The sequence below is a fragment of the Nocardia sp. NPDC051833 genome (assembly GCF_040681225.1).
GTDB lineage: Bacteria > Actinomycetota > Actinomycetes > Mycobacteriales > Mycobacteriaceae > Nocardia.
The window spans coordinates 224,518-338,172 of the sequence record NZ_JBFAYK010000004.1 but is presented as its reverse complement, the minus strand read 5'-3'; the positions used below and the strand labels follow the sequence as shown (position 1 = coordinate 338,172).

The 113,655-nt window shown below is 70.7% G+C and carries 108 protein-coding genes, 2 tRNA genes and 1 pseudogene (2 of these 111 cut by a window edge); 42 read left to right on the top strand and 69 right to left on the bottom strand.

Annotated elements, in window-relative coordinates:
• Positions 1–560 carry the start of a translation elongation factor 4 gene (gene lepA, locus AB0L91_RS29970; RefSeq protein WP_357348020.1) on the bottom strand. The gene continues 1,288 nt to the left of window position 1, outside the view, so the window shows 560 of its 1,848 coding nt (coding positions 1–560); the start codon lies at positions 558–560; its stop codon lies beyond the left edge, outside the window.
• A 106-nt stretch (positions 561–666) separates the two neighbouring features.
• Between lepA and AB0L91_RS29965 the strand changes: the two genes are divergently transcribed.
• Positions 667–1,218: a type II toxin-antitoxin system PemK/MazF family toxin gene (locus tag AB0L91_RS29965; protein ID WP_355278621.1), complete on the top strand. Its 552-nt coding sequence runs from the start codon at positions 667–669 to the stop codon at positions 1,216–1,218.
• Between the two features lie 5 nt (positions 1,219–1,223).
• Here the strand turns inward: AB0L91_RS29965 and AB0L91_RS29960 are convergent, their stop codons facing one another.
• The 4 genes from AB0L91_RS29960 to AB0L91_RS29945 form a co-directional block, all read right to left on the bottom strand.
• On the bottom strand, positions 1,224–1,997 hold the full coding sequence (locus AB0L91_RS29960; protein WP_355278618.1) for an aquaporin: 774 nt from the start codon (positions 1,995–1,997) through the stop codon (positions 1,224–1,226).
• A 66-nt stretch (positions 1,998–2,063) separates the two neighbouring features.
• Positions 2,064–2,906 (bottom strand): transglutaminase family protein, encoded by an 843-nt coding sequence (locus tag AB0L91_RS29955; RefSeq protein WP_355278616.1) that lies wholly within the window; start codon positions 2,904–2,906, stop codon positions 2,064–2,066.
• On the bottom strand, positions 2,903–3,880 hold the full coding sequence (locus AB0L91_RS29950; RefSeq protein WP_355278613.1) for an alpha-E domain-containing protein: 978 nt from the start codon (positions 3,878–3,880) through the stop codon (positions 2,903–2,905). Before AB0L91_RS29950 ends, AB0L91_RS29955 begins: the two co-directional genes overlap by 4 nt.
• A gap of 5 nt (positions 3,881–3,885) precedes the next feature.
• Positions 3,886–5,421, bottom strand: coding sequence for a circularly permuted type 2 ATP-grasp protein (locus AB0L91_RS29945; protein ID WP_355279251.1), 1,536 nt, complete (start codon positions 5,419–5,421; stop codon positions 3,886–3,888).
• A 396-nt stretch (positions 5,422–5,817) separates the two neighbouring features.
• On the opposite strand from AB0L91_RS29945, the gene rpsT reads away from it, so the two are divergent.
• Positions 5,818–6,078, top strand: a complete 261-nt coding sequence (rpsT, locus tag AB0L91_RS29940) for a 30S ribosomal protein S20 (protein WP_355278610.1) — start codon at positions 5,818–5,820, stop codon at positions 6,076–6,078.
• A gap of 98 nt (positions 6,079–6,176) precedes the next feature.
• Positions 6,177–6,419 carry a hypothetical protein gene (locus AB0L91_RS29935; RefSeq protein WP_355278607.1) on the top strand — a complete coding sequence of 81 codons (243 nt, stop codon included), beginning with the start codon at positions 6,177–6,179 and terminating at the stop codon, positions 6,417–6,419.
• Here AB0L91_RS29935 and AB0L91_RS29930 read toward each other — a convergent pair whose 3' ends face one another.
• From AB0L91_RS29930 to AB0L91_RS29915, 4 genes are all read right to left on the bottom strand, one after another.
• Positions 6,420–7,712, bottom strand: a complete 1,293-nt coding sequence (locus tag AB0L91_RS29930) for an LCP family protein (protein WP_365015748.1) — start codon at positions 7,710–7,712, stop codon at positions 6,420–6,422.
• 110 nt (positions 7,713–7,822) lie between these two features.
• On the bottom strand, positions 7,823–8,794 hold the full coding sequence (gene holA, locus AB0L91_RS29925; RefSeq protein ID WP_357348025.1) for a DNA polymerase III subunit delta: 972 nt from the start codon (positions 8,792–8,794) through the stop codon (positions 7,823–7,825).
• On the bottom strand, positions 8,754–12,236 hold the full coding sequence (locus AB0L91_RS29920; RefSeq protein ID WP_365015746.1) for a ComEC/Rec2 family competence protein: 3,483 nt from the start codon (positions 12,234–12,236) through the stop codon (positions 8,754–8,756). Before AB0L91_RS29920 ends, holA begins: the two co-directional genes overlap by 41 nt.
• Before the next feature lie 205 nt (positions 12,237–12,441).
• The gene (locus AB0L91_RS29915) at positions 12,442–13,392 is read right to left on the bottom strand and encodes a ComEA family DNA-binding protein (protein ID WP_365015745.1); all 951 of its coding nucleotides are present in this window, start codon (positions 13,390–13,392) and stop codon (positions 12,442–12,444) included.
• Positions 13,393–13,571: 179 nt separating this feature from the next.
• Here AB0L91_RS29915 and AB0L91_RS29910 point away from each other — a divergent pair, with 179 nt between their 5' ends.
• Positions 13,572–14,534 (top strand): DUF2332 domain-containing protein, encoded by a 963-nt coding sequence (locus AB0L91_RS29910; RefSeq protein ID WP_365015743.1) that lies wholly within the window; start codon positions 13,572–13,574, stop codon positions 14,532–14,534.
• 11 nt (positions 14,535–14,545) lie between these two features.
• Here the strand turns inward: AB0L91_RS29910 and lexA are convergent, their stop codons facing one another.
• The 11 genes from lexA to AB0L91_RS29855 form a co-directional block, all read right to left on the bottom strand.
• Positions 14,546–15,196, bottom strand: coding sequence for a transcriptional repressor LexA (gene lexA, locus AB0L91_RS29905; RefSeq protein ID WP_365015742.1), 651 nt, complete (start codon positions 15,194–15,196; stop codon positions 14,546–14,548).
• A gap of 80 nt (positions 15,197–15,276) precedes the next feature.
• Entirely contained in the window at positions 15,277–16,119 is an 843-nt protein-coding gene (locus tag AB0L91_RS29900) for a DegV family protein (RefSeq protein WP_355278588.1), read from the bottom strand.
• A gap of 3 nt (positions 16,120–16,122) precedes the next feature.
• On the bottom strand, positions 16,123–17,595 hold the full coding sequence (gene octT / locus AB0L91_RS29895; protein WP_365015739.1) for a diglucosylglycerate octanoyltransferase: 1,473 nt from the start codon (positions 17,593–17,595) through the stop codon (positions 16,123–16,125).
• Positions 17,585–18,244, bottom strand: coding sequence for a histidine phosphatase family protein (locus tag AB0L91_RS29890; RefSeq protein WP_218721444.1), 660 nt, complete (start codon positions 18,242–18,244; stop codon positions 17,585–17,587). The genes octT and AB0L91_RS29890 overlap by 11 nt, the downstream gene beginning before the upstream one ends.
• Entirely contained in the window at positions 18,241–18,654 is a 414-nt protein-coding gene (gene rsfS, locus AB0L91_RS29885) for a ribosome silencing factor (protein WP_316573883.1), read from the bottom strand. The genes AB0L91_RS29890 and rsfS overlap by 4 nt, the downstream gene beginning before the upstream one ends.
• A gap of 28 nt (positions 18,655–18,682) precedes the next feature.
• Positions 18,683–19,324: a nicotinate-nucleotide adenylyltransferase gene (nadD, locus tag AB0L91_RS29880; protein ID WP_355278584.1), complete on the bottom strand. Its 642-nt coding sequence runs from the start codon at positions 19,322–19,324 to the stop codon at positions 18,683–18,685.
• A gap of 11 nt (positions 19,325–19,335) precedes the next feature.
• The gene (locus AB0L91_RS29875) at positions 19,336–20,322 is read right to left on the bottom strand and encodes a hypothetical protein (protein WP_365015738.1); all 987 of its coding nucleotides are present in this window, start codon (positions 20,320–20,322) and stop codon (positions 19,336–19,338) included.
• 152 nt (positions 20,323–20,474) lie between these two features.
• Entirely contained in the window at positions 20,475–20,816 is a 342-nt protein-coding gene (locus tag AB0L91_RS29870) for an MmcQ/YjbR family DNA-binding protein (RefSeq protein ID WP_355277166.1), read from the bottom strand.
• A gap of 11 nt (positions 20,817–20,827) precedes the next feature.
• Complete coding sequence (locus AB0L91_RS29865; RefSeq protein WP_365015736.1) at positions 20,828–22,219, bottom strand: VWA domain-containing protein; 1,392 nt, start codon at positions 22,217–22,219, stop codon at positions 20,828–20,830.
• Between the two features lies 1 nt (position 22,220).
• Positions 22,221–23,099, bottom strand: coding sequence for a MoxR family ATPase (locus AB0L91_RS29860; RefSeq protein WP_357348046.1), 879 nt, complete (start codon positions 23,097–23,099; stop codon positions 22,221–22,223).
• Positions 23,096–24,361 (bottom strand): glutamate-5-semialdehyde dehydrogenase, encoded by a 1,266-nt coding sequence (locus AB0L91_RS29855; protein WP_365015734.1) that lies wholly within the window; start codon positions 24,359–24,361, stop codon positions 23,096–23,098. Before AB0L91_RS29855 ends, AB0L91_RS29860 begins: the two co-directional genes overlap by 4 nt.
• 183 nt (positions 24,362–24,544) lie before the next feature.
• Here AB0L91_RS29855 and AB0L91_RS29850 point away from each other — a divergent pair, with 183 nt between their 5' ends.
• On the top strand, positions 24,545–25,420 hold the full coding sequence (locus AB0L91_RS29850; protein WP_365015732.1) for a ribokinase: 876 nt from the start codon (positions 24,545–24,547) through the stop codon (positions 25,418–25,420).
• A gap of 19 nt (positions 25,421–25,439) precedes the next feature.
• Here AB0L91_RS29850 and AB0L91_RS29845 read toward each other — a convergent pair whose 3' ends face one another.
• A complete protein-coding gene (locus tag AB0L91_RS29845; RefSeq protein ID WP_365015730.1) occupies positions 25,440–26,261 on the bottom strand; it encodes an LAGLIDADG family homing endonuclease in 822 nt (273 codons plus the stop codon).
• A gap of 104 nt (positions 26,262–26,365) precedes the next feature.
• Between AB0L91_RS29845 and AB0L91_RS29840 the strand changes: the two genes are divergently transcribed.
• Complete coding sequence (locus AB0L91_RS29840) at positions 26,366–27,589, top strand: RtcB family protein (RefSeq protein WP_365015728.1); 1,224 nt, start codon at positions 26,366–26,368, stop codon at positions 27,587–27,589.
• 1 nt (position 27,590) lies between these two features.
• On the opposite strand, the gene AB0L91_RS29835 is transcribed toward AB0L91_RS29840, so the two are convergent.
• Entirely contained in the window at positions 27,591–28,073 is a 483-nt protein-coding gene (locus AB0L91_RS29835) for a hypothetical protein (protein WP_365015726.1), read from the bottom strand.
• A gap of 273 nt (positions 28,074–28,346) precedes the next feature.
• Between AB0L91_RS29835 and AB0L91_RS29830 the strand changes: the two genes are divergently transcribed.
• The 6 genes from AB0L91_RS29830 (at position 28,347) to AB0L91_RS29805 (ending at position 36,827) form a co-directional block, all read left to right on the top strand.
• Positions 28,347–30,470: a RecQ family ATP-dependent DNA helicase gene (locus AB0L91_RS29830; protein ID WP_365015724.1), complete on the top strand. Its 2,124-nt coding sequence runs from the start codon at positions 28,347–28,349 to the stop codon at positions 30,468–30,470.
• A gap of 316 nt (positions 30,471–30,786) precedes the next feature.
• Positions 30,787–31,887, top strand: a complete 1,101-nt coding sequence (locus tag AB0L91_RS29825; RefSeq protein ID WP_365015722.1) for a methyltransferase — start codon at positions 30,787–30,789, stop codon at positions 31,885–31,887.
• 64 nt (positions 31,888–31,951) lie between these two features.
• Positions 31,952–32,341, top strand: a complete 390-nt coding sequence (locus AB0L91_RS29820) for a hypothetical protein (RefSeq protein ID WP_357348059.1) — start codon at positions 31,952–31,954, stop codon at positions 32,339–32,341.
• A gap of 216 nt (positions 32,342–32,557) precedes the next feature.
• Positions 32,558–34,726 carry an MMPL family transporter gene (locus AB0L91_RS29815; protein WP_365015720.1) on the top strand — a complete coding sequence of 723 codons (2,169 nt, stop codon included), beginning with the start codon at positions 32,558–32,560 and terminating at the stop codon, positions 34,724–34,726.
• Positions 34,727–34,789: 63 nt separating this feature from the next.
• Positions 34,790–35,749 carry a non-homologous end-joining DNA ligase gene (ligD, locus tag AB0L91_RS29810; protein ID WP_365015719.1) on the top strand — a complete coding sequence of 320 codons (960 nt, stop codon included), beginning with the start codon at positions 34,790–34,792 and terminating at the stop codon, positions 35,747–35,749.
• A gap of 127 nt (positions 35,750–35,876) precedes the next feature.
• A complete protein-coding gene (locus AB0L91_RS29805) occupies positions 35,877–36,827 on the top strand; it encodes a D-isomer specific 2-hydroxyacid dehydrogenase family protein (protein ID WP_365015717.1) in 951 nt (316 codons plus the stop codon).
• Here AB0L91_RS29805 and AB0L91_RS29800 read toward each other — a convergent pair.
• Together AB0L91_RS29800 and AB0L91_RS29795 are read right to left on the bottom strand one after the other, a co-directional pair.
• Entirely contained in the window at positions 36,821–39,562 is a 2,742-nt protein-coding gene (locus AB0L91_RS29800; protein ID WP_365015716.1) for an AAA family ATPase, read from the bottom strand. The two genes, AB0L91_RS29805 and AB0L91_RS29800, sit on opposite strands and share 7 nt — an antisense overlap.
• A gap of 53 nt (positions 39,563–39,615) precedes the next feature.
• Positions 39,616–40,437, bottom strand: a complete 822-nt coding sequence (locus AB0L91_RS29795; RefSeq protein WP_365015715.1) for a DUF5602 domain-containing protein — start codon at positions 40,435–40,437, stop codon at positions 39,616–39,618.
• A 184-nt stretch (positions 40,438–40,621) separates the two neighbouring features.
• Between AB0L91_RS29795 and AB0L91_RS29790 the strand changes: the two genes are divergently transcribed.
• The 3 genes from AB0L91_RS29790 to AB0L91_RS29780 are packed head-to-tail and all read left to right on the top strand — an operon-like array spanning position 40,622 to position 43,215.
• Positions 40,622–41,356, top strand: a complete 735-nt coding sequence (locus tag AB0L91_RS29790; RefSeq protein WP_365015713.1) for an ESX secretion-associated protein EspG — start codon at positions 40,622–40,624, stop codon at positions 41,354–41,356.
• A gap of 36 nt (positions 41,357–41,392) precedes the next feature.
• Entirely contained in the window at positions 41,393–41,764 is a 372-nt protein-coding gene (locus tag AB0L91_RS29785; RefSeq protein WP_357348073.1) for a hypothetical protein, read from the top strand.
• The gene (locus tag AB0L91_RS29780; protein WP_365015712.1) at positions 41,764–43,215 is read left to right on the top strand and encodes a hypothetical protein; all 1,452 of its coding nucleotides are present in this window, start codon (positions 41,764–41,766) and stop codon (positions 43,213–43,215) included. The genes AB0L91_RS29785 and AB0L91_RS29780 overlap by 1 nt, the downstream gene beginning before the upstream one ends.
• A 3-nt stretch (positions 43,216–43,218) precedes the next feature.
• On the opposite strand, the gene proB is transcribed toward AB0L91_RS29780, so the two are convergent.
• The 9 genes from proB to AB0L91_RS29735 form a co-directional block, all read right to left on the bottom strand.
• Complete coding sequence (gene proB / locus AB0L91_RS29775) at positions 43,219–44,316, bottom strand: glutamate 5-kinase (protein ID WP_355277201.1); 1,098 nt, start codon at positions 44,314–44,316, stop codon at positions 43,219–43,221.
• A 147-nt stretch (positions 44,317–44,463) separates the two neighbouring features.
• Positions 44,464–45,918: a GTPase ObgE gene (gene obgE, locus AB0L91_RS29770; protein WP_355277126.1), complete on the bottom strand. Its 1,455-nt coding sequence runs from the start codon at positions 45,916–45,918 to the stop codon at positions 44,464–44,466.
• A gap of 121 nt (positions 45,919–46,039) precedes the next feature.
• The gene (rpmA, locus tag AB0L91_RS29765) at positions 46,040–46,306 is read right to left on the bottom strand and encodes a 50S ribosomal protein L27 (protein ID WP_022567181.1); all 267 of its coding nucleotides are present in this window, start codon (positions 46,304–46,306) and stop codon (positions 46,040–46,042) included.
• Positions 46,307–46,328: 22 nt separating this feature from the next.
• Positions 46,329–46,640, bottom strand: a complete 312-nt coding sequence (rplU, locus tag AB0L91_RS29760) for a 50S ribosomal protein L21 (RefSeq protein WP_110039506.1) — start codon at positions 46,638–46,640, stop codon at positions 46,329–46,331.
• A 265-nt stretch (positions 46,641–46,905) separates the two neighbouring features.
• Positions 46,906–50,079, bottom strand: coding sequence for a translation initiation factor IF-2 N-terminal domain-containing protein (locus tag AB0L91_RS29755; RefSeq protein WP_365015710.1), 3,174 nt, complete (start codon positions 50,077–50,079; stop codon positions 46,906–46,908).
• A 489-nt stretch (positions 50,080–50,568) separates the two neighbouring features.
• Positions 50,569–50,985 carry a nucleoside-diphosphate kinase gene (gene ndk, locus AB0L91_RS29750; protein ID WP_218721467.1) on the bottom strand — a complete coding sequence of 139 codons (417 nt, stop codon included), beginning with the start codon at positions 50,983–50,985 and terminating at the stop codon, positions 50,569–50,571.
• Between the two features lie 9 nt (positions 50,986–50,994).
• Positions 50,995–51,423: a DUF4233 domain-containing protein gene (locus tag AB0L91_RS29745; protein WP_365015708.1), complete on the bottom strand. Its 429-nt coding sequence runs from the start codon at positions 51,421–51,423 to the stop codon at positions 50,995–50,997.
• Entirely contained in the window at positions 51,420–52,790 is a 1,371-nt protein-coding gene (locus AB0L91_RS29740) for a folylpolyglutamate synthase/dihydrofolate synthase family protein (protein ID WP_357348482.1), read from the bottom strand. Before AB0L91_RS29740 ends, AB0L91_RS29745 begins: the two co-directional genes overlap by 4 nt.
• Positions 52,791–52,876: 86 nt before the next feature.
• Positions 52,877–55,555, bottom strand: coding sequence for a valine--tRNA ligase (locus AB0L91_RS29735; RefSeq protein WP_365015707.1), 2,679 nt, complete (start codon positions 55,553–55,555; stop codon positions 52,877–52,879).
• A gap of 309 nt (positions 55,556–55,864) precedes the next feature.
• On the opposite strand from AB0L91_RS29735, the gene AB0L91_RS29730 reads away from it, so the two are divergent.
• Positions 55,865–56,566 carry an AAA family ATPase gene (locus tag AB0L91_RS29730; protein WP_365015705.1) on the top strand — a complete coding sequence of 234 codons (702 nt, stop codon included), beginning with the start codon at positions 55,865–55,867 and terminating at the stop codon, positions 56,564–56,566.
• 261 nt (positions 56,567–56,827) lie between these two features.
• Here the strand turns inward: AB0L91_RS29730 and AB0L91_RS29725 are convergent, their stop codons facing one another.
• Together AB0L91_RS29725 and AB0L91_RS29720 are read right to left on the bottom strand one after the other, a co-directional pair.
• Positions 56,828–57,778 carry a YegS/Rv2252/BmrU family lipid kinase gene (locus AB0L91_RS29725; protein ID WP_355277112.1) on the bottom strand — a complete coding sequence of 317 codons (951 nt, stop codon included), beginning with the start codon at positions 57,776–57,778 and terminating at the stop codon, positions 56,828–56,830.
• A gap of 76 nt (positions 57,779–57,854) precedes the next feature.
• Positions 57,855–59,483 (bottom strand): FAD-binding oxidoreductase, encoded by a 1,629-nt coding sequence (locus tag AB0L91_RS29720; protein ID WP_357348087.1) that lies wholly within the window; start codon positions 59,481–59,483, stop codon positions 57,855–57,857.
• Between the two features lie 193 nt (positions 59,484–59,676).
• Between AB0L91_RS29720 and AB0L91_RS29715 the strand changes: the two genes are divergently transcribed.
• A complete protein-coding gene (locus AB0L91_RS29715) occupies positions 59,677–60,297 on the top strand; it encodes a helix-turn-helix domain-containing protein (RefSeq protein ID WP_316573868.1) in 621 nt (206 codons plus the stop codon).
• Positions 60,287–61,834, top strand: a complete 1,548-nt coding sequence (locus AB0L91_RS29710; RefSeq protein WP_365015702.1) for a glycerol-3-phosphate dehydrogenase/oxidase — start codon at positions 60,287–60,289, stop codon at positions 61,832–61,834. Before AB0L91_RS29715 ends, AB0L91_RS29710 begins: the two co-directional genes overlap by 11 nt.
• 206 nt (positions 61,835–62,040) lie before the next feature.
• Here the strand turns inward: AB0L91_RS29710 and AB0L91_RS29705 are convergent, their stop codons facing one another.
• Complete coding sequence (locus tag AB0L91_RS29705) at positions 62,041–62,616, bottom strand: GNAT family N-acetyltransferase (protein WP_365015701.1); 576 nt, start codon at positions 62,614–62,616, stop codon at positions 62,041–62,043.
• Positions 62,613–63,290: a TetR/AcrR family transcriptional regulator gene (locus tag AB0L91_RS29700; protein WP_355277103.1), complete on the bottom strand. Its 678-nt coding sequence runs from the start codon at positions 63,288–63,290 to the stop codon at positions 62,613–62,615. Before AB0L91_RS29700 ends, AB0L91_RS29705 begins: the two co-directional genes overlap by 4 nt.
• Before the next feature lie 275 nt (positions 63,291–63,565).
• On the opposite strand from AB0L91_RS29700, the gene AB0L91_RS29695 reads away from it, so the two are divergent.
• Positions 63,566–64,762 carry an FHA domain-containing protein gene (locus AB0L91_RS29695; RefSeq protein ID WP_365015698.1) on the top strand — a complete coding sequence of 399 codons (1,197 nt, stop codon included), beginning with the start codon at positions 63,566–63,568 and terminating at the stop codon, positions 64,760–64,762.
• A 79-nt stretch (positions 64,763–64,841) separates the two neighbouring features.
• Here the strand turns inward: AB0L91_RS29695 and mihF are convergent, their stop codons facing one another.
• Positions 64,842–65,156 carry an integration host factor, actinobacterial type gene (mihF, locus tag AB0L91_RS29690; protein ID WP_019045768.1) on the bottom strand — a complete coding sequence of 105 codons (315 nt, stop codon included), beginning with the start codon at positions 65,154–65,156 and terminating at the stop codon, positions 64,842–64,844.
• 179 nt (positions 65,157–65,335) lie between these two features.
• Here mihF and AB0L91_RS29685 point away from each other — a divergent pair, with 179 nt between their 5' ends.
• A complete protein-coding gene (locus tag AB0L91_RS29685; protein ID WP_365015697.1) occupies positions 65,336–65,518 on the top strand; it encodes a hypothetical protein in 183 nt (60 codons plus the stop codon).
• A gap of 290 nt (positions 65,519–65,808) precedes the next feature.
• Positions 65,809–66,618 carry a hypothetical protein gene (locus AB0L91_RS29680; RefSeq protein ID WP_357348097.1) on the top strand — a complete coding sequence of 270 codons (810 nt, stop codon included), beginning with the start codon at positions 65,809–65,811 and terminating at the stop codon, positions 66,616–66,618.
• Between the two features lie 75 nt (positions 66,619–66,693).
• On the opposite strand, the gene clpX is transcribed toward AB0L91_RS29680, so the two are convergent.
• The 5 genes from clpX to AB0L91_RS29655 form a co-directional block, all read right to left on the bottom strand.
• On the bottom strand, positions 66,694–67,974 hold the full coding sequence (gene clpX / locus AB0L91_RS29675; RefSeq protein ID WP_218721478.1) for an ATP-dependent Clp protease ATP-binding subunit ClpX: 1,281 nt from the start codon (positions 67,972–67,974) through the stop codon (positions 66,694–66,696).
• 240 nt (positions 67,975–68,214) lie between these two features.
• On the bottom strand, positions 68,215–68,880 hold the full coding sequence (locus AB0L91_RS29670; protein ID WP_218721479.1) for an ATP-dependent Clp protease proteolytic subunit: 666 nt from the start codon (positions 68,878–68,880) through the stop codon (positions 68,215–68,217).
• Positions 68,881–68,922: 42 nt separating this feature from the next.
• Positions 68,923–69,498 carry an ATP-dependent Clp protease proteolytic subunit gene (locus tag AB0L91_RS29665; RefSeq protein WP_030202569.1) on the bottom strand — a complete coding sequence of 192 codons (576 nt, stop codon included), beginning with the start codon at positions 69,496–69,498 and terminating at the stop codon, positions 68,923–68,925.
• 187 nt (positions 69,499–69,685) lie between these two features.
• Complete coding sequence (gene tig, locus AB0L91_RS29660; protein ID WP_218721480.1) at positions 69,686–71,050, bottom strand: trigger factor; 1,365 nt, start codon at positions 71,048–71,050, stop codon at positions 69,686–69,688.
• A 137-nt stretch (positions 71,051–71,187) separates the two neighbouring features.
• A complete protein-coding gene (locus AB0L91_RS29655) occupies positions 71,188–71,742 on the bottom strand; it encodes an FKBP-type peptidyl-prolyl cis-trans isomerase (protein ID WP_365015693.1) in 555 nt (184 codons plus the stop codon).
• A 165-nt stretch (positions 71,743–71,907) separates the two neighbouring features.
• Between AB0L91_RS29655 and AB0L91_RS29650 the strand changes: the two genes are divergently transcribed.
• Both AB0L91_RS29650 and AB0L91_RS29645 read left to right on the top strand, forming a co-directional pair.
• Positions 71,908–74,382: a phosphoketolase family protein gene (locus AB0L91_RS29650; RefSeq protein WP_365015691.1), complete on the top strand. Its 2,475-nt coding sequence runs from the start codon at positions 71,908–71,910 to the stop codon at positions 74,380–74,382.
• Positions 74,383–74,424: 42 nt separating this feature from the next.
• On the top strand, positions 74,425–75,225 hold the full coding sequence (locus tag AB0L91_RS29645) for a metallophosphoesterase (protein WP_365015689.1): 801 nt from the start codon (positions 74,425–74,427) through the stop codon (positions 75,223–75,225).
• Here the strand turns inward: AB0L91_RS29645 and AB0L91_RS29640 are convergent.
• A complete protein-coding gene (locus AB0L91_RS29640; protein WP_365015686.1) occupies positions 75,222–75,626 on the bottom strand; it encodes a DUF1801 domain-containing protein in 405 nt (134 codons plus the stop codon). The two genes, AB0L91_RS29645 and AB0L91_RS29640, sit on opposite strands and share 4 nt — an antisense overlap.
• Positions 75,627–75,786: 160 nt before the next feature.
• On the opposite strand from AB0L91_RS29640, the gene AB0L91_RS29635 reads away from it, so the two are divergent.
• Positions 75,787–76,155 (top strand): hypothetical protein, encoded by a 369-nt coding sequence (locus tag AB0L91_RS29635; RefSeq protein ID WP_355277077.1) that lies wholly within the window; start codon positions 75,787–75,789, stop codon positions 76,153–76,155.
• Positions 76,156–76,159: 4 nt separating this feature from the next.
• On the opposite strand, the gene AB0L91_RS29630 is transcribed toward AB0L91_RS29635, so the two are convergent.
• From AB0L91_RS29630 to AB0L91_RS29615, 4 genes are all read right to left on the bottom strand, one after another.
• Positions 76,160–77,452, bottom strand: a complete 1,293-nt coding sequence (locus AB0L91_RS29630) for a GDSL-type esterase/lipase family protein (RefSeq protein ID WP_365015684.1) — start codon at positions 77,450–77,452, stop codon at positions 76,160–76,162.
• 111 nt (positions 77,453–77,563) lie between these two features.
• Entirely contained in the window at positions 77,564–78,322 is a 759-nt protein-coding gene (gene fabG / locus AB0L91_RS29625; protein ID WP_365015682.1) for a 3-oxoacyl-ACP reductase FabG, read from the bottom strand.
• A gap of 46 nt (positions 78,323–78,368) precedes the next feature.
• Positions 78,369–78,445, bottom strand: a tRNA-Pro gene (locus AB0L91_RS29620).
• A 41-nt stretch (positions 78,446–78,486) separates the two neighbouring features.
• A tRNA-Gly gene (locus tag AB0L91_RS29615) sits at positions 78,487–78,557 on the bottom strand.
• A 698-nt stretch (positions 78,558–79,255) separates the two neighbouring features.
• Here AB0L91_RS29615 and AB0L91_RS29610 point away from each other — a divergent pair.
• Complete coding sequence (locus tag AB0L91_RS29610; RefSeq protein WP_355277070.1) at positions 79,256–80,212, top strand: GGDEF domain-containing protein; 957 nt, start codon at positions 79,256–79,258, stop codon at positions 80,210–80,212.
• Positions 80,213–80,265: 53 nt separating this feature from the next.
• Here the strand turns inward: AB0L91_RS29610 and AB0L91_RS29605 are convergent, their stop codons facing one another.
• Positions 80,266–81,483: an MFS transporter gene (locus AB0L91_RS29605; protein WP_365015680.1), complete on the bottom strand. Its 1,218-nt coding sequence runs from the start codon at positions 81,481–81,483 to the stop codon at positions 80,266–80,268.
• A 92-nt stretch (positions 81,484–81,575) separates the two neighbouring features.
• Here AB0L91_RS29605 and AB0L91_RS29600 point away from each other — a divergent pair, with 92 nt between their 5' ends.
• Positions 81,576–82,208 carry an XRE family transcriptional regulator gene (locus AB0L91_RS29600; protein WP_365015678.1) on the top strand — a complete coding sequence of 211 codons (633 nt, stop codon included), beginning with the start codon at positions 81,576–81,578 and terminating at the stop codon, positions 82,206–82,208.
• On the opposite strand, the gene AB0L91_RS29595 is transcribed toward AB0L91_RS29600, so the two are convergent.
• Positions 82,159–82,962: a DNA-formamidopyrimidine glycosylase family protein gene (locus AB0L91_RS29595; protein WP_365015677.1), complete on the bottom strand. Its 804-nt coding sequence runs from the start codon at positions 82,960–82,962 to the stop codon at positions 82,159–82,161. The two genes, AB0L91_RS29600 and AB0L91_RS29595, sit on opposite strands and share 50 nt — an antisense overlap.
• Before the next feature lie 34 nt (positions 82,963–82,996).
• On the bottom strand, positions 82,997–83,470 hold the full coding sequence (locus AB0L91_RS29590; protein ID WP_355277062.1) for a ribose-5-phosphate isomerase: 474 nt from the start codon (positions 83,468–83,470) through the stop codon (positions 82,997–82,999).
• Between the two features lie 348 nt (positions 83,471–83,818).
• Here AB0L91_RS29590 and AB0L91_RS29585 point away from each other — a divergent pair, with 348 nt between their 5' ends.
• A complete protein-coding gene (locus AB0L91_RS29585) occupies positions 83,819–84,736 on the top strand; it encodes a M48 family metallopeptidase (RefSeq protein WP_355277195.1) in 918 nt (305 codons plus the stop codon).
• A 45-nt stretch (positions 84,737–84,781) separates the two neighbouring features.
• Here the strand turns inward: AB0L91_RS29585 and AB0L91_RS29580 are convergent, their stop codons facing one another.
• Complete coding sequence (locus AB0L91_RS29580; RefSeq protein WP_365015675.1) at positions 84,782–85,426, bottom strand: disulfide bond formation protein DsbA; 645 nt, start codon at positions 85,424–85,426, stop codon at positions 84,782–84,784.
• A gap of 144 nt (positions 85,427–85,570) precedes the next feature.
• Between AB0L91_RS29580 and AB0L91_RS29575 the strand changes: the two genes are divergently transcribed.
• The 3 genes from AB0L91_RS29575 (at position 85,571) to AB0L91_RS29565 (ending at position 88,555) form a co-directional block, all read left to right on the top strand.
• Positions 85,571–86,791: an FAD-dependent oxidoreductase gene (locus tag AB0L91_RS29575; RefSeq protein WP_365015673.1), complete on the top strand. Its 1,221-nt coding sequence runs from the start codon at positions 85,571–85,573 to the stop codon at positions 86,789–86,791.
• A gap of 106 nt (positions 86,792–86,897) precedes the next feature.
• On the top strand, positions 86,898–87,293 hold the full coding sequence (locus AB0L91_RS29570; protein ID WP_355277055.1) for a YciI family protein: 396 nt from the start codon (positions 86,898–86,900) through the stop codon (positions 87,291–87,293).
• Positions 87,290–88,555 carry a sigma-70 family RNA polymerase sigma factor gene (locus AB0L91_RS29565; RefSeq protein ID WP_365015671.1) on the top strand — a complete coding sequence of 422 codons (1,266 nt, stop codon included), beginning with the start codon at positions 87,290–87,292 and terminating at the stop codon, positions 88,553–88,555. The genes AB0L91_RS29570 and AB0L91_RS29565 overlap by 4 nt, the downstream gene beginning before the upstream one ends.
• 110 nt (positions 88,556–88,665) lie before the next feature.
• On the opposite strand, the gene AB0L91_RS29560 is transcribed toward AB0L91_RS29565, so the two are convergent.
• Positions 88,666–89,079 carry a winged helix DNA-binding protein gene (locus tag AB0L91_RS29560; RefSeq protein WP_365015669.1) on the bottom strand — a complete coding sequence of 138 codons (414 nt, stop codon included), beginning with the start codon at positions 89,077–89,079 and terminating at the stop codon, positions 88,666–88,668.
• 72 nt (positions 89,080–89,151) lie between these two features.
• Here AB0L91_RS29560 and AB0L91_RS29555 point away from each other — a divergent pair, with 72 nt between their 5' ends.
• The 3 genes from AB0L91_RS29555 to AB0L91_RS29545 are packed head-to-tail and all read left to right on the top strand — an operon-like array spanning position 89,152 to position 90,541.
• The gene (locus AB0L91_RS29555; protein WP_365015668.1) at positions 89,152–89,562 is read left to right on the top strand and encodes a MarR family winged helix-turn-helix transcriptional regulator; all 411 of its coding nucleotides are present in this window, start codon (positions 89,152–89,154) and stop codon (positions 89,560–89,562) included.
• A gap of 25 nt (positions 89,563–89,587) precedes the next feature.
• Positions 89,588–90,064, top strand: a complete 477-nt coding sequence (locus AB0L91_RS29550) for an NUDIX domain-containing protein (protein ID WP_365015666.1) — start codon at positions 89,588–89,590, stop codon at positions 90,062–90,064.
• A 45-nt stretch (positions 90,065–90,109) separates the two neighbouring features.
• On the top strand, positions 90,110–90,541 hold the full coding sequence (locus tag AB0L91_RS29545; protein WP_355277044.1) for a nitroreductase family deazaflavin-dependent oxidoreductase: 432 nt from the start codon (positions 90,110–90,112) through the stop codon (positions 90,539–90,541).
• On the opposite strand, the gene AB0L91_RS29540 is transcribed toward AB0L91_RS29545, so the two are convergent.
• The gene (locus tag AB0L91_RS29540; RefSeq protein WP_355277042.1) at positions 90,542–91,489 is read right to left on the bottom strand and encodes an AraC family transcriptional regulator; all 948 of its coding nucleotides are present in this window, start codon (positions 91,487–91,489) and stop codon (positions 90,542–90,544) included.
• Positions 91,490–91,615: 126 nt separating this feature from the next.
• Between AB0L91_RS29540 and AB0L91_RS29535 the strand changes: the two genes are divergently transcribed.
• Complete coding sequence (locus tag AB0L91_RS29535) at positions 91,616–92,326, top strand: NAD(P)H oxidoreductase (protein WP_365015664.1); 711 nt, start codon at positions 91,616–91,618, stop codon at positions 92,324–92,326.
• 81 nt (positions 92,327–92,407) lie between these two features.
• Here the strand turns inward: AB0L91_RS29535 and AB0L91_RS29530 are convergent, their stop codons facing one another.
• Positions 92,408–93,301 (bottom strand): NAD(P)-binding domain-containing protein, encoded by an 894-nt coding sequence (locus AB0L91_RS29530; protein ID WP_365015662.1) that lies wholly within the window; start codon positions 93,299–93,301, stop codon positions 92,408–92,410.
• A gap of 50 nt (positions 93,302–93,351) precedes the next feature.
• On the opposite strand from AB0L91_RS29530, the gene AB0L91_RS29525 reads away from it, so the two are divergent.
• Positions 93,352–93,708, top strand: coding sequence for a helix-turn-helix domain-containing protein (locus tag AB0L91_RS29525; protein WP_357348141.1), 357 nt, complete (start codon positions 93,352–93,354; stop codon positions 93,706–93,708).
• 18 nt (positions 93,709–93,726) lie between these two features.
• Here the strand turns inward: AB0L91_RS29525 and AB0L91_RS29520 are convergent, their stop codons facing one another.
• Together AB0L91_RS29520 and AB0L91_RS29515 are read right to left on the bottom strand one after the other, a co-directional pair.
• On the bottom strand, positions 93,727–94,551 hold the full coding sequence (locus tag AB0L91_RS29520) for a phosphoribosylaminoimidazolesuccinocarboxamide synthase (RefSeq protein WP_365015659.1): 825 nt from the start codon (positions 94,549–94,551) through the stop codon (positions 93,727–93,729).
• Positions 94,552–94,740: 189 nt separating this feature from the next.
• Positions 94,741–95,697: a helix-turn-helix domain-containing protein gene (locus AB0L91_RS29515; protein ID WP_365015657.1), complete on the bottom strand. Its 957-nt coding sequence runs from the start codon at positions 95,695–95,697 to the stop codon at positions 94,741–94,743.
• A gap of 70 nt (positions 95,698–95,767) precedes the next feature.
• On the opposite strand from AB0L91_RS29515, the gene AB0L91_RS29510 reads away from it, so the two are divergent.
• The 5 genes from AB0L91_RS29510 (at position 95,768) to AB0L91_RS29490 (ending at position 101,464) form a co-directional block, all read left to right on the top strand.
• Entirely contained in the window at positions 95,768–96,715 is a 948-nt protein-coding gene (locus tag AB0L91_RS29510) for an NADP-dependent oxidoreductase (protein WP_365015656.1), read from the top strand.
• A 223-nt stretch (positions 96,716–96,938) separates the two neighbouring features.
• Positions 96,939–99,530, top strand: a complete 2,592-nt coding sequence (pepN, locus tag AB0L91_RS29505; RefSeq protein WP_365015655.1) for an aminopeptidase N — start codon at positions 96,939–96,941, stop codon at positions 99,528–99,530.
• A 149-nt stretch (positions 99,531–99,679) separates the two neighbouring features.
• The gene (locus tag AB0L91_RS29500) at positions 99,680–100,141 is read left to right on the top strand and encodes an SRPBCC family protein (protein ID WP_355277020.1); all 462 of its coding nucleotides are present in this window, start codon (positions 99,680–99,682) and stop codon (positions 100,139–100,141) included.
• A 99-nt stretch (positions 100,142–100,240) separates the two neighbouring features.
• Positions 100,241–100,846 carry an ATP-dependent Clp protease proteolytic subunit gene (locus AB0L91_RS29495; protein WP_355277019.1) on the top strand — a complete coding sequence of 202 codons (606 nt, stop codon included), beginning with the start codon at positions 100,241–100,243 and terminating at the stop codon, positions 100,844–100,846.
• 27 nt (positions 100,847–100,873) lie between these two features.
• Complete coding sequence (locus AB0L91_RS29490) at positions 100,874–101,464, top strand: ATP-dependent Clp protease proteolytic subunit (protein ID WP_365015652.1); 591 nt, start codon at positions 100,874–100,876, stop codon at positions 101,462–101,464.
• A gap of 9 nt (positions 101,465–101,473) precedes the next feature.
• Here AB0L91_RS29490 and AB0L91_RS29485 read toward each other — a convergent pair whose 3' ends face one another.
• From AB0L91_RS29485 to AB0L91_RS29475, 3 genes are read right to left on the bottom strand one after another with little or no spacing between them, the layout of a single operon-like run.
• Entirely contained in the window at positions 101,474–102,310 is an 837-nt protein-coding gene (locus AB0L91_RS29485; RefSeq protein WP_365015650.1) for an SDR family oxidoreductase, read from the bottom strand.
• Complete coding sequence (locus AB0L91_RS29480; protein WP_365015648.1) at positions 102,307–103,785, bottom strand: NAD(P)/FAD-dependent oxidoreductase; 1,479 nt, start codon at positions 103,783–103,785, stop codon at positions 102,307–102,309. The genes AB0L91_RS29485 and AB0L91_RS29480 overlap by 4 nt, the downstream gene beginning before the upstream one ends.
• On the bottom strand, positions 103,782–104,735 hold the full coding sequence (locus AB0L91_RS29475; protein ID WP_365015647.1) for a patatin-like phospholipase family protein: 954 nt from the start codon (positions 104,733–104,735) through the stop codon (positions 103,782–103,784). The genes AB0L91_RS29480 and AB0L91_RS29475 overlap by 4 nt, the downstream gene beginning before the upstream one ends.
• 59 nt (positions 104,736–104,794) lie before the next feature.
• On the opposite strand from AB0L91_RS29475, the gene AB0L91_RS29470 reads away from it, so the two are divergent.
• A complete protein-coding gene (locus tag AB0L91_RS29470; RefSeq protein ID WP_355277007.1) occupies positions 104,795–105,397 on the top strand; it encodes a TetR/AcrR family transcriptional regulator in 603 nt (200 codons plus the stop codon).
• Positions 105,398–105,406: 9 nt separating this feature from the next.
• Here AB0L91_RS29470 and AB0L91_RS29465 read toward each other — a convergent pair whose 3' ends face one another.
• From AB0L91_RS29465 to AB0L91_RS29440, 6 genes and pseudogenes are all read right to left on the bottom strand, one after another.
• Entirely contained in the window at positions 105,407–105,811 is a 405-nt protein-coding gene (locus AB0L91_RS29465) for a helix-turn-helix transcriptional regulator (protein ID WP_365015645.1), read from the bottom strand.
• A gap of 58 nt (positions 105,812–105,869) precedes the next feature.
• Positions 105,870–107,078: a lipase family protein gene (locus AB0L91_RS29460; protein WP_365015643.1), complete on the bottom strand. Its 1,209-nt coding sequence runs from the start codon at positions 107,076–107,078 to the stop codon at positions 105,870–105,872.
• A gap of 114 nt (positions 107,079–107,192) precedes the next feature.
• On the bottom strand, positions 107,193–108,059 hold the full coding sequence (locus tag AB0L91_RS29455) for an alpha/beta hydrolase (RefSeq protein WP_365015641.1): 867 nt from the start codon (positions 108,057–108,059) through the stop codon (positions 107,193–107,195).
• A gap of 27 nt (positions 108,060–108,086) precedes the next feature.
• Positions 108,087–108,449 (bottom strand): annotated as a pseudogene (locus AB0L91_RS29450) (diguanylate cyclase); the annotation flags it as partial.
• 14 nt (positions 108,450–108,463) lie between these two features.
• On the bottom strand, positions 108,464–109,609 hold the full coding sequence (locus AB0L91_RS29445; RefSeq protein WP_365015639.1) for an MFS transporter: 1,146 nt from the start codon (positions 109,607–109,609) through the stop codon (positions 108,464–108,466).
• 78 nt (positions 109,610–109,687) lie between these two features.
• Positions 109,688–110,311, bottom strand: a complete 624-nt coding sequence (locus tag AB0L91_RS29440; RefSeq protein WP_365015637.1) for a pyridoxamine 5'-phosphate oxidase family protein — start codon at positions 110,309–110,311, stop codon at positions 109,688–109,690.
• A gap of 400 nt (positions 110,312–110,711) precedes the next feature.
• On the opposite strand from AB0L91_RS29440, the gene AB0L91_RS29435 reads away from it, so the two are divergent.
• Positions 110,712–111,746, top strand: coding sequence for a helix-turn-helix domain-containing protein (locus AB0L91_RS29435; RefSeq protein WP_365015635.1), 1,035 nt, complete (start codon positions 110,712–110,714; stop codon positions 111,744–111,746).
• Between the two features lie 24 nt (positions 111,747–111,770).
• Here AB0L91_RS29435 and AB0L91_RS29430 read toward each other — a convergent pair whose 3' ends face one another.
• From AB0L91_RS29430 to AB0L91_RS29420, 3 genes are all read right to left on the bottom strand, one after another.
• On the bottom strand, positions 111,771–112,235 hold the full coding sequence (locus AB0L91_RS29430) for a DUF5130 domain-containing protein (protein ID WP_355276990.1): 465 nt from the start codon (positions 112,233–112,235) through the stop codon (positions 111,771–111,773).
• Positions 112,222–112,500 (bottom strand): hypothetical protein, encoded by a 279-nt coding sequence (locus AB0L91_RS29425; RefSeq protein WP_355276987.1) that lies wholly within the window; start codon positions 112,498–112,500, stop codon positions 112,222–112,224. The genes AB0L91_RS29430 and AB0L91_RS29425 overlap by 14 nt, the downstream gene beginning before the upstream one ends.
• Before the next feature lie 70 nt (positions 112,501–112,570).
• On the bottom strand, positions 112,571–113,655 hold the 3' portion of the coding sequence (locus AB0L91_RS29420) for a glycoside hydrolase family 13 protein (protein ID WP_365015632.1). It continues 517 nt past the right edge of the window; the window shows 1,085 of its 1,602 coding nt (coding positions 518–1,602); its start codon lies off the right edge, out of view — the gene reads right to left on this strand; the stop codon is at positions 112,571–112,573.

Genomic DNA, 113,655 nt, shown 5'->3' with positions numbered 1-113,655 from the left:
ACCTTGTTCAGCAGCGCGTCGACGCCGACGCCGGTCTTGCCCGACACCCGCAGCACGTCGTCGGGCTCACAGCCGACGATGTGCGCGATCTCGGCGGCGTAGCGGTCCGGGTCGGCGGCGGGCAGGTCGATCTTGTTGAGCACCGGGATGATCACCAGATCGCGTTCCATCGCCAGGTACAGGTTCGCCAGCGTCTGCGCCTCGATCCCCTGTGCCGCGTCGACCAGCAGGATCGCGCCCTCACAGGCCTCGAGCGCGCGCGACACCTCGTAGGTGAAGTCGACGTGGCCCGGGGTGTCGATCATGTGCAGGACGAAGTCCTCGCCGTCGACATTCCACGGCAGCCGGACGTTCTGCGCCTTGATCGTGATGCCGCGCTCGCGCTCGATGTCCATCCGGTCCAGGTACTGAGCGCGCATGGCCCGCTCTTCGACCACACCGGTCAGCTGCAGCATCCGATCGGCCAGGGTCGACTTGCCGTGGTCGATGTGCGCGATGATGCAGAAGTTCCGGATCCGGGACGGATCGGTGAACGTCGTATCGGCAAAACTGGAAGCCACTCCACTCCTCGAGGGGTATCGGCGAACTGCGTCTATCGTCCCATGCGACGAATCGCCCCCTTGTCACCGGTGCGCTTCAAGCGCGAGCGACCGTTATATTTCAGGGATGGCCAGCAGTTGGAACACTCTCGGTAAGCAACTCGGCGTCATCGCCAAGGAGCAGGGACCGAAGATCGTGCGCAAGCAGGGTCCACGGCTGCTCGAGAAGCTGGTGGGGGCACTGGCGGCCAAGCCGGAGCCCGCGGTCGCGGTGCGCCCGACCGCGTCGACGCCGGTGCCCACCGCGCACCGCGCCCGGCAGATCGTCTACTGCCCGCAGCTCGACGGGCGCGCCGACCCGGGCGAGATCGTGTGGACCTGGGTGCCCTACGAGGAGGACCCCACCAACGGCAAGGACCGGCCGGTGCTGGTCGTCGGGCGCGATCGCAAGACCCTGCTCGGGCTGATGCTGTCGTCCAAAGCCGAACGCGCGCACGACCGCAACTGGGTCGGCATCGGCTCCGGCCCGTGGGACCACGACGGGCGACCCAGCTGGGTGCGGCTGGACCGGGTGCTCGACGTGCCCGAGGACGGCATCCGGCGCGAGGGCGCGATCGTCGAGCGCAAGACCTTCGACCTGGTCGCGCACCGGCTCGTCGCCGAGTACAGCTGGAGCTGACCGACCTAGGTCAGCACGTCCCTGGACCGGCCGAAGATCAGGCCGTACACCAGCGCGCCCAGCGCGCCACCGGCCAGCGGGAACAGCACGAACACCCACACCTGTGCCATCGCACCGTCCTGATACGGCGCCACGCCCAGGCTGCGGGCCGGATTCACCGAGGTGTTGTCGATCGGCAGCGAGACCAGGTAGATCACCGTCAGCGTGACACCGATCGACAGGCCGGCCAGCGGCACATCGGAGATCTGGTCCGTCGAGGCCAGCACCACGAACACCAGCAGCGCGGTCAGCATCACCTCGATGATGATGGTCGCGGCCAGGCCGTACCCGTTCTGGACGACGACCTCACCCAGCGGCCCGCGGATCGCCGACGGACTGTGCGCGCCCCAGCCGTTGGCGCCGAGCCCGTCGACCGCGCGGTCGTAGGACGGCAGGTTCTTGGCCAGCGCGAACAGCACGAGCCCGGCCAGGAAGGCACCGACGAGCTGCGCGATCACATAGCCCGCCGCGCCGACCGCCGAGATCCGGCCGAGCAGCAGCTGACCGAGGGTGACCGCCGGATTGACGTGGCAGCCCGAGATCGGCCCGATCGCGTAGACGAGGAACATCAGCGTCAGACCGAACGCGAAGGCCACCCCGAGCGACCCGACCCGGTCACCCGCCAGCACCAGCGTGCCGACGCCACAGATCACCAGGATGAAAGTGCCGAGCCCTTCGGCGGCCCATTTCTTCGGCTCGGGTACGACCTCGGACTCGACGAGTTCCTGTGCAGTGGGCATCGGCCACCACCTCTCCGGGAGGATTCATCCCCGCGGCGAGCGGGGTCCGCACGAGCGAGGTGGACATTACGCCAGGCGGGTGACCTCCACAACGACCTCGAGGTCGGTCGAGCCGCCGCCGGAGAAAACACCTTTCAGCGGTGGCACATCCGCGTAGTCGCGGCCGACGCCGACCGAGACGTGTTGCTCGTTGACGGCCAGATTGTTGGTCGGGTCGTAGCCCCACCACTGCCCCGTCCAGGCCTCCACCCAGGCATGCGACTGGCCCGCCACGGTCTCACCGATCTCGGCGCTCGGCTTCGGATGCAGATACCCGGAGACGTAGCGGCTGGGAATTCCCATGCTGCGCAACAACACCAGGGTCAGGTGCGCGTAGTCCTGGCACACCCCGCGCCGCTCGGCGAACGCCTGCAACGCCGAGGTGTGCACCGAGGTCGTGCCCGCGATGTAGTCCATCTCCTTGTGCACCCACTCGGCCGCGCGCACCACCGCCTTGGCCGGCTCCTCGCCCCGGGACAGCTGCCTGGCCACCGTCGCCAGCTTGCGATCGCGCGGCACATAGGCGGTGGGACTGAGCATTTCGTCGAACCGGTCGACGATCCGGCCGCCGCGCAGGTCGTCCCAGCTCAGCTCCTCGGTCGGCTCCGCGAACGGCTCGGTCTCCACCACCGAGGACCCGGTCACCTCGAGTTCGGTGTGCGGCGCGTGTAGGTCGAAGGCGGTGACCGCGGTGCCCCAGTAGTCGGTGTAGCGATACGACCTGGTGGCGGGCACGGTCTCGACGCGATTGAGGATCACGTTCTGCCTGCTGTCGGCGCGCGGCGTCAGCCTGGCCTCGTTGAACGACCGCGTCACGGGCGCGTCGTAGACATATCCGGTGGTGTGCACCACCCTGATCCGCCAGCTCACAATTCTCCTTCCACCTGCACGCGGCCGTCGGAACTGCTGCGCACATCGGTCCACGCCACCCAGGGGGCGGCGTGGAAGTACTGGCGTGACACGGCCTCGCTGACCTCCCGGCACGACTTCTGCAGCGCGAGCAGCCTGCTCTGCAAGTCCTCCAGCAGCACACCGGGCGGCAGGAATTCGAGCTCGCTGCGCGCGCGGCCCAGCACCCGCTGGGCCTCGTGCCGCGCGCCGACGCGGCTGCCCGGCCGCTGGTCGAGCTCGGTCAGGCAGGCCTCGGCGACGCGCAGCGTGTGGAACACCGAACGCGGGAAGAGCCGGTCGATCAGGATGAACTCCGCGACCCTGGCGGCGTCGAGCGCGCCGCGGTGGGTGCGCAGGTAGGTGTCGTGGGCGCCCGCCGAGCGCAGCACCGTCACCCAGGCGGGCGAGGACGTGCGGTCGCCCGCGCGCGAGAGCAGCAGGCGCACCATCATGTCCACGCGTTCGATGGAGCGGCCCAGCAGCAGGAACCGGTAGCCGTCGTCGCGCGAGAGGGTCGAGTCGGTCAGCCCGGTGAACATCGCCGCGCGGTCCTTGATGTAGGAGAAGAACTCGTGCGGGCCGAGGCCACGCGCCGCCTTCTCCGCCGTCGCCAGCCCGTTGTAGGTGGCGTTGAGGCACTCCCACATCTCGCTGGAGGTGACTTCTCGTGCGCCACGGGCGTTCTCGCGGGCCTTGCCGATGGAGTCGCTGATCGATACACCGTGGTCGTGGCTGAACGCGACGAGGTCGGTCACCGACCACACGTCCAGGTGCAGTCCCTCCGGCGGTTCGATCCCCAGCACCTTGAGCAGCACCCGGGAAGTGCGGTCGGCGTCGACGGTGGCGTCCTCGAGCAGCTGGTGCACGGCGACGTCGAGAATGCGCGCGGTGTCGTCGGCGCGCTCGACGTATCGGCCGATCCAGTAGAGGGATTCGGCGTTGCGAGCAAGCATGTGTGTCAGTCCCCGATCAGCCGCTGCGTCTGTTGTTGTTGCTGCTGTTGCTGATTGGCCTGCGGCGCGCTGAGCTCGCGGCCGATCTCGAACGAATCGGCCTGCGGCGGATCGCTCACCAGTTCCGGACCGGCCAGTTCCCGGTCGACCGGACCGGAGCGCCCGGCCAGCACCCAGGTGTCCTTGCTGCCGCCGCCCTGGCTGGAGTTCACCACCAGCGAGCCCTCCGGCAGCGCGACCCGGGTCAGCCCGCCGGGCAGCACCCAGATGTCCTCGCCGTCGTTGACCGCGAACGGACGCAGGTCGACGTGCCGGGGCGCGAGATCGTTGCCGATCTTGGTCGGCACCGTCGACAGCTGCACCACCGGCTGGGCGATCCAGCCACGCGGATCGGCCTTGACCTTGCGCCGGATCGCCTCCAGCTCGCGCGGTGTCGCGTCCGGCCCGATGACGATCCCGTAGCCGCCGGACCCCTCGACCGGCTTCACCACGAGTTCGCCCACCCGGTCGAGCACCTGCTCGCGTTCGTCGTCGAGCCAGCAGCGGAAGGTGTCGACATTGGGCAGGATCGGCTTCTCGCCGAGGTAGTACTCGATGATCGTCGGCACGTAGGTGTAGATGAGTTTGTCGTCGCCGACGCCGTTGCCGACCGCGCTGGAGATCACCACATTGCCCGCGCGGGCCGCGTTGAGGACGCCCGCGACGCCGAGCACCGAGTCCGGGCGGAAGTGCATGGGGTCGAGGAAGGTGTCGTCGATGCGCCGGTAGATGACGTCGACCTGGCGCTCGCCCGCCGTGGTGCGCATGTAGACGACATTGTCGCGGCAGAACAGATCGCGCCCCTCGACCAGCTCGACGCCCATCTGCCTGGCCAGCAGCGAATGCTCGAAGTAGGCGGAGTTGTGCACACCCGGGGTGAGCACGACCACGGTCGGGTCGGCCTCGTTGGGCGCCGCGGAGGCCCGCAGCGCCCGGAGTAGGTGGGCGGGATAGTCGCCGACCGCCCGCACCCGGTGCGAGGAGAACAGGTCGGGGAAGACCCGGGCCATGGTGCGCCGGTTCTCCATCACATAGGAGACGCCCGACGGCGAGCGCAGGTTGTCCTCGAGCACCCGGAAGTCGCCGCGTTCGTCGCGCACCAGGTCGATGCCGGAGACGTGGATGCGCACCCCGTTGGGCGGCACCAGCCCGGCGGCCTCGCGGTGGAAGTGCTCGCACGAGGTCACCAGCCGCTTGGGGATCACCTGATCGCGCAGGATGTTCTGCTCGCCGTAGACGTCGGCCAGGAACAGCTCCAGCGCGGTGACCCGCTGCTTGATGCCGCGTTCGAGCTTGGCCCATTCCGCGGCCGCGATCACCCGCGGCACCAGATCCAGCGGGAACGGGCGTTCCTGGCCCGACAGGGAGAAGGTGATGCCCTGGTCGATGAACGCCCGGTCCAGCGCGTCGGAGCGTTTGGCCAGGTCGTCGACGTCGTTGGCGGCCATCGCGGCGTGGATACCCTTGTACGGCGCCCGGACTCGTCCCGCCGCGTCGAACATCTCGTCGAAGGCGTCGGCGAAGCGGCCGGGGCCGTACCCCTCGAACAAACCGGCGTGCGTGTTCACCGGATGCCCGTTCGTTCTCACCAACGCCGGTGATGCAGATCGAGCCGTACTCGGCGCTGTGGTGGAGGTCATGAGAAAAACTGTGCATCACCCGGCAGCGGGGTCGTGTGAGACACAGGTAAATTTCTTGCATCACCTGAAACGGGTGAAAATCGGCGGGGCCCGTGGCGGGCGTTCGGAGCCCGATTTCGCCGGGCGGTGCCGAGCTGGTAACCTCGATCTTCGGCGCGGTGTTACCCGTAGTTCAGCACCATCTGCTGCATCGTGGGCGCGCGCCCGACGAGCTTTCGAGACATACCACCCAGCGACAGGAAACCAGAGGATACAGGCGTGGCCAACATCAAGTCCCAGATGAAGCGGATCCGTACCAACGAGGCGGCGCGCAAGCGCAACCAGTCGGTCAAGTCCGCGCTGCGCACCGCGATCCGCAACTTCCGCGAAGCTGCCGCGACCGGTGACAAGGAAAAGGCTGCCGAGCAGCTGCAGTTCGCGAGCCGCAAGCTCGACAAGGCCGCGTCCAAGGGCGTCATCCACGCCAACCAGGCGGCCAACAAGAAGTCCGCGCTCGCGCTGGCTCTGAACAAGATCTGATCGGAGCGGGGGCTCCCCGCTCAGCAATACTTCGCAAGACGCAGCCGCCGTGGCCTCGATGACCACGGCGGCTTTTGTCGTCGGCTACCATTCCGCGCATGCTGACGGTGTACGCGAATCAGACGGTGGTACGAGGCGACGACCTGGCCGAGGTGATCCGCGCCGCGGAGATCCTGGGGCTCGGTCTCAAGATCGAGAACGTGATGGTCCCGGACGAGGACGGCGGCTTCGCGGCCGCGTGGATCGTCACCAGGGAGGACGAGGTCCCGCTGTACGAGGAGTGGGACGGTCGCTACGAGGATCTCGAGGACGACGAGGAACTCGCCGTCGTCGGCGACTGATCAGTTCACACAGGGGATCTGCCCCGAGGTGATGTCGCTGCGGACCGGTGTGCCCGCGTCGGGGGTCTCCGACACCGAGGTGGTCGTGCTGGTCCGCCAGGCGCCCGTCGTCGTCTCGTACGGCCACGCGGCGGGCGGTTCGGTCCGCGCCGTGGTGCGCCGGGTGGTCGTGGTGGCGGGGACCGGCATCCCGAACGCGGCCGCGATCTCGCGGCGGATCGCCGAGCGGTCCACGATGTTCACGTCCTGCCCGTTGATCACGTCGTAGCGCAGGATCGGCAGGGTCCGGAATTCGACCTGCGGGTCCTTCGCGGAGCCGAGCGTGCGCACGAATTCGGTCATGTTCCAGCCGTCCGACAGGACGATATTGCGGTGCGCCACCTCCATCAGCGCCGACAGTTTGCCGGGGTCGGTCAGGGTGCCCGCGCTGCGCAGCTGCCTGGCCACCGAGGTGAGGAACGCCTGCTGCCGGTGGGTGCGGTCCAGATCGCCGTTCTCCAGTCCGTGCCGCTGCCGCACGAAGGCCAACGCCTGGGCCGGGTCGAGATGCTGGCGGCCCGCCGGGAAGTCCGCGCCGGAGAACTCGAGGTCCTGCACCGGATGGTTCAGGCACACCTCCACCCCGCCCAGCGTGGCCGCCAGATCGTAGAAGCCGGCGAGGGTGATCTCGGCGAACCGGTCGATCGGCACCCCGGTCAGATCGCGGACCGCCCGGACGATCGAGGCGCGCCCCGCCTCCCGGCCCGCCTGCTCGAGCTTGCGCTGATCGGTGACCCCGCGCGCGATCAGCTGATCCTGCACCGCGGCCTTCTTGAGCCCGTACGCCTCCTTGATCTTGGCGTGGGTGTAGCCGGGAATACCACTGACCGGCACGTAGTCGTCGCGCGGAATCGAGACCGCGACGATCTTGTCCATCGCGGCCGGAATATGCACCAGGATCAGCGTATTGGCGTTGTAGCCGCCCTCGTCGCCGTCTCCCGCGTGCAACTGGTCCAGGATTTCCGGCGGCAGCTCGTTCCCGTTCTGATCGCGGCGGGTATCGAGCCCGATCAGCAGGATGTTCAGATCCCCACCGAGCGAATGGGGCGCGTCGTCCTCGATGGCGTGCGAGCGCAGGAACCCGGCGTCGAAACTGCCCGCCGTCGACCACCCGTACGCGGTGACGGCGACCACCAGCGCCGACATCCCGGCGGCGAAACCCTTCCCGAATGCCCTGGCCAACCGGCCCGCCGAGGCACGAGCGCGGCCCCTGCTCCCGTGCTCCCCGGTCCGGCTGACGGTCGGGTCGTCCATGTCATGATCAACTGTGCCAGCCGCACGACCGCACCGACATCGCGATTCGGTCCCGATTCCAGCGTGTCCCGGCGTGTCCGCTCAGCGAGTGGACCGGGGCGGTGTGGCCCTCAGCCCGCGGCGCGGAGATCGAGGATGCGGGAGAGGGCGTGTTCCACGGCGTAGGTGGCGTCGGCGGCGCCACCCTTCACGTCGGCGTTGAGGGTGGCGACCACGTGGAGCGCTGTGCCGATGGTGGCCGGGGTCCAGCCACGGGCCTGGGCCTGGGCCTTCTTGACCTTCCAGGGCGGCATGCCGAGCTGCTGGGCGAGTTTGAACGGGTCACCCCGGCCCGCGGAACCGACGCGGGCGATGGTGTGCACGGAGTCGGCGAGCGCGTCCGCGAGCAGGACGTGCGGGACACCCCGGTCGGTGGCCCAGCGCAGGGCCTCCATCGCGGCCGGGCGGTCGCCCGCGACGGCGAGATCGGCCACGTCGAAGCCGCTGACCTCGGCACGGCCCGAGTAGTAGCGGCGGACCGCGTTCACGTCGACCTTGCCGCCGGTGTCGGCGACCAGCTGCGAACACGCGGCGGCCAGTTCCCGCAGTTCCGAGCCGACGGACTCGATCAGCACCTGCACCACGTCGGGCGCCACCCGGACGCCGAGGGCCCGGAACTCCGCCCGCACGAACTCCGCCCGCTCGGTGGCCTTGGTGAGCTTGGCGCACTCGTGCACCACCGCGCCCTGCTTCTGCAGGGCGGGAGCCAGTGCCTTGGCCCGGCCACCGCCCGAATGCAGCACCATCAGCACGACACCCGCCGGCGGGTCGGCGGCCGCGTCGGTGATCACCGCCACCGCGTCCTTGCCCGCCTCCGCGGCCGATTCGAGCACGATCACCCGGTCCTCGGCGAACAGCGACGGGCTCAGCAGCTCGGCCAGTTCGGCGGTACTCGCGTCACCGGCGCGCAGCCGGTCGACGGGCACCGAGTCCGGGTCCGGCGCGCAGGCCCGCACCTGGCCGGTCACCTGCGCCACCGCGCGTTCGACCAGCAGCTCCTCGTCACCGAGAACCAGATGTACCGCGGCAGGGCGTTCGCTCACCAGGCGATCCTACGTTCGGGCACCGACAGCGAACCGGCCGCGGTCCTTCGTCGGTGCGCCGCTCTCCACGGGCCGGCGGTGGGCGAGCCCGACCCGGCCTGCCGGCACCGAAACCCCGGTGCCCGCGGTGTCGTCGACCGGCGCCCGAGGCCATGTCACCGCGGATGCCTCGTGGACCGTGGCGGTCGGTGCGGGTACGAGCCCGTCGTCGGGACGTGGCGATTCTCGGGTCCGCGGCGGTACCCGACACGATGACGTCGCCGTGACGGTCGGTGCGGGCGACCACCACGGCGAGCGTGTCCAGCGCGGCGATGACCGTGGCATGCGGGTGACCGAAGGAGTTGTCCGTCCCGGCACTGATCAAGGCCAGGCGCGGGTGGACCGCGCGCAGGAATTCCGGTGTGGTGGTGCGGGACCCGTGATGGGGAACTTTGAGGATGTCGGCCCGGATGTCGTGGTCGCGCGACACCCGCGACTGCGCGGTGGCTTCGATATCGCCGGTGAAGAGGATCGTGCCGACAGCGGTACGCGCCCTCAGCACCAGAGAGCGATCGTTGGCGTCGTCCAGATCCAGTGACGAAGGGGCTTCCTGACCCGGTGCCAACACCGTCAATTCGACTGTCCCGAACGTGAGTACATGTCCCCTGTGCAGTTCCATCAGCGGGATCCGCGCGGACTCCGCGAGCTCGACGACTCGCTCGATGCCACCCGACTCGGTGCTGTGGGCAGGCGAATGTCGCTGCGCCACAATGCCCTGTTCAGCGGTGAGAGGCGGTGTAGTCGAGTGTTCGCCGTTCGGGTGAAGGCCGTCGGTGACGGGGCTCCCGTCGTTGGTGGAGGAGCCGTCACGGGTGGACGGCTCGTCGCTGGTGGACGGCCCGTCACCACCAGACGGCCCGTCATCAGCGGTCGGCCCGTCATCAGCGGTCGGCCCGTCATCAGCGGTCGGCCCGTCATCAGCGGTCGGCCCATCACCGGAGGATGGCCCATCATCGCCGGAGCGCCCGCCACCGACGGAGGGCCCAGCACCATTGGACCGCCCGCCACCGACGGAGGGCCCGCCACCGGAGGACCGCCCGCTCCCGATGTCAGGCCCAGCACCGACGGAGGAGCCGCCACCGACGGAGGAGCCGCCACCGACGGACCCCCCATCACCGCCGGACGACCCGCTCCCGATGGAGGGCCCAGCACCAACGGACCGCCTGCCACCGGCGGAAGATCCACTGGTGGAGGAGCCATCACTGGTGAGGTGCCCGTGGCTGGTCGGGTGGAGTTCGCCTGGTGCGGTGGCTATCGCGGCGATGGTGCGGCCGCGGAGCACGCCGGCCAGACCGTCGATGTGGTCGGCGTGGGGATGGGTGAGGATCAGGAGTGGGACCTGGGTGATGTGCAGGCGGTCCAGGCAGCGGCGGATCGGGCGGGGGTCCGGTCCGGTATCGATCACGATCGCGGCGCCGGGCGCGACGGAGAGGGCGAGGCCGTCGCCTTGGCCTACATCGCACATCGCCAGCACCCAGCCCGCGGGCGGCCACCCTGGCTGCCAGAGGCGCACTGGGACAAGCACTACCGCGATGCCCAGGGTGCCGACGGCGAGCAGTCGGCGGGCCTTCGACCACCGCAGGGCGGCCACCAGGACGACAACGATCGCCGCCGCGACCAGTCCCCCGCTCATACCGGACGGCACCGAGACCGTGGCACCGGGGACCGCGGCGACCCGGTCGGCCACCGTGAGCAGCCACCACATCGGCGGGCGCGCGCACCACAGCACCCACACCGCGACATCACCCCACAGGCAGGCGAGGCCCGCGCCGACCGCACCGATCACGGTGATCACCCCGACCACCGGCGCGACCAACGCGTTCGCGACGATGGCGACCACGCTCACCCGCCCGGACAGCGCCACCATGAGCGGAAGGGTGACGGCGAACGCACCCGCCGACACCGCGACAATCTCCGCGGGTGCGCGCCACCACCCCCGCGCTCGCAACCAGTCCACCCAGGACGGCGCGAGCAGGATCAGACCGGCGGTGGCGAGCACCGACAGCGCGAACCCCGCGCTCACCGCCAACTGCGGTGCCACACCGAGCAATCCGATCACCGCGGCACCCAGCGCGGGCAACGCCTGCTTGCGCCGCCCGGTGAGCAACGCGAGCACCGTCACCGAACCCATGGCAGCCGCCCGCAGCACGCTCGGATCAGGCCGCGCGAGGACGACGAACATCACCACCGTCACCGCAGCGGCCGCGGCACTCGTCCGCGGACCCACGGTCAGCAATCTCGTCAATGCGAGCAGCGCGGTGAGCAGGATCGTGAAGTTCGCACCGCTGACCACACAAAGGTGTTGCAGACCTGCGATCTCGAAGGCATCCCTCACCTCCTCGGACAGCCCGGCGGTGTCGCCGACGACGAGCGCCGGTAGCAGTCCCGCCGCATCAGGTGGCAACGCCCGCGCCGAAGCCGCCGCCAGATCCGCCCGCACGCCCGCTGCCATCCGCTGCCACCATGGCGGTATCCCGACACGCTCCGCCGCGCCGACGGGGTGCAACGCGGCCACCGTCAAGTCCGACCGATTCGGTTCGGCGACCTTCGCCCGAAACCGAACGACCTGACCGGGAGACAAATCCGCCCATCCCTCCCCCGGCGCGAGAATCACCAGCGCCCCACCGCCCCTGACGGTCGTCGACCCGACCGAACCGTCAGCACGGACCAATTGCGCATTCGCCGCCAGCCCACTCGCCGCCAGCGCACTCGCCGCCGGTGCCCTCGCCACCGGCCCACTCACCGCCGGTGTCCTCGCCACCGGCCCGCTCACCGCTGATGCACTCACCACCGGTCTGCTCCCCGCTGGCGCACTCGCCGCCGGTCTGCTCACTGCCGGTCTGCTCATTGCCAGTCTGCTCACTGCCGGCCCGCTCGCCGCCGGTCCGTTCACCGCCGGCCCGTTCACCGCCGGCCCGCTCACCGCCGGCCCGCTGGCGAGCGGACCGCTCGTGCTTCGGCCGAACTCACGCAGCTCGGCGTGGACGATCCACCGCCTTTGTCCGCCGAATCCGCCCGCCCGCATCGGTTTCGGGTCGTCGGTGACCACGGCCAGCACCGTCACTGTCCGCCCGAACGACTCCCGCAGCGGGTGAGCCTGCACGTGGTGCGCGCGCCAGGCTCCCGCCGCGCCGAATCCGGCCGTCACCACCATCGTCGCCAACCCGGCGACCGCGACTACCCTCCAGCGCTCACGGTCGTGCGCGATCGCCCACAGCAGCACCACCCACGAGCCGAGCGCGACCACCACCGCACCGACGGCCAGCACGAGCCCCGCGAACCATCCGAGCGACACCGCCACGATCGTCGCGCCCCAGCAGCCCAGTGCCGCCGGGACCAGGCGCATGTCCAGCACCTGGCGTTCGGCCTCCTCCGCTACCTCGTCCTGGGCCGCGGCACTCATTCCGAATCCGGGTTCGACATCGGCGCGTCACGACACACCGGACTCCGCCCGAGCACCGACGACACCCCGAAGCACCCGAATTCCATACTGCTGTAGGAGTGTTCGACGCAATCCGCGAAACAGGTGGAGGACGCGCTCGCAGGCATCGGCTCCGCCTCCGGCGTCGAAACGTCCGCGCCGGTGCCCGCCGGGTCGATCGGCTCGGTCACGTCGTCACCAGGTCGCGGAGGCGGGCCAGGCGGGCTGGGCCGATGCCGTCGACTTCGCCGAGTTGGGCGACGTCGGTGAATCGGCCGTTGGTGGTGCGCCAGGCGAGGATTGCTTTGGCGGTGACCGGGCCGACGCCGGGGAGGGCATCGAGTTCGGCTTCCGTCGCGGTGTTCAGGTTGATGCGCGCCTTCGCGTTCGGGGTACTGGTGTTCGGGGACGGCGCGCTCGTGGCGTTCGGCCCCGAGGCGGGGGCGCGGTCGGCGGCGCCGATCATGACGCTCCCGAGACGTGGCGGTCCCGTTTGGGGGCCGGTCGTGCCGACGACGACCTGGTCTCCGTCGGTGAGGCGCTGGGCCAGGTTCAGCCCCGCGAGGTCGGCGCCGTCGGTGGCACCGCCCGCACGCTCGATGGCGTCGGCGACGCGCGCGCCTCCCGGCAGATGGTGCAGCCCCGGCCGTTCGACCAGACCCACCACGCTGACAACGACTTCCGCGGTCGGGCTCGGCACGGCGCCGGCCACCGCGGCCAGGCCCGCGCTCGGTTCCGAGTGGGTGCCCGAGGTCTCCGCGCGGACGACGGGGACCGGCGGCAACGACTGCGACGTCGGCTGATCGCGGAGAACCAGCGCACCGGTGCAGACGACGGCCGCCACCCCCACCAGGCCGAGAACCAGCGCACCGCGGCGGCCGGGGTCGACCCGCGCCCGGCGGAACCGGTCCGGAACGAGGCGGCGCAGTCTCCGGGAGTCGGCACCCTCGTCGAGCCACCCCGGCGACCGCACCTCCCCGGTCGAGGGGAGTTCCTCCGCGTCCCACCGACCTTCGGTGCTGCGGCGTGGACGGGCCGGGTCCGGCTCCCCGCGCAGCGAGCCGGACCCGGGTTTGTCGCGCAACGCCAACCCACCCAGCCGTTGCCGTACCCGCTCGTGTTCGTCGTGTCGTGACATGCCGGCGACGCTACGAGGCGGCGACCGCGGGAACCCGGCGCCGACCTGGGCCTCGAGCGAACCTGTGGACAACCGTGAGCCTGTGGACAACTCCCGGTCACGCGGTCGTCGGGACCGGCATCCGCGCTGCCCGAGCGAATACGGTGCGCCCATGGCCGAGACCACGTACGGATGGATCCATGGACCTCGCACAACGATTCCGCGACTTCGCCCACCGCGAGGCGAACGGCAATTCCCCGCTGTACCACCGGCGCGCGCTCGAGATCGCCGAGGACCCGGCGGTGCTAGCGCTGATCGCCGCGCTGCCGACCGGCAAACAGCAGCCCAACCTGGTGCTGGCGGCCGCGCGGGTCCACGGCGCGATCGCGGTGCCCTATCGCGATTTCCGCGAGCAGCTGATCACGCACTGGCCGTCGATCGCGGCGACCGCGCTCACCCGGCGCACCCAGACCAACGAAGCGGGCCGCGCGGCCACCCTGCTGCCGGTCCTCGCCCGCCTGCCCGGACCGCTGTCGCTGATCGAGGTCGGCGCGTCGGCGGGGCTCTGTCTCTACCCGGACCGCTACAGCTATCGCTACGGCGCGCTCGCCCTGGATCCGGCGGACGGTCCGTCCTCGGTGGTGTTGCGGTGCACGACCACCGGCGCCGTGCCGATTCCGCAGCGGCTACCCGAGGTCGTGCATCGCGCCGGAGTCGACCTGAACCCGCTCGACGCGGCGGACATTCGCGACCGGGAGTGGCTGGAAGCACTCGTCTGGCCTGGGCAGGACGACCGACTGTCCAGGCTGCGCAACGCGTGTGCGATCGCCGCCGCGAACCCACCGGCACTGGTGACGGGCGACCTGAACGAGCGAGTCGCCGAACTGGTCGACGCGGCGCCCCGCGACAGCACCGTGGTCGTGTTCCACAGCGCGGTGCTCACCTACCTGCCGCCGGCGGCACGCGAGGGATTCATCGCCGCGGTCCGTGCGCTGCCCTGCCACTGGGTGTCCCAGGAGGGCACCGGGGTGATCGCCGAGTTCACCGATCGTGTGCCCGTGCGGGATTCGGGACGGGCTCGGATGGTGCTCGCGATCGACGGAGAGCCGGTCGCGTACGCCGGGCCGCACGGTCAGTCACTGGACTGGTTCGGCCCGGCGTAGCGGGCACACCCTCAGACGCGGCGCATCACCGAGACCACGCGGCCCAGGATCACGGCTTCGTCGCCATCGATGACCGAGTAGGCGGGGTTGCGGGGTTCGAGCAGGACGTGACCGTTGCGCCGGCGATAGACCTTGACGGTGGCCTCCTCGCCGATCATGGCGGCGACGATGTCACCGTTGGTCGCCTCGCGCTGGCTGCGCACGACGACCAGATCGCCGTCGCAGATGGCGGCGTCGATCATCGAGTCGCCGCGCACTCGCAGCCCGAAAACCTCACCGCGACCGACCAGTTCACGCGGCAGCGTCAGCAGATCGTCGGCGTGCTGCTCGGCCAGGATCGGCGTGCCCGCGGCGATGTCGCCGACCACCGGCACGGTCACCGAGTCACGGGAACCGGCGGCGGGGGTGTCGCGCAGGAACAGGCGCACATCGATCTGGCGGGCCATCCCGGTGCCGCGCCGCAGGAAACCGTCCTCCTCCAACGCTTTCAGATGCTGGGAGACCGTGGAGGTGGACCGCAGGCCGACCGCGTCGGCGATCTCCCGCGCGCTCGGCGCGTAGCCGTGCGCGAGCACCGAATCCCGGATCACGGCGAGGATGTGTTGCCTGCGGGGCGGCAGGTGCGCGGTGTCGGGGAAGTCGAAGTCGTCGTATCCGGTCACCGGGGCATCGTAGAGGCCCAGCGGTCCGGACCGTCGGCGCAGGCTCCCGGCGTGCCCTCAGCGCCGGAAAGCGGCGCCGGTCAGGAACACCCACCGGGCACGACCAGCACGCCCAGCGCGCCGACACCGAGATGGACACCCAGGGTGGGACCGAACTCGCCGACGTACAGCTCCTCGACTTCCGGCACCTGTTCCCGCAGCTGGGCCGCGATGCTCTCCGCGGCATCGGCGGCGCCCAGGTGCTGGACCGCCAGGGCCGCACCGTCGCGCCCGGCCGCCTCCACCGCGGCCGCGACCAGCTTGGCGTAGGCGCGCGACCGCGTGCGCACCTTCTCGCGCAGTTCCAGCTTGCCCTCGACCAGCTGCAGCAGCGGCTTCGTCACCAGCTCGCTGCCGAAGAACGCGGCGGCACTGCTCAGCCGGCCGCCCTTGCGCAGCTGCTCGGTGCGGTTGACCAGGATGAACGTGCGGGCACGGGCGGCGGCCGTCACCGCGCGTTCGTAGACCGCGTCCAGCGCCTCACCCGCCCGCGCGCGGCGGGCGGCCGCGAGCACGGGCAGGCCGGTCGCCAAGCCGGCCCCCAGCGAATCCACCAGGCGCACCTTGTCTTCGGCGCCCATGTCACGGACGGCCTGCCTGCCCGACTCCCAGGTCGCCGACAGCGTGCGCGACAGATGCACGGCGACGACACCGTCTCCGTCACTGCGGCTCAGCGCCCGCTCGTAGACTTCGCGCAGCTCGCCCGGCGACGCGGCCGAGGTGGTGACCGAGTCCGTCGAGTAATCGATCTCGACGGGGTCGACACCCTCCCGGATCTCCCGGTCGCCGACGAGCACATGCAACGGGACCACTTCGATACCGAGCTCGCCGACGACGTCGGGCGACAGCCCGGCCGCCGAATCGGTGACCACCACAACGGTCACGGACTACCGGACCTCCTGCAGCGCCTTGGTCATCGCCGTCGCCACCGCCGCGTGCCCGGCCCAGCCCCAGTGGATGCCGTCCGGGTTCGCCGCGCCCGACTCGATGTCGTCGCGCACGGCCTCGCCGAGGTCGACCAGCGGCACCGCGGTACGGCCGGACCACGCCTGCAGCGCCTTGACCGCGCGCGCCCGGCCCCGGTGCACCCGCCCGTAGGCATCGCACTTGTGTACCGACGGCAGCACCGCGACCACGGGCAGCTCGGGACGCAGATGATTGAGCGCCTCGCGCGATTGCTCGAGGTAGTCGACACTCACCTTCGGCGGAAGTGCCACGGGCCGACCCAGTTTCGACAGCTTCGGCTGCAGCCAGTTGTACGAGGCGCGCACGCCGCGACGCAGCTTGGGCGGACGGATGTAGCGGATCAGCTCGCGCAGCGCGGTCGGCAGCGGCGAGGGCAGCGTGTCCATGCCACCCACGGCGAACACGACGGCACCCGCCCGCGGCACGGCGGCCCACACCCGGGGGTCACCGATCAGCGCCCAGTAGGCGTCGCGGCAGGTCCAGCCGATCCGGGCGATCAGCTCGACATCCCAATCCAGTTCGGCGGCCACCATATTCGGCCAGATCCGGGGATCGTCGGCGGGCAGGCCGCCCTTGGGTCCGTAGTAGGCGAGCGAGTCGGCGATCACCAGCAGCACGGGCCGCGGCGAGGCGGACTCCACCGGCCGGGGCGCGGTGGACTCCTCGACGAGGACGACCTCCGCGGCCGCCGCACCGAGCGATTCACCCTGTGCGACAGCGGTCTCCGCGACCGGAGCCGCCACCTCGGTGACCGCAGCGGCCACCGTGACGGAATCGGCGGATGCCGCGACGGCATCGTCTGTCTCCGTCGCGACCACGTCCGGCACCACGTCCGCCGCGGCGTCCGGGTCGGCGGAACCATCGGCCGCACCTGCCGACTGGAGATCCAGCGCCGCAGCGGGTTCGGCCGCCGATTCGGCGGGCGACGCATCGACGGGAGTCGCACCATCGACTACCTCGGTGTCGGCAGTCTCGGTGGTATCCGGCTGCGCGACAGTCGATTCAGCGTCCGGCCGCGCGGCGGAATCCGCCTCGACGGCATCGGCGACAGCGGCGCCCGCTGTGGCGGGCTCGCCGTCGACATCGCCGTCCGCGTCGTCCGATGAGCCGGCCACCGCCGATTCACCGGCAGCGGCCTCGGACTGCTCGGGCTCGGCGGCTACCGACGCGGGCGGCGGACCGAACAGCGCATCGGGTAGCGAGCGCTCACTGCGCGCGGTGACCTGCTTGAAGAGTTCGTCCGGTACCGAACGGATGGGCTCCTCACGCTCGGGGCGTGCGGGCTTAGCGGGTGGCGGGCCGAACAGCGCGTCCGGCAATTGCCGTCCGGCCTTGGCCGTCACCTGCTGGAACAGTTCGTCCGGTACCGATCGGACGGGCTCTTCAGAGGACATCGGGAGCTACCTTCGCCGCTGCGTTCCAAACATCGAGGCGCCAGCCGGGTCGGTCGATGTCGGGCCCGTGGCTGGACAGCTGCACCCAGCTCGTATTGGCCAGCCCGCCGAGGGCGGGCCAGTTCTCCGGAGGCAGTTCCAGCAACGCGGCCGTGAGGGCAGCGATCAGCCCGCCGTGCGCAACCAGGATGATAGTCCGGCCGGGCCAATCCTGTCGCTCGTTGTACAGTTCGCGCACCACCGGAAGCGCACGCGCGCCCACCTCGAGTTTGCTCTCGCCGCCGGGCGGTGTGTAGGTGGCGTCGAGCCGCCACTGCACACGCGCGCCGGGATAGTCGGCGTCGACCTCGAGATGGGTCAGTCCCTCCCAGTCGCCCAGGTGGGTCTCCCGCAGTCGCTGATCGGTGACGACCGGCAGATTGCTGATGTCGCCGAGCGCCTGCGCGGTTTCCTTGGCACGGCGCAGATCGGAGGCGTGGACCGCGATCGCGTTGCGGGACACCAGTTCCCGCGCCGCCTCTTTGGCCTGCTGCCTGCCGAGGTCGGTGAGATCGGTATCGATCTGGCCCTGCATCCGGTCGGCGGCGTTCCACTCGGTCTGCCCGTGCCGCAGCAGGATCAGCGTGCGCACATGGGCGTACTTGCTCACTCGGTGTCGCCCTCTACCTGTGCGTCGTCGGCGGCGGGTGTCGCCGGGGTGGCGATGCCCTCGACGGCCACGGTCGGGCAGTCACGCCACAACCGCTCCAGCGCATAGAAATTGCGCTCGTCGTTGTGCTGGATGTGCACGACGATGTCGACGTAGTCGAGCAGCGCCCAGCGACCCTCGCGGGTGCCCTCGCGGCGAACCGGCTTGTGCCCGGCTTCGCGCAGCTTCTCCTCGACGTTGTCGACGATCGCGTTGACCTGACGCTCGTTGGGCGCCGAGGCGATCACGAAGCAGTCGGTGATCACCAGCTGCTCGGAGACGTCGAGGACGACGACGTCGGTGGCGAGCTTGTCGTCGGCCGCGAGTGCGGCGACCTTGGCCATTTCGACCGCTTCGGCAGTGGCAGTCACGACTGCACCTCGCTCGTGTGGCTCAACGTCAGCTACCTTCCGTTCCTGCGGGCACATACAGGTGCCGCTTCGATATGTACTGCACCACGCCGTCGGGGACGAGGTACCAGACCGGCCGACCCTCCGCCGCGCGGCGGCGGCACTCGCTCGACGAGATGGCCAGCGCGGGGATCTCGATCATCGTGACGGCATCGGCGGGCAGGTCCCGCAGATGCTCCTCGAGATGGTCGGTGTTCAGCTCGTACCCCGGACGGCTCACCCCGACGAACTTCGCCAGTTCGAACAGTTCGGTCCAATCCTGCCATGTCAGGATGTTGGCCAACGCGTCCGCACCGGTGATGAAGTACAGCTCCGCGTCGGGATGGGCATTCTGCATCTCGCGCAGGGTGTCGACCGTGTAGGTGACCTTGTTGCGTTCGATATCGGCCCGGCTGACCGAGAACCTCGGGTTGGACGCGGTGGCTATGACGGTCATCAGGTAGCGGTCCTCGGCGGGGCTGACCTGCTTGTTCACCTTCTGCCACGGCTGTCCGGTCGGAACGAAGATGACCTCGTCGAGCTCGAACCGGTTCGCGACCTCGCTGGCCGCGACCAGGTGACCGTGGTGAACGGGGTCGAACGTCCCGCCCATGACGCCGAGCTTGCGGCGCGGCCGAGCTGTCTCGTGCATGAGGTCCGAGCTTAACCGGGTTGCCACCACTCGACCGGACCGGACCGCCCCCGAGCGGCCGGGCGGTCGTTCGGGCCCGACGCCTGCGCGCACATCTGGGCGAACTGGGCGCGGGTGCGGTCGAGCTCGTCGGCGATGTGCGCGGCGGGCTCGGCGGCGAGCCGCTGATTCAGCTCGGCCATCAAGACGTCGATCGTGACCCACCACGGACCGCGGATCCGGCCCTGGGGTCCGCGCAGCTGTAACCACGCCGCCGCGCGCAGGCAGCGGGCCCGCGGCACGATCTTGTCCAGCTCGCCCCACAGGCCCGCGGCGCGCAGATAGCCGCCCAGCGCCGCGGACTCCTGGCCGCAGCACTCGCGGGCGACGGCGGCCGACCACACCAGGTCCGCGTGCCTGCGCCGCTGGGCGGGCGAGCTCGCGAGCAGCCGGGCCGCCTCGGTGAACTGCCAGGCCGCCTGCCGGTAGCGGCCGAGCCGCAGCAGCGACTCGGCGAACTCGGCGCGGACCAGCGCGAGCTCACCGGGCGGATAGGCGACAGCGCCGGTGAGCAGCGGTCGGTCGAAGGCGGTGACCGCCTCGGCGTGCCTGCCCGCCCGCGCCCAGGCCCTGCCCGCGACCACCCACAGGTGGGCCGCGTCGGCGGGCGAGATCGGGTGCCAGCACGCCGCGGCGGCGGCCGCCGCCCTGGCCAGGTCGCGATCGCGGCGCGGTTGGGCGGCGATCGCGGTGACCAGGCGGGTGCGCAACTCGGCGAGTTCGCGTCCGTCGAGTTCGCCGCAGCCGACGACCAAGGCCCGGCGCAACTGTTCCTCCGCGGCGGCGGGCGCGTCGGCCAGCCGGGTCGCCGCGACATCGGCCAGCCGCCGCGCGGCCCGCGCGCCCGCGCCGGGACGCAGGTGCTCGGGGCGCACGATCTCGCCGGACGGCACCGTGCTGTGGGGTGCGCACGGCGACGGGACGGCCCCCGCGCCGTCGTTCGCGAGCGGATCGGTCACCGGGTCGACCGCGCCCGCCGTGCCACCACTCGTACCACCGTGTCGGACGACGCCCGTCGACCGAACCGCTCGTCGTCGCGCGACGCCCCTGCCAGCATGGCGGTGATCTTGGTGGAGGGCGCCTGTAAGCGGCTTAACGTCCGCTGAAACGATCAGCCGGTGGGGCGCTTGGACTTCGGCAGTTTGGCCACGACCGCGTCGTAGGAGGCGTCGATCAGCTCGCGCAGTTCGTCGGGCGGGACGGCGCCGCCGACGGTGACGCTGTTCCAGCCGTAGCGGCCGATGTAGGCCGAGGCGGTGACGTCGCCGGGGTAGACGTGCACCAGCTCGTCGGCCTCGGCGCGGTCCCGGCCGCATTTGAGACCGATCGCGCCGCCGTCACCGAGGAAGGCGAAGATCTTGTCGCCGACCTTGGCGACGATGTCGCCCTCCCACGGTTCGTCCTGCCAGGCACCGGGTTTGGCCAGGCAGTAGGTCAGCAGATCCTCGCTCATCACCAGCTCCTTCAGACGGGCAACAACCGGGAGACCACATCGGTCAGCTGCCGGGCCGACCGGCATTCGTGCATCTCGATCACCTCGCCGTAGTCGCGCGCCGCCGAATCACCGGTGCCCCACAGGTTCCGCGGCTCCGGGTTCAGCCAGTGCGCGTGCCGGGCGGTGTCGACGAGCTGACGCAGGATGTCCAGCTTCGGATTGCGGTAGTTGGTGCGACCGTCGCCGAGGACCAGCAGCGAGCTGCGGCTGGTGACGGCGTCACCGAAGTTGTCGGCGAAGGTGGTCAGGGCCTGGCCGTAGTCGGAGTGCCCGTCGGCGTCGATGATCCGTGACTCGGTGAAGATCCTGGTGAGTACGTTGTCGAGGCCGACATACGGGTCGAAGAAGCCGGTGACCTCGTCGGTGCGGTCGACGAAGGCGAAGATCCTGACCCGGGAGAACTGCTCACGCAACGCGCTCACGAGCAGCATGGTGAAGTTGCTGAAGCCGGCCACCGAACCCGAGATGTCGCACAGCAGCACCAGTTCCGGGCGGCCGGGCCGCGGCTTGCGATTCACCAGATCGATCGGGACGCCACCGGTCGACATCGACGCCCGCAGGGTCTTGCGCAGGTCGATCTCGCCGCGACGGGCCTTCTTGCGCCGCACCGCCAGGCGGGACGCCAGGATGCGGGCCAGCCGCTGGCTGCCGCGACGCAGCTCGACGAGTTCGCGTTCGGAGGCGCGCAGGAAGTCGGCGTCCTCGGCCTGGCGGGCGACGCCGTAGGTGGCGACGCGGTCGCGCCCGATCTGTTCGGCCACGCGGCGGTTGGTCTCGGCCTCCACACTCGCCCGGAATCCGGCGATCCGTTCCCTGGCGATGCGCCGGGCCACCTCGGTGTCGCGGTCGCTCGCGTCCGGCGGCAGTGCGAGTCCCGCCAGTACCCGGGACAGCAAGGTCTGCGGCGCGAGGTCTTTCATCGCCTGATAGGCGGAGAACGACGGTCCGCGCGCGGACTGGTACTGGCCGAGCTGTTCGACGACCTGCCCGGCCAGCAGCTGTAACTGCTGACCACCGTCCTCGGCCGCGAGCAGTTCGGCGAGCTGCTCGCGCAGGGCGGGCAGGTCGATCCGGCCGTCGGGTGTGCGCGGCAGCTCGCGCGTCTCGGCGGAGCGCTCCCCCACCGCGACCGGGAACCACAGGTCGAACAGCCCGTCGAAGGTGGCGCGGTGAGTGGGACGGCGCAGCAGCGCGCACGCCAGCCCCTCCCGCACGGACTCACGATCGAGCAGGTCGAGCACGGTCAGCACCCGGCCCGCGTCGACGGTCTCCGACGGCCCGACCGGCACACCACGGGCCCGCAGGGCCGCGACGAACCCGGCGACATGCCCGCCGAGGCCGTGCGGCGCAGGCGCTGTCATCTCAGGCCAGCTTCAGCTCGGCCAGCGCGCGCTGGTGGTCGCTGCGGTGCTTGAGCACCACGCCGAGCGTGGCGCGCACGGTGGCGTCGTCGAGGTCGCCTGCGCCGAGGGCGAGCAGCGTCTGGCCCCAGTCGATCGACTCGGCCACCGACGGCAGCTTCTTGAGCTGCATCCCGCGCAGCACGTGCACGATCCGCACCAGCTGCTCGGCGACCGACTCCGACAGCTCGGGCACCCGGCTGGCCAGGATGCGACGCTCCAGGTCTTCGTCCGGGAAGTCCAGGTGTAGGTAGAGGCAGCGGCGCTTGAGCGCTTCCGACAGCTCCCTGGTGGCGTTCGAGGTGAGTACGACGAACGGCTTACGGGTGGCGGTGATGGTGCCCAGCTCCGGCACGGTGACCGCGAAATCGCTGAGCACCTCCAGCAGCAGGCCCTCGATCTCGACGTCGGCCTTGTCGGTCTCGTCGATCAGCAGCACCGTCGGCTCGCTGCGCCGGATCGCGGTGAGCAGCGGGCGCGAGAGCAGGAATTCTTCGGTGAAGACGTCGGCTTTGGTCTCGGCCCAGTCGTTCTCGCTCGACGCCTGGATCCGCAGGATCTGCTTGGCGTGATTCCACTCGTAGAGCGCGCGGGCCTCGTCGACGCCCTCGTAGCACTGCAGCCGGACCAGTTCGGCGCCGGCGACCTGGGCCACCGCGCGCGACAGCTCGGTCTTGCCGACACCCGCCGGACCTTCGATGAGTAGTGGCTTGCCCAGCCGGTCGGCCAGGAAGACCGAGGTGGCGGTGGCCTTGTCGGCCAGGTAGCCGGTCTCGGCCAGGCGGGTGATGACGTCGTCGACCGAGGTGAAGATCGGTTCCTGTACCAGTGTCACGATCACACCGGCCGAGTCTGGCCGTCGCCCCACACGATCCACTTCGTGGAGGTGAGTTCGGGCAGTGCCATCGGGCCGCGGGCGTGCAGCTTCTGGGTGGAGATGCCGATCTCGGCGCCGAATCCGAACTGCTCGCCGTCGGTGAACGCGGTGGACGCGTTCACCATCACCGCGGCGGCGTCGACGCGGGTGGTGAACTCGCGCGCGGCGGCCAGGTCGGCGGTGACGATGGCCTCGGTGTGGCCGGTGCCCCAGGTGTTGATGTGCTCGACGGCGGCGTCGAGATCGTCGACGACCTTCAGCGCGATATCGAGGGTGAGGTACTCCTCGCCCCAGTCGGTGTCGGTGGCGGGCACCTGGCCGGGCAGATCACCGTGGATGGTGACGCCTGCGCCTTCGAGCGCCTTGCTCAGCCGCGGCAGCGCCGACTCGGCGACCGCCGCGTCGATGAGCACCGTCTCGGCCGCGTTGCAGACGCTGGGGCGGCGGGTCTTGGCGTTGAGCAGGATGGCCTCGGCCATGTCCAGGTCGGCGGCGGAGTGCACGTAGACGTGGCAGTTGCCGGTACCGGTCTCGATGGTCGGCACCTGCGCGTCGCGCACGACCGCGTTGATCAGGCCGGCGCCGCCGCGCGGGATCACCACGTCGACCAGGCCGCGGGCCTGGATCAGGTGGGTGACGCTGGAGCGGTCGTGGCTGGGCAGCAGCTGGACCGCGTCGGCCGGGAGGCCCTGGGAGACAAGGGCTTCGCGCAGCACCTCGACGAGGGCTGCGTTGGAGTTCGCGGCCGAGGACGAGCCGCGCAGCAGGGCCGCGTTGCCCGACTTGAGCGCGAGGCCGAACGCGTCGACGGTGACGTTGGGGCGCGCCTCGTAGACCATGCCGACCACGCCGAGCGGCACCCTGGTCTGGCGGATCTCGAGGCCGTTGGGCAGCGTGGAACCGCGCACGACGACGCCCACCGGATCGGGCAGCCCGGCCACCTGACGCAGGCCGGAGGCGATGCCGTCGACGCGGGCCTTGGTCAGCCGCAGGCGGTCGAGCAGGTTCTCCTCGGTGCCCGCGGCCTGCGCGGCCGCGATGTCGGCGGCGTTGGCCGCCAGCACGCGGTCGGCGGCGGCGAGCAGGGCGTCGGCCGCCGCGTGCAGGGCCTCGTTCTTCTGCGCCGTGGTGAGCTGAGCCAGCACGCGGGACGCGACGCGAGCCCTGCGGGCGGCGTCGTGCACCGCTGCGCGGATGTCGAGCTCGGGGGTCACTTCTACCGTCATGGGTATCAGCGTACGCAGGCCGCCGGTCCGCCTCGACGCCGCCCGGACCCCGGAATACGGCTCCGACCGGCGGCGGGACCGAGTTGTCCACAGGTTTCGGGCACCGCGGGACTTGTCCACAGGTCACCGAGTGATCCGGCCGGGAACCCGCGCCCGCGGTGGGGTCACAGCTAGATTTGCCGCATGGACCGCAGCGCCGCACCCACCGTCGTCGTGCTCGGCAGCGTCAACATGGATCTGGTCACCACCACGGCGCGGCGGCCCGCGCCGGGCGAGACCGTGCTCGGGTCCGGCTTCGCGACCGTGCCGGGGGGCAAGGGCGCGAACCAGGCCGTCGCGGCGGCGCGGTCGGGTGCGCGGGTGCGCTTCCTCGGCGCGACCGGCGACGACGCGTTCGGGACCACGCTGCGCGCGACGCTGTCCGGCGCCGGCGTCGACATCTCCCTGCTGCGGACCGTCGACGGGTCGAGCGGGGTGGCCACGATCGTCGTGGACGAGTCCGGGGAGAACAGCATCATCGTCGTCGCGGGCGCGAACGGGCAGGTGACCGAGCTGACCGCGGACGAGCTCGCGGCGATCGCCGCCGCCGACATCCTGCTGTGCCAGCTGGAGATTCCGCTCGCCACCGTGGCCGCGGCGGCCCGGCACGCGCGCGCCGCGCACACGATCGTCGCGCTCAATCCCTCACCGGTGCGGCCGCTGCCCGCCGCGCTGTGGGCCGATGTCGACCTCGCCATCGTGAATGCGCTGGAGTCCGAACACTATTCGTCCGACCTCGACCGGATTCCACACGTCGTGCGCACGCTCGGCGGCGACGGCGCCCGGTATCGATCAGCCGAGGGCACCGAGTTCGCCGTCCCCGGACGCACGGTCGACGTCGTCGACACCACCGGCGCTGGCGACGCCTTCACCGGCGCCCTGGTCGCCACCTGGCCCACCGGCCCACACCCGGCGCTGACCTGGGCCAACGCCGCAGGCGCCCTGGCCACCACCCGACTCGGCGCCAGCTCCTCGATCCCTGGGCAAGCGGAAGTCGAGGCGATACTTCGGACCGTGTGACCAGGGATGATGCCGCCGTTCAGCCCGTTGCACGCCGCAGCCTCCACTGTCGTGCGGAAACGCTCGAAACCGTACGCCCCAACAACGCTGCCGCAACCGTCGGCGTGTTCGCGCGGACAACCTCGTCATCGGCTGCTGTCCATCTCTTCCGGGTCACGCCGTATCGGCCCGCTTTCGCGGGAGCGGGCGACCACTGCGCGACACGCGTCGCCGCTGCCCGCTTTCGCTCGACGCCGATCACAGTCGGCTCGTACCACGCCCACGCCGCGAGCTGCGCCGCCGCACGGTTCAAGACCATGACATTGCAGACTCCGTCTCGCCGATTGGGACGACAACTTCGCTCGACCCCGCAAACGTTTCGCACGGCGCGGCAGAAGAACTCCGCCGCAGCCGAGCTCGCCGTCACAAAGCTGACGAAGGGCTCGCCCTTCCGGGTGAATCCGATGGATCCATCGCCGTCGAGCAACCCGCGGAGATAGTCGGCTTCAGCGAACCGCTGAGCCGGTGGTCCGATATGTCTCGTCTTTCGGCCCACCGGCACGCCCAGATTCGCGAACGCCTGCCGGGTCGACCTGTCGTAGAACCGCAGGGTCGCTGTCTCCGAGCGATCGGCAAAGTTGGTCGCGCGACTTCTCCGCCCGATCGACGAATAACAGGGAAGAACGTCCGCGACTTGCGTCAGCACATCGTCGTCCCGGGCAGAGAGTTCGAGCGAGATCCTGCCTTTTCCCTCGAGGCTGCCTTCGTGCGAGCCGTCGGTCTGGAGCAGGCCCAGCACATAAGCGACCGCCGGAATCGCCGGGTCGAGCACCATTTCCGGTGCTTCGCCGCTGGACGCCATCGAATCCCCCGATCGCCCGTGCTTCCGGTATCGCCGAAAACCAGATGCAAGCCCGCCCCACTGTTACCTACCTTTACTACACACGAACCAGGGGAGGAACAACCATGTTTCCCGTCGAGCTGCGCGGTACCAGGGCTCGGACGCTCATGTGGGCCAACGAGCACGAGATCGACCAGTCAGCGCTACGTCAGCTCCGCAATATCGCGGAGTTGGAATGGGTGCACGGACTTCGCGTGATGCCCGATGTGCACCTGGGCAAAGGGGCGACGGTGGGGTCGGTCATCGCCATGCGGAACGCGGTGGCTCCGGCCGCAGTCGGTGTCGATATCGGTTGCGGTATGGAGAGCGTGAAGACCGATCTGACCGCCGCTGATCTGCCCGACGATCTGCGGTCACTGCGCAGCCGGATCGAGCGGGCGGTGCCGGTCGGTTTCCAGGCACACAAGGAAGCGGTGAATGTCGCCAAGCTGGGCACCGAGTTCGCGACCTCGCATGGACAGGCGCAGACGCGCGTCAACGGCTGGGAGCGGTTCTGGCGTTCGTTCGGCGAGCTGCACCCCGGGGTGTCGTCGCTGGAGTCCAAGGCGCACAAGCAGATCGGCTCGCTCGGATCCGGGAATCACTTCATCGAAGTCTGCCTCGACCAGGACGACGCGGTGTGGATTCTGTTGCATTCCGGGTCGCGCAATATCGGGAAGGAGCTGGCCGAGCGGCATATGGCGGTGGCGCGGGCGTTGCCGCACAATCAGTCGCTGCCCGATCGGGATCTGGCGGTCTTTCTCGGGGGGACGCCCGAGATGGCGGCGTATCGGCGGGATCTGACCTGGGCGCAGGAGTACGCGGCGCGTAATCGGGCGGTGATGCTGTCGCTGGTGTGCCGGGCGGTGCGGGACGAGTTCGGCGAGCGGGACGTGCGTTTCGACGAGCCGATCTCGTGCCACCACAACTATGTGGCGGAGGAGATCATCGACGGGATGCCGATGCTGGTGACCCGCAAGGGCGCGGTGCGGGCGGGGGCCGGTGATCTCGCGCTGATTCCCGGGTCGATGGGGACGCGGTCGTATGTGGTGCGGGGCAAGGGGAATCCGGCCTCGTTCCAGTCGGCCTCGCACGGCGCGGGACGGCGGTTGAGCCGGACCGCGGCCAAGAAGCAGTACACCGTCGCCGATCTGGTCGCGCAGACCGAGGGCGTGGAATCGCGGAAGGACGCGGGCGTGGTCGACGAGATCCCGGCCGCGTACAAGGACATCGACGAGGTGATCGCGGCGCAGGCCGACCTGGTCGACGTGGTGGCGACGCTGCGTCAGGTCCTCTGCGTGAAGGGCTGAGTCATCGTCGGCGCAGGGTGCCCGCCACACCCGCGCCGACGAGCAGCAGCCCGAGGACGAAGGTGAAGCCGCTGGTGATCCACGCGTTGAGCGCGATGTGCAGCTCGTCGGTCATCAGCGGCAGATCCCCCACCATCCGCCAGGTGCTCTCCGGCGAGACGAAGTAGGCCAGCCCCGGCAGCACACCCCACACCAACCCGGCCAGGATCGTCGCGATCGGCGTGAACCCGGCCAGCGCGCTGACCAGCAACAACAGCACGGCGCCCACGATGATCTGCAGGGTCGAGCCGAGGCGGTCGGCGGCGTCGCCGAGAATCACCCACCGGCTGGTGTCCAGCGCGCCGTGCGCCGCCAGCGCCATCCCGAGCGGCGTGACGATCAGCGCGAGAAACGCACCGGCCACCGTCCGCGAAACCCCCGAATTCGTCCGGAACTGCGCCCCGGGCGGCGCCCACCCAGCAGGCGGGTCGAATCGGTTCGCCATGGAGCCCCTCCGGCAAGTCCGGTAACCACCCCTATTGTCCTCCCCCAGCCCACATTTCGCTGAGAGAACGCGGCACCCGCCCCCGCCCGACGATTCTCACCAACAGATCTCGCACGGACATGGGTAACTCGCCGGGTACGGGCTCACCTGGCCCCCTCTCTCCGCCGGCCGCCCGGCTGGAGCCCCCCGCACCTGACTCTGGCCAAAAATCCCGGAGAGGCGGAACTGTACCGGGGGTCGTCTCTGTCGGTGGGGTCGGGCAGCATGGTCGGCATGACCTCAGCGACCGGCCACGACGTGCTCGATCTGACGGCTCCCGACCTGCGCGAACGCGCCGAGGAGTTGTTGCGCGAGCTCGCCGGGCCGCAGGCGCGGTTGCGCGAGGACCAGTGGGTCGCGATCGAGGCGCTGGTGGTGCAGCGGCGCCGGGCCCTGGTGGTGCAGCGGACCGGCTGGGGTAAGTCGGCGGTGTATTTCATCGCGGCGAAGCTGCTGCGGCGGGCGGGGCGGGGGCCGACGGTGATCGTGTCGCCGCTGCTGGCGTTGATGCGCAATCAGGTGGCCGCCGCCGAACGGGCCGGGGTGGTGGCCGACACGATCAACTCGGGCAATGTCACCGAGTGGGACGAGATCCACGAGCGGGTGGCCGCCGGCGCGGTCGACGTGCTGCTGGTGAGCCCGGAACGGTTGAACAATCCCGACTTTCGCGATCAGGTGCTGCCCCGGCTGGCCGCCGACGCGGGTCTGGTCGTGATCGACGAGGCGCACTGTGTCTCGGACTGGGGGCACGATTTCCGGCCGGACTACCGCCGCATCCGGACGCTGATCGCCGATCTCGGGTCGGATGTGCCGGTGCTGGCGACCACGGCGACGGCCAACGATCGGGTGGTCACCGACGTGGCCGGGCAGATCGGCACCGACACGCTGGTGTTGCGCGGCACGCTCGATCGCGAGTCGTTGCATCTGTCGGTGGTCCGCTTCGACGACGCGGTGCAGCGCACGGCGTGGCTGGGCGCCCAGCTGGACCGGCTGCCCGGGTCGGGCATCATCTACTGCCTCACGGTGGCCGCCGCGCACGATCTGGCCGACGTGCTGACCTCGCACGGGCATACGGTCGCCGCCTACACCGGCCAGACCGATCCGGCCGAACGCGAAGTGCTCGAGGGCGCGCTGCTGAACAACGAGGTGAAGGCGCTGATCGCGACCTCGGCGCTGGGCATGGGCTTCGACAAGCCGGATCTCGGCTTCGTGGTGCACGTGGGCGCGCCCTCGTCCCCCATCGCCTACTACCAGCAGGTCGGGCGCGCGGGGCGCGGCACCGATCGGGCCGAGGTGGTGTTGCTGCCCGGCGCGGAGGACGCGCGGATCTGGAGTTACTTCGCCTCGGTGGCGTTCCCGCGCGAGCACATCGTGCGCGCGGTGCTGGCAGCGCTGGACACCGATCGGCCGATGTCGACGGTGGCGCTGGAACCGCTGGTCGAGCTGAACCGGTCGCGGCTGGAGATGGTGCTGAAGGTGCTCGACGTGGACGGTGCGGTGCGCCGGGTGCGCGGCGGCTGGCTGTCCACCGGTGAGCCGTGGACCTACGACACCGAGCGCTACGAACGCCTGGCCGCCGCCCGCGACACCGAGCAGCAGGCGATGATCGACTACCAGGCGACCACCGCCTGCCGGATGACCTTCCTGCGCCGTCAGCTCGACGATCCCGGCCTCGGCGCCCTCGACGCCACGACCCCCGATTGCGGACGCTGCGACAACTGCACCGGCACCCGTCCCGATACCACCGTGGACGCGGCCGCCGTCGCCGCCACCCGGGCCAGGCTGGACCGGCCCGGCCTCGATCTGGCACCGCGCAAGCAGTGGCCTACCGGCATGGCGAAACTGGGAATCCCGTTGTCGGGCAAGATCACCGGCGCGGCCGACACCGGCCGGGTGCTGGGCAGGCTCACCGATCTGGGCTGGGGTCAGCGGCTGCGCGCGCTGCTCGACGGCCCCGACGCGCCGGTGCCCGACGCGGTGTTCGACGCGTGCGTGGCCGTGCTGCGGGACTGGAACTGGGCCGCCCGCCCGACCTCGGTGCTGGCGCTGGAATCACCGCGCTATCCACAGCTTACCGCGAGTCTGGCCGCGCGGCTGGCGCAGGTCGGGCGGCTCGACAACCTGGGCACCCTGCACACCAGGCCGGACCGGCCGCCGGTGTCGGCGGCGAACTCCGCGCACCGGGTCGCCGGGCTGTTCGACTCGTGGGAGGTGCCGGATCTGAGCGGTGTCGACGGCCCGATCCTGCTGGTCGATACACTCACCGACACCGGCTGGACGATGACCGTCGCCGCCCACGCCCTGCGCACCAGCGGCGCGGACGCGGTCCTGCCGTTCGCCTTGGCGACGCCGACCTGATCGGATCCCGCGACGACGCACCAGCCACCCCACCGCCGAGCATCGGCACCGCGGCCGCCCCACCGCCGAGCATCAGCACCGCGGCCGCCCCACCGCCGAGCATCAGCACCGCGACCGCCCCACCGCCGAGCGCCGCGGCTGCGACCGCGCAGCGGCCCTGCAACTGACCGGGGCTCCGTGGTGGTGCCAAGGGCGAAGGCCACCAGGGAGGTCCGCCACCGCACGGCTTGCCGCCCGCGAACCCTCCCCGACAGGCCGCGATTCCCGTAAGCTCGGTCCGTACGTGCAGGTCAACCGGCCGACGATGGAGTCGACGATGACGTCCACAGCACCGAAGAAGCTCCCCCCGCTGCCCGTGCTCCGCGCGATCGAACGGGTGCGCGACGCGCTCGGCGCCCTGCAGCGGAAGCTGGTTCCCGGCCACATCGCCCTGCTGGATCTCCAGATCGCCGGATTCCTGTCCCAGGCCATCAGCGCCGCCGCCGAACTCGGCATCGCCGACGAGCTGGCCGAGGGCCCACGGACGGCGGCGAAGCTGGCGAGCGCGCTCGAGGTGGACGAGGACGGGCTGCGCAGGCTGATGCGCCTGCTGGTGAGCTACGGCGTGTTCGCCCAGCGGCGCGACGGCTCCTACGAGCTCACCCGGATCGGCGACGCGCTGCGCAGCGACGCCGAGGTGACGCTGCGCGATCTGTCGCGGTTCTTCGGCTCGCCGTTCCATCGCAACCACTGGACCCATCTGACCGACGCGGTGCGCACCGGCGAAGCCGTCGGCCAGGCCCTGGACGGGGCGAGCTTCTTCGAGTACGCGGCGGTGAACCGCGAGGTCGGCGAGTTGTTCGACAACGCGATGACCAGCGTGAGCACCCTGGCGATCGAGCCGCTGCTCGCCGCCTACGATTTCGGCCGCTTCGGCACGCTCATCGATGTGGGCGGTGGGCGCGGCAGCCTGCTCACCGAGATCCTCGGCCGGTATCCGGCGGCCCAGGGCATCGTGTTCGACCTGCCGAACGTGGTCGACGATCTGACCGCCGACCTGGAGGCGGCGGGTCTGGGGCAGCGGTGCTCGGTCGAGAGCGGCTCGTTCTTCGAGGAGGTCCCCCAGGGCGGTGACGTCTACCTGCTCAAACACATCGTGCACGACTGGTCCGACGCGCACGCCGAGCAGATCCTGCGCACCGTGCGCGCCGCGATGCGCCCCACCTCGACGTTGCTGCTGCTCGAACTGGTGCTGCCCGATCATCAGCGTCCGCATCCGGGGAAATTCATCGATCTGGAGATGCTGGTGAACACCGAGGGCGGACACGAACGCACCGAAGCCGAGTTCCGCGCGCTGCTGGCGCGCAGCGGCTTCACGCTGGTGCGGACGGTCGAGACGGCCGCGCCGGACTGCGTGCTCGAGGCCGTTCCGCGCTGACTGGCGGGTCGACACGCCGCCGCCGATTGTGTGTGCGACCCGCCACCAGTGTTTCAATGCGGCTATGACCAGGACCTCATTTGCTCGATCCCTGATGGCCGTCGCCGCGGGCTGTGCGGCCGGATTCACCCTCTTGACCGTTCCCGCCCAGGCGTCGAACGAGAACCCCCTCGACTGCGCGGGCGTGCCGGGCGCGCAGGCCGCGGCCGACCGCGAGAGCGCGCAGCGCGGCATCGCGATCACCCCGCTGTGCTTCAGCGGTGGCCTCTACAGCGGCATCCACGCCGGTATTCCGCTGGCCGTGCTGAACCCGCTGACCATGCCGGGCACCGCGAGCGTGTGCGTCGACGAGCGCGGAACCGTCGAGGCGGCAGCCAAATTCGAATGGACCGACCGGGTCCACGTGATGCCGATGTGCATCCAGAACCGGGCGTTCGGCGTGTACGAGCTGTAGTTCCGCGCCGCCGATCCGCGGTCCGCACGGAGTCGATCCGTGCGGACTTTTTTTGACTCTTGCCCTATACGTATACATCTACTTATAGTGAGTCGGACGGGGCGCACAGTCGCCGCACAACCGCATACCGACCAGTGACGACGAGCCGGAACAGGGGCTCGCCGCTCGAATACCCATGCCCATATGCGCATTCCGATATCGAAAAGGACTCTCACCATGTTCGCCAGACTGGGGCGCGTCGTCGTCCACCATCCGTGGAAAGTGATCGGGCTGTGGGTGATCGCGATCGTCGCCGTGCTGTCCACGGCGCCCGCGCTCACCGCGACAACCGACCAATCCGCCTTCCTTCCTTCGCATTACGAGTCCATCCAGGCGATGAAGCTGCAGGAGCAGGCCTTCCCGCAGAATGCCGCGCCCGCCGCGCTGATCGTCGCGGTCCGTGCCGACGGCGGCCCGCTGACCGAGACCGACTCGGCCACCGTCACCGCCGTGGCAGGCGCGCTCACGGCGCAGAACATCAAGGGCGTCACCGGCATCCAGGTGACCCCGCCCTCGGAGAATCGCCTGGTCCAGGTCATCGCGGTGCAGATGGCCAAGCTCACCGACGCCTCGGACAAGACCCAGGGCGAGGCGGTGCAGAGTCTGCGCGAGCAGCTGAAGGATCAGGTGCGCGACACCGGGCTGAAAGCCGGCATCACCGGCACGGCGGCGCAGACGCTGGACCAGACCGAGCAGGGTGAGAAGGGCATGGCGATCATCGGCATCGCCACGATCGTGCTGATCCTGGTGTTGCTGCTGATCATCTTCCGCAGCCCGGTCATCGCGCTGCTGCCGGTGATCACCATCGGCGCCATCTCGAGCACCGTCGGTGGTCTGATCGCCATGGCGGCCAAGGCCTTCGACCTCGAGATCGACACCTCGGTGAACTCGATCCTGCTGGTGGTGCTGTTCGGGGTCGGCACCGACTACATCCTGTTCCTGATGTTCCGGTACCGGGAGCGGCTGCGGGCGGGCGACGATCCCAAGACCGCCATGGTCAATGCCGTCGCCCGGGTCGGCGAGGCCATCACGTCGGCCGCGGCCGCGGTGATCATCGCGTTCATGGCGCTGACCCTGTCGAGCCTCGGGATGTTCCGTGCGCTGGGCCCGGCGCTGGCGATCGCGGTCGCGGTGGCGCTGCTGGCCGGGCTCACGCTGGTGCCCGCCATCGTCTCGCTGCTGGGTACCAAGGTGTTCTGGCCGTCGAAGGCCTGGCAGGTCGAGCCCAAGGGCGCCCGGTTCGGCGCGATCGGCGCGGCCATGGGCAGGCGGCCGGGCGTGTTCGCCGTCGCCTCCGGCGGTGTGCTGGTGGCGTTGGGCGTGTTCGCCTTCGGGTTCAATCCGACCTTCGACCTGAACTCGGGCTCGACCACCGATGCCTCGGAGTCGGTGGCGTTCACCACCGAACTGCTCAAGGGCATGCCCGCGGGTGCCACCCAGCCCTCGGACGTCCTGCTCCAGTCGGCCACGCCGCTGGCCGAGGATCAGCTCGCGACCTACCGCACGGCGCTGACCGGCGTCGACGGTGTCGGGCAGGTCGGGGCGCCGCAGCTGTCGGCGGACGGGACGATCGCGAACTTCCAGGTGACGCTGGCGAACGCGCCGGAATCCGACGCCGCCCTCGACACGGTGGCCGGGCCGCTGCGCGAGGTCGCCCACCAGGCGGCACCGGCGGGCGCCACGGCGGCGGTCGGCGGCATGACGGCGGTGTTCGTCGACTTCGAAGACGCGATGAACCACGACTACCGGATCGTGTTCCCGGTGGCCGCGATCCTGATCATGCTGGTGCTGGCGTTGCTGCTGCGCAGCCTCGTCGCGCCGTGGTACCTGATGGCATCGGTGTTCCTCGGCTTCGCCGCGACGCTGGGCGCGACGGTGCTGGTGTTCCAGCAGATCCAGGGCGAGCACGGGCTGATCTTCACGCTGCCGGTGATCATGTACCTGTTCGTCGTAGCCCTCGGCACCGACTACAACATCCTGATGGTCGCCCGGTTGCGGGAGGAATCCCGGGAGGGGCACACGCCCCGCGAGGCGGCGGCGCTGGCGGTGCGCCACACCGGGCCGACGGTGGCCGCGGCCGGACTCATCCTGGCGGGCACCTTCGCCTCGATGATGCTGGCGGGCAACAGCTCGCTGTCGCAGATGGGCTTCGCCATCTCGGTGGGCATCGCGATCGCGGCCTTCGTGATGGCGCTGTTCTTCACCCCGGCGGTCACCGCGCTGCTGGGCAAGCGGGCCTGGTGGCCGGGCCACGGTGGCGACAGCGACGAGGAGCGCTCACCCCGCTGGGCCGAGTACTCCTACGCCGAGAGCTACTACACGCCACCGGTGCGACAGCGCCGCTGACACGGAAGGTACCGCAGGTCCGCTCCCCCTCGGGAGCGGACCTGCTCGTCTATCGTTGCCCGTGTGGCCAAGTCTGCGACACCGGCGGTGGAGCTACCGGTGGGTGAGCACACGGTGCGGGTCAGCAATCCGGACCGGGTGTACTTCCCCGAGCTCGGCGCGACCAAGCTCGACCTGGTGCGGTACTACCTGAGCGTGGGCGACGGCATCGTCAACGCACTGCGCGATCGGCCCTGCATGCTGCACCGGTTCCCCAAAGGGCTGCCCGGCGGGAAGGTCCATCAGAAGCGGTTGCCCGGTGGGGCGCCGGACTGGATCTCGACGGTGCGGGTGTACTTCCCGCGCTACGGCAGGCACGCCGACGAACTCTGCGTGCACGAACTCGCCGACGTGATCTGGGCGGTGCAGATGTCGACCGTGGAGTTCCATCCCTGGAATTCGCGGGCGAGCGATACCGAGTCACCCGACGAGTGGCGCATCGACCTCGATCCCATGCCGGACTGCCCGTGGTCGCGGGTGCGGCGGGTGGCCGGGGTGGTGCACGAAGTGCTCGACGAGCTGGGCGCGGTCGGCTGGCCCAAGACCTCCGGTGGCTCGGGACTGCACGTCTACGTGCGGATCGCGCCCGAACACGGCTTCAAGGCGGTCCGGCGGGCCGCGCTGGCCTTCGCCCAGGAAGTGCAGCGGCGCGCGCCCGCCGACGTGACGACCGCGTGGTGGCGCAAGGATCGCGATCCGGCCCAGCTGTTCGTCGACTACAACCAGAACGCCCGCGATCACACCATCGCCGCCGCCTACTCGGTGCGCGGGGTGCCCGCGGCGACGGTGTCGACGCCGGTGCGCTGGACCGAGATCGACGACATCCACCCGCGCGACTTCACCATCGAGACCGTCCCGGCCCGCTACGCCGAACTCGGCGATCTCCAGGCCGACATGGACGACGCGGTCTTCGACATCACGCCGCTGCTCGACCTGGCCGACCGGCACGGCGTCGACGAACCCGTCGACCTCGACGAACCGTGAACCCGCCCCGCTGACCCCGCGCAGCCGGGGTGGGGCGGCACGGTCGCGCGCGAGAGGGAAGAATCGGATTCCGACACTGCTCGGCCGCACGGTGCGGCGTGGGCGGCCGAGCATCCAGGAGGTCTCCGTGCAGGAATCCGCGACCACGATCGCGCTCGGTCCGGACCCGCAGGCATCCCGTCTGCTGGAGAAGGCGGTCGTCGGGGCGGGTGCCCAGGTCGGCGAGCTCGCCGACGCGGAGGCGCTGATCTGGACCGGCACACCGGGTGCCTTCCCGGCGACGCTGCCGTCGTCGGTGCGCTGGGTGCAGCTGCCCGCGGCGGGGATCGAGGACTACTTCGACGCCGACGTCTTCGCCGCGCACCCCGACGTGCTGTTCACCTCCGCGGCGGGCGCGTTCTCGCACAGCGTCGCCGAGCACGCGCTGATGCTGCTGCTGGCCGGGGTCCGGTATCTGCCCGAGCACCTGCGGGCGACCTCGTGGCAGCAGCGCGAGTTCTTCCCGCACGTCGGCTCGTTGCGCGGCAAGACGGTGACCATCGTCGGCGCGGGCGGGATCGGGCGGGCCCTGATCCCGATGCTGGCGCCGCTGGGCGCGCACGTGATCGCGGTGAACCGGTCGGGCACGCCGGTGACCGGCGACGGCATTCCCGAGGGCGTGGAGACGCTGCCCGCCGATCAGCTGAGCCGGGTGTGGTCGCACACCGACCACGTGGTGATCGCGGCGCCGGCGACCACGCAGACCCGGCATCTGGTCGGCGCCGACGAACTGGCCCGGCTCAAGCCCTCGTCCTGGGTGATCAATGTGGCCCGCGGCAGCCTGGTCGACACCGACGCGCTGGTCGACGCGCTGACCCGGGGCGTGATCGGCGGCGCCGGTCTCGATGTCACCGAGCCCGAGCCGCTGCCGGACGGGCATCCGCTGTGGACGCTGCCGAACGCGATCATCACCCCGCACGACTCGAATCCGCCCCAGCTGCGCCTGGCCGCGTTCGCCGACCACGTGGCCGCGAATGTGACCCGGTTCGTGGCGGGCGCGCCGCTGCTGGCGATCGTGGAACCGCGCCGCGGCTACTGAGCGATCCGGCCGCGCCCCACCCACGCCGCGATCTGGCTGCGCTTGGCGAAGCCGAGTTTGGTCAGAATGTGCTGGACATGGTTCTGCGCGGTGCGTTCGGACAGCACCAGCGCGGCGGCGATCTCCCGATTGGTGAGGCCACGGGCCACCAGGTCGGCGACCTCGCGTTCGCGCGGAGTCAGGGTGGCCCAGTCGTTCCGGGTGGCGGTGAGCACGCGCAGCCGCTCGGCCCAGGGCGGCATGCCGAGCGACTCGGCCACCGGCAGGGCGGCCGCGGCCAGGGCGAGCGCGTCGGCGGTGGCGCCGCGGGCGAGGTGGAGTTCGGCGAGTTCGCATTCGGCTTCGACGGCGAACCCGGGCGCGCCGATCGCCCGCGCGATCCGCGCCGCCGATCGCAGCTCGACGCACGCCGCATCCGGATCATCCAGTGCCGCGGCGAATTTCCCGAGCCACAGCGTGGTCGGACCGAGGTAGTGGGCAGTGCCGCCACCGCCGGTGATGTGTCCGTCGCGGTAGCGCGACAGTCGCTCGCGGAAGTAGGCGACATCGTCGCGCAGACCGAGCGCGACGGCCACCGCGCCGCCGACGGCGAGCACGTTGAGCAGGAAATACGGTGGCACCGGCCACTTCTCGGGCCGGCCCAGGCCGCGATAGAGCGGCTCGGCCTCGGCGATCCTGCCGCTGTCGACCAGGGGGAAGGCGGTACCGAGGGCGGCGAACAACAGGGTGCGGACCTCGCCGCGGATCGGTGCGTGCGGCGGGGCCAAGGCGTGCGGGTCGTGGCCGGTGTGATGGCCGACGACAGCCCGCAGCGCGCGGAAGGCACCCTCCCCCGCGGGATGGCCCAGGGTGGTCGCGAGCGCGTGGGCCCGGCCCGCCCGGTCCAGCGCGTGCGCGAATTCGCCACGGGCCTGCGCCAGCGCCGCTTCGGCGACCAGCAGGTGCCAGCGCGCCATCGGGCCACCGGTGTGCTCGGCACACCAGGTCAGGCAGGACAGTTCGCCCGTGACCGCACCCAGATCGCCCCGCTCCCACAGGGCGTCGATGCGCCACAGCCTGCCCCACATCTCCACGGCCGGATCGCGGGCCCGTTCGCCCGCCGCGATCATCCGCGCGGCCAGGACGCCGTGTTCGGCCCGGTGGTCGGGTCCGCTGCAGGCGAGCTGACGGGCCCGCAGCGCCGCCGCGAGCACATCCGGATCGTCACCGCGATCGGCCGAGACCAGAGCGGCCCTGCTGGATTCGTCGACGCCGTCGAGCCTGCCGAGGTAGACGGCGGTCTCGGTGGCGCGGGCCAGCAGCCGGGCGCGCAGGGGTTCGGGCAGGTCGTCGGTGGTGAGCGCGTCGGCGCAGGCGTCGGCGATATCGCGATCCCAGCCACGCTCCCCGATCGGTTCGAGGACCAGCGCGGCCTCGGCCCGCAGCGCCGGTTCCCCGGCCTTGCGGGCCAGTGCCCGCGCGGCGGCGCAATCGGCGCCGGCGGCGGTCAGGTCACCGGCCCGAACCGCCGCGACGGCGCGCTGGAGCAGCAGTCCGCCCCGGTCGACCGGCGCGAGCGCGGCGGCGTGGGTCAGGGCCAGACCGTACAGCCGCACCGCCTCCTCGAAGGCCAGCTCGCGCAGCGCCACCTCCGCCGCGCGCCGCGCCCAGCGGACGGCGGGCTCGTGCGCGCCGGTCACCGCGGCATTGGCCCAGTGCCAGGCCAGCGCGGCCGCATTCGCCTCGACCGCATCGGGATACAGCGCCTCGATGGCCAGCGCCGCGCGTTGATGCAGGAGCACCCGCTGCTGCAGGGACAGGGCGTCGAGCAGGGCCGCCCGCACGAGCGCGTGCGCGAACCGGACGGCGCCCGGTTCGTCGGCGGTCGTCAGCAGCCCGGCCTCGATCGCCTCGTCGACGGCCGCCAGACAGTCCACCGCCGGGCGGGCGACCAGCCGGGCGGCGACCGCGATCGAGAACCGCTCGCCCAGGATCGACGCCGCCCGCAGCAGCTCCTGGGCCCGGCTCGACCGCGGCGCCATCCTGGCTCGCACCACCTCACGCAGGCTGGTCGGCAGGCGCAGGGCGCCGTCGGTGGAACCGCGCATCGAGCGACCGAGTTCGCGCAGGTAGAAGGGGTTGCCGCCGGTCATGTCGAAGGCGTCGCCCGCCAGTTCGTCGGGCAGCTCGCGGCCCGCCTCCAGGCACAGGCAGCGCGCCGAGTCGGCCGGGGAGAGCCCGCGCAGCAGCAGGGACGCGGTGACCGGTTCGCGCAGGAGCTCCGGTTTGATCGCGGCCCAGCCGCCGTCGGTCGCACCGGCGCGTTCGATGGCGCACACCATGATCCGCCGCTCGCGCAGCGCGCGGACGACGTAGAGCAGCGCCTGCAACGAGGGCTCGTCGGCCCAGTGGATGTCGTCGACCACCAGCAGCACGCCGGTGTCGGCGCCGTCGAGACCGGCCGCGAACCCCTCGAACAGCGCGATCCGGTCGGCGCCTGGCGCGGGCGTGCCGGTGCCGAGCGCCTGGCGCCACAACCAGAAGGGCGGGGTATCGGGGAGTTCGAGCGCGCGGGCCCACAGGGTGCGCACCCCGCGATCACGGGCGCGCCCGGCCAGTTCGGCGACCAGCCGGGTCTTGCCGACACCCGCCTCACCCGAGCAGATCACCAGGTGGGGGGCGCCGTGCACCGCGTCGTCGAGCCGGGCCAGCAGATCGGCCAGTTCCCCCTCGCGTCCGATGAGCTCGGTGATCACGCCGCACCTCCGAGTACCAGAGCATACTCGCAGGTGAGGGCCCTACAGAAGGGTCAGGAGGCGGTCCGCTCGACGAACCCGCCGACCGTTACGACGTACTCCTTCGCTTCGTCGTCGTAGCCGATCGAATACGTGGTCGGATACCGCGTGCTGTGCTGATAGGCCTGCGGTTGCGGAATATCGCCCGTGAACGACGGCTTGGTGAGCAACCAGTCCCTGGTGAACATGGGCTCGGTGAAGATGTACTGGCCGTCCCAGGCGCCGTTGATCAGGGTCTGGGTGAACTCGCCCGGCGCGACCGGATTGCTCATGTCGACCCAGTGCACGCCCATCGCGGGCACGGCCTGCACCTCGATCGGCTCGGGCAGCGTCGAGCTGTTGGCGGGCATGTACTTCGAATCCGGGTTGTGCGCCGCCTTGGTCAGGAACTCCGGGTCCTGCGGGCTGATCGCCGCCACCGTCGCGTCGTCGACGAAATAGAAGTGGGCGTCGAAGTGCGGCTTGTCGAACATGCCGATCGGCGGGTGACCGTGCGGCACCCAGTCGAAGGTGAGGTGGTCGACCACCGTGCCCGCCGCTTCCTTCGGCAGCGCCAGCGGGGGGCTGGCGGGCGGCGGGCCCTCCGGCATCGTGGCCGGCATCGGCAGACCCTCCAGCGCCGCCTCCTGGATGCGCAGGCCGACCTCGGTCGGGGTGCCGCCATCGTCGGTGGTCACGAAGGTGCGGATCTGGCCGTTGCCCAGGGCGCGTTCGTCGCCGTAGTAGGTCTTGTCGGCATCGTCGCCGCAGGCCGCGGCGGTGGCCAGGACGAGCAGGGCCGCCAGTGCGGTGGTGATGCTTCGCGTGCGCATGGCGCTCACCCGTGCGTGGGTCATGGCTCCTCCGATCGACGGATCTGTCCCGAAGGTAGGAGCCACGACGGCGGTCGTCGTCCGCCGAAATACTCATCTCACTACTCAGAGCGCCCGAAGTTTCCATCCGGACGGAAGAACGATGCGCCGGATTCGGACACGACGGTTAGGCTGTCCTCGTCCTGGTTCGGTAAGGATGGGATCGGCAATGGGATGGACCTTCAGCGCTGACGAATTCGCGCACGTGTGGCGGGAATCCGGTCAGGACAGAATGCCCTTCCCGATCCGGGTGCTCGAATCACCACGCACCGAGGACGAGGCCGCCCGATTACGCGCCGACCTCGATCATCGACTACCCGGCGGCGGCGACCCCGACCTCGCCGCCTGCCTGCGGATCGTCGCCGCACCCCACGCCAGGATCGCGCTCGTCGGCGGCGCGCACACCCCCGGCAGCGAGATCCGGTTGCTCGCCTGCTCGGTCTTCGATCACGCGGTCCTCATCGTCCAGGAGCCCGGCACCCGGCCCGACTACGGTGGCCGCGTGCGGGTTTCGATCGGGCACACCGCCGGGATCGGGGCCAGGGTCGCCGCCTGTCTGCCCGACACCCCGCCCGGCCGGGAACCGGCGCGCGAGGCCGCCGCCGACGCCGTCCGCGACGAGGAGACCGTGGTCGCGGCCCATCCCGCGGTCCCCCGGATCCAGCGCCTGCTGCGCCGCCCGCACACCGCCGAGGGCCACATCCGCATCGAGACCGGGCTGGACCGCGCCACGCCGGTGCCGCCGGTGCATTACAGCTGGATCGATGTGGCCGGCGACGGCCGCTATCTGCTGCGCGCGGGGGAAACGGTGCACGTCGTGCCCGCCGCGGCCGGTCAGCTGGCCGCCCAGCTGCAGCGCAGGCTCGCTCCTGTGCACAGTTCCAACACCAGAAGGTCCGGCTAGCCTGGACGCCGACGCACGATCTGGAGGGGAGACGCGATGACGATCGAGAGCAGCAGAGCCGAGATCTCCCGGTTCCGCAGCGCCGCCGCGGCGGGGACCGTGAAGTTCGATCCCGATGCCGCGCGCCGCTGTGCAGACCTCTACGAACAGCAGGCCGACCGGCTCGGACAGCTCCGTCAGCGCCTCGAATCCGCCGGTGAGGCAGGTGGATTCGGCGGTTTCGTCTCCGCGCAGCAGCTGCAGGCCGGGTTCGCGCACAAGGCCCGCGACGCCGCCGATCTGCTCGACCACTACATCGAGGCCGCCTACCGGATGAAGGAGGCGTTCCTGCTCAGCGCCGGTCTGCTCGACGAGGCCGACGCCGCCGCGGCCGCCGCCCTGCGCGCGGTCGACCCGAGGCGGCGCTGATGGGCGGCACCGACCCCACCTACATCAGTGCGATGGAGCATTTCGAGTCCATGCCGCACGAGCAGATCTATGCCCGCACCCAGCAGATCGACGCCGCCGAGGTGCTCGACGCCTCGCTCGCCTGGCTGGAGAGCGCCGCCGCGCTGACCACGACCATGCCGCTGACCAGGTCCAATGCCGACCGCGTCATCGACGAGACCGGGTGGGAGGGCGCCGCGGCCGACGCCGCCTTCGCCAGCACCCGCAGCTTCGCCGACTCGATCGGCGAGCTGGCGACGGTCTTCGGCGAGGTCGGCGCCCGCCTCGGCGGCGTCGCCGCGGCCGCGGAAGCGGTGAAGCTCGCGGTGGTGGCGCCCGGTGGGTCCGGGCCGATCGGCACCATCGCGCGGTTGCTCGAGGCCGCCCACGTCATCGACGCGCAGATGGCGGCGGAGGCGTTGCGCCAGGAAGCCGTGCTGGCGATGAACATGATCTACAAGCCCGCGTACTCGCTGGCCGGGACGGGTGTGCCCGCCTTGCCCGCGCCGCCGGGGTCTCCGGGGTCTCCGGGGTCTCCGGAACAGGGACGCAACGGGTCGTCGCCGGGGTACACGCAACCCTCTGCACCGCAGGGTGATTCGACGCAGGGCGGTTCGGCGCCCGATACCGGCGGCACGACCGCGCCGGGCGCCGGGAACGGCGAAAGTTCGGCACCGAGCCAGAATCCGGCCCCGAACACCGAAACCCCGAAGCCGGACACCACTCCCGCACCGTCGAGCGAGACACCCGCTCCCCCGACCACCACCCCGGCTCCGGCGACCCCTGCCCCGACGACGGAACAATCCGCTCCGACCAGCGAACGACCGGCACCGTCCCCAACCGATCAACCGGCACCTCCCGCTCCGACGTCGGAACCGCCTGTGCCACAACCGGAACCCACCACCCAGGCACCTCAGTCCCACGCGCCCACGTCCGAACAGCCCGCACCCCAACCGGAACTCGCACCGCCTACCCCCGAACCGGCGCCCCAGGTCCCCGCGCCGACCTCCGAACAACCGGCACCGGAGCCTCCGGCGCCGACGACGGAACAGCCCGCGCCCCCGCCTCCCGCGCCCACCTCGGAACAGCCCGCACCGCAACCGGAGCCCGCGCGCCCCACCCCCGAACCGGCACCGCAATCCCCTGCGCCGTCTTCGGAACAGCCTGCGCCGCAGACAGAATCGTCAGCACCCCCCGCGCCGCAGAGCCCCGCACCGGAAGCACCCGCACCGCAACCGGTTCCGCGAGCACCGGAACCACACGCGGGCATCGTGGTGCCGCCGGTCCCCGGTGGACCGGTCGACCCCGGCGGACAGCCGGGCGTCACCGGCCCGATCCCGGAAGCGACCGAACCACGGCCGCAACCCGTAACACCCCCGCCCGCACCACCCCTGGACCTGGATCAGCCAGGGGTCATTCCACCCCGGCGGTGATGATCAGACCTTGACCAGGTCGTCGGCGTGGATGACCGGGCGCTGCATGGTGTCGGGGAGTTCGGTGGTGGAGCGGCCGAGCATGGTGGTCAGTTCGGTGCTGTCGTATTCGACGACGCCGCGGGCGACCACGCGGTTGTCGGGGCTGACCAGGTCGACGACGTCGCCGCCGAAGAAGCGGCCGCGCACGCCGGTGATGCCCGCGGCGAGCAGGGAGCGGCGTTTGGCGACGGCCTCGACGGCGCCCGCGTCGATCAGGACCGCGCCGCGGGTGTCGGCGGCGTGGCGGACCCAGAACTTGCGGCCGGACAGGCGGACCGGGCGGGCGGCGAAGGCGGTGCCGACGGTGCCGTCGGCCAGCGCCGTCGCGGCATCGGCGGCCGAGGCCAGCAGCACGGGGATGCCCGCGTCGGCGGCCAGGCGGGCGGCGGACAGCTTCGAGGCCATGCCGCCGGTGCCGAGCGCGCCACCGCTGCCCGCGATGACGCCGTCGAGGTCGGCGCTGCTGCGCACCTCGGGGATGAAGTTCGCGGCGCCCTTGCGCGGGTCGCCGTCGTAGAGGCCGGAGACGTCCGAGAGCAGGATCAGGGCATCGGCGCCGACCAGGTGCGCCACCAGGGCGGCGAGGCGGTCGTTGTCGCCGAAGCGGATCTCCTCGGTGGCGACGGTGTCGTTCTCGTTGACCACGGCGATCGCGCCGAGTGACCGTAGTCGGTCGAGGGTGCGCTGGGCGTTGCGGTGGTGCTCGCGGCGGGCGAAATCGTCGGCGGAGAGCAGCACCTGGCCGACCGTGCGGTCGTAGCGGGCGAACGAGGTGCCCCAGGCGTGCGCGAGGGCCAGCTGGCCGACGCTCGCCGCGGCCTGCTTGGTGGCCAGGTCCTTGGGCCTGCGTGACAGGCCCAGCGGGGCGATGCCGGCGCCGATCGCGCCGGAGGACACCACGACCACGTCCGAGCCGGCCCGCATCCGCGCCTCCACGGCGTCGGCCAGCCGGTCGAGCCGGTCGGTGTCCAGACCGCCCTCGAGGCTGGTCAGCGCCGACGAACCGATCTTCACCACGACCGCGCGCGCCGACACGATGGCCTGGCGCGCCGCACTCAGCTCCGAACTCACCCGCATAGCCTTACTCCCTGCACCGCGATCACCATCGTCGACGGTCCCGGCTCATGCCCGGTGACCCACCGCAGTATGCCGATCGAACGGCCGCGCGCGACACCGGTTTTCGGCGCCGCGCGGCGGCCGGACCCCTTACTTCTCGTTCTCGTCGAGCAGCCCGCGACGCGCCCGCGACGCGTGCTTGCGCTCGGCCGCGCCGACCCGGCTGTTGTTCTCCAGTCGCACATCGGTGCCGCGCCCGGTCGGCACGATGTCGACACCAGCGGACACCTGCGGTTCCCACTCGAACGACACGTCGCCGATGGTCACCGAGCACCCCGGCTCGGCACCCTGCTTGACCAGCTCCGCCTCGACACCGAGGCGGGCCAGCCGGTCGGCGAGGTAGCCGACGGCTTCGTCGTTGTCGAACTGGGTCTGGCGCACCCAGCGCTCCGGCCGGGTGCCGCGCACGATGAAGCCACCCGGCTCCTGCGGATCGGCGATGACGCTGAACCCGGACTCGTCGGTCGCGATCGGGCGGATGATCTGGCGCTTGGGCGCGGCCTTGGGGTGATCCTCGCGATACTGGCGGACCATGTCGGCCAGCGCGAAGGTAAGCGGACGCAGCCCGGCGCGGCTCACCGCGGAGATCTCGAACACCGGCCAGCCGCGTTCGGTGAACTCGGCGGTCACCATCTCGGCCAGTTCGGCGGCGTCGGGGACATCGGTCTTGTTCAGGATGACCACGCGCGGGCGGTCGGCCAGATCACCGAGGCTCGCGTCACCGGCCAGCGCCGGCTTGTACGCGGCCAGTTCGGCTTCCAGCGCGTCGACGTCGGACACCGGGTCACGGCCCGGTTCGAGGGTCGCGCAGTCGACCACGTGCGCGAGCACCGCGCAGCGCTCCAGGTGGCGCAGGAAGTCCAGGCCGAGGCCACGGCCGTCGCTGGCGCCGGGAATCAGACCCGGCACGTCGGCGACGGTGAAGGTGGTGTCACCGCTGGCGACCACACCCAGGTTCGGGACCAGGGTGGTGAACGGGTAGTCGGCGATCTTGGGCTTGGCGGCCGAGAGCACCGACACCAGCGAGGACTTGCCCGCCGACGGGAACCCGACCAGGCCGACGTCGGCGACCGACTTCAGCTCCAGCACCAGATCGAGTTCTTCGCCCTCTTCACCGAGCAGCGCGAAACCGGGCGCCTTGCGCGCCTTGGACGCCAGCGAGGCGTTGCCGAGGCCGCCACGGCCGCCCTTGGCGACCACGAACTTGTTGCCCGCGCCGACCAGGTCGACGACGACCGCACCGGCGGAATCGACCACGACGGTGCCGTCGGGCACCTTCAGCACCAGATCGGTGCCCATCTTGCCGTCGCGATTGCCGCCCTCGCCGGGCTTGCCGTTGCCTGCCTTGGCGTGCGGGTGGAAATGGAAGTCGAGCAGGGTGTGGACGTTGGCGTCGACCTCGAGGATCACGTCCCCGCCGTTGCCGCCGTTGCCGCCGTCGGGACCACCGAGCGGCTTGAACTTCTCACGATGCACCGAGGCGCAACCGTGTCCACCTCTACCGGCACGAACATGCAGCACGACGCGGTCGATGAATTTGGACATGGGTTGATCCTCCTCCTTCTGACTGGTCGATTGCGGTAAGGGTGGGCGAACACGACGGAGCGGGTCAGGGAATGAACCCTGACCCGCTCCGGTGTCCGTGGGGAGCTGACGCTCCAGGCGGTCAGGCCTGGGCCGGCTCCGGGACGACGATGTTGACGGTCTTGCGGCCACGCTTGGTGCCGAACTCGACCGCGCCCGCCGCGAGGGCGAACAGGGTGTCGTCGCCGCCACGACCGACGTTCACGCCGGGGTGGAAGTGGGTTCCGCGCTGACGGACGAGGATCTCGCCCGCGCTGACCTTCTGGCCACCGAAGCGCTTCACGCCGAGGCGCTGGGCGTTCGAATCACGACCGTTCCGGGAGCTGGATGCACCCTTCTTATGTGCCATTGCTTCGTCTCCTCGGGATGTCTTACTTGATGCCGGTGACCTTGATGACCGTCAGCGGCTGACGGTGACCCTGGCGCTTGTGGTAGCCGGTCTTGTTCTTGAACTTGTGGATCCGGATCTTCGGGCCCTTGGTCTGGTCGACGACCTCGGCGGCCACGGAGATCTTGGCCAGCTTGTCGGCGTCGGTGGTCAGATCGGCGCCGTCGACGACGAGAACCGGGGTCAGGGCCACGGCGGTGCCGGGCTCGCCCTCGATCTTCTCGACCTTCACCAGGTCACCGACCGCGACCTTGTACTGCTTTCCGCCGGTCTTGACGATTGCGTACGCTGCCATCGGTCGGCTTCCTCCACTCACGTTGGTCGTGCTCGTTTCACGTCACAGCTGCGCGACGCGTGTTCTTGACTGGGGCTCATTCCCGCGAACGGGGAGAGCAACGGTCACTTGCCTGCGGTATCACCCTGCCGTTCGGCTAGGTGCCCAATCGCGGGGCAGCGACCGACCTAGGTTACCAGACCGGTATCCACTCCCCCAATTCGGCCGGTCAGGGCCGGATCGGGGGCCTGCGCGCGAGGAGGGCTCCCCGCGCGCAGGTGGCCTCCTAGTTCGATTCGGCCGCGGGCGCGCCCGCCGGCCTGCCCACCGCGCGACGGCGCGGCTTGCGGGCGGGGACGACGACCGGCTCGGCGGCGAAGTCCACCACCGCCGTGGCGGGCGGCTGCTCGCTCGTCGACAGGACGAACACCGCGCCCGCGCTGTCAGGGGCGGGTGCGGCCGTCGAGCGGGCCACCCGACGCCTGCGCGGTGCGCGGGCAGCGGGCTCCTCGACGACCGGCTCCGGTTCGGGCTCGGCCTGCTCGGGCTCCGGCTCGGCGACCGCCTCGGCCGCGACGGGCTCCGGCTCGGCGTCCGCCGGGACCGGCTCCGGCTCGACCGGCGTCGGCTCGGCGACGGGCTCGACCGGGGTCTCGGCCGGGGCCGTGTCCTCGGCCTGCTCGGCCGGGATGACCCCGGTCAGCGCGGGACTGTCGACCGCCGACTCGGCCTGGGCGGCCGCGCCCCGGCTCGACCGGCGCGACCGGGACCGCGAGCGCGAGCGGGTCGGCTCGGCGGGCGCCTCCTCGGTGGCCACGGCCTCGGCCACGACCTCCTCGGCGGGCTCGCCGTCCTCACCGTGGTGGGCGGCCATCGCGAGCGCGACCGGGTGGGCCCGCTTGACCGCGATGTCCTCCTCACCGTGCTCGGCGGGTGCGGTGCCGTTGGTCGCCGGAGCGGCCGTGGCGGCGGGCTTGTCCTGGCTCTTGTCCTTGCCGCGACGACGCCGCGACGAGCCTTCCTTGGCCCGGCTGCCCGAGTCCTCGGCACCGGACCCGGCGTCGACCGGGTAGGAGTGCACGAGGATGCCGCGCCCGTGGCAGTGCTCACAGGTGGTGGAGAACGCCTCGACCAGACCGGTGCCCAGCTTCTTGCGGGTCATCTGGACCAGGCCGAGCGAGGTCACCTCCGACACCTGGTGGCGGGTGCGGTCGCGGCCCAGCGCCTCGGTGAGCCGGCGCAGCACCAGGTCACGGTTGGATTCGAGCACCATGTCGATGAAGTCGACGACGATCATGCCGCCGATGTCGCGCAGCCGCATCTGGCGCACGATCTCCTCGGCCGCCTCCAGGTTGTTCCTGGTGACGGTCTCCTCCAGGTTGCTCGACCCGGAACCGGTGAACTTGCCGGTGTTGACGTCGACGACGGTCATCGCCTCGGTGCGGTCGATCACCAGGGTGCCGCCGGAGGGCAGCCACACCTTGCGGTCGAGCGCCTTGGCCAGCTGCTCGTCGATGCGGAAGGTCTCGAACACGTCGACACCGTTGTTCTCGTGCTGGTTCACCCGCGGCAGCAGGTCCGGCGCGACGGTGCGGACGTAGTTCTCGACGGTGCTCCAGGCCCGGTCACCTTCGATGACCAGCCTGGCGAAATCCTCGTTGAACAGGTCGCGGATGACCTTGACCAGCAGGTCCGGCTCCTCGTAGAGGGCCTTGGGCGCGTTGGACTCCTTGGCCGCGGCCTCCTCGATGGTGCGCCAGGTGGCCTGCAGCCGCTCGACGTCGCGGGCCAGTTCGGGCTCGCTGACGCCCTCGGACGCGGTGCGGATGATCACGCCGGCGTCGGCGGGCACGATCTCGCGCAGGATCTCCTTGAGCCGCTTGCGCTCGGTGTCGGGCAGCTTGCGGCTGATCCCGGTGGAGGTGCCGCCCGGCACGTACACCAGGAAGCGACCCGCGAGCGAGATCTGGGTGGTCAGGCGGGCGCCCTTGTGACCGACCGGGTCCTTGGACACCTGCACCAGCACCTGATCGCCGGGCTTGAGCGCCTGCTCGATCTTGCGCTCCTTGCCGCCGAGACCGGCGGCGTCCCAGTTCACCTCACCGGCGTAGAGCACGCCGTTGCGGCCACGGCCGATGTCGATGAACGCGGCCTCCATGCTGGGCAGCACGTTCTGCACCTTGCCGAGGTAGACATTGCCCACCATCGACGCCTGGCCGGAACTGGTCACGAAGTGCTCGACCAGGATGTTGTCCTCGAGCACCGCCACCTGGGTGGTGATCTGGTGCCCCGGCGCGTGCTCGGCGGCGTCGAACGACTTCTCCCGCACGACCATCACCCGGTCGACCGCCTCGCGGCGGGCCAGGAACTCCGACTCGGTCAGGATCGGCGGACGACGACGACCGGCCTCCCGGCCGTCCCGGCGACGCTGCCGCTTGGCCTCGAGCCGGGTGGAACCGGAGATGCCCTGCACCTCGTCGGACCCGGCCCGGCCGCGGCTCTTGTTGCGCGGCTCGCGCTCGTGCACGACGGTGTTCGGCGGATCGTCGTCGGCGGCGTCGGCATCGCCACCCTCCCCGCCGACCTTGCGGCGACGGCGACGGCGACGGCGACGGCTCGCGCCCTCGGGCTGGTTGTCGTCCTCGTCGTCGGACTCGGCGTCGGTGTCCTCGGCCTGCTCGGCCTCGTCGGTGGCGGCCTCCGACGACACGGCGGACTCGTCGTCGGTGTCGTGCTCGGCGCCCTCGGTCTCGGTGTCGTCGCCGTCGGCGGACTGCTCGCCCCGGCCACGGCCGCGGCCACGACGGCCACGGCGACGGCGGCGCGGCTGGCCGTCGGCGTCGTCGTTGTCACCGGCGGCGTCGGACTCGTCCTCGGCGTCGGTGGTCTCGGTCTCGGGCTCGACGTCGGCGACCGGCTCCTCGGTCCGCTTGGCCGTGCGCTCGGCCCGGCGGCGCTTGCGCGTCTCCTCGGCGGCGGTGGCATCCGGCGGCAGGAACAGCGGCGCGGTGAACGCGGGCGCGTCGAAGGCCGCGGCCTCGGCGGGCGCCGGGGTCTCGGTGGACCGATGGGTGAACAGATCGGTGTGCGCGTCGCTCGCGGCGAACACGCCCTCGGTGCTCGCGACGTCGGGCGCCGAGAACATCGGCGCGGGCGCCGTGGTGGAGTCGGCCGGCTGCTCGGCGACGGGGGTGGCGGGCGACGGTGCCGCCGCGGGGGTGGATGCTGGGGATTCGCCGGTCTCGGCGTCGGCGGCGGCGATCGCGTCGCGCACGGTCTCGGCGACCGCGCGATCCACATTCGATTGGACGCTGCGCGCCTCGGTCCCCAGTTCGGCCAGTTTGGCCAGGATGCGTTTGCTGGTCACTCCCAACCGCTTGGCCAGTGCATGAACTCGAATTCGCTCCGGCAATTGATCGGCATCCTGTTGTGTTGTGTCCAGCGGCTCTGTATCGGCCACGAAGTCTCCTCGGGCCCCCGGGCGCGTCCCTCCCCGGTACGGGAGTGACGCGGCCGACGCGGGGGCATCGTCCGTGCACCTCGTACCGATGGTACGAGGGTCATCTGGTCTCGCCCCGCGTGTCCGGTCTCACCTCGATCGATCTTCTGGCGGGCCAACCGGTCACGCGGCGCCTGGCTGTACGGCGTGACGCCGCGCTCCGAGCGCTCATCCAGCGTGCCTGCGCGGGCAACCCCAGCAACAGGGTCGTCCGTGGCAGCGATGATCGGCATCCAACCGCGGTGTCATCCGGTCATGTTCGTCACCGTCGTCGCGTACCTGCGCGACAGGCTGTCACCAACCGCCCTGTTCGAGCATCGGTGACGAACACATCCGTAGTCAGTATCCCATACGGTTCGCGCGGGGATCGCCATCGGCGCAACTCACGCGAACCTCGGCCGCTCGAGCCCGTCGCGTCCACACCGGACGCGACGAGCGAGTACAGCGCGTTCAGGCAGGGAACTCGGGGAACCAGAGCGCGATCTCGCGCTTGGCGGACTCGGGCGAGTCGGAACCGTGAACGAGGTTGAACTGGGTCTCCAGACCGAAGTCACCGCGGATGGTGCCGGGGGTGGCCTTCTCGACCGGATCGGTGCCGCCGGCCAGCTGACGGAAAGCGGCGATCGCGCGCGGGCCCGACAGCACGGCCGCGACGACGGGGCCCGAGGTGATGAACTCGATCAGCGAACCGAAGAACGGGCGCTCGGCGTGCTCGGCGTAGTGCTCCTCGGCCAGCTCGGTCGATACGTTCTTCAGCTCCAGCGCCTCGAGGGTCAGGCCCTTGCGCTCGATGCGGGCGAGCACCTCGCCGACGAGGCCACGGGAGACGCCGTCCGGCTTGATGAGTACCAAAGTCTGCTCAGTCACGGCGTCACTCTAACCGGCGTCGCCGCCCGGAGCCGAACTCGTGTCAGTTCGACGACCCATTCGCTGACTGGGCAGTAGCCCCGCGTCCATCCGGCGCTGCACGTCCGAGCGCAGCACGAGGATGAACGCCCACACCGCGACGAACACCAAGCCGATGATGCCGATCGACAGGTGGATGAACACGCCTGCCAGCAACAGCACCTGCAGGCCGATGTTGAACGGGATCGCCCACGGCTTGCGCTGCACACCCGCGCCCAGGATCATCAGCACCGCGAGCACCACCAGGTAGGTGCCGGACAACCAGGTGACCCCGCCGCCGACATCGGCGACCACCGGCAGCGCCAGCAGCACCACGATGGCCTCGAGGACCAGGGTGCCCGCCATGACCCCGCGCAGACCCTTCCACGGGTCGGTGGCCGGGGGTGGAACCTCACTCATGCCGGAGCCTTTCCGAAGAGGGCGCGCGCGGCGCCCGCGGTCACCACCGAGCCGGTGACCACGACGCCGGCGCCCGAGATCACGTCACCGTCGTCGCCCGCCTGCTCGGCCAGGGCGATCGCCGATTCCAGCGCGTCGGGCAGGGTCTCGGCGGTGATCACCCGCTCGTCGCCGAAGCGCTGCACGGCCAGGTCGGCGAGCGCGTCGACGTCCATCGCCCGCGGTGACCCGTTGCTGGTGACCACGATCTCGTCGAAGACCGGTTCCAGCGCGTCGAGGATGCCCGCCGCGTCCTTGTCCGCGAGCACGGCGACGACGCCGACCAGCTTGCGGAAGTCGAACTCGGTGGTCAGGGTGTTCGCCAGCGCCGTCGCGCCCGCGGGATTGTGCGCCGCGTCGACGAAGATGGTGGGCGCGTTGCGCATCCGCTCCATCCGGCCCGGGCTGGCCGCGCTCGCGAAACCCGCGCGCACGGCCTCGATGTCGAGCTGACGATCGGCACCGGCGCCGAAGAACGCCTCCACCGCGGCCAGCGCGAGCGAGGCGTTGCGGGCCTGGTGCTCGCCGTGCAGCGGCAGGAAGATCTCGTCGTAGACGCCGCCGAGCCCCTGCAGGGTCAGCAGCTGACCGCCGACCGCGACGGCCCGCTCCAGCACCCGGAACTCCGCGCCCTCGCGGGCGACCGCGGCGTCGGCCTCGACGGCGCGGCGCAGCAATACGTCCATCACCTCGGGCTCCTGCTCGGCGATCACCGCGACGGTGTCGACCGGGATCAGCGCCTCGGGGGCGCGTTTGATGATCCCGGCCTTCTCCTTGGCGATCGAGGGGAGATCGGGGCCGAGGTACTCGGTGTGGTCGAGGCCGATCGGGGTGATCACCGCGACCTGCCCGTCGATGACATTGGTCGCGTCCCAGGTGCCGCCCATGCCGGTCTCGACCACGGCCACGTCGACCGGCGCCTCGGCGAAGGCGGCGTAGGCCATGCCGGTGAGCACCTCGAACTTGCTCATGGCCGGGCCACCGGCCGCCTCGGACTGCTGGTCGATCATCCCGATGTAGGGCTCGAGCTCGCGGAAGGTCTCCACGTAGCGGGCCGGGCTGATCGGCGCGTTGTCGATGCTGATCCGCTCGGTCGCCAGCTGCAGGTGCGGGCTGGTGATCCGGCCGGTGCGCCGGTGCAGCGCGGTGAGCAGGGCGTCGATCATCCTGGTCACCGACGTCTTGCCGTTGGTGCCCGCGACGTGGATCGCCGGATAGTTGCGCTGCGGGTTGCCCAGCAGGTCCATCAGCGTGCTGATCCTGGTCAGCGACGGCTCGATCTTGGTCTCGGGCCAGCGCTTGTCGAGTTCGGCCTCGACCAGCGCCATCTCGGCCAGATCGACCGGCGACGGTCCGGCGCCGAGCGGAGCCGGGCGGTGGTCGTCGGCTTCGTACTGCGGCTCCGGCTCGTCGTTCACTTGCCGCTCAGCTCCGCCAGCCGGGCACCGATGCGCGCGACTTCGGCCGCGGCCACATCCCGGCGGCCGGTGATCTTGTCGACGACCTGCTGCGGCGCCTTGGCCAGGAACGCCTCGTTGCCCAGCTTGGCCGTCGTGGTGTCGAGGTCCTTCTGCGCGACCGCGAGATCCTTCTCCAGCCTGCGGCGTTCGGCGTCGAGGTCGATCGCGCCGGAGGTGTCGAGCTGCACGGTGACCGTCGCGCCGGACAGGCGCACCTGCACCTCGGCGGTGGTGGCGAAATCGTCGCCGGGTTCGGTCAGCCGGGCCAGGTTGGCCACCGAGCCGGCGAACCCGCCGAGTCCGGCCTCGTCCAGGCCGACCAGCGTGGCCTTCACCTTCTGCTTGTCGGCCAGGCCCTGGTCGCTGCGGAAGCGGCGGATCTCGGTGATCAGGCGCTGCGCGTCGGCGACCCGCTGCGCGGCCACGGTGTCGGTGGACACACCGCTCGCGGTCGGCCACGGGGCGACGACCACCGAGTCGCCGCCGGTCAGCGCCTTCCACAGGGTCTCGGTGACGAACGGGATCACCGGGTGCAGCAGGCGCAGCACCGCGTCGAGCACCGTGCCGAGCACCACCGCGGTGCTCTCGGCGCGCGCGTCGGACTCGGCGAACTGGACCTTGGACAGCTCCAGGTACCAGTCGCACAGCTCGTCCCAGGCGAAGTGGTAGAGCGCCTCGCAGGCCTTGCCGAACTCGTAGGCGTCGAAGGCGGCGTCGACTTCGGCGCGCACCTCGTCGAGCCGGTCGACGATCCAGCGGTCGGTGTCGGTCAGCGTCTCGCGCGGCGGCAGCTCACCCGAGCGAGCACCGTTCATCAGCGCGAACTTGGTGGCGTTGAACAGCTTGGTGACGAAGCTGCGCGAGGCCAGCGCGTGCGGTTCGCCGACCGAGAGGTCGCCGCCCGGCTGAGCGCCGCGGGCCAGGGTGAAGCGCAGCGCGTCGGCGCCGTAGGAGTTGATCCAGTCCAGCGGGTCGATGCCGTTGCCGCGCGACTTCGACATCTTCTTGCCGAACTGGTCGCGGATCAGGCCGTGCAGGAAGACGTCCTCGAACGGCACCTGCTTCTGGCCGCCCTTGCCGACGGTGAGCACCGGGTCGTCGCTGACGAACATGCCGAACATCATCATCCGGGCCACCCAGAAGAACAGGATGTCGTAGCCGGTGACGAGCACGCTGGTCGGATAGAACTTGGCCAGCTCCGGGGTGGCGTCGGGCCAGCCCATCGTGGAGAACGGCCACAGGCCCGAGGAGAACCAGGTGTCGAGGACGTCGGGGTCCTGCACCCAGCCCTCGGGGGCTTCCTCGTCGGGGCCGAGGCAGACGATCTCGCCCTCGGGGCCGTACCAGATCGGGATGCGGTGACCCCACCACAGCTGGCGCGAGATGCACCAGTCGTGCATGTTGTCGACCCAGTCGAACCAGCGCGGCTCCTGGCTGGCCGGATGGATCTTCACGTCGCCCTCGCGCACGGCGTCGCCGGCGGCCTTGGCCAGCGATTCGACCTTGACCCACCACTGCATCGACAGGCGCGGCTCGATCGGCTCACCGGAGCGCTCGGAGTGGCCGACGCTGTGCGCGTAGGGCCGCTTCTCGGCGACAACGCGGCCCTCGGACTGGAGGCGCTCGCGCACCTTCACCCGTGCCTCGAAACGGTCCATGCCGTCGAATTCGGTTCCGGTGCCGGTGATCCGGCCGCCCTCGTCCATGATCGTCGGCATCGGCAGGTTGTGCCGTAGGCCCATCTCGAAGTCGTTGGGGTCGTGCGCGGGGGTGATCTTCACCGCGCCGGTGCCGAACTCCGGGTCGACGTAGTCGTCGGCGATGATCGGGATCTGGGTGCCGGTGATCGGGTGGTAGACGGTGCTGCCGATCATCGCGGCGTAGCGCGGATCGTCGGGGTGCACGGCCACGGCGGTGTCGCCGAGCATCGTCTCCACCCGGGTGGTGGCCACCACCACGTGCGGCTCGTTGTCGTCGAGCGAGCCGTAGCGCAGCGAGACGAGCTCGCCGTCGACGTCCTTGTAATCCACCTCGAGGTCGGAGATGCCGGTCTTGAGCACCGGCGACCAGTTCACCAGCCGCTCGGCCCGGTAGATCAGGCCCGCGTCGTACATCTTCTTGAAGATGGTGCGGACGGCACGCGAGAGGCCCTCGTCCATGGTGAAGCGGTCGCGGCTCCAGTCGACGCCGTCACCGAGGCGGCGCATCTGGGCCTGGATCGCGCCACCGGATTCGCGCTTCCAGTCCCAGACCTTGTCGATGAACAGCTCGCGGCCGAAGTCCTCTTTGGTCTTGCCGTCGACGGCCAGCTGCTTCTCCACCACGGTCTGGGTGGCGATGCCGGCGTGGTCCATGCCGGGCAGCCACAGCACCTCGTAGCCCTGCATCCGCTTGCGGCGGGTGAGGGTGTCCATGAGGGTGTGGTCGAGGGCGTGGCCCATGTGCAGGGTGCCGGTGACGTTCGGCGGCGGCAGCACGATCGAGTAGGCGGGCTTGCCGCTGGTCGCGTCGGCGCCGAAGTATCCGGCGGCTACCCAGCCCTCGTACAGGTCGGCCTCTACCTCGCTGGGGTTCCAGCTCTTGGGCAGGGCATCGGCACGATTACGCGAGTTGTCTGGGGCTGCGCTGGTCACGCCCCAATCCTAAGGGGCGCCGCCTCGGCGACTTACCACCACCTCCGGCGGTCGGCCCCGGAGAAAAACAGAGACGGAATCTTCGGTGGATGAGGGACACCGAAGACTCCGTCTACCCCTGTGATACTACCGGCGATTCGCGGTGGCCAGGGGAATCCATAGGCAATTCTCAGCTTCAGGTTGCCGCGCGAGTAACTTTTGCCCCCGGCCACAACGACACGCGGAAGTTGTTGTGAGCCAACCGGCTCCGGCGAAGATCCGGGTAATCCCGGATTGCCGAATTGTCCGTTTTCGCGGATTCTGGAGAGGGTGACGCCCCCGCTCGATTCCGCCGCCTCTCCCCCGCCCCGCGCCGCGCGCACCCGGACCGTCCGGCCCGCCGCGCTGCTCGACCTGCGCGCGGGCGAGGTCGACGAGCTCCGCTACCCCGCCGCCAGCGTGCTGGTCTTCGCCGGTGTGCCCGGCGCGGGCAAATCCACTGCGCTACACCGCTTCTTCGCCGCCGGACCGGAAGCCGAGCAGCCGGTGCGCACGGCCTCGGGCGCGCTGGTGCTCGATTCCAACCACACCCGCAACCGGCTCCGGCACCGGCTCGGCCTGCTGCCGTACCCGCTGTGGCGACCCCTGGTGCACCTCGCGCACTACCGCGCCATCCGCGCCGCGCTGCACACCGCCGAGGGACCGGTCGCCATCCACGACTGTGCCACCTTCGGCTGGAGCCGCAAGCTGATCGCGCGCTGGGCCCGCGAGGGTCGCCGGGAACTGCACATGGTGCTGATCGATGTGCCCGCGACGCAGGCGAGGGACGGGCAGATCACCCGGGGCAGGCGGGTCAACGGGGTGGCGTTCACCGCGCACTGCCGCCGGTGGGAACGGATGATGGGCACCCTCGGCGCGCGCGGCGACGGCCCGCTCCGCTCGGTCGCGGAACCGCTGGAGTCAGCATCGGTGGTGATCGTCGACCGCCCGACCCTGAGCGCGGTCACCCGCGTCACCTTCGACGCCGCCTGAGCCGCCATCCGCCGCCTGCGACGAACGGCCGGTACACCCGGCCGTTTCCCCGGTGCGAGTCGAGCACCGGGGGTGCGAACAACACCCGACCCCGCGCGCCCCGGCACGCCCGACGACGCAGCCCGTCGACGGGTCAGCAGACCGCGCTGTCAGCACCCGTCCGGGGTGCCGAGCGCAGGCCGTACCCGGCCATGGCACCAGCGGGCCGCGCTGCCAGCACCCGCTCACACCGTCAGCGCAGGCCGCGCTGCCCGCACCCGCCTAGGGAACCAAGACCGTCAGCGCGCCCGGCATCGCCTGCACCGTGACCGGCAGCATCCCCGCCGGCTCGCCGTCAGCGGTGGCATAACCGCCGTCGGCGCTGACGGTGATCCGCCGGGCGCGGTAGCGCTTGGTCGACGGATGATCGATGCGCTTGCCCGCCGACAGCGCGGGCAACAGCCGCGCCATCTCCAGCCGGGAGACCGCGCCGACCACGGTGATGTCGAGGTAGCCGTCGTCGGCGACCGCCTCCGGGCAGACCAGCATGCCGCCGCCGTAGGTGCGGGTATTGCCGATCGGGGCCATCACGGCGTCGGTGTGCACGACCGTGTGCTCGCCCTCGGGATTGTCGAGCGCGCCGGGCGCCAGGCCCGACAGCTCGATCGTGAACGGCAGCGTGTAGCCGCGCATCAGCTCGGCCACCGCGGCCACGGTGTAGCGCAGCGGCCCGCGCGGGTAGCGCATCTTGTTGGCGCGCAGAGTGACCCGCGCGTCGAACCCGGTGCCGACGACGGTGGCGAACCAGGTGGGTGTCGCGTACGTCGACTCGATCCGGCCGAGGTCGATGTGGCGGACCCGCCCGCGCAGCACGATGTCGGTGGCCGCCTCCGGGTTACCGGTGGGGATGCCGAGTTCCCTGGCCAGGTCGTTGCCGGTGCCCGCGGGGACGAGGCCCAGTGGCACCGTGCTGTGCGCGACCGCGGCCAGCAGCACGTTCATCAGCCCGTCGCCGCCGACGCAGAGCACCGCGTCGGGCCTGCGAAGCTCACTGGTCACCGCCGCCCTGACCTGCTCGACGGATTCGGCCGCGCTCGGCGCGCGGACCTCGGCCACCTCGACACCCTGCGCCAGCAACCGCTCCAGCACGGCCTCGGCGACGCCGTCGCCCCGGCCCGCGCCCGAATGCGGATTGGTGACGACGAGCACGCGTCGCACCGCGAGTTCACTCACGACTCCACCTCACCGGGACTCGGCGCCGTCGTGCGCGACCGCGCGCGACGGTTCTGGATCACTCGCCGAGACTCCCTCACGGCACCAGCTTTCCAGGATTCAGCACGCCGGCGGGGTCGAGTTCCCGCTTCACCGCGCGCAAGACACGAACACCCAGGTCACCGATCTCCGACTGCATCCACGGACGGTGGTCGGCGCCGACGGCGTGGTGATGGGTGATGGTGCCGCCCGCGGCGATGATCGCGTCGCCGACCGCCGACTTGGCGATCCGCCACTGCGCGATCGGATCGTCGAGCTGCTTGGCGACGATGGTGAAGTACAGCGAGGCGCCGGTCGGGTAGGTGTGCGAGATGTGGCACATCACCAGGGCGGGCGTGCCCTGCGCGCCGAGCGAATCCATCAGCGCCCCGGTCACCTTGGTCTTCAGGTTCGACAGGTTCGCCCAGGTGGTCGCGGTCTCCAGGGTCTCGCACAGCACGCCGACGTCGAGCAGCGCGTCACGCAGGTACGGCGCGGCGAAGCGGCCGTGCTCCCACTGCTGGGCCGGCGCCTCACCCAGCGCGGTGCCACCGGCGGCGGTGAGCAGCCCGCTCGCCTCCAGCGCGCGGGCGGCGACGTGCGCCTCGGTGCCCTCGTAGGTGGTGATGGCCAGGCAGCCGGTGACCGGCGCGCCGCCGATGTCCCCGGAGCGGGCCAGGTTCAGCCCGGTCTCGGCCTCGTCGGACAGGCGAAGCACAGTCGGCGCGGCGCCGGTCTGCACCAGGGTGCGCAGCGCGGCAGCGCCGGTGGCGAAGTCGGGGAACGACCAGGCCTGGTAGGCCGTGGTCGCCGGAACCGGGTGCACGCGCAGCGTGACCGAGGTGATGATGCCCAGGGTGCCCTCGGAGCCCACGAACAGCTCCCGCAGGTCCGGCCCGGCGGCCGAGGCGGGCGCGCGCCCGAGTTCCACGGTGCCCTGCGGAGTGGCGACGACCAGGCGCTCGACCATGTCGTCGAAGCGACCGTAGCCCGCCGAGGCCTGACCGGACGACCTGGTCGCGGCGAACCCACCGATGGTGGCGAACTCGAAGCTCTGCGGGAAGTGCCCCAGCGACAGCCCGTGCGCGCCGAGCAGCTTCTCGGCCTGCGGACCGGTGACGCCGGCGCCGAGGGTGGCGAGCCCGCTCACCGGGTCGACGCCGGTGAGGGTGTCGAGCCTGCGCAGATCCAGCGCGATGACGGTGTCGAACTGCCCGCGCACCGGGTCGACGCCACCGACCACGCTGGTGCCGCCGCCGAACGGGACGACCGCGACGGCGTGCTCGGAGCAATAGGCCAGCAGCGCGAGGACCTGCGCGTGATCGGCCGGGAAGACGATGGCGTCCGGCGCGTCCTGCGGGCCGGTGGCCCGGCGCCGGAGCAGATCGGGGGTGCTCTTGCCGCCCGCGTGACGCAGCCGCGCGACATTCTCGGTACTGAGATTTTCGTCACCGACGATAGCGGCGATCCCGGCGCGGTCGGCGTCGGTGAGGGCGGCGGGGCGCAGCGGCACGTCGCCCTCGTCGCGACGCGCCACCGGCTCGCCCGAGATGCCGAACACCTGCGCGAGCAGGCCGCGGATCTGCGCCGACAGGGGCTGGTGTCCAGCGGGGACACCCCAGGCGTCCCACACCATACTCGGCGGCAGGGTGGCGGCACCGGAATTTTCGGGTTGCGTCTCGACCATGCGTTACATTCTGACATATAGTGTCAAGCAGTAACCAGTACGATATGTCCTCGAGTCGACATCCGATCGCTGTCGGATGTCACTGCCCCGCATTCACGACACCGACCCCGCTGGCCCGCTCGATACCCTTGAGCGTTCCAGCTCGACCACGGCGCCCCTTCCGGCGCCGCCGAACACACCGGGGTGAAGCACGATGATCGACATCGCAACCAACGCGGACGAGCAACTCTCGCCCACCGACGTGGCGATCCTCGATGCCACGCGCGCCTGTGTCGTCGATTTCGGTGTCCGTCGCACCACGCTCACCGAGGTGGCGCGCCGCGCCGGGGTCAGCAGGCCGACGGTGTACCGGCGCTGGCCCGACACCGGGTCGCTGATCGCCGAGCTCCTGGTCCGTGAGTTACGCACGATCGTCGGCGAGACCATGCCCGAGATCGGCCTCGGCCGGGATCGGCTGGTGCGCGGCATCGTCGCCGGTGCGGCCGCGATCCGGGCGAACGCGGTGTTCGCCAAGATCTTCCGGACCGACACCGACCTCATGCTCACCTATGTGTTCGGCAGGCTGGGGCGCAACCAGCGCACGCTGATCGAGCTGTTCGCGACCGCGATCCGGCTCGGCCACGACGACGGTTCGATCCGGGCGGGCGATGCCGAGCAGATGGCGACCATGCTGCTGCTCATCACCCAGTCCGCGGTGCAGTCCGCGGGCACGGTGGAGCCGCTGCTGGCCGGTGCGCAGTTCGACGCGGAGCTGTCGAGGGCGATCGAGGGTTACCTGCTCCCTCCTCGCGACAAGGACTGTGATGACTCCTGATTCGAAGGCCGCCCTGAACGCGACCCGCCGCACCGCCGACCTGACCGCGCTGGGTGATCGCCCCGAGGTCGACGTGCTGGTGATCGGCGGCGGCGTGACCGGCGCCGGCGTCGCGCTCGACGCCGCCTCCCGCGGCCTGCGCACACTGCTCATCGAGCGCACCGACTTCGCGTTCGGCACCAGCCGCTGGAGCTCGAAGCTGGTGCACGGCGGCCTGCGCTACCTGGCGAGCGGGCGGGTCGGCATCGCGCACGAGAGCGCGGTCGAGCGCGGCGTCATGCTGCGCACCACCGCGCCGCACCTGGTGCGCCCGCTGCCCCAGCTGGTGCCGCTGCTGCCCGGCATCAAGGCGTCCCAGAGTTCGCTCATCCGCGCGGGTTTCGCCGCCGGTGACGCGCTGCGCGTCGCCGCCCGCACCTCCGCCGACACCCTGCCCCGCTCCCGCCGGGTCGCCGCCGCCGAGGCGCTGCGCCTGGCCCCGACCGTGCGCCGCGATGGCCTGCGCGGCGGCCTGCAGGCCTGGGACGGCCAGCTCGTCGACGACGCGCGCCTGGTCGTCGCCCTGGCCCGCACCGCGGCCGCGCACGGCGCGACCGTGCTCACCCGGGCGGAAGCCGTGACGGCGAGCGGTGATTCGGTCCAGCTGCGCGACACGATCACCGGCGAGACGCTGACCGTGCGGGCCCGCGCCGTGATCAACGCGACCGGTGTGTGGGCGGGCGAGGTCGACCACAGCATCAAGCTGCGGCCCAGCCGCGGCACCCACCTGGTGTTCGACGCCGCCGCGTTCGGCGGCCTGAGCGCCGCGCTGACGGTGCCGGTCCCCGGCAGCATCAGCCGCTTCGTGTTCGCGCTGCCCGCCGCGCACGGCCGCGTCTACCTCGGTCTCACCGACGAGGAGGCGCCCGGCCCGATCCCCGACGAGCCGCAGCCCACCGAGTCCGAGATCGACTTCCTGCTCGACACCATCAACACCGCGCTGCGGGAACCCTTGACCCGCGCCGATATCCGTGGCCGCTTCGCCGGTCTGCGCCCGCTGCTCGAGACCGCCGACGACAGCACCGCCGACATCTCCCGTGAGCACGCGGTCCTCACCTCCCCCGACGGCCTGATCACCGTCGTCGGCGGCAAGCTCACCACCTACCGCCAGATGGCGCAGGACGCCGTCGACGCCGCCGTCGCCAACGCCGGGCTACCCGCGTCGGCCTGCCGGACGACCAGGCTCCCCCTGGTCGGCGCCGTCGCCGGCGCGGCCCGCGACCGCATCGACGCGCCCCCGGTCCTGATCGAGCGCTACGGCAGCGAGGCGGGCCGGATCGTCTCGGCGTGGCTGGCCGACCCGTCGCTGCGCGAGCCGGTCGCCCCTGGAATCGACGTCACCGCCGCCGAATTCGACTTCGCCATCAGCCACGAGGGCGCCCTCACGGTCGACGACCTGCTCGACCGCCGCACCCGCATCGGCCTGGTCCCCGAGGATCGCGCCGCCGCCACCCCCGCCGCCGAGGCCGCCTTCGCCAGGGCTGTCGTCGGCAGCTGACAGCGCCGCCCTGCACGGCTTCGCGCACTGGCCCGACCGACCGCCACCCCCGGTGAGGCAGCGCACAACGGACCGACCGACTGCCACCCCGGCGCGGCTTCGCACAGCGGACCGACCGACTGCCACCCCGGCGACGCGGTTGGTCCGGCGGACCGAGCCACCCTGCGCCGATCGCCCGGCCGCTCACATCGGCGGCCGGGCGACCGTCAGCCGAATATCCAGGTGGCCAGGTCGGCGCGCATGCAGGCGCGGGGCCATTCGTCGAGGCCGTGGGCGCTCTCGGCGGCGCGGATGGCGCGCAGCTCGGGCGTCTCCTCGGCGACCGGGATGTAGGTGAACCCGAGCCGCTCGTAGTACGGGCCGTTCCACGGGACCTCGGTGAACGTGGTGAGGGTGATCTCGCGCAGTCCACGCTCTTTCGCCCAGCGGACGGCGTGGTCGATCAGGCGTTTGCCGATGCGCAGCCCGGCGTGGGCCGGGTCCACCGAGACCTGATCCACGTGCGGCTCGCCGTCGACCATGCCGAGCACCAGGTAGCCGGCGGGGCGACCGGTGTCGTCGGGCCACACCCACGCGCGCCCGGCAGCGAGGTATTCGCGCAGCGTGTCGGCGGGCGGCGGGTCGTCCTCGGCGACCGCGGTCATGCCCACCGCGGCGAACGGGGCGCCCGCGCGCTGCTCGATCTCCTGCAGCACCGGGATCTCGGCCTCGGTCGCGGGCCGGATGGGACCGCCGCTCGCCCGCGGTCGCTCGGCGATCCCCGACTCGTCGACGCCGGTCATCGCGCGTCCACCGGGGTGGCGAGGATGCCGTTGAGCATGGCGCGCAGTGCCCACCGGCCGCGCGCGTCGCCGTCGCCCGCGAGCATCTGCTCGCGCAGCGCGACGATCGTCGGGTAGCGCTCGGCGGGTAGTTCGGCGAAGCGCCCGCCGATCTCGGCGAGGTAGTCCGACTCGGTGCCGCCCTGGGTGTTGTAGGCCGCCTGCTCGGCCGCCTCGGCGGTGATGTGCAGATGGATCAGGTCGACGGCCCAGGAGGCGGTCGCCGGATCGAGGCCGCCCTCGCGCAGCAGCGCCAGCAGCTGTTCGATCAGGCCGAGCGCGTGTTCGGTGGTCGGGATCCGGCCGAACGCGACCAGGGCCAGCCCCTCGTGCCTGCCGAGCACCTCGATGGCGCGCTCGACGACGGCGGTCAGGCGCGCCCGCCAGTCGCCGTCGGCGGGCGTGGTGACGGTGGACAAGACGTGATCGAGCATGCCGGTCATCAGGTCGTCGCGGTTGGCGACGTAGACGTAGAGCGACGCGGCGCCGGTGTCGAGTTCTTGGGCGACCCGGCGCATGGTGAGCGCGGCCAGGCCGTCGCTGTCGAGGATGCGCAGACCGGTCTCGATGACGACCTCGCGGCTCAACGGCGCCTTCGCCGGTCGGGCCCGGCGGCTGACGGGTGCGGCGTTCATGCGCCGATCATACGTGGGCCACGAACGACGTTTGACACGAACAATGTTCGTACGGCTCGATGGACGACTCCCACGGGCCTCGCGCTGCCCGCCCGCCGCGCGCACGGGTTGCCCGGCCCGCCGAAAACCGCTGCGCCAGTACCGCATCGATCCCGACTCCCCTCCGCGAAACCGCAGGTGGGCCCCTGTTCGCCCACTGTTCGCGGCCACATCCCGCAACCGCACGCAACGACTCGATCTATGCTGGCAAAGGCCAGTCCGACAAGGAGGCATTGATGCGCGCGCATTCGTCTACCGTGGCCATCGTGCCCGGTACCGGGATCGTCGCCCGATTCGGCGACGTCGTCATGTATCTCGCGGGTGAGACCCCGTCCACCGACCGACTACTCGGCGCGGTCGAAACCGTCGCGATGAGCACCGCGGCCTCCGCGCCCGGCGCCGCGCTGGCCCAGCGACTGGCCGGCGTCGTCTTCGGCGGCGCGTCCGCCCCGCCGCCGTTCGGCGTCCTCGCCCCGACTGCCGACGGGATGCTGATCCTGTTGCGCGGCGCGGTGATCGCCGAGATCTCCGGCGCCGAGGGCAACCGCCGTCTGGCCGGCGACCGCGCCTTCACCTGGGTCGACGAGATCATCCGCGAGCCCGTCCGCCGGATCGCCGTCGGCGCCGAGATGGCCGACCCGACCAGCGCCAATCCACGCACCGACCTGCGGGCCGGCATCGTCACCGGCAACGGATTCGTGCTCAACCTCGGACGGCGCCGCAATCCCGCGCCGCGCCGGGTCGAGGCGATCGACGAGCCGCCGCCCACCGAGGCCACCGGCTTCCGCGCCCTGCGCACACCGGCGGGTCATACCGAGAACGGGGAGGCCAGACCGGCGACCGCGGGTTTCGCCGCCCCCAGCGCCGAGGCCGGATCCTCCGGTCCGGCAACCGGTTTCGTGGCCGCCCCCGAGGTGGGTGATCCCGACGGCGAGACGGTGAGCACGGGCTCGCGCCCGGCGACCGTCGACGGCGAGACCGTCAGCACCGGTCCGCGCAATTCCCCCGCCACCAACGCGCCGCTGGCCTGGTCGCAGGCCCTGGACGCGGCGAAGCGGGCCGAGCCCGTCGCCCTGGGGAAGTCCGGACCGCATCCCACCAGCTCGCGCGGCGCCCTCGTCACCGAGGACGGGCTGAGCTATCCGCTGGATCGGCCCTATGTCCTGGGCCGTAACCCCTCCGGCGACGAATCGGTGCGGGCCGCCGCCGCCACCCCCATCCTGATCGAACGCGACCGGCTCGTGTCCCGGGTCCATGCCTTCGTCGCCCCCGACCGGGGCAAGGTGTTCGTCCGGGAGGCCCCCGCCACCTCCGGTACGTTCTTCGCCGCCCCCGACTCCGAACGCTGGTCGCGCGTCGGCACCCTGCCCATCGAACTGCAACCGGGCTGGCGCCTGCGCATCAACGATTTCCTGCTGACCTACTGCGTCTGAGCTAGCTCATCGGGCCGAACTGTCCCGACGCCCGTGGTGTGCACGCTGTGCGTCCACGGGCGTCGGACCGCGATTCGGCTCAGGCCTCGAGGGCGTCCAGCAGTGCCGCGCGCTGGCGAGCACCGAGGCCGCCGATGCGGCGATCCTCGGGGATCTCGGCCTGATCCATCAACTTGGCCGCCTTCACCGGGCCGACACCCGGCAGCGCCTTGATCACGGCGGCGACCTTGGTCTTCTTGACCAGGTCGTCGCTGTCGGCCTTCTTGAGCAGATCGGCGACGGTGACCTTGCCCTCCTTCACCTTGCCGATCAGTTCCGAGCGCGCCTTGCGCACGGCAGCCGCTTTGGCCAACGCCTCGGTGCGCTGTTCGGCGGTCATCGTAGGCAGTGCCATGTCTCCTCCGCTTCCACTCGTCACTCGAACATCTGATTGACGGACCGAGTAAACAGCAACCGAACGGCAGCACCAGTCCGACACACCGCGAGGATACGCCGATGAGTTTTGCGTGCTGGGCCCGTCGTAATGGGTGAACGACCTGCAAGACGGACGAAACGGACGAAAGGATCGGCGCCATGGAGCTCTCCCTGACCCAGTTCCTCACCATCGACGGCGTCTACCAAGCGCCGGGCGGGCCGCAGGAGGACACCGTCGACGGCTTCACCCACGGCGGCTGGTCGGCCTCCACCGGCTGCGTGCTCATCGCGAGCTACCGCGCCGACGGGGCGCCGAAGTACGGCGATTTCTCCGCGGGGTGAGCCACGTAACACCACGCCCAGCTGCGACGAAACACCAGCAGAAGCACAAAACGGGACCAAGGTTCAACGGCGAACCACGGAGGATCAACGAAGCTCCTCGACCCCGGGCGCGACCGGTCACCGGTCGTCACCGTCTCCCCGTGACCGTGCGATGACAGCTACACAGTTGTGCGCCAGACGTTTCCGGCAGCGGCGGGTCGGTGAGAAATCCGGCCCGCGGTTGTGCTCTCCGCGGCTCCATGCGCAAGAATGACGCGACCCGGCGAACCCCTTTGCTACTTGGAGTTGCGATGCGCGAGGAACACCCGCTCGATGACGAGGTCGTTGCGTTGCCTGTCCGGGTCGAACGGGCCAGGCGGCGCATCGCCTACCAGTCCGATCCGGCCCTGACCGACGCACTGTCGGAGGACGAACTGCGCGCCGAGCGCGAGCTCGCCGAGAAGATCCGCACCTACGAGCGCGACCAGCGCTGGAAGCAGATCAAGGCCGCGTCCATGCACGCCGATCGGCTGCGCGAGACCACCGCCGAGATGGAGCGGGCCGAGATGGCGGACGTGATGCTGGCCCGCAAGGCCATCGCCGCCCAGCGTCGCGAATCCAACCCGCGCGCCCGGCTGGCCTCGCTCTATCAGCACCGCACCTGGTCGCTGCGCGCCCTGGCCGGCGTGGTCATCGCGGGCATGCTGTGGTCGGCGGTGAACGTCCAGCACAACATCGCCCCCGGCGGCCCGAGCGACCCGCTCTACTGGGCCAGCTTCGGCCTGGAGGCCATGATCAGCGTCTGCCTGGTCATCATCATGATCGGCACCACCCGGGTGGCCGAGTGGGGTGTGATGGGCAACCGCACCCAGGTGCTGGTCGCGGAACTGTTCCTGCTCTCGCTCACCATCGCCCTCAACACCTATCCCCACCTGAGCGCCAAGCACTGGTACGACGCCGCCGTCCACGCCGTGGCCCCGGTCATGATCGGCGTGGCCCTGATGATCCACAACGCCGCCAGCGCCCGCTACAGCACCGCCATCGCCCGCGCCTCGGCCGAGATCCCCTCCGACGACGCCGAGGACCTCCTCTCCGCGGCGCCCGCCTTCCGCGAGAGCTAGCGACAACCACACACGAAAAGAGGGCCCCTGCTCCAGCCGGAGCAGGGGCCCTCTTTCGATGGCGCTGTGTGGGCTCTACGCCGACTTCTCGCGGCGCTCGGTGCGCTGGGTCTTGCGCGGGACGATCGTCGGGAGGACGTTCTCGGTGACGGTGTCGGCGTTCACGACCACCTTGGCGACGTCGTCGCGGCCGGGGATGTCGTACATCACCGGGAGCAGGACTTCTTCCATGATGGCGCGCAGGCCACGGGCACCGGTGCCTCGCAGGATCGCCTGGTCGGCGACGGCTTCGAGGGCGTCGGTGGTGAACTCGAGGTCGACGCCGTCCATCTCGAACAGCCGCACGTACTGCTTGACCAGCGCGTTCTTCGGCTCCGAAAGGATCTTGACCAGCGATTCCTTGTCCAGGTTGGTCACCGAGGCGACGACCGGCAGGCGGCCGATGAACTCGGGGATCAGGCCGAACTTGATCAGGTCCTCGGGCATCACGTCGGCGAAGTGGTCGTCGGTGTCGACCTCGGCCTTGGAGCGGACCTCGGCGCCGAAGCCGATGCCTCGGTGTCCGGTGCGGTCGGAGATGATCTTCTCCAGGCCCGCGAACGCGCCCGCCACGATGAACAGCACGTTGGTGGTGTCGATCTGGATGAACTCCTGGTGCGGGTGCTTGCGACCGCCCTGCGGCGGCACACTCGCCTGGGTGCCCTCCAGGATCTTCAGCAGCGCCTGCTGCACGCCCTCACCGGAGACATCGCGGGTGATCGACGGGTTCTCGCTCTTGCGGGCGATCTTGTCGACCTCGTCGATGTAGATGATGCCGGTTTCGGCGCGCTTGACGTCGTAGTCGGCGGCCTGGATCAGCTTGAGCAGGATGTTCTCGACGTCCTCACCGACGTAGCCCGCCTCGGTGAGCGCGGTGGCGTCGGCGATGGCGAACGGCACGTTCAGCATCTTCGCCAGCGTCTGCGCGAGGTAGGTCTTACCGCAGCCGGTGGGGCCGAGCATCAGGATGTTCGACTTGGCCAGCTCGACGGTCTCACCGCGGCTGTCGCGGCCCTTGTCGCCGGCCTGGATGCGCTTGTAGTGGTTGTAGACCGCGACCGCGAGGGTGCGCTTGGCCGTGTCCTGCCCGATGACGTAGTTCTCCAGGAAGTCCCGGATCTCCGACGGCTTGGGCAGCTCGTCGAGCTTGACCTCGCTCGACTCGGCCAGCTCTTCCTCGATGATCTCGTTGCAGAGGTCGATGCACTCGTCGCAGATATAGACCCCGGGGCCCGCAATGAGCTTCTTGACCTGCTTCTGGCTCTTTCCGCAGAACGAGCACTTGAGCAGATCGCCGCCGTCTCCGATGCGCGCCATCTCGTAGGTCCCTACTTCCTTGTCCGAGTGCGACCGTCGTCCCCCGATTGGGCCGGAAATACGTTTCGGTGCCGTCAATCAGAGCAGTGGTCCCTGAGTCGACCGTACCTGGTGTGCGCGAGAGAGGTCGACAACTCGCGCATGTTTCTGTGAAGCGTTGTGCGGGTTCTCACCATTGTGAGGCCCACGGTCGAAAAAAGATGGGCCCGCCGCCCAGATCGGGCGACGGGCCCGGGCGTGTCACTTCTGTCCGCTGAGCTTCCGGTAATCGAAGACCTGGTCGACGATGCCGTACTCCTTGGCCTCCTCGGCCGTCAGGATCTTGTCGCGGTCGGTGTCCTTGCGGACCTGCTCCTCGGACTTGCCGGTGTGGCGCGAGATGGTGACCTCCATCAGGCGGCGCATCCGCTCGATCTCGGCCGCGGCGATCTCGAGGTCGGACACCTGGCCCTGCACGCCGCCCGAGGACGGCTGGTGGATCAGGATGCGCGCGTTGGGCAGCGCGGCGCGCTTACCGGGCGCACCGGCGGCCAGCAGCACTGCGGCGGCCGAGGCGGCCTGACCGAGGCACACCGTCACCACGTCGGGGCGGACGTACTGCATGGTGTCGTAGATCGCCATCAGCGCGGTGAACGAGCCACCGGGCGAGTTGATGTACATGGTGATGTCGCGGTCGGGGTCCTGGGACTCCAGCACCAGCAGCTGCGCCATGATGTCGTTCGCCGAGACGTCGTCGACCTGGTTGCCCAGGAAGATGATGCGCTCCTCGAAGAGCTTGTTGTACGGGTCCGACGTCTTGACACCGAACGAGGTCTGCTCGGTGAACTGCGGCAGGATGTAGCGCGCCTGCGGGAGGCCCGCAGCGGAGCCGCCATGTCCGGCGCGCGGGTCGAAGAGGTTGGCCATCTTTATCTCCAAGCTTGTCTCGAGTGAGGGGGGACGGCGGCGTTACTTCGCCTGGTTCGCGTGGGTGACCACGTGGTCGATGAAGCCGTATTCGAGGGCTTCCTTCGCCGTGAACCAGCGGTCGCGGTCCGCGTCCTCGGTCACCTGCTCCACCGACTTGCCGGTGTGCAGCGACTGCAGCTCGTTGAGCTCGCGCTTGGTGTGGGCGAACTGCTCGGCCATGATCGCGATGTCGGCCGCGGAACCACCGATGCCCGCCGACGGCTGGTGCATCATGATCCGGGTGTGCGGCAGCGCGAAACGCTTGCCCTTGGTGCCCGCGGTCAGCAGGAACTGCCCCATCGACGCGGCCAGGCCCATCGCGACGGTCTTGATGTCGCACTCGGCGAACTGCATCGTGTCGTAGATGGCCATACCCGCGGTGACCGAGCCACCCGGGGAGTTGATGTAGAGCGAGATGTCCTTGGTCGGATCCTCGGCCGAGAGCAGCAGGATCTGCGCGCACAGCTTGTTCGCGATGTCATCGTCGACCTGCGTGCCGAGGAAGATGATGCGCTCGCGCAGCAGCCGCTCGTACACCGAATCACTGAGGTTGAGACCAGCAGTAGCGGCTGTCATGACCCCTGCCTGGTTGATTGTCACGGATACCTGCCTTCTCTTCTCACCGATTGCTACGGCCATACGGTTCGTCGTCACAAACAGTAACGAAGCAGGGCGGCACCGAACTCCCGGTACCGCCCTTCTTCGCTCACAGCGCAATCCAAGCACCCCGTGTGGGGTACCGGTCACACCGGCATCACAAAACCTATTCGGCGGCGGCCTCGACCTGCTCGGTCTCGGCGGAATCCGCGGGGTCACCGAACATTTCGGTGGTGTCCACCACGTTGCCCTCGGAGTCGGTGACCTTCACCTGGCCGACGACACCGGCCAGCGCCTTGCCACGACGGACGTCGGCGAACACCGCGCCCAGCTGGCCGGCCTGCTGCACCTGCTGGATGAACTGCTCCGGCGACATGCCGTAGCGCTGGGCCTGGAACAGGATTCGCTCGGTCAGCTCCTGCTGGCCGACCTGGGTGTTCTCGGCCTCGGCGATGGCGTCGAGGAGCAGCTGGGTCTTCACCGACTTCTCGGCGGCTTCCTGGGTGTCCTTGTCGAACTCCTCGCGGGAGGAGCCCTGCGCCTCGAGCGCCTCGGCCAGCTTGGCCTCGTCGTGGTCGAAGCCGTGGACGGCGTCGTGCAGCACCGCGTCGACCTCGGCCTTGACGACGGCCTCGGGCAGCGGGACCTCGACGGTCTCGAGCAGGGTGTCGAGCACCTTGTCACGGATCTGACCGGCCTGCTCGACCTTCTTGACGCGCTCGACGCGGCCCTTCAGGTCTTCCTTGAGCTCGTCGATGGTGTCGAATTCGCTGGCCAGCTGGGCGAACTCGTCGTCGGCCTCGGGCAGCTCGCGCTCCTTCACCGACTGCACGGTGACGGTGATGACGGCTTCCTTACCGGCGTGCTCGCCGGCGACCAGGGTGGAGGTGAACTCCTTCGACTCGCCGGCCGACAGACCGGTGATCGCCTCGTCGAGGCCCTCGATCAGCTGACCCGAACCGACCTCGTGCGACAGGCCGGTGGTGGCCGCCTCCGGCACGTCCTCGCCGTCGACGGTGGCCGACAGGTCGATCGAGACGAAGTCGCCGTCCTGCACGGCGCGCTCGACACCGGTCAGGGTGCCGAAGCGCTGACGCAGCGAGGTGAGCTGCTGCTCGATGTCGGCGTCCTCGATGGTGAACGCGTCGACGGTGACCTCGAGGCCCGAGTAGTCCGGCAGCGCGATCTCGGGGCGCACGTCGACCTCGGCGGTGAACGCCAGCTCTTCGCCGTCCTCGATCTTGGTGATCTCGATCTCGGGCTGGCCGATGACCTTCACCTCGGCGGACTGCACGGCCTCGGCGTAGCGACCCGGCAGCGCGTCGTTGACGACCTGCTCCAGCACGGCGCCACGGCCGACACGGGTCTCGATCAGCTTGGCCGGAGCCTTGCCCGGACGGAAGCCGGGGATGCGGACCTGCTGGGCCAGCGCCTTGTACGCCTTGTCGAAGTCGGGCTTCAGCTCCTCGAAGGGCACCTCGACGTTGATCCGGACCCGGGTCGGGCTCAGCTGCTCGACGGTGCTCTTCACGGACATGCTCCTTGGTTCGTAGTTCAGTGGTGTCCCCGCATGGGACGTCGCGCCATGAGTCGGTGCGACGAACGCATCCCGACCAGGGTAGTTGACCGCCTTCGCGGTCGTGCAATCGGCGGCTGTTTGGGCGGCGGCTAGCGGCCGACCTGCACCGCGTCGGTGACGAAGACCAGCGTCTCGTTCGGCGCGACGCCGTTGCCGCCCGCACCGTAGCCGAGGTTCGGCGGCACGATCAGCAGCCGGCGCGCGCCCTGCTGCACGCCGAGCAGACCCTGGTCCCAGCCCTCGATGACCTGGCCGGCGCCGAGGGTCAGCTGGAACGGCTTGCCACGCTTGAACGAGCTGTCCAGGGTCTCCTTGTCCGACCAGGTGACCAGCGCGTAGTTCATGGTCAGCGGCTGACCGGCGACCGCGCCGGGGCCGTTGCCCGCGACCAGGTCCTTGACGATCAGGGTGGTGGGCGGATCACAGGATTCGGGAATCGTGATCTCCGGTGCGTCGCCGTAGCCACCGCTGACCTTGATGTCGTCGGCGGTGCATTCGCGGCCCTTGCTGGCCGTGGACTGGCCCGCGGCGGCGGTGCTGCTGCTCGGCGAACTCGCCGAATCCGAGTCCGAGCCGCACGCCGCTGTCGCGATCGCGGCGGCCGCGACGAGTCCGATGCCGATGATCCTGCCGAGAGAATGCATGGCCCGCACAGTAATAGACCGCGGGCGCGGCGCCGGGAACGGGCACGGCGGTAGGCTCGGCGGTGCGTTTCTCCACCGGTGTCGCCGAGTGTCGAATCGGCGCCCCGTGCAGGTCCCGGCGGCGCGGACGGCGCCGCAGCTCACCGAGTACGAGGAGAGTCCGCGATGACCCGGACCAGCGATCTCGACGCCGACACCGCCGCCGACAACGTGGGCGGCGGCGACGGCGAGACCATCGCGCCGCAGCCCTACGTCCTCACCGACGCCCCCGGCCCGCTGTCCCGCGACGAGCTGGTCGCGGTGGACACCTGGTGGCGGGCCGCGAACTATCTGGCGGTCGGCCAGATCTATCTGATGCGCAATCCGCTGCTGCGCGAGCCGCTGCGCGCCGAGGACATCAAGCCGCGCCTGCTCGGCCACTTCGGCACCGTGCCCGGCCTGAATCTGGTGTGGGCGCACGCGAATCGGGTGATCCGCGATCGCGGGCTCGACGCGGTGTACGTGGCGGGCCCCGGCCACGGCGGCCCCGGCCCGAACGCCTGTGCCTGGCTGGAGGGCGCCTACGCCGAGCTCTACCCCGATATCGCGCGCGACGCCAACGGCATGCGCAGGCTGTTCCACCAGTTCTCCTTCCCCGGCGGCGTGCCCAGCCACTGCGCGCCGGAGACGCCCGGCTCGTTCCACGAGGGCGGCGAACTCGGCTACAGCCTGCTGCACGCCTATGGCGCCGCGCTCGATCATCCCGATCTCACGGTGTTCTGCGTGATCGGCGACGGCGAGGCCGAGACCGGCCCGCTGGCGGCCAGCTGGCACGCGAACAAATTCCTCAACGCGGCGCGCGACGGCGCGGTGGTGCCGATCCTCGCGCTCAACGAGTACAAGATCGCCAACCCGACGATCCTCGCCCGCATCCCGACCGACGAACTGGTCGCGCTGCTGCGCGGCTACGGCTACGAACCGCTGATCGTCTCCGGCGACGATCCGGCCCCGGTACACCAGGCGCTGGCCACGGCGATGGACACCTGCCTGGACCGCATCGCCGGCTTCCAGCGCGCGGCCCGCGCCGACGGCGACACCACCCGGCCGCGCTGGCCGATGATCGTGCTGCATACCCCGAAGGGCTGGACCTGTCCCCCGGTCGTCGACGGCGAACAGGTCGAGGGCACCTTCCGCGCCCACCAGGTCCCCCTGCCCGCGGCCCGCACCAACCCGCAGCACCGGCGCGTGCTGGAGCAGTGGCTGCGCTCGTATCGCCCCGAGGAACTGTTCGACGAGCACGGCGCCCCGGTCGCCGCCGTGCTCGGCCAGATCCCGGACCGGCCGATGAGCCTGAACCCGGTCGCCAACGGCGGGCTGCTCGTGCGCGATCTGGACCTGCCGGACTGGCGCGACTACGGCGTCGCCGTCGAGCGGCCGGGGTCGGGACCGCACGAGGCGACCCGGGTGCTGGGCAGCTGGCTGCGCGATGTCACGGTGCGCAATCCACACAATTTCCTCACCCTCGCCCCGGACGAACTGGTCAGCAACCGGCTCCAGGACATCCTCGAGGTGACCGGACGGGACTGGCAGGCCGAGGTCGGCCGCTGGGATGTCGACCTGTCGCCGACCGGCCGCGCCGTGGAGGTGCTCTCCGAGCACCTGTGCCAGGGCCTGCTGGAGGGCTACCTGCTCACCGGCAGGCACGGGGTGTTCACCTGCTACGAGGCGTTCATCCACATCGTCGACGCCATGTTCAACCAGCACGCCAAGTGGCTCGACGCCAGCCTGGCGGTGCCGTGGCGGCGCCGGATCCCCAGCCTGAACTACCTGCTCACCTCGCACGTGTGGCGCCAGGACCACAACGGATTCACCCACCAGGACCCGGGCTTCCTCGATGTCGTGGCGAACAAGAGTCCCGAGATCGTGCGGGTGTACCTGCCGCCGGACGCGAACACCCTGCTGTCCACCTACGACCACTGCCTGCGCTCGCTGCACTACGCCAATGTGGTCGTGGCGGGCAAACAGCCGGGGCCGGACTGGCTTTCGGTGTCCGAGGCCGCGCTGCACTGCGCCCGCGGGGTCGGGATCTGGGAGTGGGCCTGCCACAACGACGACCCCGGCACCATCCCCGACGTGGTGCTCGGCTGCGCGGGCGACATCCCCACCCTGGAGACCCTCGCCGCCGCCGCGATCCTCCGCGATCGGCTACCCGACCTGCGGGTCCGGGTGGTCAATGTCGTCGACCTGATGCGGATGCTGCCCGCCGACGAACACCCGCACGGCCTGCCCGACGCCGAGTTCGACGCGCTGTTCACCACCGACCGCCCGGTGATCTTCGCCTTCCACGGCTACCCCTGGCTGGTCCACCGGCTCACCTACCGCCGCACCAACCACGCCGAACTGCACGTGCGCGGATACAAGGAGAAGGGCACGACCACCACCCCCTTCGACATGGTGATGCTCAACGACCTCGACCGCTTCCACCTGGTGCTCGACGTGATCGATCGGGTGCCCGGCCTGCGCGGGCGGGCGGCGGGTCTGCGCCAGGAGATGGTCGACGCCCGGCTGATCGCCCGGCGCTGGACCAGGGAGCACGGCGAGGACATCCCGGTCGTCGCGAACTGGGTCTGGCCCGAGGCCGCCATCCCCACTGTGACGTAACGCGGTTGCGGCGCGGGCCCGCGCTGCACGACGATGGAGTCGATGACCGAGCCCCGCCGCCCCGACACCCTCCCCCGCGATCGTCGCGACCTCACCGGCCCCTTCGACGTGATCGGCGACGTACACGGCTGCCGCGGCGAGCTGGAAACCCTGCTGGGCGAACTCGGCTACACCATCGAGCGCGACGAGCGCGGCCGGGCGGTCGGCGCCGCGCACCCGGACGCGCGCACGGTGGTCTTCGTCGGCGATCTCGTCGACCGCGGCCCCGACACCCCCGGTGTGCTGCGCCTGGCGATGGGCATGGTCGCCGCGCACACCGCGCTGTGCGTCACCGGCAACCACGAGTACAAACTGGTGCGCGCGCTGGACGGACGCCATGTCCGCGTCGCCCACGGCCTCGAGCTCTCCCTGGCCCAGCTGGCCACCGAAGACGCCGAATTCCGCGCCGCCGCACACACTTTCCTGCGCGAGCTACCGAGCCACTATCTGCTCGACCGCGGCAAGCTGGTCGTCGCCCACGCAGGCCTGCCGGAAAGCCTGCACGGCAGCACCTCCAGCCGCGCCCGCTCCTTCGCCCTCTACGGCTCCCCCACCGGCGACTTCGACGAGCACGGCCTGCCCATCCGCTACGACTGGGCCCAGGACTACCGCGGCGCCGCCACCGTCCTCTACGGCCACACCCCCGTCACCAAACTGACCTGGGTCAACAACACCCTCTGCCTCGACACCGGCGCCGTCTTCGGCGGCACCCTCTCCGCCCTGCGCTACCCCGAACTGACCACGATCTCCGTCCCCGCCGAACAGATCTGGAGCGAACGCGCCGGCATCACTCCCGGCAGCTAGTCCTCGCCGCGGGCCTGTTTGATCTTGCGCCAGCCGCCGGCGCGGTTGTCGGCGATGATCTGTTTCAGCATCTTGCTCAGGGCGCGGTCGTTGAGGGTCTGGCCCTCGTAGACGGCGACGGTGCGCGCGGTCTTGTTGTCGTGGCCGCCGGTGATGATGTTGTCCGGGTCGGGGACGATGGCGCCGTCGTAGAGGAAGATGTTGACGTGCGTCTTGGCGGCGAGCAGCGCGCAGATATTGCCGTCGAGGACGAAATAGGGCTGCACGCGCCGCTTCACGGTCTCGGCGACCTCGGGGTCGGCGGCGTGGACGAGGTCGCGGACCTGGCGGCAGACGGCCTGCTGCCAGGTGGGGAGCGCGTCGATGTAGGCGTCCACGCGCGGATCGGCGACGTAGGTCACCGATCGATGGTGACACATCGGCGGGCCGGTGTCCGGGCAGCGCGTCCGGCGGGATCGTCGCCGAATCGTCAACTCGACATCCCGGGCGAGCGGGCCGCGACCTGGCGAAACGGGCTTACCATCGCACCGGACGACCCGACTCATCGCCGAGGAGAGGTTCATGCGCCGAACGATGCTCGCCCTGTCCGTGCTCTGTCCGCTGGTCGGCGCCGGGCTGGCCGCCGCCGATCCGGCGCCGCCGGGGACCGGCACCGCCGGGACGCTGAGCGTCCTGGCCTTCACCGGCCGGGACCCGATCCCGGTCAACCGCGCCGAGATCACGGTGACCCGCTGCGGCGAGACCCAGGTCGTGACCACCCTGACCAGCGGCCCCGACGGCCGCGCCACCGCCGCCCTGCCCGACGGCTGCTACGAGGCGAGGGTGATCACCGTGCCCGGCGGGTGCGCGCTGGCCGACACCGCCCCGGTGCGCCTGCAGGTCGCCGCCGGCACCCAGGTGAGTACCGAGTTCCGGTTCCGCTGCGCCTGAGTCCTCAGCCGCAGACGGGAAGGAACCGGTCGAGGTCGATCGCCTCGGCCATCGCCCGGTAGCCCGCCGCGTTGGGGTGCAGGTTGTCCGCGCCCGCGTAGCGGGGATCGAGGACGTCCGGGTTCGCCGGATCCCGCAGCGCCGCATCGAAATCCACCACGCTGTCGGACAGCCGCTGGGTCCGGATCCAGGCGTTGATCCGCTGCCGCACCGGATTCGCGTACGGCAGCGTGGCCATGCCGTCCAGCAGGGCGTTGCTCGTCGGCAGCAGGGTGCCCAGGTGGACGCGCAGCCCGGCGGCGTGCAGGCGGTCGATCAGCCCGGTGTAGCCGGCGACCACCTCGTCGTAGCCCGCGCCGATCGGAATCCCCAGATCGTTGATGCCCTCGAGCACGATCACCTCGCTGACCCCGGCCTTGTCGATGACGTCGGCCTGCAGCCGGGCGCCCGCGTGCGGCCCGAACTGCGGGATGAAGCCGTCGCGGGTGACCCGGTTGCCCGAGATCCCCGCATTGAGCACGCTGAACGGCTTGCCCGCGGCGTCGAGCCTGCGCTGCAGGAAGTCGGGATAGCGCACGTTCCGATCGATCACGCTCGGGTCCTGCGGGGTGCCGAGGTAGGTGGCCGACACATAGCCGTCGGTGATCGAGTCGCCGAAGGCCACGATGGTCGAGACCGCTCCCGGCGCCCGCACATCGAGACCCGAGACGAACGGCACCGCGGTCGTGCGCAACGGCAGCGGCGCGCCCGACGGATCGGTGGTGCGATCACCGGCGAACGGGAGGCTGTAATAACTGGTGGCGTTGCCGTTGAAATGCTCGGTCGGCAGCACCGCGAGTCCGGGCGCGTGCACGCTCACCGCCAGCGGCGCGAACGCCTCGAACTCGAGCCGGACCGGGTCGCTCACCACATCGCTCCACGGCGCGATGGTCACGGCCCGCTCGCCGCCGAAGCTCACCTCGCGCACGGAGTCGGGGCGCACCGCCGCGCCCGCGCTCTGGGCCCCCACCGTCACGTGTCCCACGGTCATCGCGATCGGCCGGGTGCGATTTGTCAGGTGGACCCGCAGCTCCGAGCCACCCCGGTGCGGCGTGATCACCACGCGATAGGTCTGATCCGAGAGCGACAGCTGGGGAATCAGCGACGGGTCGGCGGCACTGAGCGAATCGGACGGCGCCGCCATCCAGCTGCCCACCCAGGCGGGTTCATCGCAGGTGCTCGGCGCTGCCCCGGCGATCCCGGTCGACATCGATCCGGCCAGTACCATCGCGGCCCCGAGAACCGCCCACTTCCCCACGCCGCACAGCCTCCAGAGTCACCACCCGACCGTTATCGGGGGTAACAGTAAAAGCGGCGCTATACCGGCGGGTAGGAATCGTGAAAATACTTCGCGCCCACCGGTTTCGCGTCAGTTGGTGGGGCCACCGGCGACGTAGAGGACCTGACCCGACACGAAGCCCGCGCCCTCGCTCACGAAGTACGATGCCGCGTTGGCGATGTCGGCGGGCGTGCCGACCCGGTTGACCGGGATCTGCGCGGCGGCGGCCTGCTTGAACGCCTCGAAGTCGACGCCGACCCGCGCGGCGGTCGCGGCGGTCATGTCGGTTTCGATGAAGCCGGGCGCGATCGCGTTCGCGGTGACGCCGAACTTGCCCAGCTCGAAGGCCAGGGTCTTGGTGAAGCCCTGCATGCCCGCCTTGGCCGCGGAGTAGTTGGCCTGGCCGCGGTTGCCGAGCGCCGAGGTGCTCGACAGGTTCACGATGCGGCCGAACTTCGCGTCCACCATGTACTTCTGCACCGCCCTCGTCATCAGGAAGGCGCCGCGCAGGTGCACGTTCAGGACGGTGTCCCAGTCGTCCACCGACATCTTGAACAGCAGGTTGTCGCGCAGCACGCCCGCGTTGTTGACCAGCACGGTCGGCGCGCCGAGCTCGGTGGCGATCCGCTCGACCGCGGCGGCGACCGCGGCCTCGTCGGCCACGTCGGCGCCGACGGCGAGAGCGCTGCCTCCGGCGGCCTCGATGGCGGCGACGGTGTTCGCGCAGGCGGCGGCGTCGAGATCGAGCACGGCGACGGCGAATCCGTCGGCGGCGAGCTTTCCGGCGACCGCGGCGCCGATGCCCCGCGCGGCACCGGTGACGATCGCGACCCTGCGTTCCGTGGACATGTGCACTCCTCCGCGCTGACACAACCGTGAGCTGGGCGAATGGTGATGGTCGGGGTGACAGGATTTGAACCTGCGACCCTCCGCTCCCAAAGCGGATGCGCTACCAAGCTGCGCTACACCCCGAGGCCTCGGGGCTGCGACGCCGTCGAGGGAATTCATGTTTGAGCGGGTGACGGGAATCGAACCCGCACCATCAGCTTGGAAGGCTGAGGTTCTACCATTGAACTACACCCGCAGGCATACGACATCGATGGGATCGCCACGATGTCGTGTGCGCCACGACTGTACCGAATCCCGCGCGCTAAATGCCAATCCGCCCCCGGCGAGCACGGCGGCGCGCCCCCGCCCCGCGGTGACGACCCCCGCCGGCGCCGGTGCCCGATTAGGGCCTAATGACCCTATCCACGTGAACCCCTGCACGGCCACGATGGTTGATGCGCGCCAATGGGGACCGGCGCCTGCTCCACCGGGGGAATAAATAGGAGAATTTTCCTTAAAAACCTGGCATGTGGGCGGCGAGTAGGCCACCATGAAATGGCGCGTGACGGGCTCCTTGTCGGGGGGAGTCGTGGTCACTCGGCCACCTCGTCACGACTCGCCCCTGGGCCAGGAGGAACCGCATGGCAATGCAACGCCCACCCCCTCGAGATGGGCTCTACGCTGCATGTTTCGGTCTTCCCAAAGTTTTTTCGGGAAGTGTGTAACGCCGGGACACCTGTAGCGATGTCATAGCCGATCGCCATTCGCGAGAGACTGCAACGCGTTCTACAACGCGGCTTTTCGGTCTCGGGTGGCTTGCTAGGATCCTTTTTGCCGGACGGGGGTATCTGGAAAGGGGGCGGTGAGCGTGTGCCGAACTCGGTGGACTCAACCGCGTAGCAGTGCGAACGATCGAGGTGGCGAGCTCGTCGCCACCGACCGCCGGTGATGTCGATGACTGTCCACATCGAGCCACCGGTCGCCGCGATGGCCCGCGCCTGGGCCCGCGCGGTGTGCGCCGAACCGGGATCTTCCACGGCGCCGCACCAGCTGGAGCCGGTGCTCGTCGAGATCGTCGAGCGGCTGCTGCATCTGGCGCGGACCGAACCGTTCCCGGTGCCACAGGCGCGGATGCTCGGCGCCCGGCTGGCCGAGGCGCCCTTCGAACGAACCAGGATGCTGGCGCACGCCACCCGCTGGCTGCTCGGCTTCCCCTCCGGCGTGCCCGGCTCGCTGGTGGCCACCCGCTGGCCGCTGGTCGCCAGTCAGGCCATCGACAGTTACGCGCAGGCGCTGCAGGAACGGGCGCTCGCGCAACAGGAACAGAACATCTCGGCGAAAGTGTCGCTGCGCGTACAGGAGATCGCCGCGCTGCAGCACCGCTTGCGCCACGAAGCAACCCACGACGCGCTGACCGATCTGGCCAACCGCACGTTGCTGCAGGAACGGGTGCGGGCCTTCGCGGCCGACCCGACCCGCGGCGTCGGTGTACTGGTGGTCGACCTGGACCGGTTCAAGCAGATCAACGACGGCTACGGGCACGCGATCGGCGACGAGGTCTTGGTCGAACTGGCCAACCGGCTGCGCGAGGTGTGCCCGCCCGAGACGGTGATCTGCCGGTACGGCGGTGACGAGTTCGTCGTCGCCGCCAACCCGCGGCGCGACACCCTCGGCGAGCTGGCGCACCACGTGGTGGCGGCGCTGCGCGACCCGGTGTGGTCGAGCGCGGGGCCGGTACCGGTCTCGGCGAGCGTGGGCACGGCGTTCTGCGCGCCGGGAAAGACGTGCGATTTCACCGATCTGCTGCGTCGCGCCGACCGCGCGATGTATTCGGCGAAATCCGCGGGCGGGCGGCGTTTCGCGCTCGCCGAATCGGGCGACCCGGAACTGGGAACCGCGGTCGCGGGCTGAGTCGGATCGCGAAGCCTGCACTTCGCGTTCCGGCTCAACCCCTTTCGATGTAGTCAGGCAGTGTGCTCGGATCCGGCTCGGCGTCTCGCGTCGAGCCGGATCAGCGGCAGCGCCGCGACCGCGAGCACCGCGCCGATCAGGCCGACCGAGGTGAGCCCGCCGCCGTGGGTCAGGGTGATGGCCGCGAGCACCGGAGTGCCACTGATCCCCAGCTGGAAGGCCGACACCGTGGTGGCACCCGCGAGCGTCGGCGCCGCGGCCGCGATGGTGAAGACCCGGCCGTAGAGCGCGGGATTGAGGACGAACGCCGCGACCCCGAGCGCGAAGACCGCGGGCACCACCACCCATGCCCAGGCCATCGCCGTCGCGAGCAGCACCGACAGCAGGCCGATGGCGATCGTCCCGGCCGTCAACGCGGCGTGCGGCCGCCGGTCGGCGATCCGGCCGCCGACGGACAGGCCGACGAAGGCGCCCACGCCGAACAGCGCGAGGACGGCCGGAATCCACACGGCCGCAACACCGGTGACCTCGCCGAGCAGCGCCGCCAGATAGTTGAACGTGATCATGTAGGCGGCCGTGCTCAGGATGGTGATCGCGTAGATGCCCCACAGCGCCGGCTCGCGCATCACCGCGAGCTCGCGGCGCACCTCCGGCCTCGCCTCGGATTCCGCTGCGGCGGTGGGGATTCCGAGCAGGCAGCCGATCCCTCCCGCGAGCGTCAGCAGCACGACCGCGACGAATCCCCCACGCCAGCCGAGGAAATGGCTCAGCAGCGTCCCCATCGGACCACCGACCACCATCGCCACGCTGAGCCCACTCACTACCACCGCGGACGCCCGCCCGACCCGATCCGGGGTCACCAGGCGGACCGCCGTGACCGACGCGACGGCGAAGAACCCCGCGTAGGCGACACCGGCGACGACCCGCGAGATCAGCAGCACCCGATAGTCACCGACCAGCCCGATCGCGATACTCGCCGCGAAGACCGCCTGGGTCACCAGCAGCGCCGAGCGCCGCGGCAGGCGCAGGCCGAGCACCGCGCACGGCGGTCCGCCGACGACCACACCGAGCGCGAACGCGGTGATGAGCATGCCCGCGGACGAGAGCGGCACCCCCAGATCGAGCGCCACATCGGGCAGCACGCCCGCGAGCAGGAACTCCGCGCTGCCCATCGCGAACAGGCTGAACCCCAGCAGATATACCCCGGCGGGCAGCCTGGCGCCGATACGCGACGCCGGGGCGGTCGTGTCCATTTCCCTTGTCGAATCCATCTCGGATCACCTCCGCGACGAGCATCCCGACGCCTTTGCGGTATCGGCAAAGAACCTTGCCGTTTCCGGGACGGATCGATTCCACTGGGCACATGGAGGACCAACCGACCGTCGGCGCGGTGATCGAGCAGATCGGGCCGCGGTTGCGCCGGGCGCGGGAGCAGCGGAACGTCAGCCTGGCCGCGGTCGCGCGGGCCACCGGCGTCTCGACGAGCACGCTGTCACGGCTGGAATCGGGGCAGCGCAAGCCCGGTCTCGAACTGCTGCTGCCGATTACGGCGGCGCTGGGCATCGGGCTGGACGAGATCGTCGCGGCGCCACGCGTCGTCGATCCCCGGGTGCCGCGGGGGTCCACCGGCGACGGCGGCCGGCTGCTGATCCCGCTCTCCCGTCACCCCGGGGAGCCCCGCGCCTACAAGATGATCATTCCCGCCGGCGACGAGGACCCGTTCCCGCGCGCCCATGACGGCCACGAGTGGCTGTACGTGCTGCGCGGGCGGCTGCGGGTTCGGCTCGGTGACCACGATTTCGTCATGGGCGCGGGCGAGGCGGCCGAATTCGACTGCCGGATCCCGCACTGGTTCGGCGCGACGGGCCGGGGCGGTGTCGAGATCCTCAGCCTCTTCGGCGCGCACGGTGAGCGCATCCACGTCAGGGCGAGTTCGCCCCGCGATGTCAGCGCGGCTGACAGATCGGGCACCAGAAGAGGTTTCGCCCCTCCATGACGCCGTGTGCGATCGGGGTCGCGCACACCCGGCAGGGCTCGCCCTGGCGGCGGTAGACGTAGGTGCGCGGCCGGTCCTTGGCGTAGGACGGTGCGCCGGTGTCGTGTTCGGGCCGGACGACGTGCATCCGGCCGGTGGCCACGCCGACCGGCATCAGCTCGACCAGGTCGGCCCACAGGGCGTCCCATTCCTCGGCGCTGACCGAGGTGCCCGGCCGAAACGGCGAGATGCCGTGCCGGAACAGCACTTCCGCGCGGTAGACATTGCCGACGCCGGCGATCAGCGCCTGATCCATCAGCAGCGCGCCGATCGCCCGGCGGGAGCGCCGGATGCGCGCGCCCGCCCGTTCGTGATCGGCGTCGGGGCGCAGCGGGTCGGCGCCGAGGCGGGCGAGGAGCGCGTCGACCTCCGGCGGCAGCAGCACCTCGCAGGCGGTCGGCCCGCGCAGATCGCTGCCGAAATCCGTCGCGGCGCCGAGCATCCGCATCCGCACCTGGCCGACCGGCGCCGCCAACGGCAATTCGCCCTCGCTGAAGGTGCCGTACAAACCCAGATGCACGTGCACCGTCAGCCCGGACGCGTAGTGGTGCAGCAGATGCTTCCCGACGGCCTCGGCCGACTCCAGCACCCGCCCGTCCACCATCGCCGCGCCCTCGGCGAACCGCCCCTGCGGACTCGAAACCCGCACGGCTCCACCGGCGAACCGCTCCTGATGCAGGCGGGCGATGCGATGAAGGGTGTGCCCCTCAGGCAAGAAACACACCTTCCTCGAGCTGAGTGCGGAACTGTCAGTACGCGGGGACCGCGGGGGCCTCGCCGGACTTCTCGTAGTCGGCGAGGATGTCGATGCGGCGCTGGTGGCGCGGCTCTTCCGACCACGCCTGGGCGAGGAACGCGTCGACGATGGCGAGCGCCTCCTCGGTGGTGTGCATGCGGCCGCCGATCCCGATCAGCTGGGCGTTGTTGTGTTCGCGGGCCAGCTTGGCGGTTTCGACGCTCCAGGCCAGGGCGCAGCGCGCGCCGGGGACCTTGTTGGCGGCGATCTGCTCGCCGTTGCCGCTGCCACCGAAGACCAGGCCGAGCGAGCCCGGGTCGGCGACGGTGCGGCGGGCCGCCTCGATGCAGAACGCGGGGTAGTCGTCGAGGGCGTCGTACTCGAGAGCACCACAGTCGACGACGTCGTGTCCGGCCTCCTGCAGATGGGCCTTGACGTGATTCTTCAGTTCGAAACCGGCATGGTCGGCACCCAGGTAAACGCGCATGGCTGCGATTGTGTCAGGCCCGCTTAGAGTCGTTTCATGCACCCGCACGAACCGCATCAGCCGCCTTCGGCAGGTCCCCCGCCGGGGCATTCCGGCCCACCCGCCGAGTCGGTACCGTCGCTGGACAAGGGCACCGGCGACGCTCCCGTTCCACCGCAGTACCCCGGGCCCGCCTCGTCGCCCTGGGCCCAGCAGGCCCCGCCGACCGGTGGATTCCCGGCCCAGCCGTACGCGCCCGCCCCGCAGTACCCCGGCCCGTATCCCCCGGTGCCGCAGGCCGGTTACTACCCGCCCGGCGGCCCGCCGATCCCGCCGCAGCAGCAGCCGCGCGGGCTGTCGCCGTTCGGGATGCCGGCCCGGCATTCGTGGGAGATCCCGCTGCTGGTGGTCGTGATCATGTTCACGACGGTGGCCTATCTGCTGGTCGCGCTGATCCTGCTGGTCGAGCTGTTCGCCGAGCCGGTGCTCGACGACAAGGGCCAGCCGGTCGACACCGGGTCGATCCTGACCAGTCCGTACGTGCTGCTGCTGGTGTTCGCGCCGGTGCTGCTGTGGCTCGGCCGTGGCCTCAACTACGCGACCCAGCGGATCAACGGCGTGAAGATGTCACCGACGCAGTTCCCCGAGGGCTACCGGATGGTGCAGGAGGCGGCGGCGCGATTCGGGATGAGCAAGGTGCCCGACGCCTACGTCGTGCTGGGCAACGGCCAGATCAACGCGTTCGCGTCCGGGCACGGGTTCCGCCGGTTCGTGGTGGTCTACAGCGACCTGTTCGAAATCGGCGGCACCGCCCGCGATCCCGACGCGCTGGCCTTCATCATCGGTCACGAGGTGGGGCATATCGCCGCGGGGCACGTGTCGTACTGGCGCCAGCTCGGCATGTTCGTCGCGCCGTGGCTGCCGATCCTGGGGTCCTCGCTGATCCGCGCGCAGGAGTACACCGCGGACAATCACGGCTTCTGCAATCGGTACCAGGGCGCGCCCGGCGCGATGGGGACGCTGGCCGCGGGCAAGTACCTCAACGCCCAGGTCGGTTTCGACGAGATGGCCGACCGGGCCGCGATCGAGAAGGGCGGATTCGTCTGGCTGGTCAACGCCATGTCCAGCCATCCGGTCCTCACCTGGCGGATGTGGGCGCTGCGCGACCGCAGCAAGCACGGCCCGATGTTCCTGCGCCCGAGCGCACCCCACCCCGGGGCCATCCCACCGCCGGGCGGCTATCCGCCGATCACCGCGCCGCGCGCGCTGCCGCCGAAACCGGTGTGATCAGGTCGGGGTGCCGGACGGTGGGTCCGGCACCCCGTTCGGCACTCAGTCGAAGACCGGGTCCTCGGTGCGCGTGCGCTTGAGCTCGAAGAAGTGCGGGTACGAGGCCAGCGCGACCACGCCGTCCCACACTCGGCCCGCGTCCTCGCCGCGCGGGATGCGCGAGAGCACGGGACCGAAGAACGCGACGCCGTTGACGTGGATGGTCGGGGTGCCCACATCGGGGCCCACCTTGTCCATGCCCGCGTGGTGGCTGGTGCGCAGCGCCTCGTCGAACTCGGTGCTGGTCGCGGCGTCGGCCAGCTCGGCGGGCAGGTCCAGCTCGGCCAGCGCGTCGGCGACGACCGCGGACAGCGTCTCGGCGACGGTGTCGCGCTGGTACTCGTCCCGGCGCTCGTGGATACGGGTGCCCAGCGCGGTGTAGAGCGGCAGCAGGATCTCGTCACCGGACTTCTCGGCGGCGGCGATGGCGACCCGGACCGGGCCCCAGCCCGCCGCCATCAGGTCGACATAGACCTCGGGCAGATCGTCCTTGCCCTCGTTGAGCACCGACAGACTCATCACGTGGAAGCGCGCCTCGATATCGCGCACCTGCTCCACTTCGAGGATCCAGCGGGACGTGATCCAGCACCAGGGGCACAGCGGATCGAACCAGAAATCGACGACGTCCTTCGTGGCCTGATCGCTCACGATTTTCCTCTCGGGTCAGCACGGCGGGGCGATACGCCCACCGGATGGTGCAACCCCGCGACGACCGGAATCGTTCCCGTGCGGCAGCTCGCGCACTAGGCTCGAGGCGAGGGAGTCCGGTCGTCCGCGAGAAGGAGTCCGTTCATGAGCTCGAATCAGCATTTCGTCGTCATCGGCGGCGGACTCGGTGCAGCCAAGCTGGCCGAGGCTCTGCGCGCCAACGACTTCGACGGCCGGGTGACGGTGCTGGCCGCCGAGGAGGAGCTGCCCTACGAGCGGCCGCCGCTGTCCAAACAGCATCTGGCCGGCACCCAGCAGCTTCCCGATTTCACCGTCGACCAGGGGTCCTGGTACCGCGATCACCACATCGACCTGCGGCTGGGCACCACCGCGACGGCCTTCGATCCGGCCGCGCACACCGTCACGCTGCCCGACGGTTCCACCCTGACCTACGACAAGCTGGCCCTGGCCACCGGTTCGCGCCCGCGCACCCTGCCGATTCCGGGGGCCGCCGCGCCGAACGTGTACACGCTGCGCACGATCGGGGATTCGGATGTGATCGCCGAGATCCTGCGCTCGCACCGCAAGCTGGTGATCATCGGCGCGGGCTGGATCGGGCTCGAGGTCGCCGCGCAGGCGCGGGCCAGGCAGGTCGACGTCACCGTGCTCGAGGCGGCCGAGCTGCCGCTGATCGGCGCGCTCGGTCCGGAGATGGGCGCCTTCTACGCCGAGCTGCATCGCTCGCACGGCGTCGACCTGCGGACCGGCACGAATGTCGAGATGATCCTGACCGAGGACGGCATCGCGACCGGCGTGCAGCTCGGCGACGGCACGGTGGTGCCCGCGCAGGCGGTGCTGGTCGCGGTGGGCGCGGCGCCCAATATCGAAGGCGCCCTGGCCGCCGGGCTCACGACGAACGGGGGTGTGGTGGTCGACGCGGCCCTGCGCACCAGCGATCCGGATGTGGTCGCGGTCGGCGACATCGCCGAGCAGCAGCATCCGGTGCTGAACCGGCCGGTGCGGGTCGAGCACTGGGCCACCGCGCTGAACCAGCCCGCCGTGGCGGCGCTGACCATGCTGGGCAAACCCGCCTCCTACGACCGCCTCCCGTACTTCTTCAGCGATCAGTACGACGTCGGCATGGAGTACACCGGCTATGTCGGCCGCGACGACGACGTGCGCGTGGTGGTGCGCGGGGATCAGGACGAACGCGAGTTCGTGGCGTTCTGGCTGGACCCGGACAACCGGGTCGTGGCGGGGATGAACGTCAATGTCTGGGACGTGACCGAGCGGATCAAGCAGCTGATCCTCTCGGGTGCCCCGGTCGATCCGGAACGGCTGGCCGACCCCGACATTCCCCTGTGACCCAGTTCACACCGACTGGCGGGGCGGATGTGTCGAACGGCGCGCGCCCGCTCCGACCATGTCTCGAGCGCGCCCGCGGGGCGCCCCCGACACCAGGAGCGATGCGATGAAGTTCATGCTGGTCAAGACCTACGCCGAGGCCGCCTACTGCAACACCCCGATTCCCGAGTGGGCGCCCGAGGACATCGCCGCCCACATCGATTTCCAGCGGGTACTGGGCGAACAGCTCGCCGCCGCGGGCGAACTGGTCGACGCCCAGGGCCTGGCCGGGCCGGATCAGGCGCTGATCGTGCTCTCCGACGGCCGCTCGGCGCCGGTGGTCACCGACGGCCCGTTCCCGGAGACCAAGGAGTTCCTGGCCGGCTACTGGATCGTCGACGTCGACTCGCGCGAGCGTGCCATCGAGATCGCCGCGCAGGCCTCGGCCGCGCCCGGTCCCGGCGGCACGCCGATCGGTGAGTACATCGAGGTGCGCCAGGTCATGAGCGCCCCGGCGGAGTGAGTACGGACCCACGCACCGAGGACCTGCTGCGCGAGCTCGCCCCGCAGGTCCTCGGTGTCCTGGTCCGCCGGTTCGGCGATTTCGACCTGGCCGAGGACGCCGTGCAGGACGCGCTGCTGGCCGCCGCGACCCAGTGGCGGACCGAGGGCCTGCCGGAGCATCCGCGCGGCTGGCTGATCCAGGTCGCCCAGCGCCGGATGGCCGACGCGGTGCGCGCCGAGGTCGCCCGGCGGCGCAGGGAGACCACGGTGTTCGCGCGCGAGGTGCCCGCCGAGGCGAGCGCCGACGACGACACCCTCGACATGTACTTCCTGTGCTGCCACCCCGACTTGCCGCCCGCGGGCGCGATCGCGTTGACGCTGCGCGCGGTCGGTGGCCTGAGCACCGCCGAGATCGCCGCCGCCTTCCTGGTCCCCGAAGCGACCATGGCGCAACGCATCTCCCGCGCGAAGAAGCGGCTGGCCGAGTCGGAGCGCCCGTTCGCCGACGGCGCGCAGGACGGCGCGCGGCTGAGCGCGGTGCTCCAGGTGCTCTACGTGATCTTCACCGAGGGCCACACCAGCAGTGCCGGGTCGGGGCTGCGCCGCGCCGACCTGTCCGCCGAGGCGATCCGGCTGACCCGCGCGCTGCGTGCCCTGCTGCCCGACAACACCGAGGTCACCGGCCTGCTCGCGCTGATGCTGCTCACCGATGCCCGCCGGGCCACCCGCTCGGGTCCGCACGGCGAGCTGGTCCCGCTGCACGAACAGGACCGCACCCGCTGGGATCACGCCCAGATCACCGAGGGCCTGCGCCTGCTCACCGCGACCATGCCCGCCGGCCTGACCGGGAGCTACCAGCTCCAGGCCGCGATCGCGGGCCTGCACGCCCAGGCCGCGCACGTGGCGGACACCGACTGGGCCCGGATCCTGGTGCTCTACACCATGATCGAGCGATCGAATCCGAATCCGATGGTCACCTTGAACCGGGCCGTGGCGACCGCCATGGTGCACGGCCCGGCCGCCGGACTCGCCGTCGCCGACACGGTGGCCGAGCCACTGGCCCGCTCCCACCGCCTGGCCGCGGTGCGCGGGCACCTGCACGAGATGGCGGGTGACGACGCGGCCGCCGTCGCGCAGTACCAGCTGGCCGCCACGCAGACGGCGAGCGTGCCGGAGCGCGACTACCTGCTGTTGCGCGCCGCCCGCGTGCGTTCGGCCGCGGTGGACCGCCCCGGCGTCGCCGATGCCGTCGACCCGGGTCCGGCCGCACCGGTCCCTTGAGCGCCGCCACGATCAAGGGGCGGACCTGCCTTCCCCCGCCGCACCCGACGGCGTTCGGATGGTCGACGATCCCCGCCGGCGCGGGCACACGCGGGTGGGGCCGATGGACCTCAGCCCGCCCGCTCCAGATTCGCGATCATGCGCGCGAGAGTGCCTGTGAGCGCGGCGAATTCGTCTTCGGTGACACCCTCGGCCAGCTGTCGACGGATCGCCCCCACCGACCGCGCGGCGGACTCGTGCGCCGCCCCGCCCGCGTCGGTGACGGTCCACCGGCCGTCCGCCCCGCGGGTGATCCACCCACGCGTGACCAAGGCAGCGGTGACGTCCGCGATCGACTCGCCGTCGGCTTCCCAGAACGGGCGCAGCGCATCGACCAGATCGGCGCCGGGTTCCCGGGCGATCGTATTCAGCGCCTGCCATTCGCGCCGCGACATCCCCACGCTCTCGACCGCCCGATCGAAGCTCGCCTCGATGAGCTGGTCCAGGCGCTTGACCTGGTAGCCGATCAACCTGCGCTCGGTCATCGCACACCCTTCCATGCCTATCAGCAACTACATGTTCTATTGCATGTACATGTTCGACGGTAGCATGAGCCCGTGGACGAGGTCGAGCGGATCGAACGGGCGATGATCGCCATCCGGCGGCGCCAGACCCGGCGCACCCTGGCGGCGGACGCGCCGAGCGGGCAGGCCTTCGACGTGCTCGATGTCGTCGAGGACGCCACCGAGCCGACCGTGTCCACGGTGGCCGCCGCGCTGGCGGTGGACCAGCCCCGGGCCAGCAAGCTCGTCGCCGCCGCCGTGACGGCGGGCTACCTGCGCCGCGTCGCCGACCAATCCGACGGCCGCCGCTCGCTGCTGGTGCTCACCGAGCCAGGCCGGGACCTGCTCGAGCGCGCGCACGAGCGCCGCCGCGGCGCCTTCGACCGCGCGATGACCGGATGGCCGGACGCCGACCGCGCCGCGTTCGCCCGCCTGCTCGGCCGCTTCGTCGACGGCCTCGACTGACCGCGTTCCTGGCAGACTCTCCGTCGTGACGGATGTATTCAGCGCGGGTGTCCTGGTCTACCGCCGCGGCGAGGGCGGGATCGAAGTCCTGCTCGGGCACCTGGGTGGCCCGCTGTGGGCGAAGAAGGACGCCTCGGCGTGGTCGATTCCCAAGGGCGAGTACGTGCCCGAGGAGGAATCGGCGCGCGCGGCCGCGGCCAGGGAGTTCACCGAGGAACTCGGCCTTCCGGTCCCCGCGGGCGAGTGGACCGGACTCGGCGACGTCACCTACGGCAGCGGCAACCGGCGCAAGACCGTCACCGTGTGGGCGGTCGAGGGCGATCTGGACCCGGCCGAGGTGGTCCCGGGGACCTTCGAGATGGAGTGGCCGCCCCGCTCCGGCCGACTGCGCGAGTTCCCCGAGATCGACCGCGCGGACTGGTTCGATCCGGCCACCGCGCTGGACAAACTCGGAAAAGGCCAGCGGCCCTTCCTCGCCCGCCTCACCGAGCTGCTCGGCTGATCGCGGACACCCCGCCCGTTCACGGAAGCGGAGTAGATTGCGGACATGCCCAGCGACTTGCAGCTGAAGATCATGAACGCCGGTCACCGCGCCCTGCTCACGCTCACCGGCGGCCGCATCGGCAAGAGCATCTTCGGGATGCCGTCCCTCGAACTGACCACGATCGGCCGCAAATCCGGCACCCCGCGCAAGGTGATGCTGACCGCGCCGGTCATCGACGGGGACACCATCGTCGTCGTCGCCTCGCGCGGCGGCGATCCGACCCATCCGGCCTGGTACCTCAACCTGCGCGACAACCCGGACGTCGAGGTGTCGCTGCAGACCGGCCCGACCCGCCCGATGACGGCCCACATCGCCACGCCCGAGGAGCGGGCGAAGCTGTGGCCCCGGGTCGTGGCGGGCTACAAGGGATACGGCGACTACCAGACCAAGACCGACCGGGAGATCCCGCTGGTCCTGCTGACCCCGCGCGCCTGATCAGACGAGCGCGGCCCGGAACTCCGTCGGGCTGCTGCCGCGCGAGCGCTTGAACGCGGCACTGAAACCGAAGGCGTCGGAGTAGCCGACACTGGTCGCGACCTGGGCGACGCTGCGCGCGGGATCGGCGAGCAGTTCCTCGGCCTCGGCCATCCGCCATTCGGTCAGGTAGGTCAGCGGCGGTTCGCCGATCACCTCGGTGAACCGCTTCGCGAACAGCGCCCTGGACACGGCGGCCTCGGCGGCCAGGCTCGCCACCGTCCAGCGGTGGAACGGCCTGGCGTGGATGGCCTCCAGGGCCGGGCCGACCACCGGGTCGGCCATGCCGCGATACCAGGCGGGCGCGCAGTGCTGCTGCTCGGCGAGCCAGGTGCGCAGGTTGCAGACCAGCGCCCAGTCCAGCAGGCGGTCCATCATGGCCTGCGACCCCGCGCTGTGCCGGACCGCCTCGGCGGCCGACTCCTCCAGCCAGGTGCACACATCGCTGTCGGCGGCGACCACCATCACCGGCGGCAACGCGCGCAGCAACCGTTCGTGCCGCCTGCCCGAGGCGCGATAGGCCCCGACGATCATCGAGGTCTCTTCCGGCGCACCGGTTTCGGTGACCGCCTCGATCAACTCCGGTGTGGCACAGCTCAGATCGGCCGGGCCGAAGCCGTTCGGCACGAAGCACGACAGTTCGTACTCGACCGGCGGGCGATCGGCGGCGGTGTCGATGTCGGTGAGCCGGAACGGTTCTCCGGCCTGGATCACCGCGGTGTCGCCCGCGACGAGCCGGGTGCGCGAGCCGTCGGCGAGCACCAGGGTGCCGCCGCCGCGCAGGACGCACACCATGATCAGCGGGGCCCGGTCGGCGAAGTGGATCGTCCACGGCGCGCGCAGGACGGCGTGGGCGAGGACCGAGCCATCGGCACGGATGCCACTCAGCAGTGAACTCAACGGATCCATGCCACCAACGTAGACGAACTCCTATCAACCCGAGATGATCACCCATAGATCGTCCATGCGATTCGCGGTTGACTCGAAGGCACGGGGCGCACGCCCCACCGCCACGACCGAAACAGGGAGTCCACCGTGTCGCAGTCCCCCGCCACCGCCACCGACCCGCAGCCGACCGAATCCGGCACTCGCCGTGCGCTTGTCGTGCTCTCCCACCATCGCCGCGACTCGCTGACCGCGCACATCGCCGACCTGTCCGTCGCCCGGCTCGCCGCAGGCGGCTACGAGGTCGACCTGCTCGACCTGCACGCCGAGGGTTTCGACCCGCGGATGACCGTCGCCGATCAGCCCGATTGGGGTCATCGGGACAAGGAGTACTCCGCCGAGACCGAGGCCCACATGCGACGCCTGCTCGCCGCCGACGTGGTCGTGGTGGTGTTCCCGGTCTACTGGCAGAGCCCGCCCGCGATCCTCAAGGGCTGGATCGATCGGGTCTGGAACTACGGCTTCGCCTACGGCCGCAGCAAGCCCCGGCTGGCGGGCAAGCGCGTGCTGTGGATCGGTCTGGCCGGCGCCACCGCCGACGACGCGATCGTCCCCGGTATGCAGGCGGTGCTCGAGGGCCTGCTCAGCGAGGGTCTGGCCTACTACAGCGGCTTCGCCGACTCGCGGGTGCGGCTGCTGCCCGATGCCGAGGAGCAGCCGCAGTCGCTCGACGCCGAGGGCAATCTGCTGATCGGCGAGGCGATCAGCGGCGACGCGCGCACCGCGCACTACGCCGCGTTCGACGCGACGGCCGCCGGCTTCGTCGACGAGTTCCTGGCCGCCCAACTGGTCGACGCCTGAGTCCCCGGCGACCGTGTGGTGACGGCGAGGTCACCACACGGTCGGCCGACCCGGCTCGCGATCGAGCGAGCCGCCTCGTCGTCACAGCCCGGTGAGCGTCCGCCGCAGCACAAGAAAGAGCTCGGTGGGATTGCCGGATTCGACGGCCGCCTTGTCGATCAGATCGATGGCGGCGGCGGTGAATTCGTCGCTCTGTTCCTGCACGAAGTCGGCCGGGGTGTCGATGCCCACCGCGTGCTGGGTGAGCAGGGTCGCCATGGCCTGGAGGAACGGGGCCATCAGCCCGGCCAGCCGCTCGGCGGTGCCGCCGGTGCTGCGGACCATCGCGCCGCCCTGCTGGAACGCGGCGAACATCGCGTACATGCCGCCCAGGATCGAGACGTCGTACATGGCCGCCGCGCCCAGGTCGGCGCCGACGAACTCGGCCGAGCCGAACAGCTCGAGCACCGGGCGGTACCGCTCGAACGCCGCGCTCATGCCGCTGTACAGCACGAACGCGCCCGGTCCGCCGATCATCGACGGCACCGCCATGATGCCGCCGTCGATCAGCTCGACCGCGTTGTCCGCGGCCCAGCGGCCCAGCGCCCGCGCCTGTTCCGGTGTGGTCGTGGTCAGGTTCACCACGGTGCGCCCGCGCAGCGACGCCGCCGCGGGCTCGAGGTGTTCGCGCGCCGCCGCGTCGTCGAGCACGCACAGGATCACCAGATCGGCCGCCGCCAGCGCTTCGGCGGAGGTCGCCGCGAGCACCGCGCCCTCGGCCACGAGCGGCTGCGCCCGCGCCGCGGTGCGGTTCCACACCGTCACCTGGTGACCGCCCGCCAGCAGCGCCCGCGCCAGCGCGGCGCCCATCGCGCCGAGACCGATCACCGAAACCCGCTGTGCCGTCGCCGAGTTGGTCATTGTTCCCCTTGGTTCGCAGCTCTCGTTGCCGGTCGGCAACGCCCTCCCAGATTCGCCGGTAGCGGTACACTGCACAAGTACCGACTATCAAGTCCAATACTCACCAAAAAGTAAGTAAGGCGACCATGAAGCAGCGAGAGCGTCCGTACTCGTGCGGGATCGATGCCGCGCTCGACGTCGTCGGCGGCAAGTGGAAGGCGCTGATCCTGTGGGCGCTGTCCACCGGTACCCAGCGCTTCGGCGATCTCAAACGGCTGGTGCCCGGCGTCACCGAGAAGATGCTGATCCAGCAGCTCCGCGAGCTCGAGCACGACGGCATCGTGCACCGGGAGATCTACGCGCAGGTGCCCCCGAAGGTCGAGTACTCACTCACCGACCTGGGGGTCTCCCTGAACGCGGCGCTGGTCACACTCGGCGCGTGGGGCACCGCCAACATGGACCACATCTGCGAGGTCAAAGGCGTTGCCGCGCCGGTGCACTGACCGGGCGCGGCGAGCCGGTCAGCTCCAGGTCCGGCCGGTGATGCGCTCGTAGGCCTCTTCGTACTTGCGCCGGGTCGCCTCGACCACGTCGGCGGGGATCTCCGGGCCCGGGTACTCCTTGTTCCAGCCGGTGGAGGTCGACCAGTCGCGCACGAACTGCTTGTCGAAGGAGCGCTGGGCACGGCCCGGCTCCCATTCGTCGGCGGGCCAGAAGCGCGAGGAGTCGGAGGTGAGCACCTCGTCGCCGAGGGTGAGCACGTCACCGTCCCAGCCGAATTCGACCTTGGTGTCGGCGACGATCACGCCGGCCTTCGCCGCGTGCTCGGCACCGCGCGAGTAGATCTCGAGGGTCAGATCGCGCAGCCGCTCGGCGACCTCGCGGCCCTCCTGGTTCACCACGTCGGCGAAGCTGATCGCCTCGTCGTGCCCTTCGGCGGCCTTGGTGGAGGGGGTGAAGATCGGCTCGGGCAGCTTGTCGCCGTCGCGCAGCCCCGGCGGCAGGGCGATGCCCGACACGGTGCCCGACTGCTGGTACTCCTTGAGCCCCGAGCCGGTCAGGTAGCCGCGCGCGATGCACTCGACCTGCACCATCTTCAGCGGCTTGACCCGGATGCCGCGCCCGACGAACTCGGCGGGCACGTCGGTGGCCGAGACCACGTGGTTGGGGATGCCGGTGAAGTATTCGAACCACCAGTTCGACAGCTGCGTCAGCAGCGCGCCCTTGTCCGGGATCGGGGTCGGCAGCACGACGTCGTAGACCGAGACGCGGTCCGAGGCGACGAGCAGCAGGGTGTCGCCGTTCTCGTAGAGGTCGCGAACTTTCCCGGCGTGCACATGCTTCAACGTCGAGCCTCCGAATCCTGGGTACGGCACCTTGGTGGGTTCGCAGGAACTCTACCGGCCGCCCGTCGGCCGAATCGGGGCTGGTCACCGCGACGCGAGACCGGTCACATTCCGGCGCGGCGCGCTCTCGTCCGGGCAACGGGTCCCCGCGGCGCGCGCCGGTCCGCCGCAGGTTCGCCGATGCCCCGGTCAGGCGGTCGCGCGGTCGCCGTCGTTGCGGCGGAAGGTCCGGCGGTAGGCCAGCGGGGCGACGCCGATCGCGGTCTGGAAGTGCTGGCGCAGTGAGGTTCCGGTGGCGAAGCCGACCCGGCCCGCGATCTGCTCGACCGACAGCTCACTGGCCTCGAGCAGGTCGCGGGCGCGCACCACGCGCTGCTGGGTGAGCCAGCGGCCGGGGCTCAGGCCCACTTCGTCACCGAAGCGGCGGGCGAAGGTGCGGCTGCTCATGCCCGCGTGCCGGGCGAGGTCGGCCATGGTCAGCGGTAGCGCCAGGTTCTCCATGGCCCAGTGCCTGGTCGCGGCGGTGCTCGCCATCGCCGGATCGGGGACGGGCAGGTCGATGTACTGCGCCTGCCCACCCTCCCGCCACGGCGGCACCACGCAGCGGCGCGCCACCTCGTTGGCCACCGCGCTGCCGTGATCGGCGCGCACGATGTGCAGGCACAGGTCGACCCCGGAGGCCGCGCCCGCCGAGGTCAGGACATCGCCGTCGTCGACGAACAGGACGTCCGGGTCGAGCCGCACCAGGGGGAAGTGCCTGCGGAACAACGCGGCCATGCGCCAGTGCGTGGTCGCGGGCCTGCCGTCGAGCAGGCCCGCCGCGGCCAGGACGAACGCGCCGGTGCAGATCGACACGATGCGCGTGCCGGGCCGGATCCGCGCGAGCGCGCCCCTGGTCACCGCGCCGAGCCCGGCGAGCGCCTCGGTGATGTCGGACGCGGGGATCACCACCGTGTCGGCGGTCGCCAGCAGTTCGGGCCCGTGCTCGACGGCGATCCGGAAGTCGGCGCAGGTCCGCACCGGCCGCCCGTCGACGGAACAGGTGAGCACCTCGTACCGGTCGTCGATGGTGCCGAAGACGCGCTGCGGGGTGCCGAGTTCGAACGGGTAGACGCCGTCGAGCGCCAGGACCACCACACGATGCATGGCACGATTCTATCGGATGATGACTTTCCTGCCATTTCCCCGGCGGCCGCCGCCCGGCACCGTTGACCCCATGACCGACACCATGCGCGCCATCAGTCAGGACACCCTCGGCGGACCCGAGGTGCTGCGCGAGATCGAACTCCCCCGTCCCACACCCGGCCCGAGTCAGCTGCTCGTCCGGGTACACGCGGCCGGACTCAACCCGACCGACTGGAAGCACCGCGCGATCCCCGGATTGTTCCTGCCCGCACCGCCTTTCGTCCTCGGCTGGGACGTCTCCGGCGTCGTCGAGGCCGTCGGTTTCGGCGTCACCCTGTTCGCGCCAGGCGACGAGGTGTTCGGCATGCTTCCCTATCCGCACGGGCACGGTTCGCTGGCCGAGTACGTCACCGGGCCCGCGCGGGCCTTCGCGCGCAAGCCCACGAACGTCGACCACATCGTGGCCGGGGCGACCCCGCTCGCCGCGCTCACCGCGTATCAGGCCCTGGTCGACACCGCGAACATCCAGGCGGGTCAGCGGGTGCTGATCCACGCGGCCGCCGGCGGGGTGGGACATCTGGCGGTGCAGATCGCGAAGTCGCGGGGCGCGTACGTGATCGGGACGGCGAGCACGGCCAAGCACGAGCACCTGCGCGCGCTCGGGGCCGACGAGCTGATCGACTACCGGGAGGTCGATGTCGCGGCGGCCGTGCGCGAGGTCGACGTGGTGCTCGACACGCTCGGCGAGGAGAACTCCCGCCGGTCGCTGCCGACGCTGCGGCCCGGCGGCCTGCTCGTCACCATCCGGGCAGGCGCCCAGGACGACCTGCGGGCCGCGGCCGCCGAGCGCGGCGTCCGGTTCGCCGCGCTGCTGGTCGAGGCCGATCACGCGGGCATGAACGCGGTCGCCGAGCTGCTCGCCGCGGGCACGCTGCGCCCGACCATCGCCGGGGTGTTCCCGCTCGCCGAAGCGGCGAAGGCGCACGCGCTCGGCGAGACGGACCGGACGCTCGGAAAACTCGTGGTCACTGTGCCCTGACCTGGTGGGCGCCGCCGACTGGATGCGCGGCGGCGCCGACCCCGGCATGCGGTGGCTGCGGCCCGGGCATGCGCGGTGGCCGTGACCCAGGGCACGCGGTGGCGGTGGGGCCGGAAACTCGTGAGCGGGCGCCGACGGCAAGTGGCATTGTGGACGCTGATGTGCGCGCCGGTGCCGACCGGAACGCCGACCGTGCCCTGTTCGTCGACGACGAAGGAGATCTATGTCCGCCCCGAATCTCACCCGCGACCAGGCGGTCGAACGCGCCGCGACGGTGGCCGTGCAGAACTACCGGATCGAACTCGACCTCACCGACCAGCCGCGAAGCGCGGGCTCGGAAGTGTCGGACACCTTCGGTTCGAAGACCACGGTCACCTTCACCGCCACCCCCGGCGCGAGCACGTTCATCGACCTGGTGGCGCCGCGGGTGCGCTCGGCCGTGCTGAACGGGACCCCGCTGGACATCAGCGACTACGACGAGTCGACCGGGATCACGCTGCCCGAGCTGGCCGCGACCAACGAGCTCGTCGTCGAGGCGGACTGCGAGTACTCGCACACCGGTGAGGGTCTGCACCGCTTCGTCGACCCGGCCGACGACAACGTCTACCTGTACTCGCAGTTCGAGACCGCCGACGCCAAGCGGATGTTCGCCTGCTTCGACCAGCCCGACCTCAAGGCCACCTTCGACATCGTCGCCACCGCGCCCGGTGACTGGCGGGTCGTCTCCAACGGCGCCACCGCCGAGGAGCACAAGGTCGGCGCGGTGGTGCGGCACACCTTCGCGACCACGCCGAAGATGAGCACCTACCTGGTCGCCATGATCGCCGGCCCGTACGCCACCTGGACCGACACCTACACCGACGGCCACGGCGAGATCCCGCTCGGCCTGTTCTGCCGCGCCTCGCTGGCCGAGCACATGGACGCCGAGCGGCTGTTCACCGAGACCAAGCAGGGTTTCGCCTTCTATCACGACAACTTCGGCGTGCCGTACGCCTTCGGCAAGTACGACCAGCTGTTCGTGCCGGAGTTCAACGCGGGCGCGATGGAGAACGCGGGCGCGGTCACCTTCCTCGAGGACTACGTGTTCCGCTCCAAGGTGACCCGCGCGTCCTACGAGCGCCGGGCCGAGACCGTGCTGCACGAGATGGCGCACATGTGGTTCGGCGACCTGGTCACCATGAAGTGGTGGGACGACCTGTGGCTCAACGAGTCGTTCGCGACCTTCGCCTCGGTGCTGTGCCAGGCCGAGGCCACCGAATACACCAGCGCCTGGACCACGTTCGCGAATGTGGAGAAGTCCTGGGCCTACCGCCAGGACCAGCTGCCCTCGACCCACCCGATCGCCGCCGACATCCCCGACCTGCACGCGGTGGAGGTCAACTTCGACGGCATCACCTACGCCAAGGGCGCCAGCGTGCTCAAGCAGCTCGTCGCCTACGTGGGGTTGCAGCCGTTCCTGGCCGGGCTGCGCGCCTACTTCGCCGAACACGCCTACGGCAACGCCACCTTCGACGATCTGCTCGCCGCGCTGGAGCAGGCGTCGGGACGTGACCTGTCGGATTGGGGCGCGCAGTGGCTCAAGACCACCGGCCTGAACATCCTGCGCCCGGACTTCCTCGTCGCCGCCGACGGCACGTTCGCGAGTTTCGCCGTGGTGCAGGAGGGCGCCGAGCCCGGTGCCGGTGAGCACCGGGTGCACCGCATCGCGATCGGTGTCTACGACGACGTCGACGGCAAGCTGGTGCGCACCCACCGTGTCGAGCTCGATCTCGACGCGACCGGGCGCACCGAGGTGCCGGAGCTGGCCGGGGTGCCGCGCGGTCAGCTGGTGCTGGTCAACGACGACGACCTCACCTACTGCTCGCTGCGCCTGGACCCCGACTCGCTCGACGTCGTGGTGCAGCGCGTCGGTGACATCGCCGACTCGCTGCCGCGCACGCTGGCCTGGTCGGCGGCCTGGGAGATGACCCGCCAGGCCGAGATGAAGGCCCGCGATTTCGTCGCGCTGGTGCAGCGCGGGATCGGCGCGGAGTCCGAGATCGGCGTGGTGCAGCGGCTGCTCATGCAGGCCGCCACCGCCATCTCCAGCTACGCCGAGCCGGGGTGGGCCGAGCAGGAAGGCTGGCCCGGCTTCGCCGACCGGCTGCTCGAGCTGGCCCGCGCGGCCGAGGCGGGGTCGGACCATCAGCTCGCCTTCGTCAACGCCCTCACCGGCGCGAAGCTGGAGCCGCGCCACACCGGCGTGCTGACGCAGCTGCTCGACGGCGATGCCGCGGCGGCCGGGCTGGCCGGGCTCACCATCGACACCGACCTGCGCTGGCGCGTCGTCACCGCCCTGGCGGCGTCGGGGCAGATCGACGCCGACGGGGTCGACGCGCCGACCATCGACGCCGAGCTGGCGGGCGACCCGACCGCGGCGGGCAAGCGCCAGGCCGCCGCGGCGGCCACCGCGCGGCCGATCGCCGAGGTGAAGGCGCAGGCCTGGAACACGGTGATGGGCGACGATTCGGTGCCCAACATCACCGCCCGCGCCATCGTCGGCGGCTTCGCGCCCGCCGGGCAGGGCGCGTTGCTCGCGCCGTACGTGGACAAGTACTTCGCCGACATCCCGGCAGTGTGGGAGCGCAGGTCCAGCGAGGTCGCCCAGACCGTCGTCATCGGCCTGTACCCGCACTGGGCCATCAGCGAGGACGCGGTCGCCAAGGCCGACGAGTTCCTGGCGGGCGATCACCCGCCGGCCCTGTACCGCCTGGTCTCCGAGGGTCGTGCCGGGATCGAACGGTCGCTGCGCGCACGCGAATTCGACGCCAAGTAGGTGACACCAGGACAGGCCCCGATCCCCCGCGGATCGGGGCCTGTCGTGTTCTCGCTGTGGCTCAACACATTTCGCCACGTCGGCGGATCCGGCGGGTAGGCTCCGACCCGGGGGATCACCTCCATGTCGGTCTTCGAAGGAGAAGCGGGATGGAAACCATCGCTGTCGAGCGGGTGATCGCGGCGCCGATCGATCAGGTCTTCGACTGGTGCGCGACCACGACGAACTACGAGCGCTCGTTCTGGGTGCTGCGCAACCGGCTGGCCCACCCCGGTCAGGGCGCGCCGTACGGGGTCGGCGCGATCCGGCGGCACACCTGGCTGATCGGCCACCTCGAGGAACGGATCACGCGCTACGATCCGCCGTTCTCGTTCGACTACCTGGTCACCCGCAGCGTTCCGCCGTCACGGCACGAGGGCGGCACCATGACCTTCACGACCGTGCCGGGTGGCACGCGGGTCGTCTGGACGACCACCATGGAGGCGAAGGTGCCGCTGCTCGCCGGACCGGTCACGCGCAGGCTGGCGGCGCCGGTGGTCGCCAGGATCTTCGGGCAGATCCTCGACATCTGCGCGAAGGAGCTGACCGTGGCCGAGCCGACCGCGGGCTGATCGAGCGCCACCCCGGCGGGCCGCCTCTGCTGCTGTGAGCGGATCTGCCGGGAGCAGCAACGGCGGCGAAACCCGGTGCGCGCGAGGCACCGTGGACGCATGGCACACGACGACAAGACCCCGATGTTCAGCTGGCGAGCCCGCGAACAACTGTTCGGCCGCCGCATCCTCGTGCTCGACGGCGCGCTCGACGACGACAACGGCACCCTGCTGATCACCCAGCTGCTCACGCTGGCCGCGCAGAGCCCCGAAGCCCCGATCTCGCTGTGGATCCACTCCCCCGGCGGCTCGGTGCCCTCGATGCTCGCCATCCGCGACGTGATGCGGCTGGTCCCGTGCGAGGTCTCCACCCTGGCCCTCGGGTTGGCGTGCAGCGCTGGGCAATTCCTGCTCTCCTCCGGCACGCCCGGGCGCCGGTTCGCGCTGCCGCACGCCCGCATCCTCATGCACCAGGGCTCGGCCGGCATCGGCGGCAGCGCCGTGGAGGTCGAGGTGCAGGCCGACGATCTGCGCTACACCGTCGACACCGTGCTCGGCCTGATCGCCGCCGACACCGGCCAGCCGTTCGACCGGATCTACGAGGACTCCCTGCACGACCGCTGGTTCACCGCCACCCAGGCCAAGGACTACGGCTTCATCGACCACATCGTCGAATCCTTCGACCAGGTCGTCCCCAACCGCCACCGCATCGGCATCACGGCCTGAGCCACGGTTCCCGCAGAGGAGATACTCATGACCAGCTACACCATCCCCAATGTCGTGTCCCAGCATCGCGGCGGTGAACGGATCACCGACATCTACTCGCACCTGCTCAGCGAGCGCATCGTCTACCTGGGCACACCCATCGATTCCGGTGTCGCCAACGCGCTGATCGCCCAGCTGCTGCACCTGGAATCCGACAGCCCCGGCCAGCCGATCAGCCTCTACATCAACTGCGAGGGCGGCGACCTGTCCGCCATGCTCGCCGTCTACGACACCATGAGTTTCATCAAGGCGCCCGTGCACACCACCTGCGTCGGCCAGGCCATCGCGGTCGGCGCTGTGCTGCTGGCCGGTGGCGCGGCCGGGCATCGCGCGATGCTGCCGCACACCCGGATCGTGTTGCACCAACCCGCGACTCGCGGCCAGGGCACCATCCCGGACCTGATCCTGCAGGCCGACGAGATCGTCCGGATGCGGGCGGCCATCGAGGCGATCCTGTCCAAGCACACCGGGCAGACGCCGGAGACCCTGCGCCGCGACACCGACCGGGACCGGGTGTTCACCGCCGAGACGGCGCTGGAATACGGCCTGGTCGACCTCGTATTGCACGAGCGGGAGTGAGCGCCGAGCTCACTGCTTTTCGATGCGGTCCAGGTAGGCCCGGCGCACGGTGTCGTCGACCCGGGTGATCGCGGCGTCGTCGTGGGCGGCCTTGCGGAAGACCCGCATCACCGGCTCGGGCACCAGCCCGGCGGCATCGGCCATCAGCCCGACATACGACGGCACCGCGATCTCGGCGGCCCTGGACTTCACGCTGCGGACCACGGCGGCGGCGATGTCCTCGGGATCGACGGCGGGCAGGATGCCGTAGTCGATGCCGGAACTGAGCTCGGTGCGCACCGCCGAGGGCAGCACCGCGCTCACGCTCACGCCGGTGGCGTCCATCTCCAGCCGGGTCGCCGCGGTCAGCCCGACCACCGCGAACTTGCTGGCGTTGTAGACCGCCAGGCCCTTGATCGGGAACTTGCCCGCGAGCGAGGCGACATTCACGACGTGGCCGTAGCCGCGCTCGACCATCCCCGGCAGGGCCAGCCGCATCCCGTGGATGACGCCGTAGACGTTGACGTCCATGGTGAGCTGGTCGATCCGGTCGGCCTGCTCGAGGAAGGCGCCGTTGGGCATCACGCCCGCGTTGTTCACCAGCACGTCCAGCGGTGCGCCGCGCCAGGTCTCGGCGGCCGCGAGGAACGCCGCGTAGGAGCCCTTGTCGGTGACGTCGAGGACATGGCCCATCGCCCGGTCGCCGAGTCCGTCGGCGGCCTGCACCGCCAGCGCCTCGTCGAGATCGCCGAGCGCGACATAGGCGCCCCTGGCGGCGAAGGCCGCGGCGGTGGCCAGGCCGATGCCGCGCGCGGCGCCGGTGATCGCGACCAGCGCGCCGTCCAGATCAATCCGTGGGTAGCTCATGCGGGGACCGCCATCTCGTCGTCGTGGGTGATGCTGAAGTCGTCGGGGTCGAAGGCGCTGACCCGGCGGGTCAGTTCGCCGGTGGACCAGGGCCAGCTGAAACTGTTGCGGCCGTTGGCGTCCAGGTAGTAGCTCTGGCAGCCGCCCGCGTTGTAGACGGTGCCGGTGAGCGCGGCCTGCACCTGGTCGACGTAGCGGGCCTGGACCTCGGGGCGCACGTCCAGGATCGCCCAGCCGCGGCGCCGGGCGCTCGCGATCGCCGAAACCAGGAAGTCGACCTGCGCCTCCAGAATGGCGAAGGCCGAGGAGTGGCCGGTGCCGAGGCTGGGGCCGAGCACGGTGAACGCGTTCGGGAAACCGGTGGTGACGGTGCCGAGGTAGGCCTCGGGCGAGCCCTGCCAGTGCTCGGCCATGGTGCGGCCGTCGGCGCCGCGCACGATGTCGGCCAGCGGGGTGTCGAGGATGTGGAAGCCGGTGCCCAGGATGACGGCGTCGACCTCGGCGGTGCTGCCGTCGGCGCCGAGCACGGTGCTGCCGCGGAACTCGGCGACGGCGGTGGCGTGCACGTCGACGTTGTCCTGGGTGAGCGACTGGAGGTAGCTGTTGGAGAACAGGATTCGCTTGCAGCCGAGCAGGTAGTCGGGGGTGAGCTTGGCGCGCAGCTGCGGATCACGCACCACCGCGCGCAGATACGCCGAACCGACCTTCTGCACGGTCTGCATCAACGGCCGCGGATTGCGGAACGCCACCCCGAGCGCTTCCATCAGCCCGTACTCGACCGAGCGCAACGCCTTGTGCGCGAACGGCAGCCTGCGCATCACCCGCTTCTCGACGGCGGGCACCGGATGGTCGAGCTTGGGCAGCACCCACTGCGCGGTGCGCTGGAACAGGTGCAGCTCGGCGACCTCGGGCTGGATGGCGGGCACGAACTGCACCGCCGAGGCGCCGGTCCCCACCACGGCGACGCGCTTGCCGCGCAGGTCGTAGTCGTGGTTCCAGCGCGCGGAGTGGAAGACCTCGCCGGGGAATTCGGCCAGGCCGGGGATGTCGGGGAAGCGCGGTTCGTTCCACGGGCCGGCGGCCGAGACGACGAACCGGGCGGTCAGCTCCCCGGTGCTGGTGTCGAGGCGCCACCGGCGGTCGGTGTCGTCCCAGCGCGCGCCGAGCACTTCCACGCCGAAGCGGGTGCGCGCGGCCAGACCGTTGTCGCGGGCGACCCGGTCGACGTAGGCGAGGATCTCGGGCTGGGTCGCGAACAACCGCGACCATTCGCTGTTGGGCGCGAAGGAGAACGAGTACAGGCCCGAGGGGACGTCGCAGGCGCAGCCCGGATAGGTGTTGGCGCGCCAGGTGCCACCGAAGGTCTCGGCCTTCTCGAGGATCACGACGTCCTCGACGCCCGCCTCGGCGAGCTTGATGGCGGCGCAGATACCCGAGATACCCGCACCGATCACGACCACGTCGTGGTGACTCATACGATTTCTCCTTCGACAGCAGATGTCCGGATCGCGTCGGCGACCCGGGCGGGGACGGTCCGGCGGGCGGCGGCCAGGGTGGCCGGACGCCGGGCGGAGTCCATGAAGTTGGCGCCCATGGCCGCGAGTTCGGCGGGTCCTGGCTCGACCCGGATCACCCGGGTGCCCCGCGCGCGCAGCAGCGCCACCTCGCGATCGAGGCCGCGCGTCATCTGGCCGCGCAGCAGTCGTTCGACCCGGCTCAGGCCGGTGGCGGGCGCGCCGCCCTCGGTGGTCATCGGCGCGACGACCACCACCTCGTCGAGGTCCAGCGGGGCCAGCAGATCGGCCGACACCGAGGACACCGCGCCACCGTCGACGAACGGGCGGCCGCGCACCGGCACCGGCGGGAACCAGCCGGGGATGGCCCAGGAGGCGGCGATGGCGGTCCCGAGGTCGACCGTCGGCGCGCTCGGTGACCCGAAGGCGACCCGCTCGCCGGTGCGCGGGTCGGCGGCGACCAGCCAGGCCGCCGGATGGTCGACCCACCCGCCGCGCGGGGTCAGCGCCCGGCCGAAGGCGCGCAGCCAGTCGGCGTCACCGCGACCCTTCGGCAGCAGTCCGGCCAGCGCGGTGTAGACCGATCCGCCGCGCACACCGGCGCCGATCAGCCCGAGACCGGGCAGTCCGAGGCCGGGCACCGGCGGCGTCATCCCCGGGTCGACGGCCACATGCCGGGCCAGGACCGGATCGGCACCGGGCGCGCCGTCGAGCGCGGCGAGCAGGTCGGCCGGGGTTCGGCCCGCGCCGAGCGCGGCGACGATCTCGGCGCCCGCGGAGGTGCCGATCAGTACGTCGGCGGTGCGGACATCCCAGCCGAGCCCCTGTTCGACGGCGTCGAGGGCGACCGCGGTCCAGGCGAAGCCGAGGATGCCGCCGCACCCGATGGCGAGGCCACGTCGTGTAGTCATAACTCGGATACTAACGGTATTCGAATTCCAGCGGTACCCCGACTTGCTACACTTTTGCCGTGGCCGCCCGGATGACACGTAAGGAATCGCACGCTCAGACCCGCGAACGATTGGTCGAGACCGCCAAGCGACTTTTCCTCGCGGACGGCTACAACGTGACCTCCCTCGAGAAGGTGGCCGCCGAGGCGGGCTTCTCCAAGGGCGCCGTCTACTCGAACTTCGCCACCAAGCACGAACTGGGCCTGGCCGTGATCGATGTCGTGCACGTGGAGCGCGCGCACTCGCTCAGCGAGGCGGTCATGAGCCACGACACGATGACCGAACGGATCGAGGGTTTCGCGCGCTGGGCCGACGAGAACATCGGTGATGTCGGCTGGACGGCGCTCGAGGTCGAATTCGCCACCAGTACCCGGCACATGCCGGAGGTGCGTACGGAGCTGGCGGCGCGCAGGCGGTCGATGACCGCGGTACTCGGCTCGCTGATCCAGGTCCAGGCCGACGAGATGGGTTTCGAGCTGCCGATCTCGGCCGACGACGCCGCCGTGCAGCTGCTCTCACTCGGTATCGGTCTCGGCGTGCAGCGCGCGATCGACCCCGAGATGCCGGTCAGCGCGCTGGTCGACCTGCTGCGCAGCCTGCTCGAATCGGTCCGGACGGCGTAACCGCCCGGCTCAGGCCACCATGAGCACGGCGTTCGGCGCGAACGAGTTCTGCACGGGCGCGGGCTGCGCGTGCGTGCCGATTCCACGGTCACCGCCGACGACGACGGCCCTGGCCGGGACCCGGCCACGCAGCGACTCGGCCACCTGGGCGACCAGATCGCTCAGCGAGGTGTCGAGCGCGCCGGCGAGCGCCGCGATCATCTCGCTGGACGGCTCCTTGCGGCCGCGCTCGACCTCGGACAGGTACTGCGGGGAGATGCCGGCGCGACCGGCGGTGTCGACGAGCGTGGAGCGTTGCTCGAGCCGCAGGGTCCGCAGCCGCTCGCCGAGGGCTTCGCGCCACAACGGTTCGGGGCGCGGCCGCCGTTCGCCGCGTCCGCCCGGAATCACCCGCAACCCGCTGTGTTCGCCCATACGTCGAGCGTAGGGACACCGGTCCCGACACACCCGGTTCTTCTGCTGTGGGCGTAACTCAGCGGGTGATGCCGAAGCGGGTGTCCACCCAGCCGAGCGCGTCGGCGAAGGACGCCGCCACGATGCCGCTGTGGTCGACGTCGTCGAACTTGCGGTAGTCGACGGATTGGCCGTTGAGCTGCTGCTCGGCCACCATCGCGTCGGTCGACTTCAGCGGCACGGTCATGTCGGAGCGGCCCTGCAGGACCAGCACCGGCGCCGCGAAACGCAAGGCGCTGGGATCGTTGTCGTCGAGGACCCGCAGCAGACCGGACAGATCGCCGTCCTTCGTGAACACGTCCTTCGCCGAGAGCCCGCCCCACTTGCTCCGATCCCGCAGTCCCGCGGTGCATTCGGAGTCGGCGAGCGGCAGCATCGAGACCGCGCGCCCGGTGAGGAACCGGCCGGGATCGACATCGGTGACGGTCTGCGCGCCGCGCACCAGCAGCGGCACGTACAGCGAGACGTCCCCGGTGCCGAGCTTGCCGAGCGGATTCGACACCGCCCACTTCGCCATCCTGATCTGTTCGCCCAGATGTGAGGCGGGTGCCAGCGCGACCGCGCCCAGCAGTTCCGCGCCGGGCGCCCACCCGCCCGCCGCGCTCGCGGCGAACAGGGCGGCGTGCCCGCCCTGCGAATGTCCCATCGCCACCCAGCGGGTGCCCACTGTCCGGTCGACTTCGCGTGCGGCCGTGGCGATATCGCTCATCGCTCGCTGTTCGGTCTCGCCGATCAGATAGCCGTGGTCGCCCGGCGTGCCGAGGCCGAGATAGTCGGTTCTGGCCACGGCGTAGCCCTTGGCGACCCAGCGGGCCTGGTCGTCCCGGCCCGGCGACGACCCCTCCGTACGCGAGGGCGCGCACGCGTCGGCGACACCGTTGGTGCCCGGCGCCCACGAGAGCAGCGGCCACCCGCCCGCCGGTGGCGTCCCCTCCGGCACGGCGAGCGTGCCCGACACCGCGACGGGTCGGCCCTGCGCGTCGACCGATCGGTAGAGCACCAGGAAGTTGCGGGCGCCCGGCACCGCCTGCGACCCGGTGACCGGTTGCGTCCGGATCACCGACCCGTGCGGGCCCGGAATCGATTCCGCGGGTGGCGAATAGAAGTCCGACCGTGGCGCTCCCACGACCTCGGCCGCGCTCGCCGTGTCCGATGCGCAGGCCGCGGCGGGCCAGGCCAGGCAGGCCACCGCGGCGGCCGTGATCACCCGGGCGATTCCCGTCTGCATGTTCCCCCCACTGCCACCGAACGGCCGCCCCGCGCGACCGGTAAACCGCCGATCAGGTTACTCGATGCCGCGTGGACGGCCGGGCGCCGCTCGTCGCCCGGCCGTCCGTCGGGCTCAGCGCAGGGTCCGGCCGAGGAAGTCGCGGATCAGCGCGGCGATCTCCGGTCCGTGCGTCTCCAGGGCGAAGTGGCCGGCGTCGAGCAGGTGCAGTTCCGCGTCGGGCAGGTCGTTCAGGTAGGCGCGGGCACCGTCGGCACCGAAGATCTCGTCGTGCTCACCCCAGGCGATCAGGGTCGGCGGGCGATGCTCGGCGAAGTACTTCTGGAACGCGGGGTAGCCGTCGAGGTTGTTCTTGTAGTCGAAGAACAGCTGCAGCTGGATCTCCTTGTTGCCGGGGCGATCCAGGTAGGCCTGGTCGAGAGTCCACGTGTCCGGGCTGACCAGCGACAGCCGGTCGGCCGGAACACCGTGCGTGTACTGCCATTTCGTGGCGTCGAGCTCGAGCAGCTTGCGCACCTCGGGTTCATGGGTGACACGGTCGGTCGCGTGCGCGAACAGCACCTCCCAGAACGGCGTGAAGCCCTCCAGGTAGGCGTTGCCGCTCTGGGTGATGATCGCGGTGACCCGCTCCGGGTTGCGCGAGGCGATGCGCAGCCCGATGGGAGCGCCGTAGTCCTGGATGTAGATCGCGAAGCGATCGATGCCGAGGGTGTCGAGCAGGTCCAGGGTGATGCCGGTGAGCGCGTCGAAGGTGTAGTCGAACTCGTCGACACCCGGCGCGGCCGACTGGCCGAAGCCCAGGTGGTCGGGCGCGATGACGTGGTAGTCCTCGGCGAGGACCGGGATCAGGTTGCGGAACATGGCCGAGCTCGTCGGGAACCCGTGCAGCAGAAGCACAGTGGGACGTTCCGGGTCGCCCGCTTCGCGGTAGAAGACGGTGTGTCCCTGGATCTGGACGGTGTTGTGCCGGATCTGGCTCATGATGAATCTCTCTTTCTCGGTGGGTTCTTACTCGGACCAGGCGGAGTTCTGGATGACCTCGACGAAGTCGCCGCGCCGGAAGCCGGGGACGAAATGGGCCAGCACATCGGCTTTCACGGTGCCGAAGGTGGTGTCGGGGCGGTCGCGGATGCCGTCGGTGAAGGCGGCGAGGATCTGGCGTTTGAAGTCGGGGCGGGGATGCTCGGCGACCACGGCGTCGCGCTGTCGGTCGGAGATCGCGTCGTAGCCGATCCCCAGCACGTCCAGCTCGACGCCGCGCGTGACCAGCGCGATCTCGGGCGCCATGTGCAGGGGGATCTCCGGGGTGGTGTGCAGGGCGATGCCGGTCCAGGCGAGTTCGGCCAGGCAGTCGGCGATGCCGTGCGCGCGTCGGGGTGTTCCTTTCAGGCGGTGACCGGTTCGCGGCGGCGAACCGGAGTGATCAGGGCCGCGGCGGCGACGGTGAAGACCAGGCCGAGCGCGAAATAGCCGCGGTAGCTGTCGGTGAGGGCGTGCACCGCGGTGGCCACGGCGAGGCCGGTGGCGGCGGCGAGCTGGTGGATCACCCAGGCCGGGGCGAGCGTGCGGCCCATCCGGGCCGGGTCGAGGCCGCGCGAGAGGATCGCCATGGTCAGCGGGATGACCGGGAACGAGGCGATGCCGAACAGCACGGCCACCACGACCAGCACCTGCGGGCCGGGGATGAACACGGCGGGCAGCAGGGCGGCCAGGCGCACCGAATACAGCACCCGCAGCAGGGGTTCCGGCGGGTAACGCCGCAGCAGGCGCACCATCGCGGCCGAGGTGAGTCCGGCCGCGAGGGCAGCCAGCGCGACGAGCCTGCCCGCGCCCGCCACCGACCAGCCCTGCTCCACCGCGTGCTTGGGCAGCATCAGCACGACCACGTACAGGGTCGCCGCGTGTAACCCGAAGGACACCAGCACTTTCCACCGGTCGGCCAGCGACTCCCCGGCACCGGCGACCGTCGCCGCCCGCTGATCCGTCGGCAGCAACCGCCACAGCACGGCGGTCGCGCCCAGGCCGATCGCGCCGAGCAGCGCGAAGGTGCCGCGCACGCCGATCGGCTCGAACAGCGCCGTGGCCGCCCACGGCGTGATCAGCTGACCCAGGTTGATGCCGATCGCCGCGCGCGCCATGGCGGGTCCGGCCTGCGCGCCGTGCGCCCGGCCGAGCAGGGTGGTCACGGTCAGCGTCGAGGAGGACGCGAAGCCGAGGCCGCCGAGCACCATGTAGGCCGCGACGAACTGCCAGGTCTCGGTGACCGTGGCCAGCACCAGGTAGCTGCTCGAGATCAGGGTGAGCCCGCCGATCAGCACGAGCTTGGGCCCGAACAGGTCGAGCAGCCTGCCGATGCCCTGCTGCGCCAGCCCGGTGACCGCGGTGCCCAGCGCGGCGGCGACGGCCAGCGCTGTCGCCGAGACGCCGTACGCGGCGGCGGTCGGCGCGAAGAACACGCCCATCGTGAAGTTCAGGCCGAACGACACGGTCATCGCGGCGAGTCCGGCCCAGGCGAGGTGTTCACGTCGCATGCCGTCACCTCCTAACTATCTAAAGTGATTTGACTGGTTATAACTGGCCGCAGTCGGCGGCATTCCCGCCGCCGGACATCAATCGCGCGCGGAATCGCCTCGCAGGTGGGCGATCTCGGCCTCCAGTTCGCCGATCCGATCCCGCAGGACCTGCATCGCCTCGGCGACCGCCGCGCGCGGGAACAGCGGCGGAATGTGCTGGCGGCAGTTCCAGTCGAATGCCTCGACCTCGATCAGCACCGCGCGCTCGACCCGCGCCGGGTATCCCTCGATCGTGAGCGCGGCGATCAGTTCCGGATCGTCGGCGGCCTCGACCACCCGCGCCCGGCCGAAGATCTTCATCCGCGTCTGCGTGGCGTAGTCCATCAGGAACAGCGAGACCCGGTCGTCGTGGTCGAGATTGCCGCGACTGATGTACTGCTTGTTGCCGCGGAAGTCGGCGAAGCCCAGCGTGCGCTCACCGAGGACCTTCAGGAATCCCGGTGCGCCACCGCGGTGCTGGATGTAGGGCCAGCCGGTCTCGCCGACCGTCGCCAGGTAGAAACTGTCCCGCTCGCCGATGAACCAGGCCTCGTCGGGCCCGATCCGGTCGGCGACCTCGGGCACCTGCGCCATCCGCTCGTAGCTGCGCAGGCTGCCGTGCGCGCGCTGATGCGCACGCACCAGCGGAGTGAACGCGACCTGCGCGTAGTGCCCGGTCACGACTACCCCTTCGCCCGTTCGGCATCGCTCCCGGTGACGACGCGGACCCGCCGCGGCGCCAGTCGCGCTCGGATCGAACCGAATCCGGCGTGCGCGGCGCGGCCGGACGGCGGGACGGTGTGGAAGGTCATGGGCTCGCCCTTTCGGTTCGTGAGGATGGCTGGCATCGCTCTAACCATCTAACAACAGATAGAAGGTTAGACCGGAGGTGTTTGATTCCCGGTTCGGGGAAAAACTTTCGGATGGGCGACGAAACGCCTTCGCGGCGTACTCAGAACCTACGGCGCGAGCGGGGCGGCGACGGCGGACCGCTGACGCCGCGCAGCGGACTTTCCGCGCCAGCCCGTCCGGCCGGAAATTCGGTTGGGGCACCACGACCGCCGTGGACTAGCATCCGCTGGTGATCGACAGCACCATCCCGGTACGCACCGCCCGGCTGATCCGGGCGACCGCACGGGATGTCGGGGTCACCGAGGCCGAGCTGCGGCATCTGCCAGGCCCCGATCCCGCGGGCATCGCCGACGGACTGTCCCGCATCCCCACCGAATCGACCTGGCGCATCTGGGAACTCGTCGACGCGGCCGGCGGTCCCGGCGCCGGGCTGCGCGCGGGCGCGGCCACCGAGCGCGGGCAGCTGCTCGAATGGGACTACCTGTTCACCAGCGCGCCCACCCTGGCCGAGAGCGTCCGCGCCGCGTTCGATCTGCGGGCACTGGTCACCGATCCGGGCGTCGGCTGGACCGTGCGCGAGGACGGCGGACTGCTGGTCCTGCGGTTCGACGCGATCGAGCCGGATCCGCTGCTGGCTCCGGTCGAGGACTTCGTCCTGACGACGGTGCTGCGGCGGATGCGCGAGGCCACGCGCACGGCGATCACGCCCGTGCACGTCGCGCTCAGCCGGCGCGCGCCCGCCACCCGGCAGCACCTCGTCGACGTCTTCGGCACCCGGCAGATCGACTTCGGCGCCCCACGCGCCCAGCTGACCTTCCTCGACGTCGCCGCGCTGCCCACCGGCACCGACCCGCACCTGGGCGCCCTGGTGCGGCAGCACGCCGAGCTCGCCCTCGCCACCTCCGGCCCCGTCCCCACCTACCGAGAAGCGCTGCGCGCCGCGATCCTCGACGAACTCGCCGCGGGCGACCTCGAACTCCCCGCCGTCGCGGCCCGCTTCGCCGCCAGCCCACGCACCTTCCAGCGCAGGCTCGCCGAGGCGGGCACCACCTGGCGCGACGAAGTCGACGCCGCCCGCCGCGAGCGCGCCGAAGCGCTCCTGCGCGAGTCCGACCTCCCCGTCCAGTCCATCGCCGCCCGCCTCGGCTACAGCGACGCCCGCACCCTGCGCCGCTCCTTCCGGCGCTGGACCGGCCAGAGCCCGGACACCTTCCGGCGGGCCGCCGGGCCGGGAAACACGAACGGCGCGTTCACCCGAAGGTGAACGCGCCGTTCGGCGGAGAACGAACTAGCGGCCGATGGCCGCGGCCATCACGCGGACGGCGGAGATCAGGCCGTCGATCAGGTTGCCCTGACGGAACGACGCCAGCGCGGCGGTGACGCCCAGCTGGCAGATGCGATCGTTGGCACGCTCGGCGACGTTGGCGCCGGAGCGCACCTCGATGGCGTGCTGGTTCGGCGAGACCGCGATGAGCACCGAGTCGGCCGCCTCGGGGGTGTTCGGCAGGACCGCGTCGGCGCCGGCCGCCGGGTCGTTGCCGAGATCGCCGAGGTAGATGTTGAAGCGGACCTTGGTCGCGCGGGTCGCCTCGGTGAGCGCGTTGTCGAGCATGATGCGCTCACGGTCGGTGAACGGCACCTCGTCGAAGACGGTGCCCGGCTCGTGCACGCCCGAGACGCGGCCGCTGCTGGTCAGCGCGAATCCGTGCGGCAGGTCGGCTTCGACCACCGCAGGCCAATTAGAACTTGCCACTTGCCCGGCCTCCGATCAGCTCCGCGTTCGCGGCGTCGAGAGCCGCATGGCTGCCATGCGACTCGGCGGTGTGGTGACCCGCCGCGGCGGTCACCTCATCGGTAGCACTCCACAGCACCGGCTGGTGGGTCCACTTCTGCCCGAGCGCGAAGTGGGCCGGCTTCTCGCCGGGGAATGGCTTACCGAGATAGGACAAACCCGCGATCGCGAAGTAGATCGCGGCCGGGATGCCGACGAAGATCAGCACTGTCTCGAGAATGCTCACGGACCAACGGTAGACGATGCTGTGTAGTAGTTCATCCTCCGGCACTCCCGAAACCGCGTGTCCGCCCTCCTCAGACCAGCCAGGCCGCCGCGTTCGCGGGCAGCCGGTCGTCGGCGACCGGGGCGCTGGCCAGCAGCACTTCCCCCGGCGGCAGCTGGATCGGCCCGTCGGAGGCGTTGAGGACACAGATCAGTCCCCCGGGCCTACGGAAGGCCAGGCACCCGTCCGGGCTGCCGTACCACTCGATCCGGTCGCCCGCGAATTCCGGTCGCGTGCCGCGCACGTCGATCGCCAGCCGGTACAGCGACAGGGTCGAATGCAGGGTCTCCAGCTGGGCTTCCACCGTGCGGTCGGCCCAGTCGGCGGGGATCGGCAGCCACGGGGTGCCCGTGGTGAAGCCGAACGGCGTGGCCGCACCCTCCCACGGGATCGGCACCCGGCAGCCGTCGCGCCCGCGTTCGGTGTGGCCGGAGCGCTCCCACACCGGGTCCCGCAGCGCTTCCTCGGGCAGATCGTCGACATTGGGCAGGCCGAGTTCGGCGCCGTTGTAGACGAAGACCGCGCCGGGCAGGGCCAGCTCGACCATCATCATCGCCCGCGCCCGCGCCACCCCGGTCCGGCCGTCGCCGTAGCGGGTGACCTCGCGTTCGATGTCGTGATTCGACAGCGTCCAGGTCGGCGGGGCGCCGACACCGCTCACCGCGTCGAGCGAGTGCGTGATCGCCGCGCGCACGCCCTCGGCGGTGAACGGGGTCTCGGCCAGCCGGAAGTTGAACGCCAGGTGCAGTTCGTCCGGGCGCACGTACTCGCCGAAGCGGGTGTTGTCGTCGACCCACACCTCACCGATCGACACCGCGTGCGGGTAGTCGTCGAGCACCGTGCGGATGCGGCGGTGGATGGCGTGCACGCCCGGATTGTTGAAGCGGGGATCGTCGTCGTCGTGGACCAGCATCTTGGTCTCGACCTTCGCCATGTCGGGCAGCCCGTCGGGCTTGGCCATCCCGTGCGCGACATCGATGCGGAAGCCGTCGACCCCGCGGTCGAGCCAGAACCGCAGCGTCTTCTCGAAATCGGCGGCGACCTCGGGATTCTCCCAGTTCAGGTCCGGTTGTTCGGGCGCGAAGATGTGCAGGTACCACTGGCCCGGCGTGCCGT

Bases quoted from the DNA above. Each gene is read 5' to 3' on its own strand.
- AB0L91_RS29965 (WP_355278621.1), top strand. From the start codon at position 667: ATGGCCAGCAGTTGGAACACTCTCGGTAAGCAACTCGGCGTCATCGCC.
- AB0L91_RS29960 (WP_355278618.1), bottom strand. From the start codon at position 1,997: ATGCCCACTGCACAGGAACTCGTCGAGTCCGAGGTCGTACCCGAGCCG.
- AB0L91_RS29830 (WP_365015724.1), top strand. From the start codon at position 28,347: ATGACCTCAGCGACCGGCCACGACGTGCTCGATCTGACGGCTCCCGAC.
- AB0L91_RS29845 (WP_365015730.1), bottom strand. From the start codon at position 26,261: ATGGCGTCCAGCGGCGAAGCACCGGAAATGGTGCTCGACCCGGCGATT.
- AB0L91_RS29545 (WP_355277044.1), top strand. From the start codon at position 90,110: ATGCCCAGCGACTTGCAGCTGAAGATCATGAACGCCGGTCACCGCGCC.
- AB0L91_RS29820 (WP_357348059.1), top strand. From the start codon at position 31,952: ATGACCAGGACCTCATTTGCTCGATCCCTGATGGCCGTCGCCGCGGGC.
- AB0L91_RS29705 (WP_365015701.1), bottom strand. From the start codon at position 62,616: ATGACCGGCGTCGACGAGTCGGGGATCGCCGAGCGACCGCGGGCGAGC.
- AB0L91_RS29500 (WP_355277020.1), top strand. From the start codon at position 99,680: ATGGAAACCATCGCTGTCGAGCGGGTGATCGCGGCGCCGATCGATCAG.
- AB0L91_RS29935 (WP_355278607.1), top strand. From the start codon at position 6,177: ATGCTGACGGTGTACGCGAATCAGACGGTGGTACGAGGCGACGACCTG.
- AB0L91_RS29870 (WP_355277166.1), bottom strand. From the start codon at position 20,816: ATGAGCGAGGATCTGCTGACCTACTGCCTGGCCAAACCCGGTGCCTGG.
- rplU (WP_110039506.1), bottom strand. From the start codon at position 46,640: ATGGCAGCGTACGCAATCGTCAAGACCGGCGGAAAGCAGTACAAGGTC.
- AB0L91_RS29685 (WP_365015697.1), top strand. From the start codon at position 65,336: ATGGAGCTCTCCCTGACCCAGTTCCTCACCATCGACGGCGTCTACCAA.
- AB0L91_RS29610 (WP_355277070.1), top strand. From the start codon at position 79,256: ATGACTGTCCACATCGAGCCACCGGTCGCCGCGATGGCCCGCGCCTGG.
- AB0L91_RS29600 (WP_365015678.1), top strand. From the start codon at position 81,576: ATGGAGGACCAACCGACCGTCGGCGCGGTGATCGAGCAGATCGGGCCG.
- AB0L91_RS29850 (WP_365015732.1), top strand. From the start codon at position 24,545: ATGGACCGCAGCGCCGCACCCACCGTCGTCGTGCTCGGCAGCGTCAAC.
- AB0L91_RS29740 (WP_357348482.1), bottom strand. From the start codon at position 52,790: ATGGCGCTGGTCGAGGCCGAACTCGACAAGCGCTGGCCCGAGACCAAG.
- AB0L91_RS29700 (WP_355277103.1), bottom strand. From the start codon at position 63,290: ATGAACGCCGCACCCGTCAGCCGCCGGGCCCGACCGGCGAAGGCGCCG.
- AB0L91_RS29840 (WP_365015728.1), top strand. From the start codon at position 26,366: ATGTTTCCCGTCGAGCTGCGCGGTACCAGGGCTCGGACGCTCATGTGG.
- AB0L91_RS29560 (WP_365015669.1), bottom strand. From the start codon at position 89,079: ATGACCGAGCGCAGGTTGATCGGCTACCAGGTCAAGCGCCTGGACCAG.
- AB0L91_RS29715 (WP_316573868.1), top strand. From the start codon at position 59,677: ATGATCGACATCGCAACCAACGCGGACGAGCAACTCTCGCCCACCGAC.
- obgE (WP_355277126.1), bottom strand. From the start codon at position 45,918: ATGTCCAAATTCATCGACCGCGTCGTGCTGCATGTTCGTGCCGGTAGA.
- AB0L91_RS29790 (WP_365015713.1), top strand. From the start codon at position 40,622: ATGGGATGGACCTTCAGCGCTGACGAATTCGCGCACGTGTGGCGGGAA.
- AB0L91_RS29585 (WP_355277195.1), top strand. From the start codon at position 83,819: ATGCCGGCCCGGCATTCGTGGGAGATCCCGCTGCTGGTGGTCGTGATC.
- AB0L91_RS29815 (WP_365015720.1), top strand. From the start codon at position 32,558: ATGTTCGCCAGACTGGGGCGCGTCGTCGTCCACCATCCGTGGAAAGTG.
- AB0L91_RS29655 (WP_365015693.1), bottom strand. From the start codon at position 71,742: ATGCATTCTCTCGGCAGGATCATCGGCATCGGACTCGTCGCGGCCGCC.
- mihF (WP_019045768.1), bottom strand. From the start codon at position 65,156: ATGGCACTGCCTACGATGACCGCCGAACAGCGCACCGAGGCGTTGGCC.
- AB0L91_RS29945 (WP_355279251.1), bottom strand. From the start codon at position 5,421: ATGTTCGACGCGGCGGGACGAGTCCGGGCGCCGTACAAGGGTATCCAC.
- AB0L91_RS29710 (WP_365015702.1), top strand. From the start codon at position 60,287: ATGACTCCTGATTCGAAGGCCGCCCTGAACGCGACCCGCCGCACCGCC.
- AB0L91_RS29490 (WP_365015652.1), top strand. From the start codon at position 100,874: ATGACCAGCTACACCATCCCCAATGTCGTGTCCCAGCATCGCGGCGGT.
- AB0L91_RS29650 (WP_365015691.1), top strand. From the start codon at position 71,908: ATGACCCGGACCAGCGATCTCGACGCCGACACCGCCGCCGACAACGTG.
- AB0L91_RS29930 (WP_365015748.1), bottom strand. From the start codon at position 7,712: ATGGACGACCCGACCGTCAGCCGGACCGGGGAGCACGGGAGCAGGGGC.
- AB0L91_RS29575 (WP_365015673.1), top strand. From the start codon at position 85,571: ATGAGCTCGAATCAGCATTTCGTCGTCATCGGCGGCGGACTCGGTGCA.
- AB0L91_RS29950 (WP_355278613.1), bottom strand. From the start codon at position 3,880: ATGCTTGCTCGCAACGCCGAATCCCTCTACTGGATCGGCCGATACGTC.
- AB0L91_RS29570 (WP_355277055.1), top strand. From the start codon at position 86,898: ATGAAGTTCATGCTGGTCAAGACCTACGCCGAGGCCGCCTACTGCAAC.
- AB0L91_RS29695 (WP_365015698.1), top strand. From the start codon at position 63,566: ATGCGCGCGCATTCGTCTACCGTGGCCATCGTGCCCGGTACCGGGATC.
- AB0L91_RS29445 (WP_365015639.1), bottom strand. From the start codon at position 109,609: ATGCGACGTGAACACCTCGCCTGGGCCGGACTCGCCGCGATGACCGTG.
- AB0L91_RS29605 (WP_365015680.1), bottom strand. From the start codon at position 81,483: ATGGATTCGACAAGGGAAATGGACACGACCGCCCCGGCGTCGCGTATC.
- octT (WP_365015739.1), bottom strand. From the start codon at position 17,595: ATGTCCTCTGAAGAGCCCGTCCGATCGGTACCGGACGAACTGTTCCAG.
- pepN (WP_365015655.1), top strand. From the start codon at position 96,939: ATGTCCGCCCCGAATCTCACCCGCGACCAGGCGGTCGAACGCGCCGCG.
- AB0L91_RS29455 (WP_365015641.1), bottom strand. From the start codon at position 108,059: ATGAGCCAGATCCGGCACAACACCGTCCAGATCCAGGGACACACCGTC.
- AB0L91_RS29835 (WP_365015726.1), bottom strand. From the start codon at position 28,073: ATGGCGAACCGATTCGACCCGCCTGCTGGGTGGGCGCCGCCCGGGGCG.
- AB0L91_RS29590 (WP_355277062.1), bottom strand. From the start codon at position 83,470: ATGCGCGTTTACCTGGGTGCCGACCATGCCGGTTTCGAACTGAAGAAT.
- AB0L91_RS29465 (WP_365015645.1), bottom strand. From the start codon at position 105,811: ATGGGCGAACACAGCGGGTTGCGGGTGATTCCGGGCGGACGCGGCGAA.
- AB0L91_RS29525 (WP_357348141.1), top strand. From the start codon at position 93,352: ATGAAGCAGCGAGAGCGTCCGTACTCGTGCGGGATCGATGCCGCGCTC.
- AB0L91_RS29475 (WP_365015647.1), bottom strand. From the start codon at position 104,735: ATGACTACACGACGTGGCCTCGCCATCGGGTGCGGCGGCATCCTCGGC.
- AB0L91_RS29495 (WP_355277019.1), top strand. From the start codon at position 100,241: ATGGCACACGACGACAAGACCCCGATGTTCAGCTGGCGAGCCCGCGAA.
- AB0L91_RS29670 (WP_218721479.1), bottom strand. From the start codon at position 68,880: ATGGCCAACCTCTTCGACCCGCGCGCCGGACATGGCGGCTCCGCTGCG.
- AB0L91_RS29745 (WP_365015708.1), bottom strand. From the start codon at position 51,423: ATGAGTGAGGTTCCACCCCCGGCCACCGACCCGTGGAAGGGTCTGCGC.
- nadD (WP_355278584.1), bottom strand. From the start codon at position 19,324: ATGCACGAGACAGCTCGGCCGCGCCGCAAGCTCGGCGTCATGGGCGGG.
- AB0L91_RS29645 (WP_365015689.1), top strand. From the start codon at position 74,425: ATGACCGAGCCCCGCCGCCCCGACACCCTCCCCCGCGATCGTCGCGAC.
- AB0L91_RS29780 (WP_365015712.1), top strand. From the start codon at position 41,764: ATGGGCGGCACCGACCCCACCTACATCAGTGCGATGGAGCATTTCGAG.
- AB0L91_RS29920 (WP_365015746.1), bottom strand. From the start codon at position 12,236: ATGAGTGCCGCGGCCCAGGACGAGGTAGCGGAGGAGGCCGAACGCCAG.
- AB0L91_RS29515 (WP_365015657.1), bottom strand. From the start codon at position 95,697: ATGCATCGTGTGGTGGTCCTGGCGCTCGACGGCGTCTACCCGTTCGAA.
- AB0L91_RS29460 (WP_365015643.1), bottom strand. From the start codon at position 107,078: ATGCAGACGGGAATCGCCCGGGTGATCACGGCCGCCGCGGTGGCCTGC.
- fabG (WP_365015682.1), bottom strand. From the start codon at position 78,322: ATGTCCACGGAACGCAGGGTCGCGATCGTCACCGGTGCCGCGCGGGGC.
- AB0L91_RS29865 (WP_365015736.1), bottom strand. From the start codon at position 22,219: ATGACAGCGCCTGCGCCGCACGGCCTCGGCGGGCATGTCGCCGGGTTC.
- AB0L91_RS29855 (WP_365015734.1), bottom strand. From the start codon at position 24,361: ATGACGGTAGAAGTGACCCCCGAGCTCGACATCCGCGCAGCGGTGCAC.
- AB0L91_RS29910 (WP_365015743.1), top strand. From the start codon at position 13,572: ATGGACCTCGCACAACGATTCCGCGACTTCGCCCACCGCGAGGCGAAC.
- AB0L91_RS29510 (WP_365015656.1), top strand. From the start codon at position 95,768: ATGACCGACACCATGCGCGCCATCAGTCAGGACACCCTCGGCGGACCC.
- AB0L91_RS29795 (WP_365015715.1), bottom strand. From the start codon at position 40,437: ATGACCCACGCACGGGTGAGCGCCATGCGCACGCGAAGCATCACCACC.
- AB0L91_RS29665 (WP_030202569.1), bottom strand. From the start codon at position 69,498: ATGACAGCCGCTACTGCTGGTCTCAACCTCAGTGATTCGGTGTACGAG.
- AB0L91_RS29680 (WP_357348097.1), top strand. From the start codon at position 65,809: ATGCGCGAGGAACACCCGCTCGATGACGAGGTCGTTGCGTTGCCTGTC.
- clpX (WP_218721478.1), bottom strand. From the start codon at position 67,974: ATGGCGCGCATCGGAGACGGCGGCGATCTGCTCAAGTGCTCGTTCTGC.
- rpmA (WP_022567181.1), bottom strand. From the start codon at position 46,306: ATGGCACATAAGAAGGGTGCATCCAGCTCCCGGAACGGTCGTGATTCG.
- AB0L91_RS29485 (WP_365015650.1), bottom strand. From the start codon at position 102,310: ATGAGCTACCCACGGATTGATCTGGACGGCGCGCTGGTCGCGATCACC.
- AB0L91_RS29540 (WP_355277042.1), bottom strand. From the start codon at position 91,489: ATGGATCCGTTGAGTTCACTGCTGAGTGGCATCCGTGCCGATGGCTCG.
- AB0L91_RS29480 (WP_365015648.1), bottom strand. From the start codon at position 103,785: ATGAGTCACCACGACGTGGTCGTGATCGGTGCGGGTATCTCGGGTATC.
- AB0L91_RS29635 (WP_355277077.1), top strand. From the start codon at position 75,787: ATGCGCCGAACGATGCTCGCCCTGTCCGTGCTCTGTCCGCTGGTCGGC.
- AB0L91_RS29785 (WP_357348073.1), top strand. From the start codon at position 41,393: ATGACGATCGAGAGCAGCAGAGCCGAGATCTCCCGGTTCCGCAGCGCC.
- AB0L91_RS29720 (WP_357348087.1), bottom strand. From the start codon at position 59,483: ATGGTCGAGACGCAACCCGAAAATTCCGGTGCCGCCACCCTGCCGCCG.
- AB0L91_RS29825 (WP_365015722.1), top strand. From the start codon at position 30,787: ATGACGTCCACAGCACCGAAGAAGCTCCCCCCGCTGCCCGTGCTCCGC.
- AB0L91_RS29915 (WP_365015745.1), bottom strand. From the start codon at position 13,392: ATGTCACGACACGACGAACACGAGCGGGTACGGCAACGGCTGGGTGGG.